The sequence below is a fragment of the Streptomyces sp. NPDC044002 genome (genome assembly GCF_056434525.1).
The window spans coordinates 5052-107419 of the sequence record NZ_JBWKEZ010000018.1; the positions used below are offsets into that span (position 1 = coordinate 5052).

At 72.0% G+C, this 102368-nt stretch carries 115 protein-coding genes and 1 pseudogene; 54 read left to right on the forward strand and 62 right to left on the reverse strand.

Translation table 11 applies throughout. The annotated features are described in order from the left end of the window. Positions 1-142 precede the first annotated feature (142 nt). From AC07A6_RS15925 to AC07A6_RS15935, 3 genes are all read right to left on the reverse strand, one after another. Positions 143-1549, reverse strand: a complete 1407-nt coding sequence (locus AC07A6_RS15925) for a hypothetical protein (protein ID WP_478777455.1) — start codon at positions 1547-1549, stop codon at positions 143-145. A gap of 438 nt (positions 1550-1987) precedes the next feature. After that, positions 1988-2626, reverse strand: a complete 639-nt coding sequence (locus AC07A6_RS15930) for a hypothetical protein (RefSeq protein WP_478777456.1) — start codon at positions 2624-2626, stop codon at positions 1988-1990. A gap of 96 nt (positions 2627-2722) precedes the next feature. Then, positions 2723-4030 carry a DNA polymerase III subunit beta family protein gene (locus AC07A6_RS15935; protein WP_478777457.1) on the reverse strand — a complete coding sequence of 436 codons (1308 nt, stop codon included), beginning with the start codon at positions 4028-4030 and terminating at the stop codon, positions 2723-2725. A 231-nt stretch (positions 4031-4261) separates the two neighbouring features. Here AC07A6_RS15935 and AC07A6_RS15940 point away from each other — a divergent pair, with 231 nt between their 5' ends. Next, positions 4262-4705: a hypothetical protein gene (locus tag AC07A6_RS15940; protein ID WP_478777458.1), complete on the forward strand. Its 444-nt coding sequence runs from the start codon at positions 4262-4264 to the stop codon at positions 4703-4705. Between the two features lie 378 nt (positions 4706-5083). Here the strand turns inward: AC07A6_RS15940 and AC07A6_RS15945 are convergent, their stop codons facing one another. Then, positions 5084-5287 carry a hypothetical protein gene (locus tag AC07A6_RS15945; protein WP_470594467.1) on the reverse strand — a complete coding sequence of 68 codons (204 nt, stop codon included), beginning with the start codon at positions 5285-5287 and terminating at the stop codon, positions 5084-5086. Between the two features lie 319 nt (positions 5288-5606). Here AC07A6_RS15945 and AC07A6_RS15950 point away from each other — a divergent pair, with 319 nt between their 5' ends. After that, entirely contained in the window at positions 5607-6458 is an 852-nt protein-coding gene (locus AC07A6_RS15950; RefSeq protein WP_478777459.1) for a hypothetical protein, read from the forward strand. A gap of 102 nt (positions 6459-6560) precedes the next feature. After that, the gene (locus AC07A6_RS15955; protein ID WP_478777460.1) at positions 6561-7118 is read left to right on the forward strand and encodes a hypothetical protein; all 558 of its coding nucleotides are present in this window, start codon (positions 6561-6563) and stop codon (positions 7116-7118) included. Between the two features lie 72 nt (positions 7119-7190). Here AC07A6_RS15955 and AC07A6_RS15960 read toward each other — a convergent pair whose 3' ends face one another. Continuing rightward, a complete protein-coding gene (locus tag AC07A6_RS15960) occupies positions 7191-7652 on the reverse strand; it encodes a hypothetical protein (RefSeq protein WP_478777461.1) in 462 nt (153 codons plus the stop codon). 179 nt (positions 7653-7831) lie between these two features. Next, the gene (gene lexA / locus AC07A6_RS15965; RefSeq protein ID WP_478777462.1) at positions 7832-8521 is read right to left on the reverse strand and encodes a transcriptional repressor LexA; all 690 of its coding nucleotides are present in this window, start codon (positions 8519-8521) and stop codon (positions 7832-7834) included. A 186-nt stretch (positions 8522-8707) separates the two neighbouring features. On the opposite strand from lexA, the gene AC07A6_RS15970 reads away from it, so the two are divergent. Next, positions 8708-8926, forward strand: a complete 219-nt coding sequence (locus AC07A6_RS15970; protein WP_478777463.1) for a hypothetical protein — start codon at positions 8708-8710, stop codon at positions 8924-8926. A gap of 136 nt (positions 8927-9062) precedes the next feature. After that, positions 9063-10088, forward strand: coding sequence for a non-homologous end joining protein Ku (ku, locus tag AC07A6_RS15975; protein WP_478777464.1), 1026 nt, complete (start codon positions 9063-9065; stop codon positions 10086-10088). Between the two features lie 38 nt (positions 10089-10126). Here ku and AC07A6_RS15980 read toward each other — a convergent pair whose 3' ends face one another. The 4 genes from AC07A6_RS15980 to AC07A6_RS15995 all read right to left on the reverse strand — a co-directional run bounded on the left by AC07A6_RS15980 (position 10127) and on the right by AC07A6_RS15995 (position 12383). Beyond that, positions 10127-10276, reverse strand: coding sequence for a hypothetical protein (locus AC07A6_RS15980; RefSeq protein WP_478777465.1), 150 nt, complete (start codon positions 10274-10276; stop codon positions 10127-10129). 159 nt (positions 10277-10435) lie between these two features. Continuing rightward, a complete protein-coding gene (locus AC07A6_RS15985) occupies positions 10436-10612 on the reverse strand; it encodes a hypothetical protein (protein ID WP_478777466.1) in 177 nt (58 codons plus the stop codon). Positions 10613-10882: 270 nt separating this feature from the next. After that, positions 10883-11140, reverse strand: a complete 258-nt coding sequence (locus tag AC07A6_RS15990) for a hypothetical protein (RefSeq protein WP_469528308.1) — start codon at positions 11138-11140, stop codon at positions 10883-10885. Positions 11141-11222: 82 nt separating this feature from the next. Next, positions 11223-12383: a hypothetical protein gene (locus AC07A6_RS15995; RefSeq protein ID WP_478777467.1), complete on the reverse strand. Its 1161-nt coding sequence runs from the start codon at positions 12381-12383 to the stop codon at positions 11223-11225. A 288-nt stretch (positions 12384-12671) separates the two neighbouring features. Between AC07A6_RS15995 and AC07A6_RS16000 the strand changes: the two genes are divergently transcribed. Together AC07A6_RS16000 and AC07A6_RS16005 are read left to right on the forward strand one after the other, a co-directional pair. Continuing rightward, positions 12672-13031, forward strand: a complete 360-nt coding sequence (locus tag AC07A6_RS16000; RefSeq protein WP_478777468.1) for a hypothetical protein — start codon at positions 12672-12674, stop codon at positions 13029-13031. 45 nt (positions 13032-13076) lie between these two features. Beyond that, the gene (locus AC07A6_RS16005) at positions 13077-14069 is read left to right on the forward strand and encodes a phosphotransferase family protein (protein ID WP_478777469.1); all 993 of its coding nucleotides are present in this window, start codon (positions 13077-13079) and stop codon (positions 14067-14069) included. 42 nt (positions 14070-14111) lie between these two features. On the opposite strand, the gene AC07A6_RS16010 is transcribed toward AC07A6_RS16005, so the two are convergent. The 12 genes and pseudogenes from AC07A6_RS16010 to AC07A6_RS16065 all read right to left on the reverse strand — a co-directional run bounded on the left by AC07A6_RS16010 (position 14112) and on the right by AC07A6_RS16065 (position 23375). After that, positions 14112-14759, reverse strand: coding sequence for an L-threonylcarbamoyladenylate synthase (locus tag AC07A6_RS16010; protein ID WP_478777470.1), 648 nt, complete (start codon positions 14757-14759; stop codon positions 14112-14114). A 17-nt stretch (positions 14760-14776) separates the two neighbouring features. Then, positions 14777-15517 (reverse strand): phytanoyl-CoA dioxygenase family protein, encoded by a 741-nt coding sequence (locus tag AC07A6_RS16015; RefSeq protein WP_478777471.1) that lies wholly within the window; start codon positions 15515-15517, stop codon positions 14777-14779. Continuing rightward, positions 15508-16296 carry a creatininase family protein gene (locus tag AC07A6_RS16020; RefSeq protein ID WP_478777472.1) on the reverse strand — a complete coding sequence of 263 codons (789 nt, stop codon included), beginning with the start codon at positions 16294-16296 and terminating at the stop codon, positions 15508-15510. Before AC07A6_RS16020 ends, AC07A6_RS16015 begins: the two co-directional genes overlap by 10 nt. Beyond that, a complete protein-coding gene (locus AC07A6_RS16025) occupies positions 16293-17081 on the reverse strand; it encodes a class I SAM-dependent methyltransferase (RefSeq protein ID WP_478777473.1) in 789 nt (262 codons plus the stop codon). Before AC07A6_RS16025 ends, AC07A6_RS16020 begins: the two co-directional genes overlap by 4 nt. Next, positions 17078-17749, reverse strand: coding sequence for an HAD family hydrolase (locus AC07A6_RS16030; protein ID WP_478777474.1), 672 nt, complete (start codon positions 17747-17749; stop codon positions 17078-17080). Before AC07A6_RS16030 ends, AC07A6_RS16025 begins: the two co-directional genes overlap by 4 nt. Beyond that, positions 17746-18189 carry a hypothetical protein gene (locus tag AC07A6_RS16035; protein WP_478777475.1) on the reverse strand — a complete coding sequence of 148 codons (444 nt, stop codon included), beginning with the start codon at positions 18187-18189 and terminating at the stop codon, positions 17746-17748. The genes AC07A6_RS16030 and AC07A6_RS16035 overlap by 4 nt, the downstream gene beginning before the upstream one ends. After that, positions 18183-19199: an enolase C-terminal domain-like protein gene (locus AC07A6_RS16040; RefSeq protein WP_478777476.1), complete on the reverse strand. Its 1017-nt coding sequence runs from the start codon at positions 19197-19199 to the stop codon at positions 18183-18185. The genes AC07A6_RS16035 and AC07A6_RS16040 overlap by 7 nt, the downstream gene beginning before the upstream one ends. Then, complete coding sequence (locus tag AC07A6_RS16045; protein ID WP_478777477.1) at positions 19184-21013, reverse strand: phosphoketolase family protein; 1830 nt, start codon at positions 21011-21013, stop codon at positions 19184-19186. Before AC07A6_RS16045 ends, AC07A6_RS16040 begins: the two co-directional genes overlap by 16 nt. A 140-nt stretch (positions 21014-21153) precedes the next feature. Beyond that, positions 21154-21255 (reverse strand): annotated as a pseudogene (locus tag AC07A6_RS16050) (hypothetical protein); the annotation flags it as partial. Then, the gene (locus tag AC07A6_RS16055) at positions 21252-22346 is read right to left on the reverse strand and encodes a hypothetical protein (protein WP_478777478.1); all 1095 of its coding nucleotides are present in this window, start codon (positions 22344-22346) and stop codon (positions 21252-21254) included. The pseudogene AC07A6_RS16050 and the gene AC07A6_RS16055, both read right to left, overlap by 4 nt. A 256-nt stretch (positions 22347-22602) precedes the next feature. Beyond that, positions 22603-22854, reverse strand: a complete 252-nt coding sequence (locus AC07A6_RS16060) for a hypothetical protein (RefSeq protein ID WP_478777479.1) — start codon at positions 22852-22854, stop codon at positions 22603-22605. An 83-nt stretch (positions 22855-22937) separates the two neighbouring features. Then, positions 22938-23375: an ATP-binding protein gene (locus tag AC07A6_RS16065; RefSeq protein WP_478777480.1), complete on the reverse strand. Its 438-nt coding sequence runs from the start codon at positions 23373-23375 to the stop codon at positions 22938-22940. A 480-nt stretch (positions 23376-23855) separates the two neighbouring features. Between AC07A6_RS16065 and AC07A6_RS16070 the strand changes: the two genes are divergently transcribed. Together AC07A6_RS16070 and AC07A6_RS16075 are read left to right on the forward strand one after the other, a co-directional pair. Further along, the gene (locus AC07A6_RS16070) at positions 23856-24704 is read left to right on the forward strand and encodes a helix-turn-helix domain-containing protein (RefSeq protein ID WP_478777481.1); all 849 of its coding nucleotides are present in this window, start codon (positions 23856-23858) and stop codon (positions 24702-24704) included. After that, entirely contained in the window at positions 24701-24934 is a 234-nt protein-coding gene (locus AC07A6_RS16075; protein ID WP_478777482.1) for a DUF397 domain-containing protein, read from the forward strand. The genes AC07A6_RS16070 and AC07A6_RS16075 overlap by 4 nt, the downstream gene beginning before the upstream one ends. 93 nt (positions 24935-25027) lie before the next feature. On the opposite strand, the gene AC07A6_RS16080 is transcribed toward AC07A6_RS16075, so the two are convergent. The 12 genes from AC07A6_RS16080 to AC07A6_RS16135 all read right to left on the reverse strand — a co-directional run bounded on the left by AC07A6_RS16080 (position 25028) and on the right by AC07A6_RS16135 (position 36692). Next, entirely contained in the window at positions 25028-28534 is a 3507-nt protein-coding gene (locus tag AC07A6_RS16080; protein ID WP_478777483.1) for a LysM peptidoglycan-binding domain-containing protein, read from the reverse strand. A gap of 8 nt (positions 28535-28542) precedes the next feature. Next, positions 28543-29001 carry a pilus assembly protein TadG-related protein gene (locus AC07A6_RS16085; RefSeq protein WP_478777484.1) on the reverse strand — a complete coding sequence of 153 codons (459 nt, stop codon included), beginning with the start codon at positions 28999-29001 and terminating at the stop codon, positions 28543-28545. Next, complete coding sequence (locus tag AC07A6_RS16090) at positions 28998-29441, reverse strand: TadE/TadG family type IV pilus assembly protein (protein WP_007268897.1); 444 nt, start codon at positions 29439-29441, stop codon at positions 28998-29000. Before AC07A6_RS16090 ends, AC07A6_RS16085 begins: the two co-directional genes overlap by 4 nt. Next, positions 29438-29860 carry a TadE family protein gene (locus AC07A6_RS16095; RefSeq protein ID WP_478777485.1) on the reverse strand — a complete coding sequence of 141 codons (423 nt, stop codon included), beginning with the start codon at positions 29858-29860 and terminating at the stop codon, positions 29438-29440. The genes AC07A6_RS16090 and AC07A6_RS16095 overlap by 4 nt, the downstream gene beginning before the upstream one ends. Before the next feature lie 28 nt (positions 29861-29888). Further along, positions 29889-30080: a hypothetical protein gene (locus AC07A6_RS16100; protein ID WP_478777486.1), complete on the reverse strand. Its 192-nt coding sequence runs from the start codon at positions 30078-30080 to the stop codon at positions 29889-29891. Between the two features lie 17 nt (positions 30081-30097). Continuing rightward, positions 30098-30988, reverse strand: coding sequence for a type II secretion system F family protein (locus AC07A6_RS16105; RefSeq protein WP_478777487.1), 891 nt, complete (start codon positions 30986-30988; stop codon positions 30098-30100). Beyond that, positions 30985-31902: a type II secretion system F family protein gene (locus AC07A6_RS16110; RefSeq protein ID WP_478777488.1), complete on the reverse strand. Its 918-nt coding sequence runs from the start codon at positions 31900-31902 to the stop codon at positions 30985-30987. The genes AC07A6_RS16105 and AC07A6_RS16110 overlap by 4 nt, the downstream gene beginning before the upstream one ends. Before the next feature lie 136 nt (positions 31903-32038). Beyond that, the gene (locus tag AC07A6_RS16115; RefSeq protein ID WP_478777489.1) at positions 32039-33610 is read right to left on the reverse strand and encodes a CpaF family protein; all 1572 of its coding nucleotides are present in this window, start codon (positions 33608-33610) and stop codon (positions 32039-32041) included. Continuing rightward, a complete protein-coding gene (locus AC07A6_RS16120) occupies positions 33603-34544 on the reverse strand; it encodes a hypothetical protein (protein ID WP_478777490.1) in 942 nt (313 codons plus the stop codon). The genes AC07A6_RS16115 and AC07A6_RS16120 overlap by 8 nt, the downstream gene beginning before the upstream one ends. Beyond that, positions 34541-35233 (reverse strand): SAF domain-containing protein, encoded by a 693-nt coding sequence (locus AC07A6_RS16125; RefSeq protein ID WP_478777491.1) that lies wholly within the window; start codon positions 35231-35233, stop codon positions 34541-34543. Before AC07A6_RS16125 ends, AC07A6_RS16120 begins: the two co-directional genes overlap by 4 nt. Positions 35234-35274: 41 nt before the next feature. Continuing rightward, on the reverse strand, positions 35275-36111 hold the full coding sequence (locus AC07A6_RS16130) for an ATP/GTP-binding protein (RefSeq protein ID WP_478777492.1): 837 nt from the start codon (positions 36109-36111) through the stop codon (positions 35275-35277). 35 nt (positions 36112-36146) lie between these two features. Next, positions 36147-36692, reverse strand: coding sequence for a hypothetical protein (locus AC07A6_RS16135; protein ID WP_478777493.1), 546 nt, complete (start codon positions 36690-36692; stop codon positions 36147-36149). A 1572-nt stretch (positions 36693-38264) separates the two neighbouring features. Here AC07A6_RS16135 and AC07A6_RS16140 point away from each other — a divergent pair. After that, a complete protein-coding gene (locus AC07A6_RS16140; protein WP_478777494.1) occupies positions 38265-38819 on the forward strand; it encodes a MarR family transcriptional regulator in 555 nt (184 codons plus the stop codon). Then, positions 38816-39238, forward strand: coding sequence for a MarR family transcriptional regulator (locus AC07A6_RS16145; protein WP_478777495.1), 423 nt, complete (start codon positions 38816-38818; stop codon positions 39236-39238). The genes AC07A6_RS16140 and AC07A6_RS16145 overlap by 4 nt, the downstream gene beginning before the upstream one ends. A gap of 82 nt (positions 39239-39320) precedes the next feature. Here AC07A6_RS16145 and AC07A6_RS16150 read toward each other — a convergent pair whose 3' ends face one another. The 12 genes from AC07A6_RS16150 to AC07A6_RS16205 all read right to left on the reverse strand — a co-directional run bounded on the left by AC07A6_RS16150 (position 39321) and on the right by AC07A6_RS16205 (position 54648). Next, positions 39321-40262, reverse strand: coding sequence for a replication-relaxation family protein (locus AC07A6_RS16150; protein ID WP_478777496.1), 942 nt, complete (start codon positions 40260-40262; stop codon positions 39321-39323). A gap of 13 nt (positions 40263-40275) precedes the next feature. Next, positions 40276-42450, reverse strand: coding sequence for a type IV secretory system conjugative DNA transfer family protein (locus AC07A6_RS16155; protein ID WP_478777497.1), 2175 nt, complete (start codon positions 42448-42450; stop codon positions 40276-40278). After that, positions 42447-42908 (reverse strand): hypothetical protein, encoded by a 462-nt coding sequence (locus AC07A6_RS16160; RefSeq protein ID WP_478777498.1) that lies wholly within the window; start codon positions 42906-42908, stop codon positions 42447-42449. Before AC07A6_RS16160 ends, AC07A6_RS16155 begins: the two co-directional genes overlap by 4 nt. A gap of 222 nt (positions 42909-43130) precedes the next feature. Further along, entirely contained in the window at positions 43131-44291 is a 1161-nt protein-coding gene (locus tag AC07A6_RS16165; protein WP_478777499.1) for a C40 family peptidase, read from the reverse strand. Then, positions 44288-46672: a hypothetical protein gene (locus AC07A6_RS16170; protein WP_478777500.1), complete on the reverse strand. Its 2385-nt coding sequence runs from the start codon at positions 46670-46672 to the stop codon at positions 44288-44290. Before AC07A6_RS16170 ends, AC07A6_RS16165 begins: the two co-directional genes overlap by 4 nt. After that, entirely contained in the window at positions 46669-49212 is a 2544-nt protein-coding gene (locus AC07A6_RS16175; protein WP_478777501.1) for an ATP-binding protein, read from the reverse strand. Before AC07A6_RS16175 ends, AC07A6_RS16170 begins: the two co-directional genes overlap by 4 nt. A 14-nt stretch (positions 49213-49226) precedes the next feature. Then, entirely contained in the window at positions 49227-49853 is a 627-nt protein-coding gene (locus AC07A6_RS16180) for a hypothetical protein (RefSeq protein ID WP_478777502.1), read from the reverse strand. After that, a complete protein-coding gene (locus AC07A6_RS16185) occupies positions 49850-50134 on the reverse strand; it encodes a hypothetical protein (protein WP_478777503.1) in 285 nt (94 codons plus the stop codon). The genes AC07A6_RS16180 and AC07A6_RS16185 overlap by 4 nt, the downstream gene beginning before the upstream one ends. Before the next feature lie 16 nt (positions 50135-50150). Beyond that, on the reverse strand, positions 50151-51263 hold the full coding sequence (locus AC07A6_RS16190) for a conjugal transfer protein (RefSeq protein WP_478777504.1): 1113 nt from the start codon (positions 51261-51263) through the stop codon (positions 50151-50153). Beyond that, on the reverse strand, positions 51260-51529 hold the full coding sequence (locus tag AC07A6_RS16195; protein ID WP_478777505.1) for a hypothetical protein: 270 nt from the start codon (positions 51527-51529) through the stop codon (positions 51260-51262). Before AC07A6_RS16195 ends, AC07A6_RS16190 begins: the two co-directional genes overlap by 4 nt. A 50-nt stretch (positions 51530-51579) precedes the next feature. Next, positions 51580-52473: a hypothetical protein gene (locus AC07A6_RS16200; protein WP_478777506.1), complete on the reverse strand. Its 894-nt coding sequence runs from the start codon at positions 52471-52473 to the stop codon at positions 51580-51582. Positions 52474-52998: 525 nt separating this feature from the next. Further along, on the reverse strand, positions 52999-54648 hold the full coding sequence (locus AC07A6_RS16205) for a DUF2637 domain-containing protein (protein ID WP_478777507.1): 1650 nt from the start codon (positions 54646-54648) through the stop codon (positions 52999-53001). A gap of 487 nt (positions 54649-55135) precedes the next feature. Here AC07A6_RS16205 and AC07A6_RS16210 point away from each other — a divergent pair, with 487 nt between their 5' ends. Both AC07A6_RS16210 and AC07A6_RS16215 read left to right on the forward strand, forming a co-directional pair. After that, the gene (locus AC07A6_RS16210) at positions 55136-56071 is read left to right on the forward strand and encodes a ParA family protein (protein ID WP_478777508.1); all 936 of its coding nucleotides are present in this window, start codon (positions 55136-55138) and stop codon (positions 56069-56071) included. After that, positions 56068-57102 carry a hypothetical protein gene (locus AC07A6_RS16215; RefSeq protein WP_478777509.1) on the forward strand — a complete coding sequence of 345 codons (1035 nt, stop codon included), beginning with the start codon at positions 56068-56070 and terminating at the stop codon, positions 57100-57102. The genes AC07A6_RS16210 and AC07A6_RS16215 overlap by 4 nt, the downstream gene beginning before the upstream one ends. Positions 57103-57184: 82 nt before the next feature. Here the strand turns inward: AC07A6_RS16215 and AC07A6_RS16220 are convergent, their stop codons facing one another. From AC07A6_RS16220 to AC07A6_RS16275, 12 genes are all read right to left on the reverse strand, one after another. Next, positions 57185-57913: a restriction endonuclease gene (locus tag AC07A6_RS16220; RefSeq protein WP_478777510.1), complete on the reverse strand. Its 729-nt coding sequence runs from the start codon at positions 57911-57913 to the stop codon at positions 57185-57187. A gap of 501 nt (positions 57914-58414) precedes the next feature. Further along, positions 58415-60832 (reverse strand): helicase associated domain-containing protein, encoded by a 2418-nt coding sequence (locus tag AC07A6_RS16225; RefSeq protein ID WP_478777511.1) that lies wholly within the window; start codon positions 60830-60832, stop codon positions 58415-58417. Next, entirely contained in the window at positions 60829-61071 is a 243-nt protein-coding gene (locus AC07A6_RS16230; RefSeq protein ID WP_478777512.1) for a hypothetical protein, read from the reverse strand. The genes AC07A6_RS16225 and AC07A6_RS16230 overlap by 4 nt, the downstream gene beginning before the upstream one ends. Next, positions 61068-61412 (reverse strand): hypothetical protein, encoded by a 345-nt coding sequence (locus AC07A6_RS16235; protein ID WP_478777513.1) that lies wholly within the window; start codon positions 61410-61412, stop codon positions 61068-61070. The genes AC07A6_RS16230 and AC07A6_RS16235 overlap by 4 nt, the downstream gene beginning before the upstream one ends. A 39-nt stretch (positions 61413-61451) precedes the next feature. Further along, positions 61452-62000: a hypothetical protein gene (locus tag AC07A6_RS16240; protein ID WP_478777514.1), complete on the reverse strand. Its 549-nt coding sequence runs from the start codon at positions 61998-62000 to the stop codon at positions 61452-61454. Positions 62001-62173: 173 nt separating this feature from the next. Further along, a complete protein-coding gene (locus AC07A6_RS16245; protein ID WP_478777515.1) occupies positions 62174-62551 on the reverse strand; it encodes a DUF192 domain-containing protein in 378 nt (125 codons plus the stop codon). A 14-nt stretch (positions 62552-62565) separates the two neighbouring features. Further along, positions 62566-63366 carry a hypothetical protein gene (locus AC07A6_RS16250; protein WP_478777516.1) on the reverse strand — a complete coding sequence of 267 codons (801 nt, stop codon included), beginning with the start codon at positions 63364-63366 and terminating at the stop codon, positions 62566-62568. Next, positions 63363-63614: a hypothetical protein gene (locus tag AC07A6_RS16255; protein WP_478777517.1), complete on the reverse strand. Its 252-nt coding sequence runs from the start codon at positions 63612-63614 to the stop codon at positions 63363-63365. The genes AC07A6_RS16250 and AC07A6_RS16255 overlap by 4 nt, the downstream gene beginning before the upstream one ends. Beyond that, the gene (locus tag AC07A6_RS16260; protein ID WP_478777518.1) at positions 63611-65821 is read right to left on the reverse strand and encodes a Mucin-19; all 2211 of its coding nucleotides are present in this window, start codon (positions 65819-65821) and stop codon (positions 63611-63613) included. Before AC07A6_RS16260 ends, AC07A6_RS16255 begins: the two co-directional genes overlap by 4 nt. A gap of 10 nt (positions 65822-65831) precedes the next feature. Then, positions 65832-67280: a replicative DNA helicase gene (gene dnaB / locus AC07A6_RS16265; RefSeq protein WP_478777519.1), complete on the reverse strand. Its 1449-nt coding sequence runs from the start codon at positions 67278-67280 to the stop codon at positions 65832-65834. An 83-nt stretch (positions 67281-67363) separates the two neighbouring features. After that, a complete protein-coding gene (locus AC07A6_RS16270; protein ID WP_478777520.1) occupies positions 67364-68428 on the reverse strand; it encodes a hypothetical protein in 1065 nt (354 codons plus the stop codon). A gap of 564 nt (positions 68429-68992) precedes the next feature. Then, positions 68993-70330 carry a GNAT family N-acetyltransferase gene (locus AC07A6_RS16275; protein WP_478777521.1) on the reverse strand — a complete coding sequence of 446 codons (1338 nt, stop codon included), beginning with the start codon at positions 70328-70330 and terminating at the stop codon, positions 68993-68995. A gap of 242 nt (positions 70331-70572) precedes the next feature. On the opposite strand from AC07A6_RS16275, the gene AC07A6_RS16280 reads away from it, so the two are divergent. The 33 genes from AC07A6_RS16280 to AC07A6_RS16440 all read left to right on the forward strand — a co-directional run bounded on the left by AC07A6_RS16280 (position 70573) and on the right by AC07A6_RS16440 (position 92631). Next, positions 70573-70992: a hypothetical protein gene (locus AC07A6_RS16280; protein ID WP_478777522.1), complete on the forward strand. Its 420-nt coding sequence runs from the start codon at positions 70573-70575 to the stop codon at positions 70990-70992. Next, positions 70989-71387 carry a hypothetical protein gene (locus tag AC07A6_RS16285; protein ID WP_469909931.1) on the forward strand — a complete coding sequence of 133 codons (399 nt, stop codon included), beginning with the start codon at positions 70989-70991 and terminating at the stop codon, positions 71385-71387. The genes AC07A6_RS16280 and AC07A6_RS16285 overlap by 4 nt, the downstream gene beginning before the upstream one ends. Continuing rightward, the gene (locus AC07A6_RS16290) at positions 71384-72970 is read left to right on the forward strand and encodes a hypothetical protein (RefSeq protein WP_478777523.1); all 1587 of its coding nucleotides are present in this window, start codon (positions 71384-71386) and stop codon (positions 72968-72970) included. The genes AC07A6_RS16285 and AC07A6_RS16290 overlap by 4 nt, the downstream gene beginning before the upstream one ends. Next, entirely contained in the window at positions 72970-73347 is a 378-nt protein-coding gene (locus tag AC07A6_RS16295; RefSeq protein WP_478777524.1) for an RRQRL motif-containing zinc-binding protein, read from the forward strand. The genes AC07A6_RS16290 and AC07A6_RS16295 overlap by 1 nt, the downstream gene beginning before the upstream one ends. Positions 73348-73457: 110 nt before the next feature. Beyond that, positions 73458-76085: a DNA translocase FtsK gene (locus tag AC07A6_RS16300; RefSeq protein ID WP_478777572.1), complete on the forward strand. Its 2628-nt coding sequence runs from the start codon at positions 73458-73460 to the stop codon at positions 76083-76085. 192 nt (positions 76086-76277) lie between these two features. Next, positions 76278-77183, forward strand: a complete 906-nt coding sequence (locus AC07A6_RS16305) for a hypothetical protein (RefSeq protein ID WP_478777525.1) — start codon at positions 76278-76280, stop codon at positions 77181-77183. 155 nt (positions 77184-77338) lie between these two features. Continuing rightward, positions 77339-78016 carry a hypothetical protein gene (locus AC07A6_RS16310; RefSeq protein ID WP_478777526.1) on the forward strand — a complete coding sequence of 226 codons (678 nt, stop codon included), beginning with the start codon at positions 77339-77341 and terminating at the stop codon, positions 78014-78016. 104 nt (positions 78017-78120) lie between these two features. Further along, complete coding sequence (locus AC07A6_RS16315) at positions 78121-78720, forward strand: hypothetical protein (protein WP_478777527.1); 600 nt, start codon at positions 78121-78123, stop codon at positions 78718-78720. A gap of 121 nt (positions 78721-78841) precedes the next feature. Then, entirely contained in the window at positions 78842-79090 is a 249-nt protein-coding gene (locus AC07A6_RS16320; protein ID WP_478777528.1) for a hypothetical protein, read from the forward strand. A gap of 101 nt (positions 79091-79191) precedes the next feature. Further along, the gene (locus tag AC07A6_RS16325) at positions 79192-79848 is read left to right on the forward strand and encodes a DUF6197 family protein (RefSeq protein WP_478777529.1); all 657 of its coding nucleotides are present in this window, start codon (positions 79192-79194) and stop codon (positions 79846-79848) included. A 106-nt stretch (positions 79849-79954) separates the two neighbouring features. Beyond that, complete coding sequence (locus AC07A6_RS16330; protein WP_478777530.1) at positions 79955-80485, forward strand: hypothetical protein; 531 nt, start codon at positions 79955-79957, stop codon at positions 80483-80485. Between the two features lie 19 nt (positions 80486-80504). Next, complete coding sequence (locus tag AC07A6_RS16335) at positions 80505-81119, forward strand: DUF6919 domain-containing protein (protein WP_478777531.1); 615 nt, start codon at positions 80505-80507, stop codon at positions 81117-81119. An 86-nt stretch (positions 81120-81205) separates the two neighbouring features. Further along, positions 81206-81670, forward strand: coding sequence for a hypothetical protein (locus AC07A6_RS16340; RefSeq protein WP_478777532.1), 465 nt, complete (start codon positions 81206-81208; stop codon positions 81668-81670). Between the two features lie 2 nt (positions 81671-81672). After that, positions 81673-81939, forward strand: coding sequence for a hypothetical protein (locus tag AC07A6_RS16345; protein ID WP_478777533.1), 267 nt, complete (start codon positions 81673-81675; stop codon positions 81937-81939). An 87-nt stretch (positions 81940-82026) separates the two neighbouring features. Further along, complete coding sequence (locus tag AC07A6_RS16350) at positions 82027-82302, forward strand: hypothetical protein (RefSeq protein WP_478777534.1); 276 nt, start codon at positions 82027-82029, stop codon at positions 82300-82302. After that, a complete protein-coding gene (locus AC07A6_RS16355) occupies positions 82299-82781 on the forward strand; it encodes a hypothetical protein (protein WP_478777535.1) in 483 nt (160 codons plus the stop codon). The genes AC07A6_RS16350 and AC07A6_RS16355 overlap by 4 nt, the downstream gene beginning before the upstream one ends. Continuing rightward, positions 82778-83053, forward strand: a complete 276-nt coding sequence (locus tag AC07A6_RS16360) for a WhiB family transcriptional regulator (RefSeq protein WP_478777536.1) — start codon at positions 82778-82780, stop codon at positions 83051-83053. The genes AC07A6_RS16355 and AC07A6_RS16360 overlap by 4 nt, the downstream gene beginning before the upstream one ends. 136 nt (positions 83054-83189) lie before the next feature. Next, positions 83190-84314: a DNA polymerase III subunit beta gene (gene dnaN, locus AC07A6_RS16365; protein WP_478777537.1), complete on the forward strand. Its 1125-nt coding sequence runs from the start codon at positions 83190-83192 to the stop codon at positions 84312-84314. 102 nt (positions 84315-84416) lie between these two features. Beyond that, a complete protein-coding gene (locus AC07A6_RS16370; protein WP_478777538.1) occupies positions 84417-84611 on the forward strand; it encodes a hypothetical protein in 195 nt (64 codons plus the stop codon). Then, entirely contained in the window at positions 84608-85159 is a 552-nt protein-coding gene (locus AC07A6_RS16375) for a hypothetical protein (RefSeq protein WP_478777539.1), read from the forward strand. The genes AC07A6_RS16370 and AC07A6_RS16375 overlap by 4 nt, the downstream gene beginning before the upstream one ends. Further along, complete coding sequence (locus tag AC07A6_RS16380) at positions 85150-85950, forward strand: hypothetical protein (protein WP_478777540.1); 801 nt, start codon at positions 85150-85152, stop codon at positions 85948-85950. The genes AC07A6_RS16375 and AC07A6_RS16380 overlap by 10 nt, the downstream gene beginning before the upstream one ends. Positions 85951-86073: 123 nt before the next feature. Then, entirely contained in the window at positions 86074-86514 is a 441-nt protein-coding gene (locus AC07A6_RS16385; RefSeq protein ID WP_478777541.1) for a hypothetical protein, read from the forward strand. Between the two features lie 85 nt (positions 86515-86599). Further along, positions 86600-87340, forward strand: coding sequence for a hypothetical protein (locus tag AC07A6_RS16390; RefSeq protein WP_478777542.1), 741 nt, complete (start codon positions 86600-86602; stop codon positions 87338-87340). 187 nt (positions 87341-87527) lie between these two features. Further along, positions 87528-88004, forward strand: coding sequence for a Pycsar system effector family protein (locus AC07A6_RS16395; protein ID WP_478777543.1), 477 nt, complete (start codon positions 87528-87530; stop codon positions 88002-88004). A gap of 18 nt (positions 88005-88022) precedes the next feature. After that, positions 88023-88202, forward strand: a complete 180-nt coding sequence (locus AC07A6_RS16400; RefSeq protein ID WP_478777544.1) for a hypothetical protein — start codon at positions 88023-88025, stop codon at positions 88200-88202. A 125-nt stretch (positions 88203-88327) separates the two neighbouring features. Next, complete coding sequence (locus tag AC07A6_RS16405) at positions 88328-88558, forward strand: hypothetical protein (protein WP_478777545.1); 231 nt, start codon at positions 88328-88330, stop codon at positions 88556-88558. Positions 88559-88660: 102 nt separating this feature from the next. Then, on the forward strand, positions 88661-89275 hold the full coding sequence (locus tag AC07A6_RS16410; protein WP_478777546.1) for a hypothetical protein: 615 nt from the start codon (positions 88661-88663) through the stop codon (positions 89273-89275). Beyond that, positions 89272-89589 carry a hypothetical protein gene (locus AC07A6_RS16415; RefSeq protein WP_478777547.1) on the forward strand — a complete coding sequence of 106 codons (318 nt, stop codon included), beginning with the start codon at positions 89272-89274 and terminating at the stop codon, positions 89587-89589. The genes AC07A6_RS16410 and AC07A6_RS16415 overlap by 4 nt, the downstream gene beginning before the upstream one ends. 262 nt (positions 89590-89851) lie before the next feature. After that, positions 89852-90424, forward strand: a complete 573-nt coding sequence (locus tag AC07A6_RS16420) for a hypothetical protein (RefSeq protein WP_478777548.1) — start codon at positions 89852-89854, stop codon at positions 90422-90424. Then, positions 90421-90774 (forward strand): hypothetical protein, encoded by a 354-nt coding sequence (locus AC07A6_RS16425; RefSeq protein WP_478777549.1) that lies wholly within the window; start codon positions 90421-90423, stop codon positions 90772-90774. Before AC07A6_RS16420 ends, AC07A6_RS16425 begins: the two co-directional genes overlap by 4 nt. 58 nt (positions 90775-90832) lie before the next feature. Beyond that, positions 90833-91210, forward strand: a complete 378-nt coding sequence (locus tag AC07A6_RS16430; protein WP_478777550.1) for an HIT family protein — start codon at positions 90833-90835, stop codon at positions 91208-91210. Then, positions 91207-91695, forward strand: coding sequence for a nucleoside 2-deoxyribosyltransferase domain-containing protein (locus AC07A6_RS16435; RefSeq protein ID WP_478777551.1), 489 nt, complete (start codon positions 91207-91209; stop codon positions 91693-91695). Before AC07A6_RS16430 ends, AC07A6_RS16435 begins: the two co-directional genes overlap by 4 nt. A 39-nt stretch (positions 91696-91734) precedes the next feature. Further along, positions 91735-92631, forward strand: coding sequence for an NUDIX domain-containing protein (locus AC07A6_RS16440; protein ID WP_478777552.1), 897 nt, complete (start codon positions 91735-91737; stop codon positions 92629-92631). 127 nt (positions 92632-92758) lie between these two features. On the opposite strand, the gene AC07A6_RS16445 is transcribed toward AC07A6_RS16440, so the two are convergent. Together AC07A6_RS16445 and AC07A6_RS16450 are read right to left on the reverse strand one after the other, a co-directional pair. Beyond that, positions 92759-93010 (reverse strand): hypothetical protein, encoded by a 252-nt coding sequence (locus AC07A6_RS16445; RefSeq protein WP_386427253.1) that lies wholly within the window; start codon positions 93008-93010, stop codon positions 92759-92761. Continuing rightward, positions 93010-93231: a hypothetical protein gene (locus tag AC07A6_RS16450; RefSeq protein ID WP_158721263.1), complete on the reverse strand. Its 222-nt coding sequence runs from the start codon at positions 93229-93231 to the stop codon at positions 93010-93012. Before AC07A6_RS16450 ends, AC07A6_RS16445 begins: the two co-directional genes overlap by 1 nt. A gap of 342 nt (positions 93232-93573) precedes the next feature. Here AC07A6_RS16450 and AC07A6_RS16455 point away from each other — a divergent pair, with 342 nt between their 5' ends. From AC07A6_RS16455 to AC07A6_RS16470, 4 genes are all read left to right on the forward strand, one after another. Then, positions 93574-93981 (forward strand): hypothetical protein, encoded by a 408-nt coding sequence (locus AC07A6_RS16455; protein WP_478777553.1) that lies wholly within the window; start codon positions 93574-93576, stop codon positions 93979-93981. A gap of 55 nt (positions 93982-94036) precedes the next feature. After that, positions 94037-95116 carry a DUF6292 family protein gene (locus AC07A6_RS16460; RefSeq protein ID WP_478777554.1) on the forward strand — a complete coding sequence of 360 codons (1080 nt, stop codon included), beginning with the start codon at positions 94037-94039 and terminating at the stop codon, positions 95114-95116. A gap of 154 nt (positions 95117-95270) precedes the next feature. Beyond that, entirely contained in the window at positions 95271-95567 is a 297-nt protein-coding gene (locus tag AC07A6_RS16465) for a hypothetical protein (protein WP_478777555.1), read from the forward strand. A gap of 145 nt (positions 95568-95712) precedes the next feature. Continuing rightward, the gene (locus AC07A6_RS16470) at positions 95713-97002 is read left to right on the forward strand and encodes a hypothetical protein (protein ID WP_478777556.1); all 1290 of its coding nucleotides are present in this window, start codon (positions 95713-95715) and stop codon (positions 97000-97002) included. Positions 97003-97056: 54 nt separating this feature from the next. Here AC07A6_RS16470 and AC07A6_RS16475 read toward each other — a convergent pair whose 3' ends face one another. After that, positions 97057-98076, reverse strand: a complete 1020-nt coding sequence (locus AC07A6_RS16475; protein ID WP_478777557.1) for a DNA polymerase Y family protein — start codon at positions 98074-98076, stop codon at positions 97057-97059. A 208-nt stretch (positions 98077-98284) separates the two neighbouring features. Between AC07A6_RS16475 and AC07A6_RS16480 the strand changes: the two genes are divergently transcribed. Next, positions 98285-98650, forward strand: a complete 366-nt coding sequence (locus AC07A6_RS16480) for a DUF6233 domain-containing protein (protein WP_478777558.1) — start codon at positions 98285-98287, stop codon at positions 98648-98650. Between the two features lie 678 nt (positions 98651-99328). Beyond that, positions 99329-100645, forward strand: a complete 1317-nt coding sequence (locus tag AC07A6_RS16485; RefSeq protein WP_478777559.1) for a hypothetical protein — start codon at positions 99329-99331, stop codon at positions 100643-100645. Between the two features lie 495 nt (positions 100646-101140). Here the strand turns inward: AC07A6_RS16485 and AC07A6_RS16490 are convergent, their stop codons facing one another. Then, on the reverse strand, positions 101141-101341 hold the full coding sequence (locus tag AC07A6_RS16490) for a hypothetical protein (RefSeq protein WP_360711005.1): 201 nt from the start codon (positions 101339-101341) through the stop codon (positions 101141-101143). Between the two features lie 297 nt (positions 101342-101638). Between AC07A6_RS16490 and AC07A6_RS16495 the strand changes: the two genes are divergently transcribed. Both AC07A6_RS16495 and AC07A6_RS16500 read left to right on the forward strand, forming a co-directional pair. After that, positions 101639-102037: a WYL domain-containing protein gene (locus tag AC07A6_RS16495; protein WP_478777560.1), complete on the forward strand. Its 399-nt coding sequence runs from the start codon at positions 101639-101641 to the stop codon at positions 102035-102037. Between the two features lie 98 nt (positions 102038-102135). Further along, positions 102136-102282: a hypothetical protein gene (locus AC07A6_RS16500; RefSeq protein ID WP_470594729.1), complete on the forward strand. Its 147-nt coding sequence runs from the start codon at positions 102136-102138 to the stop codon at positions 102280-102282. Positions 102283-102368: the final 86 nt, after the last annotated feature.

The window sequence follows — 102368 nt, forward strand, 5'->3', positions numbered from 1 at the left end:
AGGTAGGGTGGGGGAGGGAGGAGTAGCACCCTCCCTCCTGGGGGAGGGGGGGGGGGGGGGGGGGGCGGGGGGGGGCGGGGGGGGCCCCCCCCCCCCCCCCCCCCGCTGCCTGATCAGCTCATCATGGGCACCCGCTCTCGGTTCACTCGGATACGGCACCTGCCGCGACAGCCGTTCGGCGCCGGGCCAGATCCGCGCACCGGATTCCGCCGCCCGGGTGCCACTCCAGCACCGGCTCGGCGGACGTACCGTGCTCCTGGCACCAGTTGACCGGGACGACGCCGCCGCAGTCGTGGCGCTGGCAGGCGCAGGCCTCCCCCGGTCCCGCGTACGCCAGCCCGTGGCGAACCACTCCGCCCGCCTGCCGGTCCGAGGCGGCGCCCCGGAGGGCGGCCGGCCACGCCAGGGTCACCTTCAGCCCGCCCGATCCGGTCCGGAACCGGTCGATCACCCGCACCTCGCCGGGTACCGCCAGTGGATCCGCACCCGGCGCGGTCAGCCTGCGCAGCGATCCTCCGAGCGTTCCGGCCGTCAGCGCGGCCAGCGCGTCGGCGTCGGCGTCAGTGGTCCAGCCCGACAGCTGATCCTCCTCCTCGGCGTTGTCCGCCAGGAGCAGCCGCGGGCCGTCGAGGCGGAGCCTGATCGGGCCTTCGGCGCCGTCCAGGAGCAGCATGGCCGGCGGGACCTGGGAAGGGATCTCGATCTTGTCGTGGTCGAGGAGCCAGGTGGCCACCGCGCGGCGGTCGAACTGCGGGTGCACGTCCGTCCCGCTCACCGGGTCCGGGAAGTCGGCGTGCCTCCGGCGCCAGTTCACCACCGCCGCGCGACCCACCCGGGCGATCCGCGCCACCTCCGCCAGCAGCACCACGTCCCGCCCCGGGGTGACCGGCGCCAGGCCCGCGAGCGGCGAGCGGCGGCCCGCGGCCACGGTGCGCAGCGCCTCCCAGTCGACTCCGGGCCGCAGGACGGGGAGCAGGGCGAGATCGACCCCCGAGTACAGGGGGACCGTGGTCCAGCCGCCGTGGGACTTGTAGTCGATCGTCACGGAGGTCACCGGGGAGATCCATCCGAGTCGGACGACCTGGTCGTAATCGACGCGGCGCACCCCAAGCCGGACCGCGGCCTGGTCCGGGCCCAGGGGGACGTGGCGGTCGAGCAGCGCAGGCAGGTCGCGGCGTCGGGCGAGGGCGGCCAGCTGGTCCGGGTGGACGTCGGGGCACGCCGCGTCCCCTCCGAGCCAGATCAGCAGGCCGGCCTTCACCAGGTGGCCGACCGCTGCGGCCGTGACCCGGGGCCGGCACCGCGGCAGCGGGTCGCCCAGGGCCTCGGTCAGCCGGTCCGCCGCCTGCCCTGCGCCCATCGGCCCGCGCAGGGCGGCGCGGACGCCTTCCGCGTCCGCTGCGTCGACCGTTGCCCGCGACCACTGCCCCGGCCCCGCGTCCGCCGGCGGGACCAGTCCGGACCCTGCCGCCCACCGCCAGGCGGCGATCGGGACTCCGAGCCTCCCGGCTGCCGCCTGCTCGTCGTAGAACTCGCGCTGCTTGCCCATCACGAACTCCTCTCCGGGCTCCGTCTGGAGCCACGCCCGAAAGATTGCGAAAGATCCCATTTGCTGTCAATGGCCCATGTTTGACTGGCAGTTGTGGGTGCACCGCCAGATACCCGCCCGTGTACGCGAGGGATGAATTCACTCCTGTGGGTGAAGCCGGAGCCGGTCGGACAGGCCGGAGAGCGCCGGCTCGGTGCGGCATGTTCCGGGCCGACGCCGCCCTTGGCGGCGGTCTCGCCCGCAGGCCTGGGTCCCGGGTCCTGGGCGGCCCGTACGGCGGACGATGGAAGTGCGCCGGCTATCGCGGACGGGGCGCCGTCCCGGCCGCCTGCGGGCCGCCGGTCCGTGCTGGACGCGCCCCGGTCCGGGGGCCCGTCCCGCGGTGGACCGCGACGAGTCCTTCCACGGGCAGGGGCCTGGGCCGCGTCGGGTGGAGCGTCAGGGCTGGGGCGTCGCCCCTCCGGTCTCGGGCCAGATGTCCCAGGGCCAGAGCCCGCCGATCGCGTAGCGACCCTGGGCGTCCGGAGTGACGCTCTCGGCGCCGGGCTCGTCCCGGTAGGCCGCGTCCCAGGTGAACGTGAGCGTGCCGTCGTACTCGAACGCAGCGGTGAGACCGCAGTTGTCCCGGTGCAGGTCTTCGACGATGCGCTGCGCGGTCTCGCCGGTGAACAGGTAGGCGCCGTACGGGGATCGCGACGCCGTGGTGGGTTGTCCGGGGTAGGGCCCGTACTGCGTTCCGTCGACCGTCAGGAGTTCAAGGGGCGCGGCGGGGGCGGGCGCTTGGGGGGTTGGGCTCGGTCCGGCGTCACCCGTGTCTTCGGCGGGCAGACCGGCCGGAGCGGGCACGACCGTCACGCTGTGGGCCGGGACCGCGTAGCGGGTGCGGCCGGTTCCTCCGGTCTCGCGCGGACGGGAGGTTCGAAGGACGTCGACGGTGATCCGTCCGGTGGGGTGGAAGCTGTGGACGACGCCTTCCACCATCTCGGTCGAGTGGGCGCTGCGGCCCCACTTCCGGGGGAAGAGGACGTGGGCGTGGTGCGTGATCGGGGTTCCTCGCCAGTCGAGCATCAAGGCCATGGGGGTACCTCCTGTGGGTGTGTTCGGGTCGGCGGGGTGCCACTCCCCGCCGGGGGCGGGGGTGGGGCTGCGCGCCCCACCCCCGCGGTTGTTCGATCAGGAGAGGCGGACGGGCATCAACAGGTGCCTGTAGCCCTGGCCAGCCATTTCGGGGCCCTCGGTGAAGAGTGCGGGCTTGCCGACCTGTCCGTCCTTCATCTCGCCCAGGTGCAGGGTGAGGGTGTCGCCGGTGAACGTGCCGAGCACGTCCAGCAGGAAGCTCGGCTTGAAGGCGCCGCGGCCACCGCGCAGACCTTCGCCGGTGCCGTGGGTGGTGGCCGTCGGGATGGGCATGCCCTTGGTACGGGCATCCCCTTCGGCCGTGTCCAGCAGAGGGGCGAGCGTGAGGTTGCCGTCGGTGTCCCAGGCCAAGATGACGGGGACGTCCTTGAGACCCTTGGCGGCCAGGACTCCCTGGGCCTTCTTGACGGCGCGGACGGTCGTGGCGCGGTCGAGCCGGACCGACGTCTCGCACGCCTTGGGGAACAACTTCCCGTACTTGGGGAGACTGCCGTCCAGTGAGCGCATCGTGATGGTGATGGCGCCCAGCGACAGCGTGGCGCGGGCGGTGGGCAGGATGACCATGGGCTCCCCTTCGGCGCGATCGGCGGTGAGGAGTCCGATGCCCACGGGGCCTTCGTGCGTCTTCAGCCGCTTGGCCAGGGCGGAGAGGGTGGCGGCCGGGATGAGCACGGTCAGCGGCTTCTCCGGCGGCTGCACGGTGGCGGCGACGGGGACCTCCGCGACGGCGAAGCGGTAGCGGTCCGTGGCGGCCATGGTGAGCGTCTCCTTGTCCAGCGTGACCTGGATGCAGGTGAGCACGGGCAGCGTGTCGTCGGTCCCCGCCGTGGGCAGTACGCGGTTGAGCTGGGCGAGGAAGGCACGCGCGTCCATGGTGGCCATGGCAGGCACGGCCTCCAGCGGCTGGGTGTACGAGTGGATGTCGTGCGTGGTGATGGGCACCGTCAGGTGCTCGGTGGCCAGCAGGTCTCCGGCGAGCGAGACGCGGGTCTGGGCGGCCACCGCCTTCGTCTCCCCGGCGACCATGGCCGCGAGCGTCTTCTTCAGCTCCGGGAAGTCGAGGAGCGAGGAGCCCTTCCCGGCGGGTGTGGCGGCCGGGACCGTGACCGACACCGCGGTGTCGAAGTCGTAGGAGCTGAAGACGACGCGGTTGCCGCCGGTCTCGACCAGCACTCCGCGCTGCGCGGGCGGCTGCGCCTTCGGGGCAATTCCGAATTCAGCGAAATTCAGAGCGTCGATGATCTCCGCGTGGATTCCCGCGAAGTTAGCGGTCGGCTTTACGGGCTCCTTTTCCTCCTTCTTTGCTGCCGTGGTGGTAGCGACCTGCGTTTCGGACGTGGTCATGGCTCTCCCTGGAGAGTGAGATGCGGATTCGGCTTGTTGACCGGCTGCCACCGCCGACCAACAAGACAACTATACCATGCATCGCTCACAATCAGGGCTGGTCAGACCCTTCAACCGGCTCAATCTGCAGCGGAATCGGGGGAGGCGAGCAGCCGCCGGTCCGTTCCCGGACGCGGGGAGCCGGCGGCCCCCGTGGCCGCGCCCACGGCGCCGGTGCGTCGTTGGACAGGTATGACCACCAGCACGGAGCAGATCGCCGGCGAAACGGCCGCCCTGGACCTGATGCGCGGATACCTCGCCGCGGACCCGGAAGCCATCGCGGCCGCTGCGGCGGCGGGCACCGCGTGCCCGACCACCGCCGCCTACATGCGCCAGCAGACCTCGGGGTTGCTGACCGAGGCCGTCCTCGCCGACCCCGGCTTCTCCCCGTACCGCCGCGCGGTGATGGGGCCCGCGGGCATCGAATGGCTGGAGAGCGTGCCCATGGAGTCGGCCGTCGCCGAGGCGGTCCTAGCACTGGCAGGCGACGGCGCAGCACCGCGCCTCCCTCTGGACGACGCGCGGCTGTCCACCGTCTTCGCTCTCTCCGCCGTCGCCCGCTGCGTGGCCGTGTACGGCCGGGAAGGGACCATGCAGCACCTGGACCGCATCCGGTCCGTGGTCGCCGGACCCTGAGTTGGCGTCCTGGTCCGACGGACCGCTGCTGTACGGCCGGCCGCCTTCCTGTCGTGTCGGGACGGGGATTGGCGCGCCTGCCGGGACGATGCAGGTATGAGACTTGCCCGCTGTGCTGACAGCTGCGCCCCGGGAGACGGACGCACCGCGTCCAGGACGATCTGCGTCCAGTGCTTCAACAATCTCTGCGAGCGTTGCCGGACAAACCCGGTGGAGAAGTACGGCGACTTCTGCGACACGTGCCCTCCTTGGCCGGACGAGGACCGCGACACGTTGAAGTGCGGCCACTTCGAACACGGCGACTGCGACTTCGAGTGCACCATCCCCTAGACCGTGCGAGGGCCGCGCCTCCGAGAGAGCGGACCAGTTCGGGCGGGGCTAGACCCGCTTGTCCAGGTCCTCTGCGGTGAGCGCGCCGGCCACGGTGAGCTGGAAGTGTGCCTCGCCCTTGTCGGTGTCCACGTAGAGTTCGAAGCCGTCCAGCTCGTCCTGGAGCGCGTGCAGCAGCTCGGCAACCGGGACCGGGGCACCCTCCTGTCGTTCGAGTTCCACAACGAGCGTGTACGCGGTCTTCCTGGGCATGGGAAAGTCTCCTCACAGAGTGGGCGGCGGGGGATATCCATGAGCCTGCCGGGCGCTAATGCGCTGGTCAAACGCCTGCGTGCAACGTCGAGAAGCTAACTCCGCGCTTTCTGTCAGGCTTTCCCTCACGATCGTCTCCGCTTGCCAGCCGCGCAGCGCGGCTGTCGCCCTCCGGTGCACCGTTCTCCCGCCGACGGCCCGGATCTCGCTTCGGATCACGGTTGTGCAAAAGGTCGCCGGGGCGTGCCGGGGTGACCAGTCCGACCGTGCTGGTCAGGTCAGCACGCCGTCGACCGGTCGAAGGGGTACATGTACCGGTGTGACTCGACTCCAGTGGCCGCGGATCGTGGCCCGTGCTGCCGACATCGTCACCGGCTACGACGAGGTCGGCGGCTGCACCCTCCGACAGGCGTACTACCGGCTCGTGGTCGAGGGGTTGATCCCGCACACCGCGCCGACGTACCGCCGCCTGTCCGCCCGCCTCGCCCAGGCCCGACGCGAGGAGCGGTTCCCCGACCTCATCGACCCGCTCCGCGTGGTCCACGTTCCACCGGCCTGGCCCGACGCTGGCACATTCCTGCGAGAGGCCCCCGACTGGTTCGCCCTGGACCGGACCGCCGGCCAGGCGACCGCCGTATACGTGGCCTGCGAAAAGGACACCTTGCGAGCGCAGCTCACGGGCTGGCTCGCGCGCCCGGGCGTCCCCGTGCTCGTCGTCCGCGGATTCGGCAGCCAGAGCTACGCCCACGTGGTGCGCGAGCGTACGGCCCGCGACGAAAGGCCGGCCGTGCTGCTCTACGTCGGCGACTTCGACGCGTCGGGCGCCGACATCGAACGGGACTGGGTGGCCCGCACCGCCTGCTGGAGCCACGCCGAGCGCGTGCTGCTCACCCTCGACCAGGTCCGCGAGTACGACCTGCCGGCGGCCGCGGGGAAGGCCGGCGACCCGCGCTGGGCCGGATTCGCCGACCGCTACGGGCTCGACGTCGGCCACCCGGTCCAGTGGGAGGTCGAGGCGCTGGACCCCGCCGAGCTCCAGCGCCTGGTCCTCGCCGCGGTCGCCCCTCACGTCGATCAGGCCGTGCTCAACGCCTGCATCGCGGAAGAGGAGCGGCAGCGAGAGGGGCTAAGGGCGTTCACCGCGGGCTGGCCCCGCCGACCCGGTGGCTGACGGCCCGGCGAGACAGAACGGCCCCAACTCGGCCTCCGCGGCTCCGATACGGGAACCGACCGGGCGCAGTGGATCTTGCCCGCTTGCTGAAGGATGGTGTTCATGAGGAACACCAAAGCCTTCAAGGAAGCGGTCGCGGAGACGCTGGCCCAGCTGGCCCACCGCGGGGTGACGGTCCGCCCGGGTACGGTCGCCGACACCATCGAGCAGAACATCCGCGCCGTAGCCACCCAGCTCGGGATCCAGGAGCGTTCCGCCTGGCAGTACTTCGACCCGGCCGGCCTCGCGGCCAGCATCGCCCAGCAGCGACAGGGCGCCGAGGACGGCAGCGCGTCCGGCCAGGTGGGACGTGCGCCGATGCCGCCGGTCGACAACCCGGAGCTCGCGCTGATCCTCGGAGGCGTGCCCGATGCCCTGGAGGAGAGCGGCGGCGACCTTTACAGCGTCATCGTCAACGTGGCCGTCAACGCCTGGATGGCCGGCCACATCCACGGCGAGGACGGCTGCACCGGCTGCCAGAACAAGCGGCCCACCGGCACCGACTGGCAGGCCCGGATGGACACCATCACCGCCATGCAGCCCGACATCACGAAGTGGTTCGACCGGGAGGTCTGGACAGCCGCCCTCAACGACACCGGCTACGGCGTCACCCGAAGCTGACCCCGCCTTGCCCATCCATCGGCCGCGGAGCAGGCGCCGCTTCGCGGGCCCGGCGGTCGCGCCGTTCCGAGATCAGCCGCGCGCCCGGTTCGGGCGATGCGGACGGTGGGGGCGGCGACGGCCAGGTGAGGGGTCGGGAGCAGCTTCTGGTGAGGAGAACCCGCCCGGCACCGCGGTGCGCGGCGCCGGCTGCTCCACGGAGGGAGCGGCCGGGGCGGGGACGGCTGGCTTCGCCGTAGCCAGGATGGTGATGTGCGGGATGTTGCGGGCGCAGGTCTGGCAGACCTCGGCCAGGGTCCAGACCTGGCCGACGGCCGGGTTGTGGACGAGGACCAGCAGACTGCTGCCGGAGCAGTGGACGCGGGCTTCGTGGAGGGCACAGTGGGCGCTGCCGCAGCTGCAGGCCGCGTTGGGGCGGGCGCCGGCGAGACGGCCGTGGGCCTTGATGTGCTCGGCGGCGAAGCGGCGCATGCTCGCGGCGTCCTTCGAGCGGGGCGGCATCCGGCACGCGGCGGTGCTGCACGTGACGGACACAGTGTGATCGGGGTGGCCGGTGAGGCGGACTGTCCAGGTCCGTCCCGGCACGCGTGCTCCGGGCATCAGGGTCAAGTCGGGGTCCCGTCGTTGGGCTGGTACGCGTCGGCGTTGTGCCGGGCTCGTGCAGGGGACGCCGTGCCGAGGGGGACGTCCCATGGGCGGCGGGGCGCTCTGGTTCAGAGCGCGCGCAGGACGGCGACTACCTTGCCGAGGATAACGGCCTCGTCTCCGGGGATCGGCTCGTACGCCGCGTTGTGCGGCAGGAGCCAGACATGACTGTTCTCCAAACGTAGCCGTTTGACCGTGGCCTCGCCGTCCAGCATGGCCGCGACGATGTCGCCGTGGTCAGCGGTGTCCTGGCGGCGGACGGTGACGATGTCGCCGTCGCAGATGGCGGCCTCGATCATGCTGTCGCCGACCACCGTCAGCGCGAACAGCTGGCCCTCGCCGACCAGGTGCCGCGGCATCGGCAGCACGTCTTCGACGAGCTCCTCGGCGAGGGTCGGCGTGCCGGCCGCGATGCGGCCGACGAGCGGGACCTGGACGGCTTCCGGCGTCATGCCAGCCGGGGAGTCGGGGAGGTCGGCGTGCTGGTCACTGCGAACGCGGTAGGCGCGCGGACGGTGCGAGTCCCGGTAGAGGAAGCCCTTCCGCTCCAGGGCCATCAGCTGGTGTGCGACGGAGGAGGTGCTGCGCAGGCGGACGCCCTCGCCGATCTCCCTCATCGAGGGCGGGTAGCCCTTGCGAGCGACGGTCTGCTCGATAAAGGCGACGATGGCCGCCTGCCGGGCGGTGAGTCCGTCCGGGCCCGGGCGGGTGACACCGGGCGGGCGCCCGGGGCGGGCTTCGGATTCGATGACGTGCATGTGGTGCTCCCCCCTGAAGGGATCTTGCGTGCAGGGACAGTAACCCGCATACCGCCCGCGACGGAACATCTTTTCGATAACAGGGCGTGCCGGTGTCGCAGCGGGTGGTGAGGGAGCTGGGCGACGGCGGCCGCCCAGGTTCTCGCGCAGCTTGCAGCAGGGGCGCGGACCGCTCATGATCCGCATGTGCCGTTCCACGTCAGGCTGCGCTTCGGGCCGCCCTCCTCCCCCGCCGTCACCGGCACCTGGGACAGCGAAGCGACCGCCGAGCGGAAGTTCCGGGGGTTCATCGGCCGCTACGGCAGCCAAGCCGAGGTGCGCATCGAGCTGGTCGAGGACGGGCCCCAGGGCGAGCACACCGTGCGCTCCTGGACACGGGAGCGCGGCGAGGTGGAAGGGGCCTGACAACCCCGGTGAGGGCTTCCCCGTCCCGCCGGAGGGGGGTCGGCGTCTCGGGGCCAGGGCCGGCGTTGCCGGTGGGGGTGAGGGGGCGCAGGGTGGATAGACGCCCTGGTGTACCTCGTGAAGGGTGGTGCGGGCGATGGCCAGACCGGTGTGGACGGGGGTCTTGGCGTTCGGGCTCGTCAGCCTGCCGGTGGGTCTCTACACGGCGACCGACAGCCACACGATCCGCTTCCACCAGCTGCAGCGCGGGACCGCGGACCGGATCCGCAACCGTCGCGTGAACGAGCGCACCGGCGACGAGGTGGACCTCGCGGACATCGTGAAGGGCTACGACACCGGAGCCGAGTACGTGATCGTCGAGCCGCAGGAGCTCGATGAGATCGCTCCCGGCCGGTCGCGGTCGATCGATGTCGCCGGCTTCGTCGACCTGGACACCGTCGACCCGGTCTTCTTCGACAAGACGTACTTCCTCGGGCCCCGGGGATCCCAGTACGGGAAGGTGTACGCCCTCCTGGAGCGTGCCCTGGCCGAGTCGAACAAGGCCGGCATCGCCACCTTCGTGATGCGCGGGCGGGAGTACCTGGTCGCCCTGAAGGCGGAGGAGGCGGAGGGCCTCCTGACGCTCCACACGCTGCACTGGGCCGACGAGCTGCGCGATCCGCACGCCGAGGTGCCCGACCTGCCGGGGAAGGTCGAGGCCACGGCGGCGGAGGTGAAGATGGCCATGCAGCTGATCGACGCCCTGGCCATGGAGTGGGAGCCGGAGGCCTTCCACGACTCCTTCCGCGAGAAGGTCGAGGCCCTGGTGCAGGCGAAGGCCTCCGGCGAGACGGTGGAGAAGGCCGAGCCGGCGGCGGAGCCGACCGGTGCCGTCGACCTCATGGAGGCCCTGCGTGCCAGCGTCGAGCGGGCCAGAAGCCCCAAGGACACCGGCGAGAAGGCCGCCTCACCCGGCTCCCGGGCGGCGGGCGGGAAGAAGGCGCCGGCCGCGAAGAAGCGGGCGCGCTCCACACCGGCCAAGGGCCGGGAGCTGATGGCGCTGACGAAGGCGGAGCTGTACGAGAAGGCGGCCGCGGCCGGTATCCCGGGCCGCTCGTCGATGAACCACGACCAGCTCGCCGACGCCCTCGCCCGCACCGGCCGCGACCGGCGCAAGGCCTGACCGCCGCGTGGTGGGAGGTCTGACAGGCGCAGCCGTGCTCAGGCCACCGTGACGCGCAGGACGTACGGCTCGCCCGTACTGATCGCCTGTGCCTGTTCCGGCACCCGCTGGTAGGGGGCTCCGTACGTGCTCGCGCTGTCGGCCAGCAGGCGGTCAAGGTGCTTCCGCTCGATGCTGATCTCGCCCATGGCCCGCTCCTTCGGTGCCCCGTTCGGTCCGGACCCTCGCCATCGACGCTACGAGGCAGGACTGACACCGCACACCCCACGCTGTACCGACACCAGCAGCCCTCCGTCAGCAGAACGGCGCGCCTCCCCGAAAGGCAGACGTCAGTACGCAGAAAGGCACTACGGCCTGACTCCCTTCATGGACCGCTGCCACGGCTTGGAGCTGCCCGCCAGGTCGGCTGGGCGGATCTTGCCCGGGTTGCTACTGGCTTCCCACCGCTCGCGCAGTCCGACCGGGACGAGGATTGGCGACATCTCATCCTCCGACCCGTACTTGGGGTAGTCGTACGTCCTCATGCGGCCCTGATGGAGCGCGCTTCCGTACGAGTGGATGGTCTCCCGGGGAAGCCCCAGCGGTCCCCGCACCGGCAGCCCCTTACGTTCCGCCCACCGCCGGATGGCGTCCTCCTCGACCTCGGTCACAAGGGGGGATCGCTTCGGCTCCGGCGGGGTCGTCATGGTGTCGAGTCTAGGGAGGACTCCGCACCAGCTGCAGTGAGTTGGGCAGACATTAGTCATCAAAGCGGGGAACGCTCGGCTGAGTTCAGGGCGCGGGCACGGTCGTGGTCAGGCCACCGTGACACGCAGGACGTACGGCTCGCCCGTACTGATCGCCTGCGCCTGTTCCCGGAGGTCCGTGTCCGTGAAGCCGAGCAGCGCATCGTCGGCGGCCCGGCGCAGCAACGGGAGGATCTCGGCGGCGGGCCGGCCTCGGTGCGCTGCGGCGAGCTCGGCGAAGGCCCGCTGGTAGGGGGCTCCGTACGTGCTCGCGCTGTCGGCCAGCAGGTGGTCAAGGTGCTGTCGCTCGATGCTGATCTCGCCCATGGCCCGCTCCTTCGGTCCTCCGGGGTCCCGTCCGGTCCGGGGCCTCGTCTTCGACGCTACGAGGCCGGTCTGACATCGCCCCCTACCCGGCAAGGGGCGCGTCCCGGCCGATGAGGTCCTGGAGCTGCTCTCGGACGGGTGGCGGCAGCAGCCCCTCGGTGGCGAGGAGGTGCCACTGGCAGCCTGGAATGCGTTGGTCGAGCCGGTGGAACTCCCCGAACTGGTAGAGCAGCACCAGGGCGTCGAGGGCGTGCTGGACGGGGGGCCGGTCGCGCTCCTTCAGGGTGCTGAGCACGGCCAGGCCGGCCATCGCGTAGCGGCCGTTCATCCACTCCAGGGCCGCCTCGCCCAGCTGCCCGGCGGCGAGTTCCTCCTCGACCCGGCCGCACAGGTCCAGGGCCCACTGCCGTACGCCCTCGGCCGTCTTCCACGCTCGCGCCAGGTCCTGGAGCGGAGCGGTGGCGGCCAGGTCGCGCAGATGGTCGCGGGCATCGCGCACCGGGCCGAGAGCCAGATGGTTGTCCTCGGTGAGGACCGCGTCGGCGAACTCGGGAACGTCGTTGCGGGTGGTCTCGACCAGGGACGCGATCGGGTTGGCCGTCGCGGTGGGGTTCATCGCGCGCAGCAGGTCGCCAATGTCGTCCAGAGACATCGTCCCGTTGATGGCCGCGGCGGCGGCGGCCAGTGCGGCGTCCTTGGGTGTGGCGGTCGGCATGCCGGGGTTCTTGTCGAGGGCCGTGAGCTCGGGCGGAGGCCAGGTGTGTCCGGCGGCGCGGGCGAGGCGGGCGATTCCTTCGTCGATCCGCCGGGCCCGGGCGGGGACCAGGGTCACGGTCAGGCCGGCGTCGGCGATGTGGTCGGCGAGGTCGTCGAGCCGTTGGTCCGGGTCGGTGTCCGGGTCGTCGTCGCCGGGGACGGTGAGGGTGTCCACCGCGGCGGTGAAGGCGGCCCGTACCGTCTGCTCCGGCACGGGCAGCTCTTCGTCGAACAGGAGCAGTGCCACGTCGGCCGGGCGCTTGCCTCGGCCGGCGTGACGGGCAAGGCCGAGGACGAGGTCGAAGCTCTCGGGCGCCGGGGTGGAAGTGCTGCCCTTGCCCCGTCCCAGGCCTCCGCCGGGGACATTGCCGGGCAGCAGGCGGCGGCTCCTCCAGCCCTCCAGCATCTTCGCGGTCACGGTGAAGCCGTGGCGGTGCGCGTGGTCGATCAGCAGCTGATCGGCCGCGCTCGGGGTGTCAGTGGACATGCCAGGGAAGGTACCGACGCCTCTCAGGGCTATGACCGAGCTTTCACCTCATCCGGTGACTCCCCGCGGAATTGAAGCCAAAGGGCTACCCCATGACGTAGCGGTGGCGCCCCGTTAGAGCCCCCCTACCTCCGCCGGGTCACCTCGGAGCTCGTCCGCTCAAATGGCGTGGAGCTGAAGGGGGTTGCGTGGCTAACCCCCCGAACCCGCACTGTGCCGCCCAGGACGCGACGTCAGTGCGCGGCTCTTCATGCTCCGCCCGTCATCACACAGAGACAGGACACCACCATGCTCACCGACGTGCTCACCGGCTGGACCGCAGAGACCCTGGGCGGCCTCACGCTGCTGGCGGGAGCCACAGCCTGGGGCTGGATCCGCCGACGCCGGAACCAGGCCAGCCCCGCCGCGGCCCCGGCCATCACGGCCAGCGAGGCCGTGCGGCCGGTTCGCACCTACACCCTGCTCGGAGCCCGGGCCGCCGACGGCCAGCCCGTCCACCTGCCCAGCAGCCGCCCCGCCGGCATCCGGGTCACCTGGACCGGCCCCGCAGGCAAGACGGAGCAGTTCGAGTTGACCGACGCCATGCTGCCGGACGGCACCTACGCGGCGGAGCGCGTATCGGCGTACCCGGAGCCCGGCACCCTGTGACTGGAGTTCATTAAGACGAGTCCTCACCGGCCGGAAGGAAGTCCCGTGGAATTCCACGTCATCGAGCGGTCCGCCAACGCCTTTCAGCAGGGTCTGACCGAGCGCCAGATCCTGGCGGTCATCCGACGCGCCTTCGGCCCGAGCGCCGAAGTACGTTCCGCGAGGGAGCTGGGCGGCGGGATGTACAACACCACCTACCGCATCGACCTCACCGAATGCGGGGAGCCGGTCGTCCTGCGGGTGGCCCCCGAAGCGGGCCGCCAGTTCCACTCCGAGCGGGAGTTGATGCGCGCGGAGTACGCGTCGGTGCCGTGGCTCGCTCCGATCGCCGATCTAATGCCGCGGGTCCTGGCGGTCGACTTCACCCAGGCCGTCATCAGCCGGGACTGGATGATCCAGTCCTTCCTGCCCGGCACCCCGGCGCCGGAACTCCTCAGGTCCTACCCGAAGGAGACGCACGGGGCGTTCTTCCGGCAGATGGGGGAGATCACGGCGGCCGTCCACGCGGTCTCCGGGCCCTGGTTCGGTCCGGTCACCGGTCCCGGGCACGCTCGTTGGAGCGAGGCCGTCGTCACGACCTTGCACCTGATCGCCGAGGACGTGGAGAGCTGCGGCCTGGACGCGGCCGACCTCCGCAAGGCCGCCGACGCCGCCCAGGCCGGCGCGGAGGTCCTGGACGAGGTTGCGGTGCCGCGGCTGCTGACCGGGGACCTTTGGACGGTGAACACCATGCTCGCGGCCGCCCCGGTCCCCACGATCTGCGGTGTCCTGGACATGGACCGCACCTGGTGGGGGGATCCGGAGGCGGACTGGACGATGCGGATGGCCCGGGCCAAGCAGGACTCCCGCCTGGCGTTCTTCGACTCCTACCGCCGCACGGCCGAGACCGAGGCCGGCGCGTGGCGGCGGCACGTGTACGAGGTGCGCCACCTCGGGGCGCTGCGTCTGGAGCGGCACCGGCTCGGCAACGAAGCTGGCGTCCGGGATTCCTATCCGCTGGTGGCTGCGGAGTTGTCGGCGCTCACGTCCGGTCGGTGACGGGTGCCCCCCTGCCTGGGAGGCGCCCGTCGGGTAGTGCGGTCACGGAGTTGGTAGGGCCCTGCCGAGGGCGGAGGCGACGGCCCGCGGGTGCACGAGGCCGGCGCGGACGAGGTGGGTCTGGTCGTCGGCGCAGTCGACGATGGTGAGGTGGTTGGCCGCCGGGCAGACGCCGCCGTCCATGACGACGGCGTCGAGGTCGGCGTCGGTGAGGAACTCTTCGACCTCGGCGAGGGTGATGGCTGGACCTCGGTCGTCAGGCCCGGCGTCGCCGGAGACGTTGACGGTGGTGGCCGCGAGCAGTCCGGGGACCGCTCGGGCGAGGGCGCCCAGGGGGCCGGGGGCGTGGGTGGTCAGGGCGGGTGAGCCGACGACGGTGTAGCGGGCGGCGTCGGCCGGTTCGCGCCAGGACAGGAACAAGGCGAGGTCGCCGGGCCAGAACGCGGCGGCCAGGCGCTCGGCGTCGGGGGTGAAGTGCAGCAGGTCGCGGGCCCGGTCCTGGTCGGGGACGACGAGGGCGAGGGGCTTGTTCTTGGGCCGCTGCTTGCCTTCGAGTATGGCCTTGTAGGCGTCGGGGTTGGCGGCGTCGGCGCAGATCATGTACCAGCGGGCGGTGGGGACGACGACGAGGCGTCCGGCCTCGATGGCGGCTGCGGCGGTGTCGATGTCGGTTGTCGGGATGATCTGCACGGTGGTGTCCTTCCCGGTCAGGGGGTCAGGGTGGGGTAGTCGAGCCAGGGGTCGCGCAGTGCGTCGAGGCGCCGGCTGGCGTGCTGGGTGTGGGAGACGCGGAAGTAGGCCATGAGCCGGGGCGTGGTGGTGTGGTTGGTGCCGACGGCGTGCGGGACCAGGTGGTGCATGAAGAGGACGTCGCCGACGTCGGCGAGGAGCGGTTCGCCGTCGGTGGTGTCGATGTCCGGGGGGACTTGGTCGGTGATGCCGCGGGCCCATGCGGTGGCGAACCAGTCGGACATGGTCAGGTGTCCGCCGGGGACGTAGTGGAGCGCGCCGGCGTCGGGGCGGGTGATCGGGGAGAGGACGACGCCGACCAGGAGGGAGAAGGTGCGCAGTTCGGCGGGGTCGAGGTGGGGGCAGCCGACGCCGTCCACGTGCATCGTCTTCTCCGGCTGGACGGCGGCCGGCGGGGCGGTGGGGATGCGGATCTGGACCTGGGTGGTGGTGACCGGGGCCGGGTCGGTCAGGAGGCCTCGGGCGATGTCGGCGGCTCCGGTGGCGGTGTAGAGGTCGAGGAGGGCCGGGTGCCGGCCGTGTTCGGGAGCGAAGGTGCGCTGGGTGTACTCGGTCAGCCGGTCGGGGTCGTAGTCCTTGGCGTACCAGGTGGTGATGAGATCGCGGGCAGGGCCGGTGTGGACGGTTGTGGCAAGGCCGGGGCGGACGAACATGCCGTCGCGCCGGAACCGGGCGCGCTCGTCGTCGGTCACGAGCATCGACTCTTCCTTCCGGTGAGGGCTTCCAGAGCGGGTACAGCGGCGGCCACGGCCTCGTCCAGGAGGCGGGCGCCGAGGGCCGGGGTTGCGGTGCGTGGGTCGTTGCCGATGACCCCGGCGGCGGCGATGCGCGGGTCCCCGGAGGTCCAGGGCCAGGTCACGCCCCGGTCGGTGACCTGGCGGCGGATCTCGTCGGCGTCCTGCGGCGGGTGGTCGGCGAGCTGGTCGAGGTGGACCGTGTCGGGTGCGAGGTGGAGCATGAGTGCGGTCTCGTGGAGGCCGGCGTGTATTTCGGGCCGGTCGCCGGCGGGGAGGTGGGCCAGGGCCAGGGGGTGCAGGACGCACACGCTGATGTCGTGGGCGTGGCCCAGTTCGTAGACGAGGGCGGACAGGACGCCGCGGTTTCCGCCGTGCCCGTTGACCAGGACCAGGTGGCGGGCGCCCGCTGCCCGCATGTGTTGGGCGGTGAGGGTATGCAGGAGGGAGATGAACTCGGTGATGGTCAACGACAGGGTGCCGGGAGCCCAGGCGTGCTCGGGGGCTATGCCGTACGGGACGGCCGGGAGCTGCCACAGGTCGAAGGCCTCGCCGTGCGCGGCGACCAGCTGCCGGGTGAACTCCTCGGCGATGACGGTGTCGGTGGCGAGCGGTAAGTGGGGGCCGTGCTGCTCGGTGGAGCCCACGGGCAGGCACAGCACAGAGGCGGTCTGCACGTGGGCGGGGAGGGCGGCGGCGGTCAGCCGGTCGAGCCGGCGGTGACCGCCGCCGGGGCCGGTCATGCGGCGCGCCGTCCGACGCGGACGAGGAACTCGTTGCTCTCGTGGAAGGTGTCGTCCTCGGAGAACCCGCGCAGCGTCTTCTGCACGGCGGTCTCGAACTCCTCCAGCCGGTCGCCGAAGAGGGCGGGGGCGGCGAAGCTGGTGGAGTAGAGGTAGCCGAGGATGCCCGCGGTGTTCCAGGTGCGGGCGACCGGGACGGTGAACTCCTCGACCCGGTTGAACGGCGACTCCTCCATGATCTCGCTGTAGGGGCGGTTGTGGTGCTGGAAGGTCCCGCCACCGGCACGGCGTTCCTCGCCGAGGAAGTCCTTGATGACCTGCTTGACGGCGGCCTTCCAGTCGCTCTCGGCGGCCCAGAAGCTGCGGTCGGCGAACACGGCCACCGCGCCGCCCTCGGCGACCTGGGAGTCCAGCAGGGCCAGGACGCCGGCCTGGTCGAGCCAGTGGAAGGCTCGGCAGATCGTGACCAGGTCTGCCTTCCAGTCGGCCGGCGGGCGGAAGTCTTCGGCGGTGGAGGTGACCAGGGACAGCGTGGTGCCCTGCGGGACCTTGGGACGGAGCGCCGCTTCGGCGGTGGCGATCATGTCGGGGTCGTTGTCGCAGGCGATGACGTCGGTGAAGTACGGCATGAGGGCTTCGGCGACGAGCCCGGTGCCGGTGCCGACGTCCAGCAGGCGGCGCGGCCGGCGGTCGGGCGCATAGGTGGCGAGGCGGGTGGCGAGGTCGTCGGGGATGCCGGGGCGGTACTGGCGGTAGTAGCTGGAGGTTCCGGTGAACAGGCTCATGACGTGGTCCCTTCGGGGTTGTTGAGGGTGCGGATGAGGGTGGCCGCGTCGGCGAGGGTGGCGGCCACGTGGACATGCTGCCGCCCGAAGGTGGGCGGTGTGTCGGGAATGGGCCGGTCTTTGGAGATCCACACCGGGACGGCGCCGGCGTCGAGGGCGCCCAGGACGTCACAGGTCCAGTCGTCGCCGATGTGAATCATGCCGGCCGGTGCCACGCCGTGGTGTTCGGCGACGGTGAGGAAGGCGCGGGGGTCGGGCTTGGCGTAGCCGAGGGTGCAGGACGGGAACAGGCCGGTGACCCAGGGCGCGAGGCGTTGACGAAGGCCCTCGGTGTCGGCGTCCACACAGGTGACGTTGGACAGGGTGACCACCGGCGCGATCCTGGCCAGGTCGCGCAGGGCGTCGAGGGCGTACGGGTACAGGGTGAGCGGCGCGGCGGGCAGGTCGCGGGGGAAGTCGGCCGGCTCGATGCCGAGGGCGTCGGCGAGTTCGGCGGCCAGGGCGTCGGTGATGGCGGGCTGGGTGTGCAGGCGGCCGCGCATGACGGCGCGCGCCTGGTCGGCGGGCAGGGGGGAGGCGGCGGTGAGCTGCATGGTCAGGCCGGGGCCGTCGGCTTCGCCAATGGTGCCGCCGACGTCCACGCTGATGAGCTTGACGGGCTGGGTCACTCGGGGTCTCCTTCGAGGGTGGGCAGGCCGGTGACGATCGCGGTCAGGCGGTCGGTGCGGATGGCGGGGGTGGTGGCTTCGCCGAGGAAGGTCAGGGCGTAGCGCAGTTCGGCGTCGTCCAGGGCGTCGAGGTCGCGCCCGGCCGTGGAGGCGGCGGTGCGCAGGTCGTCGGGGATCTCGCGGGGCCGCTGGCCGTGGCGCAGTTGGAGCGTGGCCGACCACTGCTCGGGCAGGTCGTGGGGGAGCGGCTGGGTGGGCTGGAGGGTGGTGCTGTGGTCGAGGGTGGTGATCCGCACCGGGATGTCGTGGCCGTCCAGGGTGAGGGTGCCGGTCAGGAAGGTGTCGTGTCCTTCCAGACGGTCCTCAAGCACCAGGAGCGGGCCGGTGGTGGCCGGGGCGGTGCGGCCGCGTACGGGCAGGGTGCGGGGCGGGTTCAGCATGGTGCGCTCCTCGGGGTGGCGCCCAGGCCGGCGACGGTGGGCAGGGTGAGGTGTCCGCGGTCGGGTTCGACGGGGTGGGCGTAGAGGTTCTGGCGGCCGGGTTCCCACTGGAGGCGGTACTCAGCGGCCAGGACCCTGTCCGGGCGGGCGGCGGCAAGGTGCAGGCCGGGCATCAGGGAGCGGCCGTGCGGGAAGACGGGGGTGGTGGTGCGGGCCAGAATCCGGCGAGCGACGGTGAGCCCGCCGCAGCCGACGACGTCGAGGGTGAGCGCGGCCGGCCGGATCCAGGCGAGGAGAGCAGGCGCGTCGTCGGTCAGGGTGAGGCGCTCCCCCACCGCGAGCGGCAGGGTGCGCAGCGGCTCATAGGCGCGGGGGGCGTCGGTGGGAACCGGATCCTCCAGCCAGACCAGCGCCGCCGGGTCGGCGGCCGCGGCGAACTCGGCCGCGAGGGCCGGCGGCCAGGTGCCGACGGCGTCGACCGCGACGGGCTCGGCTGTCGCGGCGGCGTGCAGAAGGTCGGCAAGCGCTCCCCCGCTGATGCCCGGGCGGTCGCGCAGGCCCCACTTCGTGAAGGCCCAGCCCTGCGCGCTGACCTCGGCAATCAGGTTCGCAGTGCCGGGGTGGGCAAGGTCGCGGGTCAGCCAGGACGAGTACGCCGTGATCCGGTGCCGCAGCGGCTCGTCAGTCAGCAGCGCGGCGGTCGGGCAGCCTTCGGCCCGGGCATGGAGGTCCCAGGCCGCGCAGTCCAGGGCGCCGACCGCCCATGATCCCGCCCGGGAGCGAGGCGCAGATCGGGCCAGGCGGTCCTGGAGGCCTTCGTGGTTGGTCGCGTCGGCGCCGACGAGGACGGGCGCCAGGCTGCGGACCGCGCGGGCGACGGGCTCGGCGAGGGGCCCGTACCAGCCGGCCGCCCGGCCGGAGCGGACTGCGACGAAGACGGTGTCGTCGCCCGGCCCGGCGTGGTCGGCGAGATCGGCGAAGTCGAAGGAGTCGATCACCAGGTGTCGCATCGGGACCTCGCCTTCAGGACGCGCCCGGCGGCAGCGAGGAGGCCTTCGGCGGTCATGCCGGCCTCGGCCGCGGTGTCTTGCTGGGATCGGGGGCCGTCGGTCTCCTGCCAGCCGATCACCTCGATCGGCCGGGCGTGCCGGCCCTTCAGGAGGGACCAGATCGCGGCCGGGTGTCCGAGGGTGACGACCACCAGCGGCGCGTCCTGGCCGAGCATGTCGTCCAGTTCGTCGGCGCGCAGTCCGGCGGGCCACACGGCGGGGTCGCCGAGCACGGTCAGGTCGAGGACGGACACCACCCGCACCGCGACGCCCAGCTCTGCCCGGATGCGGGGCAGCGCTTCGGCGGTGACTGCGGCGGGAAGGTCTCCGCACACCACCACGGTCAAGGCCGGCGGCTGGGCGTCGGACAGGTGCGGCCAGAGGGCCGCCCCGCGATGCAGCTCCTCTCGGAGCGTGTCGGCGGGTACCGGCGGCTGCGGGTGCTTGCCCGCGACGATCACGTTGAGCTGGCCCGTGCTGGTGAAGGCGTCGTCCAGGACGGCGGCCAGGCGGGCCGGGTCGGCCGGCGTCAGCACGCGTACGGCCGGGTCCTCCAGCGCGAGGAGCGTCGTGGTCAGCGAGGGGTCGCCGTGGGTGTAGGTGTTGTGCCAGCCGTAGGAGGTCAGGAGCAGGTTGAAGCTCGGCCGCGGGCAGGCGCCGGGCATGCGCTGCTGCTTGAGCAGGGAGACGATCCCGGTGGCCAGGAGCGGGGCGAAGGCTTCGTAGGAGATGAGGACCCCGCGGCCGCCGGCCGCGTTGAAGCCGGCGAGCTGCTCGCCCAGGACCTCCTCGGCAAGGACCTCGGTGGTCCACGGTTGTCCGGCCAGTTCGGAGAGGCGGTTGGAGGCGAGCTCGTCCGGGCTGAAGACCCGGAAGTCCCCGGCGCGGGCATGGGCGCGGATCACGGTGGCGACCGCGTCGGCGAACGAGAGGGGCTGCTGCTGGCGAGTGGTGGCGCGCGGCGCCGGAGTAGGGCGGGGTGCTTTCAGGCAGGGCCACGAGGCTGCGGCAAGGGCAGCCGCGAGGCTCGGGCCCGGATGGCCGTCGTCGGTGAACAGCTCCTCGGGCCGGTACGAGGCCAGCCACGCCTCTAGCGCGTACGTCTGGTTGGAGTCGGTGGCGGCCCGGGTGAGCGGGGTCTTGTGGGCGCGGGCGGTGCCGAGGACCTGCTGCCCGCTGACGGCGGCGGGCCCGCTCCAGCCTTTGACGCACCGCATGAACAGAACCGTGCGGCGTCCGGCCAGGGTGTCAGCGACGCCCTGGGTCAGCTCGGCGTGGAAGGCCTCGTGGCCGTCGTCCGGAACGGTGACGGTGCGGGCGTGCCAGCCGAGTCCGGCCGCGTACGCGGTCAGGGCCCGCCCGTCGAGGGCGGCGAGGAGGCTGGGGGCGCCCATGCGGAAGCCGTTGAGGTGGACGACCGGCAGGACCGGGGTGCCGGGCAGGGCGTGGGCGGCGAGCCAGGCCGCGGCGGTGGTCGGGGTCTCGCACTCGCCGTCGCCGAGGACCGGCACGATCACCCGGCCGGGGCCCGATGCCAGGGCGGCGCCCTGGGCGAAGGGGAGGCAGCCGCCGAGACGGCCGCCGAGGAAGTCCCCGGCGGGCAGGGCCGGGGTGACCTCGGAGCCGAGGCCGGCCACCTCGGGGAAGGACCGGCACAGGCCCACCAGCCCCTGCTCGTCGCGGGTGAACTGGGGCCGGGCAGCCGCAAGGTGGCCGCTGAGCCAGCCCGCGGCGCTCTGCACCACTCCGGCGTGGCCGGCGCCCAGCAGCGGCACCAGCGCGGTGCCGTCGACGTCTCCGGTGCCGGACAGCAGGGGGGGGGGGGGGGGGGGGGGGAGCGCCCCCCCCCCCCCCCCGCCCCGGGCACGGTGCCCCAGTGGCCTGCCGGCCGCGCTTTCACATCCCCCGGACCGAGCGGCCGACGCAGCAGCACGTTGTCCTGGAGGTGGATCTGCGCGGCGGCCACGTAGGCCTGGGCCCGCCACAGGAGATCCGCCCTGCGGGCGTGGCTGGTCATGCCGTGACCAGGCGTTCGGGGCCGAAGGTGAAGTGCCACAGGGGCCGGTAGCACTCCCAGGCCTTGGGGCGCAGCCCGGTCGGCCCGAGGATGTCCTCCAGGACGGTGCGGGCCTTCAGGTAGAAGGCGAGGTCGGTGGCGCCGGGAGCCCGGAGTCCCGCCATGATCCGGTTGTGGGCCTGGTAGACCTGAAGGTTCGGGAACTCGGTCACGTGCGGGGCGAGGTCGCGGACACCGTCCTCCATGGCGGCCAGGTCGTCGAGGCCGACGATGTACGTGAACGAGGTGTCGTGTCCGGCGCGGACGGCCCGGCGCAGCACGCTCGGCATCTCCTTCCTGGTGAGCTCGGCTTTGGAGGCCTTCAGCAGCAGGTCGCGGCGGGTGAAGCACTCGGCGGTCATCCGCAGGACGAACGGGCCGGCCGTACGGGCCAGGGTGTCGAAGGCGGCCTGGGTGCGCAGTACGGAGGTGAGGAACCCGATGCGGGCGGTGATGCCGGCTTCGGTCAGCACTACGCGAAGATCGCTGAGGTGGTCGACGGCAGCCTGTTCGCGTTCGAAGCAGCCGGTCGAGACCGTGACCTCCTCCAGCCCGGCCAGGGTGCCGGCCGGGTGCTGGTGGGCCATCGCATCGAGGAGCTCGCGGACCGCGCGCTGCTCGGACAGGCGGGGGTCGGCGGCGGCTTCCAGGGTGTTGGGGCAGAACGCGCAGCCGACGCAGCGGCTGCGGGCGTTGGGGTTGAGGGTCGCGGCCCGGCCGTCGTTGCGGAAGTAGCCGCCCACGGCCTCGTCCGCGTCGATCCGCGTGACGGTGGCGATGGGGATTCCGGCCAGGAGGAGGGTGTCCTCGTCGAGGTCGAACGGCGAGGTGCTGGCGTTGAGCGGGACGATCACCTGCCACGGCACCGCGGGTGCCGACGCGAGGCGGATCAGGACCCGGGCGCGGTGGCGGTTCTGGGGCGATCTGATGCCGTGCAGGTTGATCGCCATCAGGAGCGCGTCCTCGACGGGCACGCCGTGCCGGGCGGCGAGGGCCGCTATGCCGTCTAAGTCGGTGGTGATGTGGGATTCACGCGGTGTGGTGGCAGGCACAGGGGCCCTCCATCCGGTCAAGGGGACGGACGCGGTGAACTTCCGTACGGTGCAGGCTCGGTTGCCTGCGGGCAAGGGGCCGGAGCGAGGTTGGCCGACCGTTGCGTGGTAGTACCCGTCCCCGGCTGCTCGACCTGTCCAGGGTTGTTCAGCCGGGGACGGTGCCCCGGTCCGGCGTTGTTGTCGTTCGGGGTGCCGGGCCGGGGTTCTGGCCGGTGACGACGCGGGCCGTGAGGCGCCGCGCTGCCACCGGAGTTCAGAGGGTGGGGCGGGTGCGGGATCCGCAGCGGCAGGCCCGCGCTTCTGCGGTGCGGGCAGCCGGTCCGGTGGGGAGGGCGTGCGCCGTGTCGTTGGCCGGCCTGCGGGTCGGCTGTGCTTCGGCGGGTGCCTGGTCCGGAACGGTGATCGAGGGGCCGGGGGTGGCGCCGTCGGCCTGGTGGGCGCAGGAGAGGGCTAGAACGGCCAGGCCGAGCACGTTGCCTGTCGTCAGCAGCAGCCCTGCGACCACGTTCCCGTCCGGTCGGGCATGCCGGCGCTTCCGGGGCGGTCTCAGGTCGGTGGGGCCGTGTAACTCGCCCCAGTCACCGGTGCTCATGGCGCCGTCTTGCCGGTGGTGAGTTCAGCCCAGACCTGCTTGCCGGTCCGGAACCGCTTGCTGCCCCACCGGGTGGCGAACTGGTCGACGAGCTGGAGTCCGCGGCCGGACTCGGTCTCGTCTTCGGGGGTGTCGGTCGCGGCGGCGGGGAGGGTACGGCTGGTGTCGGTGACCACGATCCGCACGTGGTCAGGATGCCGGGTGACGGAGACGCCGATCCGGCGGGACGCGGTGTGCTGGACCGCGTTCGCGACGAGCTCGGAAACGATCAGCCGTGCATCGTCGACCAGGGCATCCAGGCCCCAGGTACGCAGGCAGAGGGTGACGTCGCGTCGGGCGCGTGCCGGGGCGGTGTCGCGGGGCGAGTAGCCGTCGCTGTAGCGCTGGGGACCGGTGGGGGCTGCTTTCACATCTTCCGCCAGGGCGCCGGTCACCGGGCGGCCCTGTCGGCATGGGGGCCCTGTATGGCGCGGGCGGTGAAGGCCGGAAGGCGGGTGCGGGGTGTGCGAGTGGTGCTCTGGCTCATGGGTGGCCTCGGCGAGTTGGGAGCGGGTGTGGGGTGCGTGGCCTCGTGTCCCCGACGGGGGCGGGGACACGAGGCCAGCGGGCCGGGCCATGCTCGAACCCGGCCGTTCTGGGGCCGCGACCTACCACCTCAGCGTGATCATCTGCTGACACTTGGTCACGGCGTCACGTTGGAAGAATGCACCCGATGAGGCGATGCCTGCAACCATTGCAACCAAACTCCCAATGATTGGAGGGATGTTCGATCGACTTCCGATCCCCGGGACGGGCAGACTGACCCGGCAAGAGGAAGCCGCACCCCCGGAAGGGGAAGATCCGCCCCCTGCATCGACCTGCCAGCCCGCAGAGAGGTCCAACTTCCCGTGCCCACACCGCCGCTTGTGCAGACCGTGCGCAGACGCCGTCTCGGCAGCGCGCTGCGAACCTTCAGGAAGAACGCCGGCTTCAACACCTCCGAGAGCGCCGCCCAGGCCGTCGGCTGGGATGCCAGCAAGATCAACCGGATCGAGAACGCCAAGGCCCATCTGCCGATCAAGGACGTCAAGCCGCTCCTGAAGGCCTACGGGGTCACCGACGAGACCGTGGTCACCGCGATGGAGGAGCTGGCCCGGGACGCCAACAAGGTCGGCTGGTGGAGCAACTACGGCGACCTGCCCGAGACCAACTACAAGGACTACATCGGCCTGGAGGAGGACGCGGAGGACACCCGGATCTACCGCCCCGAGGTGCTTCCGGGCCTGCTGCAGATCCCGCAGTACGCCCGCGAGATCATCACCGCCACCGCCATCACCCGGACCGCGGCCGAGGTCTCCGTGCTCGTGGAGATGCGCAAGAAGCGCCAGGCCATCCTCACCGACACCAGCAGGCCGGGCGGACCTCTCAAGCTGTGGGCCGTCATCCACGAATCGACCCTGCACTACCGGTCAGCGACCCACCCCTCGCTGATGCGCGAGCAGCTGCGGCACCTGCTCGACATGGCCGACCTGCCCACCATCACCCTCCAGGTGATGCCGATACTCGCCACCCCTCACCCCGGGATGGCGGGCCCGTTCCACATCGTCAGGTTCCCCCACCCCTGGCCCACCGTGATCAGTCTGGAGACCCTGCGCGGTGGGTCCTTCGCCGAGGGCACCGATGACGTGAAGGTCTACGAGGCCGCCTTCGAGCGGATCGTGGCCGCAGCACTCCCCGTCGACGACTCACGGGAGAAGATCAAATCCACCATGGAGAAGTCATGACCGACACGACCAGGCTGTACGCCACCGACCTTCCCGAAGCGCAATGGCACAAGTCGTCGTTCAGCGACGCCGGCGAGCAGTGCGTCGAGATCGCCGACGTCCGGCCCACCCGCGGCTTCATCGCCGTCCGCGACTCGAAGAGGCCGGCGGGACCGGCCATCGCCTTCACCCAGACCGCCTTCACCGCGTTCCTGCCGCACGCGATCCGCGGTCAAGCCCCAACCGCCTGACCAGCCGCTGAACGGCCAAGGCCCGGATTCCCCCAGCCCGCAGCGGGGGGAATCCGGGCCTTGCCTGTATGGCGATACCCAGTCGGCGGGCCGTCAGCGCCGGATGACCGGCTTCGGCAGCAGGGTGCTCAGCAGCTGCGCGGTCTCGGCCTCCATGTCCACTCCCCCGCCGAGGCCTTCGTTGATGCGGGCCAGCCGCGCGGCGGCTTCGCGGAGGGAGTCCACGTCGCCGGCCGCGTGGTAGGCGAGGAAGACCTGCCGGTGCAACATCTCGTTCTCCTCGGCGGCGAGGAGACCCTGGTGCGCGGCCCAGAGTGCGCCGGCGCAGTCACCGGCCTCCCGGCGGCGGGTGGACAGCTCGTAGGCGACGTCGGCGATGGCCGAGACCATCTCCTGGACGGCCGGCTCCGCCCAGGCGTAGCGCTGGGGGTCGATCGCGGCGAAGGGACGGCCGCGGACGAGGGCCAGGGCCCGGCGCAGGGCAAGCTCGCCGTCCTCGTCGTGGCGGGCCAGGCCGGTGCGAGCGAAGTTCTGGAACATCTTCCAGTCGCAGGCGACAGCCTGGGCAAGCCGGTAGCGGCTGTCGCCGGTGTCCTGGACCCGCGGGAAGTACGCCTCGCCGTCGGCGTCCTTGCCGAGCCAGGAGCGGGTACGGGAGATGACCGCGTTGCGCATCTGCTTGTTGACCAGGCGGCCCGGCCAAAGGGCGTCGTCGATCGCGTGGTGGTCGGCGCCGGGGTTGAGCGCGAGGTAGGAAACGAGCTCGACGGCCGCACTCTGCCGGTTGGAGTCGATCCGGCCGGCCGCGCCGTCGATGACCACCCGCCCGAGCAGGAGCACCGTCGGCGCGCTGCCCTCGGGGCCATCGGCATCGTCAGCGGCGCAGGTCGGGGCAGGCACCGGTACGGGAGCCGCAGCCGGGACCGGCAGGGGGGCCGGGACCGGGTTGTCCACCTCGGGACGGGTCTCGGTCGAGTCGCTTCCTTGCTTCGTCAGCAGGAGTACGGGCTCAGGCGCCGGTTCCGGTGCCGGGGTAGGGGTGGGAACCGCGGGCGGGTCGAAGAGGTCGGCGAGGGTCGGGCCGGTGGTGCCGTGATCAGTCTGGTCGTCTGGGGCCTCAGCCGGGAGAATTGCGGGCTCCTCGTCCGTCTCGTCAGCGTCGGCGTCGGCGTGGTGCTCGGTTTCCAGTTCCTCGCGCTCGATGTCCGCGTACTCGTCCGGCATCCCGTCCTCGTCGGCACCTGCCTCCGGCTGGGGTGCTTCGTCCTCGGCGGTCTCGTCCGTCAGGTCTTCTTCTTCGGCCTCTTCCTGGTCCTGGTCCTGGTCCTGGTCCTCCTGCGCGTCCGGGTGCTCGTCGGTGTCGAGGAGGCCGTCGAGCCACTCGTCGCGGGCGGGCACGTCAGTGTCGGCGGCGGAGAGGGTGAGCAGTTCGATCGCGTCGGCGAAGTGGGGGTCGGTCAGGCCCTGGAGCTTGATGGGCAGACCGGAGCCGGGCAGGACGATGGTCTCGTCCGGTCCCGCGCAGGTCAGTGTCCAGCCCTCCTCCGGGTCCAGGTCCGCGTTCTCGCTGGCCGTGACAACCGCGCCGGCGACCCGCGGCTGGGCCGTGATCAGGTCGAACAGCGCCTCGGCCTGGTCTCCGTCGGGAAGTTCGGCGGCGAGGATGATGTGGGGTGTCCAGGACCCACCGGCGTCTTCCTGGAGGCGGGCTGCGCGGAGGGTGGGTGCGCCGAGCGCGGCCAGGGCGCGGCGCTGGTCGGCGGTGTGGCTGGCCAGTTCGGCGACCGCGTCGGCGAGATCGTCGGTGCGGGCGACGCGTTCGGGTGCTGCCTCGTCGAGGCCGGCGGCCGTGTCGGCCAGGGCGGTGATCTCCAGGTGGCCGGGCAGCGGGGTGCTGGCGAGCTCGACGGCAATGGCTTGCATGACGTGGCGGGCGTGGTCGGCGTCGCCGTCCAGGTGCAGCACGCCGACGTGCTCCAGGTCGACGAGAACGAGGCGGCCGGCTCCGTCCCAGCCCAGGGAGACCAGGGCCGGGTAGGGGGCGTCGGCGCCCTGGAGGGCGTCGCGGTCGGCGAGGTCGGGGCTGGAGGCCGGGCACGTCCACAGGTCGGTGCGGCCTGCGGTGCCGGAGAAGGGCTTCATCGGCGCGGTGTCCTGGTCGAGGTGGAGTTCGACCTTCTGATCGTGCAGGACGACGGCGGTGACCACCGGCAGTTCACGCTCGGCGGCGGCGAGGTTGAGGGCGAGGGTGCGCAGGGCGGCGTCGAGGAGGTCGAAGCCGGTGGGGTGCTGGGCGGAGCGCAGGCCCTGCTCGGTGGCGGCGGCGCTGCCGGTGGGCATCGGGATGCGGCGGCCGGGCCGACGGCGGCGCTGCTGGAGGATGCGGCGGGTGGCGAGCGTGCCGATGAGCGCGGCCGCCAGGACGCCGGCGCCCATCCAGACGGCAGCAGGCGCCAGAGCCTCGTCATCGTGTGCCTGCTGCGCGCTGTCCGCCTTCTGGCCGTCCAGCGCGGGAGCGGGCGCGGGAGCCGCCGTGGTGGGCGAGGTGGCGGGGGTTGAGGCGGCGGGAGCCGGGGTGGCGGGCTTCGCGGGCGCGGGGGCCGCGGGTGTGGGGGTGTCCTTCGCGGTGTCCGGCTTCGGGGGCGTCTTGGTGTCCGTGGCAGGCCGGCTGTCAGGGGCGGGCGCCGGGGTGGCTGTGGCGGGGAGGGTGAGTTCCTGGCCGGGGACGATCAGGTCGGGATTGTCGAAGGTGCCTCCGCCGGGCAGGGGCTTGCCCTTGTTGGCTTCGAAAATCTTCGGCCAGTCCTCGGGGTTCCCGTGCTGCCCGGCGATGCCCCACAGGTTCTCGTCGGTCTTGACGACGTGCGTCTCCTCGGCAGCGGCAGGCTTCGCGTCCGTGGAAGCGGCCGGTGCGGGCTGCTGCGCGGGCGCTGCCTCGGCGGGAGCGGACGGCGCCGGGGCAGCCGGCTTGGCGATGTTGGCGTCGGCCGGCAGCCGGATCACGGCGCCCTTGGGCAGGAACTGATCGCCGGCCGCGAGCTGCGGGATGCTCGGGTTGAGGGCGGCGATGTCCTTCCAGCGCGGTCCGCTGCCCAGGTACTGCTCCGCCAGGTCCCAGGGCAGTTCGGAGTCCCCGGTCACGGTGTGGGTGGGCCAGGCCTCCTGCTGCGCCGCGGCCGTTTCGGCGGTCGCCGCGCTGCTGGTGCCTGCGGCCTGTACAGCTGTCGCCGCGACGGCCGGGCCGGTGGTTGCGGCCGAGGCTGCGGTGGGGGCGATCAGGACGAGGCCGCCGATGAGAAGTCCGGCGAAGGACTGCAGCCCTCCGAGGCCCTTGATCCGCTTCGCCTTCCGGCCGCGGAACAGGGCGACGACCTCGACGAGGGCGGAGAGGGTGAACAGCGCCCAGCCGATCCAGCCGATGGTCGTGAGCACCGTGAAGAACAGCGAGCCGTCGTCCTGCTGGGTCAGCAGGTCCCAGCCGCCGGTGAGGTCGGTGGGCTGGTGGCCGACGGCCAGCAGGATCAGGGGGATGCCGGCGATGAGTGCGGCCAGGACGGCGAGGCCGAGGAGGGCGCGGAGCAGGCGTACGGGGGTGCTCATGGGCTGGTTCAGCCTCCGGCTTGGGTGTGCAGTCGGGCGTGTGCCGTGCCGGACACGCTGATCGTCGACCTACCCACGAACTGGGCGAAGTAGGTGTTGTAGGTGTCGTGGACGGTGACTTCGAGACGCTGGCCGCCGTCGGTGACGGTCACGGAGCCCGAGACGTTCTGGGCGGCGAGGTAGTCCTGGGCGGCTGCGACGGCGGCGTCCGGGTCCACCGTGATCTCGGTGCCCTGGACGGCCGCGGGGACGTTGAGCTGCTGGCCGGCCGCGCGAGCGGCCTCCTGCGCCAGGCCGGTGGCGCGGTTGGTGGCGTTGAGGGCACCGCCGCCGTCGACCAGCAGCCCCATGATCATGATGATGCCGATGGCGGACAGCGCGTAGAAGGGCGAGAGCGACCCTCGGTCGCCGGCGTGGCGCATCCGGTCCCGCAGAGCGGCGAGGCGGCGGGTGAGGGCGGTGATCACTGGCGGCCCCTATAAGAGTCAATCGGACTGGTCCACGAGGCCCGGAGGGTGCGGGATCCCGGGAGCCCGGGCAGTCCGATCTCGCCGAGCGCAGCCGTACAGGCCACGGTGACACGGACGGTGGCCTCCTGGCCGAGGTCGAGGCCGTACCCGGAGGTGTCGACCGAGACGCTGGAGGAGGCGCAGTGGATGCCCTCGCCGTTGAGGCTGCGGGTCGCGGCCGCCGCCCCGGAGGCCTGGGCGGCTCCGGCTTCCCGTTCCAGGGAGGCGGCGCGGGCGGCCGCGCGGGCGGCGCCTTCTACGGCGCCGGACGCGTCGGTGATCCGGCCGAAGGCGATCATGAGGAGCATGAGGGCGATGATGGCCGGGGCGAGGATGACGGTCTCGACGCTGTAGCTGCCCCGGTCCTCGCGCCAGTTGATGCGCCGGGCCCGCTTCACTGCGCCTCCACCCAGCGCTCGACCGGAGCCTCAGCGCTCTGGACGACGTCCAATTCGAAGCCGGGGACCAGGGTGGCGACAGTGCCGCGCACGGTGATGCGGATCTGCTCGGGGCCGCTGCCGTCGGCGGAGACGCTCGCCCCGCGGACGCTGCCGTACTTGGCGAGGAGTTCCTGGGCCTGGGCGACGCCGTCGCCGGGGCTGGCGCCGAGCTGGCGGCCGGCCTCCACCCCCTGGGTGGCAGCGGAGCGGGCGACGGATCGGGCGTGGTAGTACATGCCGGTCTGGATCGCAGCGAAGACCAGGAACAGCACGATGACGGCGAGCACGGCCAGCTCCACGCTGCCCGAGCCCCGGTCGCCTTCGTCCCGCAGGCGCGCGCGTAGGCGCTGCCACCGGTTGCCGTCCTGGTCTTTCACGCCGCTTCCTTCCTCCTGTTGGGCTGGTTCAGCTGCCGCTGATGAGCGGGATCTTGGCGTCGGTGAACGTCTTGATCGCGGCGACGACCGCGATGGCGATGGCGATGACGACGCCGGCGATGACGGCGAGCTCGGCCGAGGTCTGGCCGGCGTCGCGCGGGGCGTTCTTCAGCCGCTCGACACGGGCGGCGAGGAAGGTGGTCAGGAAGCGGATGTGCATGGTTTCTCCCTTGGGGTTCAGCCGTTGAACATGGAGACAACGGGTGGCAGGACGACGAAGACGAGCATCAGCAGGACCGCGAAAGTCACCGGCAGCACCATGCTGGTGCTCGCTTCGTTGGCTTGAGCTTTGGCGTCGGAGAGGATCGCGACGCGCAGCTGACGGGCTTGGGCCTGGAGGGTGGTGTAGACGGCGGCGCCGTCGCCTGCGAGGGCGAGGGTGTCGGCCGGGCGGGTCAGTTCGGGGATGTCGAGTTCCTCGCCGAGCTGCTTGAGGGCGTCCCAGACGGTGACGCCGGCGAGGTCTGCCTCGTAGAAGGCCTGGCGCATCCGCTCGAAGATCCAGCCGTCGCCCACGTCCGCCGTATCGGTCAGGGCCTGAGCCGCACCACTGTTGGCGATGCGGGCCAGGGCGACGCGGTCAAGGTAGGAGGCGGCGGCGTGCCGTACGACGAGGCGGGCGGCCGCAGCCTCCTTCTTGACCTCCTGGCCGGGCCACAGCCAGAACAGGGCGCCAAGGCCGAGACCGGCGGCGGCCGGCATCACGAACGGCAGGCCGACTCCCAGCATCGACAGCAGTGCCCCGGCCAGCTGCGGCAGGACCAGCCCGTACACGGCGAAGAGGAACCGCTTGCCAAGGTGCTCGGCCGGGCTGATCCGGAGCAGGTTGAGGTCGCGGACGGGCAGAGTGATCCGCTCGCCGAACCCCGCCAGGAGGCGGGATCCGACCTTCTCGGGCAGGGACCCGGTGCTGGTGGCGGTGAGGCGGGGCTGGCGGGCGATGTGGTCGGCGTCGAGCCGGTCCATGACCGAGACGACGTCGGGCCGGGCCGGGAACAGGGCGCGGATGGCCACGCCGGTGAGGGCGCCTGCGGCCGCGGCGGGCAGGACGGCTTCCATGGGGATCATCGGGCGGCTCCCGTCAGGGCCGGCTCGGCCTGGTCCAGGGGATTGAGGAGGCGCGGGTCCGGCTTGGTCGCCGCGGCCCGGCGCAGCCAGGACAGCGTCCAGGCGAAGAGGCCGCCGAGGATCGCGAGGGCGAGCTGCCCGGCCGGGGACTGGTACCAGGCGCTCCAGGCCTCGTTGAGCATGCAGCCGACGAAGACGATGCAGATCACGATCGAGACGATCCGGCTGGATTTGCGGATCTTGGCGCGGTCGGACTCGATGTCGCGGGCGTCGGCGGCCTGCTGGTGGATCGTCACCGCGAGGGCCTCCAACGCCGTAGACAGGCCAGGGCCCATGTTCGCCGCGTGCGACTGGAAGAGCAGGGCGACGTGGTCCACGACGCCGTCGCCGAGCTCGTCCGCGAACAGCGCGAACGCGGTCTTGGAGTCCATGCCGGAACGCAGCCGCTCATCCAGCGCGCGCACGTTCGCGGCGATGGGGGCAGGGGCGTTGCGGGCGCTGGCGCGGATGGTCTGCACGAGGCTGATGCCGGCCGTGTGGATGCCGGCCAGGCCGTTGAGCCACTGCCCGATCGCCTCCAGCCGCTCGATGCGCTGCTCGGCCGCCGTCCCCGGGTTGAGGAGGAAGGGGAAGCCCAGGACCGCGGCGCCGGCGAGGACGCCGTGGACGGGCCACCCGGTGTACGCCCACACGGCGAGAACCGTGATGCCGGCGGTGATGACCAGGGCGCGCCAGCGGCGCTGCCAGGCCTCGGGCAGGCCGGCCTTCGCCGCGCGGAGCCGGCTGGCCCGGCGGGAGGCGGGCTTCGCCGCATCCACGACACGGCCGCGCCACTCGCGTACGGCCAGGATCCCGGCGAGGACCGTGACGAGGGCGCACAACGCGGCGACGAGGGCGAGCTGAGCGGAGTTCACTGGGCCTCCCGGACGTCTACCGAATCACGTACAGCACGAGGGCGATCGAGGCGCCGATCACTGCGGTCGCCAGCAGGCAGACCGCGACGAGGTTGTCCGAAATCCTGGAAATCACTGCTCTCCCACCTGTGTGCGTTCATCGGCTCACCGTCTGCAGCGCCGGGCCCCAGGCACCCTCGGCGTTCTGGGCCAGCCAGCGACGGTCGAAGGTGCCGGTGCGCTCCAGGACGTCTATGAAGCTGGGCATGTTGCGGTACACCGCGCGCGGTTCGTCGCCGTGGGGCGCGAAGAGTTCGCTGGTGGTGGGGCGGCCGCCCTCGCCGACGACGTCGTGGACCTCGTAGATGTGGGAGACGAAGCGGTGCTTGCGGCCGCCGATGGCGGTCTCGTCGAGGTAGGTGAGGTAGACGACCACGTCGATCGCGCTGGCGATCAAGTGGTTGGCGGCCTCGGTCTGCATGCCGGCCTCGGTGCACAGCTGCACCAGACGGGAGATGATCGCGTGCGGACGGCGCACGTGCAGGGTGCACATGGAGCCGGAGCCGCCCGCGGACATGGCCTGGAGCATGGGCAGGACCTCGGTGGAGCGGACCTCACCGACGATGACCCGGTGCACGTTGTAGCGCAGAGCGGTGGGGAACATGTCCCCGATGGTCACCTCGCCGGAGTTGGCGCCGGCGCGGACCTCGCCGTTGGACTGGCGGGCCTCGAACGCGAACGTCAACGGCCCCGGCTTGCCCTCGGGCCCGGGCTCGTCGAGGTAGAGCTCACGGTCGGACTCCAGGGTCGCGATCCGCTCCCCCGGCGGGATCTCCCGGCCCAGGGCACGCAGCAGCGAGGTCTTGCCCGCGCCCATGTCGCCGACGACCAGGATGTTCAGCTTCGCCTGGACACAGGACTGCAGGAAGGCCCGCAAGAGCGGGTTGATCGAGCCCCAGCGGACGAGTTCCTCGATGCCGTGCTGGCGGATGCGATGCTTTCGGATGACCACCGACGGGCGGGTGGTGAGCAGGCTCGCGGTGACGCGCGAACCGTCCGGCATCCGGAAGCCCACGTTGGGCGTGGCCTGGGTCAGGGCGCGCTCGCCATGCCCTGACAGGCCGGCCATACGGTTGACCCAGGTGATCAGCTCCGCGTGCGAGTCAGCGACCCGCTCGATGGTGCGCCGGGGGCGGTCGTAGTACTCGATGTGCGCGCGGACCCCGTCGACCATGACGTCCTCAACGCCCTCCTCGTCCAGGAGGCCCTGAAGGCGCCCCCCGCGGAACATCGCGTCGAAGACGGCCGCCCCGATGGCGTGCTCTTCGGCGGCGGTCAGGTCGGGGTTGCCGTGGGCGTACTTCGTGGACCACTTGGCGACGGCCTTCGTCACCATGGAGCGGGCCTGAGCCCGGCGGTCGTCCTCCTCCAGCAGGCGGCTGGGGTCGTGCGCGGACAGCTCGGCGGACACCTCCGCCTGGAGCGCCTCGATCACCTCCCAGCCGACCGGCAACTGGCCGGGAAGCCCAGCCAGCTTCGGTACGGCGCCCGGGCCGGCGGCTGCCGCCCGGGTGGGGGCCGGCAGCGCGGGCGCCGATGCGGGTACAGCGGCGGGCGCGGCGGCGGGCTGGGGGATGCGGGTCGCGCCGATGCGGCCGGTCAGCAGTCCGGCGATGTCGGCGGGACCGCGCGCGGTCCCGCCGTCGGGGCGCTGCTGGATATCAGACACGGGGGTCCACCTTTCCCTGGCCCAGGCGCTGGAGCACCCCGGCGACCTGCCGAGCAGGTGCCTCCACGGCAGGTGCCGGCGCAGCTGCAGCTGCCGGTGTCGGCAACGCGGCCGGTGCCGGCGCCGGTGCGGTGGGCGCGTACCTCTGGTGCAGGGCCCGGCGTGAGGCTGCCGCCTGGAGGTGGCCGAGCGCGGTGCGGGCCGAGCTCAGGAGCGCGGACTTCTTCAGCCCGCGCGGCACCCGGCCGGTGCCGGCCAGGTACGCGGCGGTGTCGGGCTCCCAGGGCAGCGCCGCCATCACGGGCAGGCGCAGCGCTTCGGAGACCTCGTGGGCGCGGCGGGGGCCGTCCTCGATGAGGAGGACCCCGAGGGCGTCCGGGCCGGTACCGCGGTCGGTGAGCTCGTTGCGCAGCGGTTCGGTCATGTGGCGGGCCAGGGCGAGTGACTGGTCGGTGGCGCGTACGACGAGCAGGACCAGGTCGGCGCCGTGGAGAAGCGGTGCGGGGGTGAGGGTGTGGTGGAGGCGGCCGGACTCCAGAGCCAGGCGGCCGGCGTCGATGACAACGTCGTAGCCGCCTTCGTCGGAAAGCACGCGCATGACCTGGGCCAGGGCGGGCCAGCTCCGTGCTAGCGCAGGGGCCTGGGCGGGGTCGGTCAGGCCCGGCAGGACCTGGCGGTTGCCGGACTCGTCGAGGCTGACCAGGTGACTGGCGAAGGCCTGCGCGAGGGCGTCCTCACCGGCGCGTTCGGCGACAGCGAGGTGGTAGAGGCCGGTACCGGCGCTGATCTGGGCCTGGAAGAGGCCGGCCCTTATGGTGCCGCCGGCCGGGTCGCACTCGGCCAGCAACGACGGGCGGGTGGAAGACAGGGTCATCGCGAGGGCGCTGGTGGTGACCCCGCACGACTTCGCGCTGACCAGCGCGGTGACGGTCACGATCCGGTCCGCACGTCGCGGACCAGGGCGATCCGGCCGGAGGAAGCACGGGTGGCCAACAGCGGCCCGTCCGTGGCGGAGACCGCGAGGTTCACGACGACGGCGCCGGAGGCGTCGGGCCTGCTGACGGAGACCACGACGGCCTTCACGGAGGTGGGCGGGGCTTCGGCGCCGTCCTTGCCGGTGGGCTGCTCGCCCTGGCCGGGGACCGTGACAGCGAGGACCTTGTCCCCCGGGACGAGGGAGCCTGCGGGGGCCTGGCCGCGCTTGACCTGGACACCGACCTGCTGCTTGTCGTCGCCCAGGCCGGTGCCGGGCTGCAGCTGCCCGGCGACGAGCAGGCTGCCCTTGCGCAGGTCGACCGCGGGGCGCTTGCCGACGACGCTGGCGCGGTCGGTGGCGGGCATCGGGGTGAGGGCCGAGTCGGCGGAGACCTCCGCGACGATGATGTCCGCGTCGGTGAGCGGCTGTCCGGCGGGGACGTCGTTGGCGATGGCCAGGACCTTCGTGCGGTCGCCGACGGCGGACACGGCGGCGGCCGCGCCGAGGGCGGCCGCGACGGCCAGGACGGTGCTGAGGGCGGCCGCGGCGTACCGGCGCTGCTTCTTCACGGGGGCCGCGGTGGTGATGGGGAGTTCGGTGCGCGGGCCGGCCGGGCGCGGGACCGGCGGGGCGGCGGGGGATTCCATTCGGAGTACTGCCTCTCGGGGAAGTGCAAGCCGTGCGCGTTCTAGTTGAGGACCTGGACCTCGGCGACGTTGATGTCCACGGCGCTCGTGCGGATCTCGGTCAGCTGGCCGCCCTGGGCGCCGCCGGTGACCTGCCAGTCGATGGACCAGGTGGACGTCGCGGTGACGTGGTACGTGCCGGACCCGGTGGTGGAGGACGGCTTGTCGTAGCGGTGGCCGCAGTCCGGAGACGACTGCTTGCCGTACTCCGGCTTGTAGGGCGTGCCGGCCGTGGTGCAGGTGACGGTCTTCCCGTCGCCCATGTTCCACACGATCTTCGACACCCTGGCCGTCGCCGTCACCGATACCGGTCCGACGGACGCCGAGGCCACGTTCGGGCCGTACGTCTCCGGACCGGTCTCCGTCCACATGTAGACGGGCATCCCGACCACACCCTTGCCGCCCGGCTTCGGCGTGATACCGATCGCCGGCGGACGCAGCCGCATCTTGTCCACGGCCTGCCGCGCAACGACCGCGGGGTCAATCACCGGGCCTCCGCCGCCAGGCGGGGCGTCAGTGAAGATGTTCTTGACGTCGTGCATGCCGGTCTCGTTGTCGAGGCAGTCCTCGATGTACATGGAGACGCCGGGCTTCCGGCCGCCAGGCCCCCACAGCGCGTTGTCGTCCTCGGGCTGGGGGTCGGCCAGGGTGTAGGTGCAGGTGTAGCGGCTGTCGCCTCCGCCGGTGTCACCGCCGCCTCCTCCTCCATCGCCGCCTCCAGTTCCTCCGCCAGTGCTCCCGCCGGGACCACCAGGGACCACGACGATCGGACAGACGAAGCCGGTCTCGCACTTCCCCTTCTCGTCTGCTTCGGCCGTGGCGGGGAGAACCAGGGACACTGCGAGGGGGAAGGCAAGAGCAACGTGCCGGCGGGTCAGCACGGCTGGTCCGCGTGGAGTTCGTACTTGAGGACCATCCAGGAGCCGTTCCAGCGCTCCATCATGCTCGTGATGACGTACTTGGGAACGGGGCTGGATGCAACGGGCGCCGGCTGGCCAGTCTTCTTGTCTGTGATCTTCCACTTGGAGACGTCCAGGCAGGCCGAAACGGAGACGCTGGGGCTCTTCTTCTCCAGATCAGCCCCGGTCACGATGGGGTTCAAGAGGACCGGCTCCCCGGTCATGACCCGGCCGTTGGTCTTGAGATTGGCGGTCTCCTCAATGGCCTTGTTGAGGGCGTCGGCAGTGGCGTACTTCTTGAGGTCGGTGCCCTCGATCTCGGTCTTCGCGTAGGCCTTGGGCAGTTCCGTCCAGTAGGCCTTGTACGCGGTCAGTGCCTCGGCCTTCGCGGCCTCGGTCGGGTCGAGCGTCGGCGACTTGCTCGGAGCGGCCGTGGCCGTCGGGGACGCCGTCTTGTCCTTCTCGTTGTCCGAGCCGCTCGATGAGGTACACGCCGCGGTGAGGGCGACGCAGACAGTCAAAAGAAATGCAGGAACTGCCCGGCTGCTGTTCCAGCCAAGCTGAGCGAGTCGTGCCATCGGTACCGCTGCCTCCCCGTAGAAAGCCATCGCGCCCGGTGCAGACCTTTGCGGCCTGTTTTCGCGCGGCGTGAACCACAACCGTCACAAGCGACCGGACTGTTCCCATACGTTACGCAGAGGCGGCCAACATCGAAAGTCATTAGCGCAGTTCACGGCCACGCGGGCGGTGCAAACCGGGCGTTTCCCCACCCTCGCGGGACCCTGTCGGAATTCAGTCCGATGTGTGAGACAGCCAGAACTGGAACGCCGGAACCCACACTTGCCCGGCAGCCGAGAATGTCGATTCATCTGCACTTCAGCTTTGGTACGCCCGTTGGCTCAATGCATATTCGGAATGGCTGAAAACCAGCGCAACCAGTTGGGGTTAGGGCACTCCGTGGACTCACTCCCCCCTGGTCCGCCCCGGCAGTTGAAGCCCTCCCCGTCGGCTACGTGGGACTCGCAGTCGGCAGGCCTCCCTCGTAGGAAGCTGCCTCAGCCGGCCCTCCGCGCAGCGGTGGGCTCTCACTTCGCCTCCCAGCGCGCAGAGCTGGGACCTCGCTTCCCTCTGCCCCGCCCATTCCTCCTCCCGAGCGGGGGGTTCCTCGTTGGGCGGCACTCACGGTGGGCCCTGCGGCCGTTCGGGGGCGCGGCACGCTTTTCGCCGCGCCCCCGGGCGGTCGTAGGGCATGGTGCGGAGGGTCGTCCAACGAGGAACCCCCCGCGGAGCCCCTACCACCCACCGACCTGCTGTTCGATCCCCTCCTCCGCAGGGTGGCCCGGCGGAGCCTCCTTTAGACCGCCCTTGGGCGGTGCAGGCCGAGACGGCGGTGAGTCCGACTTCTGGATCAAGTCCCGTCGATCGGCCGGACTTTCTGGGAGCTAGAGGTCTTTGTTCTCCATGCACGGAGCTGGTTCCGAGATGGTTGAACGGTGGTCAGGCCGGTTGCTTGACACGCCGGTTGTGGGTGGTGAACCCCGTGACGGATGAGGTTGTGGTAAACGCGCGCGCGTTTGAAGACAGAAGGGGAAGATGCCTCTGACCTGGGAAAACGCGCTGCTAACCGGCGGAAAAGTGCCTCTCCACGGGCGAAAAAGTGCCGCTTAGGGATGGATGCCCCGGAGGAGAGCCCGACACGCACCCTGAGGGAGGAAGGACCGGGACAGTCTCCCGGCGGCTGACCTGCGTACTCGCCGGGGTGAAGGCTGTTCTCCGGAGCTAAGAGGCGGAAAAGCGCCGCTTAACGTGTTGCGACGAGCCCCGGAGGCCTGGCCTGGCACTGGGTGCGTTGGAGTGGTTGTGGTGGGAGTCGAGCGGTCTCGGCAGCTCGGGGAAGAGGGCGTTCCTCGGAGCTAAGCGGCAAGAAACCGCCGCTTAGCTCCGAGGAACGGAAGAGGCGGGGACACACCTCCAGGTGTGCACGCGCGTAAGAGGGCGTTCTTCGGAGCCCGTCCTGTAGGTTTGCCGCTTGACAGGCTGTTGGTCGGAGCTAACCGGCGGAAAAGTGCCTCTTAGGGGGCGATGGGAGCGACATGCCACCGACACGCAGGCGCCGTCTGGCCCTGGTTGACCAGGACACCGGCGAGGTGGTGGAGCCGAAGGAGCGGATCCCCCACCAGCTCGATGGAAGCGGCTACACCCTGCAGTCCAAGGGCGACGAGGTTCCCCTCTACTCACTGGACCTGAAGGCTTCGGAGTGGGCAGCCCTGGACTGGCTCCGCGAGCACGACGCAGCGCACACCTTCGTGAAGGTCACGCCGGATGAGCTGGCGGCGGACATCCACACCAACGCGACGACGGCCCGGAAGGCCCTGTCGAGGCTGGTGGCGATGAAGCTGGTGCTCAAGCCGAGTCCGCGCGCGTCCGCCTACCAGCTGACTCCTAGGCGATACTGGGAGGGTGCGGGAAGCACGCAGGCCACGACCATCAAGCGCCTCGACCCGCCACGCATCACCCCGGACGAGAAGGCCACCACCCGGGCCCGAGCCGCCAAGGTGAAGGCCGATGCGGTGAAGACGGTTGATTCACAAGCTGAGCCGATGACACCCAGGCCACGACGAGCTGCTGGAGAGGCGGCGAACCGATGACCATGCTGGCATTCGACCCCGAGCGGGACCTGGCGGCGCCGCCGCTCTATTCACTGAACCTGTCCGCCGGCCAGCGAAGTGTCCTGGCCTGGATAGAAGAGCACGGCGGCCTGTTCAGTGCGATCGAGGTACCCGTGGAGACCGTAGCCACGGACTGCGGGAGCTCCGAGTCCACCGTGTACGACGGGCTCAGCCGACTGCTGCTCCTCGGGCTGCTCCTGAGGGACGAGGTCACGGGGTACTACCGGATCAACGCGAGGTACTTCTTCGCGATGAACCCTGACGTTCGACGGCTCCTGGTCGCAGCGCTCTCGGACCCGCCCGTCACACCAGATGCCCGAGCCCAGGCACCGCGCAAGGTGAGCAACGAGGATGCCCGCCGGCGCCGCGTCATCAAGCCGGTGCCGACCGCACCGTAGACGACCCCGCACACGAGAGGGGCGGAAGGTCCACCTTCCGCCCCTCTCGCGTGTCTGGGCGACCGCGACGAGGCAACTGCGGTCAAGCTGCTGCTGCGACGGCGCCCCGAATCCAGGCGTCCACCGGTTCGGCCGGGCCCAGGACCGGCGTGAATACGGGCTCGAAAGGGCCGCGGGCACGCAGCTGGTCGAGGGTGGTGACACCGGCACGCAGCGGGGTGGAGGCGAGTGCGGGGTCGCTGGCGGCGAGGCTGCGGAGGTCGGCGATCCGCCGAGCGAGACGTTCCTCGGAGGCACCGGTCAGCACGAGCAGGAGTCGGGGGAAGGCCGGGTATCGGTAGCGCCAGGCCGGCATCGCGGCCTGCCGCCGGGGGCCGCGAGCACCCTTGGCGGTCTGGGGCTGAGGCGCGTACTCGTGGTAGGCGGCGTAGGCGTGCAGTTTCTGGGCGAGTCGGGCGATGGTCATCTGGGTGCGGTCGACCTCGACGAAGTACGTAAGCAGGGTGCGCTGTTTGGCCTCGGTGTGGACGTAGCTGAGGACGGCGTCCGGGACGAGACAGAGCTCCTCCCCCGGGCGGGATTCGTCGCGGTAGTAGTGGGCGATCTCGGGTGACCAGTCGAGGGGGCCGCACTCGTGGCCGAGGCGGCGTGCGTGCTCGACGAAGGCGGCTCCGGCTTCGACGACGGCGAGGGTGTGTTCCTGGAGCGGGCCGAGCGCGGCCTCCGGGCTCATCCGGTAGGCGCGGGGCTGGAGCAGGCCGACCGCTTCGACGGCCTGGGCGCCCTTCTCGGTCAGCCACCACAGCAGTTCGGTCTGGCCGGTGCTGCGGCGGCCGACGGCTTCGGCGAAGCCGGCCTGGCGGAGGGTGTGGAGCTGGCGGCGCAGGAACTCGGAGCGGGTGTGGTGCGGGGTGACCAAGCGGTGGAGCTGGCGGGTGGAGACCAGGCGGTGCTGGTAGAGGACTTGGGCGGCCTGCTGGGCGACCTGGCCAAGCCCGGTGGGGGCGGAGTGCGGGTAGGGCATGAGGGCTTCCCTTCTAGTCGATGACGCTGGTGGGGTCGCCGGCGGTCGGGCCGTTGGGGCGCTGGCCGGTGTGGTGGGCGAGGACGACGGAGTCGAGTTCTTCCAGGTCGGCGAGGATGTCGCCGAGCGGGCGGCGGTTGAGGTTGCTGTCGATGGCCTGGTCGAGGGCGGGGATGCCGGCCGGGTTGTCGTAGTGGGCGAAGACCTCGTCCACGGGCAGGCCGCGGACCCGGAAGGGGGTGGTCCGGGTGCCGTTGAGGTTCACGGACATCACGTAGTGGTACTTCGGGAGTTCGGTGATGGTCTCCGGGGAGATATGTCCGTTCCACCTCTTGGCGACGAAGGCGGCCTCGTCGTAGTCCGCGGCGCAGGTCGACAGCCAGCTCTGGTTTTGCAGCAGGGCCTGGCGGGTGATGGCCGAGAGGCGGAGTGCCATCTGGGTCATGCCGATGAAGCGCACCTCGTACTTCCTGAGCTGCTCGGCGATGGCGGCGAGGAATCCCTTGCTGCTGCTGTCGAGCGCGGTGAGCTCGTCGCCCCAGGCCCAGAAGGTCTTGCGCTGCTCGCGCGGGGTGTCCTGCCGGGAGAGGCCGGCGCGGTGCAGGTCGTGGATGAGGAGGCAGCTGACGAGGGCGTCGCTCTCGCTGCCGGACGGGCAGACGAAGACGACCTTGCCGGTGTCCATGGCGTGGCGGACGTCGTACGCGGAGCGGGGGCTGCCGAAGAACGCCTGGAGGGACTGAGAGGTGTCAAGGCGGTCGATGGCGTAGGTGACGGTGGGCACCGCGTCCGGGCCGAGCTTGGGGAACGTCGTCTCCCAGTAGGCACGGACGCGGGCCGGGAGCTTGGGCAGGAGCCTCTCGCGCCAGTCCTCGTCGGTGAGCCAGGTGCGCAGCTGGAACAGCGTGCACTGCGCCTGCGGCTTTCCGGCTTGGACGGCCTGGAGGTTGAGCAGGGCCAGGGCCTGGGAGGCCCGGGCCAGGATCGTGCGGGCGCGGGGGGCGTTGTCGCCCCAGTCCTGGGCTGCGGCGATGCCCTCGGTGACGGAGCGGACGATGTCCTGGACGTCGGAGAGGGTGCGCCCCTCCATCGACAGGGGGTTCCAGGAGACGACGGACTGGTCCGGGTCGGCCTTGGCGAGGTTGATCTCCCAGAGCCGATCGAGGATCTCCGGGTGCGCCAGGTACGGCTTCGCCCTCATCCAGCCCTCGCCGTGCGGGTCGAGGAACCAGCAGCCGTAGCCGGAGTGCGCCATCGCGATGCACTGGACCAGGGCTTCCTCGGTCTTGCCGTGGCCGGCCTTGCCGAGCTGGAGGCCGAACAGGAGGTCCTGCACGCGGGCGGCAGCGATCCGCTCGCGGCCGTCGGGGTAGACCACGGCGCCGAGCGGGATCAGGTCGCGCTGCCCGGTGTAGACGGGGAGCTCGGCCGGGGCCGGTGGGACCAGGCCGCCGGAGCGGACCACGCTGGAGGCGGTGCACTTCACCGTCGGCGGCTTGAGCCACCCCGCGAGCTCGGGCACCGTCAGCCACTGCCGGCGGCGCGGGGCGAACTCGCCGGAGGCGAAGCGGCGCTCGAACCGGCCAATCGACCAGCGCCGGGGCCGGTGGGCCTTGAGGTAGTTCTCGCCCGAAGTCATCGACAGCGCAGCGATCAGCTGGTGCATCCGGGCCAGGGCCAACTGCGGGTGCGCGGCCTCGGTGCGCAGCAGGATCTGCACGGCGAACACGGCGCCCGCGCTCGGTTCGAGCTTGCCGACGCCGTCGCGCAGGTCGGTCTGTCGCGGGATCCGCTCGGAGCGGCTGGAGGCTCCGGCGCCACCGGACCAGGCCGCAGTGGCCGATCCCCAGAATCCGCCTCCGCCGAGGCCGCCGGTGAGGCGCTCGCCGTACGCGGACGGGCCCCGGCGGGCGGCCCGGGCCATCAGGCGGCGCCGACGCCGGGCCAGGCGCTGCTCGGAGACCGGGACCAGGTCGAAGACGACCTCGGCCTTTTCTCCGTCTTCGGTGCGGACGGAGGCCATGGCGGCGGCCAACTGCTGGAGGGGGTCGGGGCTCAGGCCGAGGGAGGCCAGGGCCTTGTAGTCGGGCAGGCCGAGAGCGAGCTCGGCGCGCTGCACGTACCGGCGCGCGCTCGCCTGGGCGGTGGTCGTCTTCGGGGGCTTGGCCAGGGAGATGACGGCGCTCACGGTGTTCCTCCCGGGCCGGTGAAGCGGACGGGGTGGATGTCGGCCTGGCCGCCCTGGGTGCGGACCTCGACCTCGGCGAAGCCGGGCATGTTCAGGACCGCGGCCGCGGCGGCCGGCCCTTCGATGTAGCAGTGCATCTTCCCCTCCGCGGCGGTGTAGCGCAGGCGCACCGCGGAGCCGCGGGCCGGGACACCGTCGGCGGCGTAGTGCACGCGCCCGAGCTGGCGTGCCCAGCGTCCGACTTCACCTTCACCGGGGTCGAACGTCGCGGTCGGGATCACTTCGACCTGGACACGGTCGGCGAGCGCCTCCCGTACGAGCGCCGCGCGGCGGATCGTCCACCACACCCAGATGGCCGCCCCGAGCACGCCGAGCGCGATGAGGTACGGCGCGGCCATGCCCAGGACGTCCTGGAGCTGGGTGAGGAGTTCTTCGACCGGCAGGTCCGGGAGGTTCATGTCGGCCGGCCCGGGGTTGGCCGGGGCGGGGTGGTGTGGTGCACGGTTCCTCCAGGGTGGTGGGAAGAAGCCCTTCACCTGGACCAAGTAAGAATTCGAGGCCGATCCAGACACCACGCCCGAATGCTTTGCAATCCCTTGACGATTGAGGGGTGCTGGTGCCAGTACTGACCGAGTCGGCCGGTGCCCGCCCGGAAGTCCGGGCCGGGCACCGCCGTTTCATCAGACGATGCGCACGACCAGCAGGATCGGGCCCAGGTTGCCCTGCGGGGCGACCTCCACGACGCGACCGGGCTTCGGCGCGTGCACCACGTACCCATAGCCGATCGCCATGGCGACGTGCTCGGGGCGGGAGGCGGAGCCGACGGCGAAGAGCAGGTCGCCCGGCTGGATCGCGGCCACGGGGACCGGGTGGCCGTCGTTGATCTGCGTGTAGGTGGTGCGCGTGATCTCCTTGCCGGCGACGCCGTACGCGCGCTGGGTCAGGGAGGAGCAGTCGCACCGCTCGGAGGCGTTGGGGCCGTGGGGGTTGGTGCAGCTGCCGCCCCACTGGTACATGGTGCCGAGCTGGCCGAGCGCCCAGCGGATCGCGGTCTGCACCTGCGGGGGCGCGGTGGCCGGGATCTGGTAGCCCTCGGGCAGGGAGCCGGGCGGGATGTTCCCGAAGTCGACGTTTCCGGTGCCCTGTCCGGCGCACCGTCCTGGGCCGAAGCCGCCACCGAGACCGGGCCCTCCCGGCATCGGGCCGGCGGGTGCGGCGCCGAGGGTGGGGGCGATGGCCTGCTGAAGAGCCGTCGCGAGCGGCTCGTGCTTGGCGTAGGCGTCGGGGAACCCGGAGCGCTGGACTTTCTGCGCCGCCACCGTGACGGGCATCTGCTCCCAGTCCTTTATCTTCACCAGCCCGTCGTAGAACTTCCCGGAGGAGTAGACGGGGTCCATGATCTGCTCCCGTGTGCCCCAGCCCTGGGAGGGCCGCTGCTGGAACAAGCCGAGGGAGTCGCGGTCGCCGTGGTCGAGGTTGATCAGGGTGGACTCCTGGAGGGCGGTGGCGAGGGCGACGACTTGGCCGCGGGCCGGCACCCGCTTCTGGATGCCGGTCGCGACGATGACCTTCGCGTTGGGGATCTGCTTCTTGGGCTCGGACAGGCCGGGCACGTTCACGTCGCCGCTACCGGCGAGCATCTCCTTGACCTTGCGGGCTATCTCGGCTGTGTCCGGGTCGAGGCCGGGCTGGCCGCCGGCGGGGCAGCTGGCCGCGGCGGCGGCCTCGGCCTCGCTCTGGCCGAGGCCGGCCACGTGCGCTCCGACGGCGGCGAGGAGGACGAGCGCCAGGCCGAGCAGGCCCGCGAGGCCGGCCAGCCACCCCTTGAACTTCCTCTTCATGTCCGGCGCTGCCGGCGGCGGCGCATGTTCAGCTCCCGCTCCTCGTTACGGCTCAGGGTCGCGTCGCTGGGACGCCGCGGGGTCGCGGTCGGAACGCGGCGCGGGCCGGGCTGGCGGGGGGTGCCGCGGTCCAGGCGCTGGCGGAGCTGTTGCTGGCGCGGGGAGTTCGACGGCTGGGTCGGGACCTGGTGGCGGGGCTGGTGGCGCCTGGTGGCCTGCGCGTTGGGCTGGTTCGGTGTGGTGGTCGCCTGGCTGCTGCAGGTGGCCAGGTTGGTTGCCGGGCCTCCTGGAAGCTGGTTGGGGATGGTGACCGCCTGGCTGCTGCTGGCCAGATTGTGTGCGGGGCCTCCCGGGAGCTGGTTCGCCGGCGTACCGGGCGGGTTGGGCGGCTGCGCGGGCGGGTTCTGCGGAGGGACAGGCGGTGTCTGGCCCGGGTTGCCGGCGTTGCTCGGCTGGGGCTGGGGCTGGGGCTGGGGCTGGCCCGCAGGCCGGGCCGGACGGCGGCCGCCGCCGTTGCCGCCGGACTGAATGCGGTTCATCAGCGCGACGGTGCTGACGCTGCTGCTGGTGGCGTAGCCGAGGGCGGCGATCGGGTTGCCCGAGGCCACGGCGACACCGACCATCGCGGTGCGGACCACGCCGCGGGTGACCTTGCGGGCGATGCTCTGGTTCTTCGCCACCGGGGTGGAAGACGGGGCGAGTGCGCTGCCGTTGGTCCCGCCGATGCGGCCGGACGACATCTTGTCGCGCCACTTCGCTGCTGCCTGCTTGGACTTGACCGTGAGCGCCTTGCGCTTCTTGATCGCGCCGATGCACACGATGTCCACGGCCAGGAAGCGCAGGGTGAGTTCGTTGCCCCAGTCCTGCTGCACGGGGTCGAGGACGGCCTGGATGATCAGGATGAGGACGGCGAGGCCGATGATGGAGGCGAGGAGCTGCCCGAGGGAGTGCAGGACGGAGGCCGCCCAGTCCCACAGGTAGCCGCGGCCGGCGCCGGGCAGCAGGCCGGCCACGAGTGCCGGTTCGGCCCGTACGGCGTCCCAGGCGATGCGGCACTGGGCGACGAGGAAGCTGCCCGTGAGACCGGCGATCAGCACGGTGACGATCAGCGCGGCGACGAGGAGGAAGATCGCGCCGCCGACCTTGTCCATCGAGGCCCGCTTCGCGGCCTGGACGTCGCCCTTGACGCAGTCCTTCTCGAACTGCTCCATCGGCGGGTTGCCGAAGTGGTCCAGGGCCCACTGCTTGGCCAGGGGCAGAGTCCAGTCGGTGATCTGCGCGCCGGTGGGGTCGATCCAGGCCCGGTAGCTGTTGAACTTCTTCAGCGTCTCCATCTGCTTGTTCACGGCCCGCTCGTAGGCGAGCTGCGTGATCTTGGTGTCGGAGTACTTCTTCGCGCACTCGCCTTCGAAGACCCGGCCGTACTGCAGGAGCATGGCCGGCTTGACGATGAAGGCGTCGGTGAGCGCGTTGGTCAGCGGGCGGGAGAGTGCCCGGCTGCTGGCGGAGTCCTCGTCGTCGGGGGCCTTCTCCTTCGGGCCGGGGTTGGCGTCGAGGATGATGTCGGCGACTTCGAGGGCCAGGCCGCGGGCGGCGGCGATGGCGCCGTCCTGCTCGCCGAGGAGGAGCTGCGGGGGTGAGGAGAGCAGGGTGGCGGTGAGCGCGGCGATCAGGAGGGACAGGGCTGCGTCGCCCCATCCTTTCGCCCGGTCGCCGAAGAAGATGCGGACGACCGCGATCAGCGCGCACACCGACAGGAACAGGGACGGCAGGCCCAGCTGCAGGATGACCTGGGTGTGCAGGGAGTTGGCGACGGACAGGACCGGCGCCAGGAGGAGCTTGGCGAGGCCGAAGCCCAGGGCCCAGACGATGAGCCAGGAGCAGAACGCGATGACCCACTTGGTGATCATGAAGGCGAGTTCGGTGATCAGGTTCTCGATGCCCAGGTCCCAGTCCGTCAGCCCCCCTGTGTCGCTCTTGACCGTGTAGGCGGAGATGGGGAGGTTCCGCTCGTCGGTCACGTTGAACACGGCCAGGACGCCGCCCTCGTTGGGCAGGAGCTTGCGCAGGCGCTCCTCCTCCGCCTTGAGGTACGCCTCCTGCAAGTTGTCGGAGAGCCTCTTGTTGAGGTCGGCGATGATCTTCTCGATCTCGGCGAGCTCCTCGGGGGTGGGCGTACGGGCCCCGGGCGGGTTCGGCGTGAGGGGGTTGCTCGTCGGGGGGCTGGTGGGCGTCGGGGTCGGGCTCGGCTCGGCGAGGGCCGGCAGCGAGGTGAGCATCGTGAAGGCGGTCGCGGCGAGCGCCGCCACGAGCAGGGCGAAGCGCAGGCGGGCGGCGCCGAGCAGGCGCAGCCGCGTGAACGGAGCGCGCGGGGTCCTCATGCCGCCGCCTGCTCGCTCGTCGGGGTGGTGTGGATGACCCGCTCGATCGCCCGGTCGCGCGGGATGAGGACCCGCATGAGGCCGATGCGGCCGGCGAGGTCGCGGTAGAGGCACTCCCCCGCGCGGGCCCGGCGCTGGTCCTCCGGCAGGCCGAGAGGCGAGAGACCACCGGTGACCAGGTCCAGCAGCTCGGTGTCGGTGGCGTCCACGCCCAGGAACTCCAGGGAACGGGCGGCCAGGGTGCGGCTGGTCTGCCGGAAGACGAACCGGTGCGGAATGAGGCCGCGGACGATGACCCCCTTCTCGCTGTCGGACGGGCCGATGTCGTTGGCGTCGTGGCTGCCGACGTACGCGGCCGCGTTCCTCTTTCGGCCGTCACGCAGCAGCTCCAGGAGCAGCTCCAGCCCCTCGTCCGAGCTCGTCAGCCACCAGCACTCGTCGAAGACGGTGACCGCGAACTCATCCCGGCTGCGCATCGCGGTCTCCCGGGAGACCGCCGCGATCAGGTACATCAGGGCCCGGCCCAGCACCTTCTCGAACTCCAGCCGCTGGATGCGGTGCTCGGAGGCGAGCTCGGACTTCTTGGGCAGCTGCAGCGCGCTGACGAGGAAGACGACGCTGTCGGCGCGCTGGGTGTCGACGACCGGCAGCGTCTCGTCGAACACGACGCGCGCGAGGTCCTTGCGCGCGACGGAGGCGAGCTTGCGGGCCAGGCCCTGCGCGGCCGGATCGCCGGCGCCACGCGCGGTGAGCTCCTCCATCAGGGCGCGCATCGAGGGCTCGGGCCGGGACAGGACCGCCTGGACCGCCTCCGACAGGGCCACGCCTTCGAGGTCCATCGGCCGTACACCGAGGAGCAGGGTCAGGAAGGACTCGGTGAAGCGGGCCGCGACCTGCGGGCTGTTCTTCACGTACAGGCGCAGCGGGTCCAGGGAGACCTCGGCGGTGTGGTCGATGCGGATCAGCTGGGTGGTGCCGGGGCAGGCCTTCGCGAACCGGGCCCATTCCTGGTCGGTGGTGCGGTCGACGATCACGGCGCGGCCGCGGCTACCGGGCCGGCCGAGCTGGTGGCCGCGGGCGAGGACGTTGTAGACAGCGGCCTTCATGCCGACCGACTTGCCGGCGCCGAGCTCGCCGAGCCAGGCCATGGAGGCGGAGGCGTTCTCGCGGGGGCCGCGGGCGGGGTCGATGAGGACGGGGCGGGCGCCGCCGGAGGCGACCTGGAGGCCGTAGAGGCCGCCGCGTTCGTCGCCGAGCTGGGATCCGCACCAGGGCATGGCCATCGCGAAGTCCCGCGCGAGGAGGATCTGCGCGTAGCCAGCCATGACCCGCGGAGTGCGGCAGCCGGGCAGCATGGCCTGCCACAGGCTGGCCTGCTCGCCGGCGGGGCGGGAGAAGGTGTAGTCGGTGGACCCGAAGTCGCTGGCGAGGGCGGCGGCGCGGTCCATGGCGTCGTCGGGGCTGTTGCCCCACACGGCGAGGGTGACCATGGCGCGGATCTCGACCTCGCGCCGGTTCGCGGTGAGCCGCTCGTGGTACTCCTCGTTGTCCTGCTGGTTGCGGGCCACGGCCGCAGGCGGCCCGGCCGGGTCGCCCTCGTACTCGGCGGCCTGGGCCTTCAAATGCCGGGCGCGCTTGCGGACCTTGGGCTCGGCCTTCGAGCCGGGGACGATGACCAGGCGGGCGGTCCAGTCGACGGGGTAGGCCAAGTCGTCGAGCTGCTGGAGGTAGGCCGCACCGGGGAGAGCGAAGGCCTCGGGCATCTCGGAGAGGGCCAGGAGGGCCTGGTAGGAGTCGCCCCACTCGGAGGAGACCTGGAGGAAGCGCCGGGTGAAGGGGTTGACCGGCAGCGCGGACCCGGTGTTGAAGTCGGCTCCGCCCTCGCCGACGAGGATCTCCCCCAGGGCCGCGACGTTGCGGCCACGGCCGCGGACCGGGGTCTCGGTGCCGTCCGGGAGGAACGGTTCGGCGAGCCCGCGGCGCGCGCTGTGACCGTAGATCCACAGGATCTCCGCCTCGGACGCCGGACGCATCGAGACCCCGGTCGGCCACTGGGCCTGGATCCGCTGGGCCTGCTCCAGGCGCCGGCGCACCTCGGCATCGGTGACGACGGCGGGCATCAGCCCGAGCTGCAGGGAGACCTCCGCCCGAGCCGCCCGGAACGCGGAGAGCACCCCGTCCTTCTTCGACAGCGGGGGCAGCGGCAGCGCGAGCCAGTCGGTGCGCCCGGTCAGCTCCATGTCCTCCAGCTGGTCCAGGACCGCATGCCCCAGGCTCTCGTAGCGCGGGGCCCGGGCCAGGTCGATGTCGTCGACCATGGCGCGGACCACGGCGGTCGGGTCGATCTGCGGGCACAGGCTCATGAGCATCGGCTCGCCGGTCATCGCCTTGAACAGGCCCTCCAGGGCCTTGAGGCGGCGGCGCTTCACGACGGCGGGGGCGTGGGAGTAGTTGGTCGCGGCGACGCGCCAGACGGCCCAGACGGTGCCATGGGTGGTGAAGATCAAGTTGCTCTGGACGTGCCGGATCGGCAGGCGCATCGTCAGTTCTCCAATCAGGTGCGGTTCGTGGGGGCCCGGCGGGCGAGAAGGGCCTGCACCCCCGAGGCCACAGGCGCGGCGGACGCGGCGGGCGCAGCCGGGGTTGGTGGCTCGGCGGCGGGTGCCGTCGGCCGGGCCCGGGCCGGTGTGGGGCGTGGCTGGGGTGCGGGGGCCCCATCGCCCTGCGGGGCGCCGGCGGGCGGTTCGTCCGCGGGGAGGTGGATGCGGGTATCGCCGCGGGTGGGCCGGGCTGGCCGGTAGGTGCGGCCGCGGAGCTGGCCGCGCCGGGGCGCGGCCAGCATCAGGGCGATGCTCAGCAGGGCGGCCGCCGGGTTGCGGCCGTCGATGTGGAGGTGGCGCAGCACGAACGCCACCACCGTGGGCAGGACCAGGAGGACGGCGACGTCGAGCCACCCGTGGCCGCCCCAGACGGGGCGGGTCAGGATCAGGGCTGCCACGGTCGCGACGATCCCGGCGAGCTGGGTCATCGTGTACGGGCCGCCGGGCAGCCGGATCCCCCGGCCGCCGTTGACGTCGCGGATCACCCCGTGGACCAGCGGTGCGCGCCGGGCCTTGGTGTAGCAGCGGCCGATGAGCTCGAAGTCCAGCTCCCCGCCACCCGTGGCGGAGGCCTCGGTCACTGGTCACTCCGGGCGGCGTTCGGGCCGGACTGGTACTGGACGATGTCCTCGGTCGTCTTGTTCTTGAGGGCGCCCATGTTCGCGGACAGGCCCCAGACGATCGCCGCGAAGATGACAGCCATGATCGTCGGGCCGGGCGCCTTCGTCTTCCAGCCGACGACCACGACGAAGATCCCGCAGAGCGCGGGGATGGCGACGTCGAAGATCAGGGTCTTGATGGAGTTGCCGATGCCGGTGCCGGTCTGGATCCAGCCCGCGGCCAGCGTGACGGTGTCGTGCATGACGATGCTCCTTCTTCTATGGGGTGGGGGTGGGGACCGGACCGGGGGCGCCGGAGGCGGCCGGGGCCGGAGTCGGGGTGGCCAGGGCCGGGGCGCCGTCGAGGCTGGCGATCTCCCAGCGGCCAGCGCGGGCCTTGAGGGTGAGGGCGTAGGTGAGCGGGAGCCGCATCCCGTCCTGGCTGGTCGCCCGGAGGGTGACGAGCAGCCGCAGGGTGGTGCCGTCGGTGGGGACGGCGACGACCGGTTCGCCGCCGGTCTCGCCCTCGACCGCGAGCTGGTCGACGGCGACGCCCGAGTAGGGGGCCGGGGACGGTGCGGTCAGGCGGGTGCCGGGGGCGAGGTAGCGGTCGAGCTCGGCGCCGCCCTTGGTGAGGTAGGCGGACAGGAAGGACGTGACGGCCTGGGTACGCGGGTCGGTGGGCAGGGCCGGGCGCATCGCGCCGTAGACCAGCTCCGGGGTCTTGGCCCGCTCGGGGGCGGCCACTTCGGCCGGCAGCGCGAGCGCGGCGTACGCGGTCGCTCCCCCGGCGCCGGGCGCGGTGGCCACGGGCACCTGGAAGTAGCGCACCGCATCGGCCGCGGCGGCCGGGCTCGGTGAGGCGTCCGGCTGCGTGGACGGGGTGGCCGTCGGCTGTGCGCCGGTGACGCGGGCCGCGACCGTGACCGACCAGACCGACGTGTCGCTCTGGCGGAGCCTGACTACGGTCAGCTGCTCGCCGTGGTGCTGGCCGGAGACGCCGTCGAGCTGCATGCTGGCGGCCGGCGGGTAGTAGGCGGCGAGCTTGGGCTCGTCGCCGCGCCCGGCGGACAGGTAGGCGGCGACGAACAGGGTCGCGAACCCGGATGCGCCCTGCCCGCCGCTCGCGGCCGGTGCCGACGGCGCCGTCTTCGGCGCCGGGGCCGCGGACGTCGCGGGGACCGAGAGGTAGGCGAGCGCGCCCAGGAGCGGGCCGAGCGCGATCAGGCCCCAAACGAGCCAGCGCATCAGGGCAGCCGAGTTGGCCTGAGCTCCGGTCGACCAGCCGGCGACCCAGCCGACGTCCGGCTCGGTCTCGGTCTCCTGGACAGCCGGCAGCTGCGAGTCGGCCGGTGCGGCCGGCTTCCGGCGGCCGGTGAGAACGGGGCTCATGCCGTGCCTCCGGCCGAGCGCAGGGTGTGGCCGGCCAGCTCCGCGATCCGCCGGCGGAGTTCCGCTTCGGGCCGACGGCTCAGCGCGGCGAGCGAGGCGAGGACCCGTTCGGCGTCCTCGTCCAGGAAGGCACGCAGCTGCTCGTGGGTGCCGGTGTCGAAGGGGCGGGCGACGAGCGCGGCGCCGAGGTGGATGAGCAGACGCTGGGCGCGGGTGACGCGCTCCTCGTCCGCGTCCAACGGCGTCGCGGCGGCGGATGTGGTCAAGACGCATCTCCAAAGGGGGGAGCGGACGGTGGCCGGGGCGGTGGTCCGGGTCATGCCGCGGCCTCGGGCTGGAGGGATGCTGTGAGGCGGGCCAGGGCCCGCGAGCGCCGGCGCTGCCATGCGCCGGCCGTGGTCCCGGCGCGGGCGGCGGCCTCGGCGTCCGGGATGCCGCCGCTGATGTGGTGCCAGGCGAGCGCCTGCGCGTCCGCGGTCGACAGGGAGCCGTCGGCCACCGCGTCCAGGAGGAGCTCCAGGAGCTCCAGCCGGGCCGGGGCGCTCGCGGCGTCGTCGGCCGGGCCCGCGTGGAGGCCGGCTTCGGCGGCGGCCGCGCGGACGCTGCGGGCGCGGGCGATCTCGTACGGTCCCGGAGCCCGGTCGGCGATCTGCTCCGCCGGCCCCAGGTCCTCCCCCGCCGGCTCCTGATCGGCGGCGAGCTCGGCCAGGACCCGGCGCAAGGTGTCGAGGGTGAGGTTGGCGGCCGGCCGGCCGGGGCGGAGGTGGATGCGGCCGGCGCGGGCGACTTCGTAGAGGGCGGTCACGGTCACGTGACCGACGGCGTCACGGGTGCGGCCACCGGTCATCCGGACCTGTCCGCGGGTGATGCGGAAGACGGCGGGGAGCATCGCCTGGACGACGACGCGGCCGGCGAGGACGGCCGATCGGTCACGGCCGGCGGCGCGCTCCAGGAGGGCGCGCAGGACGGCATCGGTCAGCGAATCGGTCACGCCGTCCGCCGCCGGGCGGAGCGCGGCGAGGAGCTGCTCGGGCGTCCAGGCGCCGGCCCAGGAATCGGTCACGGCCGCGAGCTCGTCGGTCAGCCGGCCATCGGTCACCCAGTCGGTCACCGCCTGGCGCAGGGCCGGGTCCGCGCACAGCGCGGCCCAGTCGGCGTCCAGCCGGTCGAAGTACCCGCCGCCGGCGGCGGGGTGCGAAGCGTCGTGCACGGCACGTCTCCTTTCGGATCTCGTGCCGTACACACTCCTCAGACCGGCTTGCCCGAAGGCTTGCCCGCAGCCCTAAAAGCGCAGATGGGAGGCTTGCCCTCTAGCTGGGCAAGCCTCCCGTGACCGATTGGGCAAGCCTGGTGGGGGGTTGGGCAAGCCTCCTCGTGACCGGTCCATGCAACTGTGGGCAAGCCTGCCTGGGGGGTGGGCAAGCCTCGCGATTCCCGGGTGAAGGCTTGCCCAGGGGACGGGTGGGAGGGAGCTGCGGAGGGGTGACCGATGGCCGCGGATCGGTCATGACCGGTGACCGATGGGGCCTCGATCGGTCACCGGTCACCGGGCCCGGAATCGGTCACGGGCGGGCCCGGTCATCGGTCACAGGCCCGGTCGTGGGCGGGTTCGTCCATCGGTCACGGCACCAGCCGGGCGATCGGTCACGCACCGGATCGGTCACGGCGGGGACGGCTGCGCGGGGTGGCCGGGAGCGGGGCCGGTGACCGGTCACCGGGCCCGAAGCGGAATCGGTCAGCTGCTGCCGACGGAGCGGAGGTGCGCCCGGCCCTGCTGCCGGCGCTGCTCCTCCAGGTGCTCCTTCGCTTCGAGCACGCGGCGCTGGCCCGTCTTCGGCGAGACCTCCAGTCGCCGGGCAACCTCAGCCCCCGACAGCTTCTTCCCGGCCTCCTCAGCCTCCACCAGCCAGGAGGCCACGAGCTCGACTTCGCGCTGGATCGGGTCCGCCTCGGACGGCACCTCATCGTCCTGCTGGCGCGGCACCCGGGCGGTCGCCTCACCCGACGCGGCCACCTCGGCCACCCAGTCCCGGCCCTCCGCCTCGGCCGGCGCCGAGAGGACGGGCTGCTCGAAGGAACGGCCCGCGGGTACGGCCGGGCCCGCGTCGGTCACCGACGCAGTCGGCGCGGGGACCGCTCCGACGGGCAGCTGCACCGGCTCGGCCGACGGCTGCGACAGGCCGCCCTGGACACTGCTCGGCTCCCCGAAGAAGGGGTGCGGCTCCCCCGCACCGGGCTGCTCCTCGTACGCCGGAGCCGCAGCCGCCGGCGCCTCGGTCACCGGCTCCGGGGCCACCGGAGCGGGAGCCGGGAGTACGGCCGCCTCGGCATCTGCCGCCTGGAGCTCAGCGAGCACCGGCTCCAGCAGGGCATCGGGCAGAAGGCCGCCGGTGTCCTGGTCGGTCAGGCCGTAGTCCCGCGCGAGGAACGCCGCGAACTGCTCCGCGGACGGGACCACGCCGTACTGCCCGATGAACTCCCGCCCGGCCTTCGGCAGGTCGACGAGGGCAGGTTCGGGGACTTCATCCCAGGCTTCGGGAACCGGGTCTGCGGCGCGGGTCGGAGATTCCGCTTCCGGGACGAGGACCTCCTCGAAGGGCGGCTGGTCGGCCGGAGGCAGCTCGGGCACACCTGCCGCTGCCGTCAGCTCCTGCTCCGCCGCCGGCGCGAGTTCAGGCTCGGGCTCGGGGCGCGAGAGCAGGACCGGGCTCAGGCCGGCTGCGGTCAGGCCGGCGGAAGCAGTCTGGGCGAGCGGGACACCGATGCGGGCCAGCCGCAGCGGCATCAGCGCCTCCACCGGGGCCTTGCGCCGCCAGGCCCGCCCGTAGCGGGCCTGGAGCCGCGCCTGGTAGATCAGCCGGTCCTGCTCCATGCCGACCGCCTGCTCGTACGAACGCAGCTCCCACAGCTTCATTCGGCGCCACAGCTTGAACGTGGGCACCGGCGACAGCAGCCACCGGGTGATGCGGACGCCCTCCATGTGCCGGTCGGCGGTGATGTCCGCGATCCGGCCGACCGCGTGGCGGGCCGCCTCCACCGTGACGACGAACAGCACGGGGATGACGGCGTGCATGCCGACCCCGAGCGGGTCGGGCCAGGCGGCCGCGCCGTTGAACGCGATCGTCGCGGCGGTGAGCAGCCACGCGGTCTGGCGCAGGAGGGGGAAGGGGATGCGGATCCAGGTCAGCAGGAGGTCGAGCGCCAGGAGGACGCAGATGCCGGCGTCGATGCCGATGGGGAACACCAGGGAGAAGTCGCCGAAGCCCTTCTTCAGGGCGAGCTCGCGCACGGCGGCGTACGAGCCGGCGAAGCCGATGCCCGCGATGAGGACGGCGCCGGCCACGACGACCGCGATCAGGATGCGGTGCGTCCTGGTCAGTTCCATCGGCTTTGCCGTCTTCCCCGCGGTCACTGGTGCCGCCCCTCCCACATCAGTACTTCATCCCCTGAGCAGCATTCACACTCTCACGGGGCGCCGACGGTTGGCCCGGTTCCGGCGCCAGACCAGCGAGATCGTCTGCGAAAAGTGATCACCATCGGTCCGCAGGGGGAGGTGGTGGTGGCCCCGAGGGCGCGGGCGGGGACCCGACTGGCCGGACGGAGGGGAACGGCGTGACCCCGGCGCGAGGCGGATGGCCCCACACTGCCCGACACGCTCGGTGTGGCGGAGATCACCAGAGGGGCCGCCGAGCCTGGCTGATGATCAACGGGTGTCCTCCCCTGCGACGTTGACGTCAGCGGTCAACGGCGTGGACTCCCCAATTGGGGAGCTCCCCCGGCAACAGCGGGTCAGCACCCACCCCATGTGTCAGGATGCGTGCTGCCGCGCCGCCCCGGGACGCGGTCCCCGTAGGCACAGGAGGGCGCGCCAGATGCTCAATGACGATGTGGACCTCGTCGAACCTCCCCGGAACTCGGAGGTCATCGGGACGGGCAAAGGCGGCGTCGGTAAGAGCACCGTCGCCTCGCACCTCGCTGCGCACGCCGCGGCGCAGGGCGAGCGGACACTCCTCGTCTGCGTCACGAGTCAAGACGACGACGACCTCGGAGTGAAGAAGCACAAGCGCGGTCGGCAGCCTGACGGCCCGAGCGTCTTGGACGGCATGGGCCTGTACCGGGCGATCCACGAACGCTCCCCTCTCCGACCGGTCCAGGACGTCCGCCCCAACCTGGACGTCGTCCCCGGCGGCGAAGCCGTCGGCGAACTCATCCCGCTGCTGATGGCGCGGCTCATGGGGCCCGAGGGCGTAGGCGTCGTTCTCTCCCTGGCTCGCGCGATCCAGCCGATCGCGCCCTTCTACGACCGCATCATCTTCGACTCCGCGCCGGAGAACGACTCGCTGGAGCAGCTCGCCCTGGCATCGGGCCGGCACCTGTTCGTCCCGACGCGCTCCGACGACTCGTCCATCAACGGCATGAAGCGCATCGCCAAGAACTTCAAGAGCGTGCGCCGCCAGCTCAACCCCTGGCTCACCGTGGCCGGCGCCTTCCTCTACGCCTCCAACCCCAGTGCCACGCAACTCCACGAAGAGGTCAAGGGCGACATCCGGGAGACGCTCGGCGAGGGAACGCCGATCCTGTCCACCGTCGTCGGATACCGGGAGAAGCCCGCGCGCAACGCCCGTAAGAAGGGCCTGCTGTTCTCCGAGTACGCCGAGCTGCTCCCGACGAGCGCCAAGAGCTACGACGTCGCAGCCGGCCGCGCGACGGTCGCCGACGTGGTGCCGGACGCCATCGTCGGACTGACCGCGGACATGCAGGCCCTGACCACGGAAATCTTCGACTACAGCAGGAAGGCATCAGGATGACCGGCGGACTCTTCGACGACGAGCCCACCCACTCGCCCATCGGCAAGGGCCTCATGGGGACCGGTGTCGGCCTGGCGATAGAGGACGTCCAGGTCGTCGTGAAGCCGCTTCCCGGCACGACGCTCGACACCATCCCGGCCCCGTACGCGGCAGCCGGGCAGGGTGCGCTGTCTCCGCAGGAGCAGGCGGACCTGGAGGCCTGCAAGGCAGGCATGAACAACCTCCACAACGCGTTCTGGATCGCGGGGAAGTCGCTGGAGACGATGAAGTCGGGCAACCTGCAGCGCCAGGAGCACCCGAACTTCGCCGAGTTCGTCTGGGAGAACTGGGAGGTCTCCGAGTCCCAGATGCACCGGCTCACCGAGGCATGGCGCATCGGCGAGTCCCTGGCGAAGCTCGGGTACAAGCCCCGCGAGTCCCAGGTGCGGGAGCTGACCGGCATCGCGAAGGAGTCCGGCGACCAGAAGGCCGTCGTCGTCTACGACAGCGTCGCCCGGAACGTGAAGCGCGTGACGGCAGCGGTACTGGCGGGCGTCGTCGAGCAGCTGCCGCCGCTCAACACCTCGTCCATAAGCGAGATCATGTCCATGGTCACCGCGATCCTGACCGCGCCGGAACAGAGGACGAGCCCCGAGGCCTTGTCTCCCGCGCCCGCGCCTCAGGCCGGCCTTGGAGGCGCCGCGCCGACGGCAGCCCCCGCGGAGGCTGGACAGGAAGAGGGCGCAGGTGTTGCTGTTCCGGTGGCCTCCCCCGCGGTTTCCCCTGCGGGCTCCCCCGCAGGCTCCGGTGAGACCTCGGCCCCCGCGGAGCCCGCTCCGCAGCCAGAGGTCGCGCCCAACCCGATGGAGGACGCGGACATCATGAAGCTGGTCTCCGTGGCCAACCTTCTGGAGAAGGCGGCCCGAACGGTCAGCGCTCCGGCAGTACGGCGGGCGACCGGCAAGTTCCCGGAGCTGACCGATTCGCTGCTCACCAAGATCCGTGCCAACGGCGAGGCCGTAGGCCGCGCACTCGGCTCTCCGCCGCAGTAGCCAGCAGGGCCGAACCGCTTCGGCCAGGGCCAGACGCGAAGGGGCTCCCCAATTGGGGAGCCCCTTCGCGTCTGGCCTGCGATCACATGCGGCGTCGCGGAGCTGGCAGGTGTGGGAGCAGTTCCCACAGAGGTGCTGAGCCGGCAGCCCATTCGTTCAGGAGACCGCGGTCCACCAGGTGCAGCCGCTGGCTCTGGGCGAACTTGACCGCAGGCGCGGTGATCCGGCCGTTGGTGACGAGGACGACGACATCACCCCCGTGGACAGGGCGGCCGGTTCCGTTGAGGACATGGAGGTCCGGCGTGCCGACTGCGGCCCCTGCTGCGCCATCGCGGCGGTGCTTGCACTGAATGACCCAGCGCCGGCCTGCCGGGTCGGTGCCCTTGACGTCGGCCCCGTTGTCGCCGGCGCCACCCACGCGGATGGCATCACGGGCTCCATCGCGGCGCATCAGGTCCCGCACGGCTTCCTCGAACTCGGTGTGATGCAGGCCGTCCAGGAATCGGATGTCCCAGCCTTCCGGCCGACGGCGCCGTCCGGCCCAGGCCGAGAAGCCGCGCCGTACGGCTTTGACGAGGAGGAGGATCAGCACCCCGGCAACGAGGGCCGAGGCGGCGACCACGGCGATCCCGAAGCCATGGAGCTCCAGCCACTGCCGAGCCTGCGGAACGAAGACGGACACGAGCGCGGCCGCCGCCAGAAGGCCGGCCGCGTCCTTGCCCTGGCCTCCCTTCCCTCGGCGCGCGGTTCGACGCCCTCGTCCTGGTCGTCGTGGAGCAGCGGTGCGCGTCGGGTAGCGACGTCCGGTCATGGCCGGCCTTCCTGGAGCGGGGCACGGCGCCCGGCCCCCGGGAGCGCCGGCGGGCGAGCGGCCGCCTCCCACCGGACGGCGGGAGTCTTCGACCAGCCTCCTCAGCGCGGCTTGCCCAAAGGCTTGCCCTCATCCCGAGGAGACGCAGGGGGAGGCTTGCCCAACAAGGAGCACGGCGAAGGGTTCAGCCGGACAGATCCGCGCGCAGGTGCTCCTGCGGCGCCAGGACACCCATTTGCCGTAATCGACGGCCCCTCCAAGGGGCGGAAACGCCACGAGGGGCCGCCTACGGGCCTCCCAGGCGATCAAAGGTCGATCCATACCAGGCATGCCGAGTTCGTCGACCCTAGGGCCCATTCTGAGCGTCGCTTTTCAGCGCTGATTGCCGAATATGCCGGATTGAGTCCCCCAGCGAGGTGATCTTGCTTGTGGGCTCCCCAATTGGGGAGCCCACAAGCAAGATCGGCGGACTCCCCAATTGGGGAGTTGCGGCGTGGTCGGCTACGCCCAGCGCATGTCGAGGGCCGACAGCTCCTCGACCCGCTGCACCGAAAGTTTCCCGGACTTGACGCGCTGCTGGCTGATCCAGGCGCCGAGCCGCACCTCTTCGCCGTCGACCTGTTCGGTGTGACTGCGCGGTACGTCGAGGTTGCCGACTCGGGCCCGGTACTGCGCAGCAGCCCGCAGGTTGTGCGCCCACATCTCCTCCCGGGTCCGCTTGGCGGGCGCGGGCGCCGGCGTGATGCCGAGCTCGGCGAGCAGCTCCTGCTGCTCCCCCGTCAGCTTCCCGAATCCCTGGCGCTGCGCGGCGGCCCACCGGCCGAGGTCCTCGCCGTCCTCGATGAGGAGTTCGGGACCGGCCGGGAGCGCACCGCCGGCGTTCACGTGCCGCTGGGTGAGACGGAAGGCCCGCTGCCAGTCGATGCTCCACTCCGGGCACCAGCCGGGGTCGATCTCGGCGAGGGCGGCGCGGCGTTCCGGGGACAGCGGGGTCTTCGCCCTGCGGGCGGCCGCGCGCTGGTTCTTCAGCCAGCGGCCGACCGGGTAGCCGTCGAGGGCTGCGTCCACGGGGGCGGCCAGGCCGACGCCGGATTGGGCGGCCCAGGCGGTGGCCGCGGCCAGGCCCTCGTCGAAGCGTGCGTCGAAGAGGCTCCAGAGGATGCCGAGCTTCTCCAGCTGCACGATCCGGTCGCCGTCGAGGTTGCCGGCCTTGTAGTGGCGGCGGCAGTCGGCGATCCAGACGCCGAGCGGGAAGCCGGCGGGGGACCAGGTGTCGGGGGTCCGGAAGCCGTACGGGACGCGGAGGTCGTCGTGTTCGGCGCGGTAGCGCTGGGCGGCCTGGAGGCCGCGGCGCCACTGCACTCGCTCGGGGTTGAGGACCCGCAGCTGGACGAAGCTGGCCAGCTGGTGCGCGTCGCGCGGCTTCGAGAACCGCAGGAGCTCGCGGGCCGGGGCGCTCACCGTGGCCTGGTCGTCGTCCGGGGCATCGTCACGGTCGGCGGGTTCCGGGTCGCGGCTGTCGGTGCGTGCGGAGGTCAGGTTGCCCGGGGTGGTGAGCTGCTCGATGCGGGTGTCGTGGGCGCGCAGTGCGGCGAGGAGTTTGGCCAGGCCCGCGTACGCGGGGGAGGTGAGCAGCGACTCCGTGGTCTCGCCGGTGGCGAGGAAGGCCGGCACGAGGAGGGTGGCCATCTTGCCCTGGCCGGGGTGCATCCGCAGGGCGCGGCCGACGGCCTGGACCAGGTCCGGCATCGAGCCGCGGACGTCGCAGAAGATCACGCCCTCGCACTCCCGGGTGTCGACGCCCTCGCCGAGGACTTTCACGCTGGCGATGAGGGAGAGCCACGCGTCCTGTCCGCTGTCGGTCAGGCCGGCCGCGAACTGGATGAGGACGTTGCGCCGGTGGGCCGGCTTGTGCTCGCCGTGCAGCCACTGGGCCCAGACGCCGGTGTCCTCGGAGGGCTCGTGCTCGCCGTCCTGGCGGCGGAGCTCGCGGGCCTTGTCGGGCAGGCCGACGGCGAAGGCCTCGGCCTCGGACACCCGCTGGTGGAAGGAGAGCACCCTGCGAAGGCCCTCCTCCTCGGCGGCCTTGAGGGTCGCCGCCTGGAGGGCGCCGAGGCGCAGGCCGCGGACGGTCTCGGAGTCCTGGCCGGCTGCCAGCATCGCAGCGTTGAGCTGGTGGTCCTGCACGTCCACGACCACCACCTGGTACGGCGCGACGATTCCGGCCTCGATCGCGGCGTCCAGCGGCAGGCGGTAGGCGACGCGGCCGAACGGGCCTTCGGGGTCGTCGGTCATGGAGGCGACGAGCTCCTCGCCGTCCTCGTCGTCGCCTGCGGTCCAGATGCGGGGGGTGGCGGTCATGTAGAGGCGGGCGGCGGCCGGGATGCGCGTGTTGTCGTGGACGACGGCCCAGGGCTTGCCGGCCCGGCCGCTGGTGCGGTGCGCCTCGTCCACGACGATCAGGCCCCAGGGGTCCAGGCCGGTTTCGTGGGCGGCCTCCAGGATTCCGTTGCCGAGGGAGGCGTACGTCGCGAAGACGGTGACGCTCTCGTGCGCGGTCGTGATGAGCCGCACCAGGGTGTGCGGGTCGGTGGTGTGCGGGAAGCCGGTCTCGTGGTCGAGGGAGGACACCCCGAGGAAGATGCCGGTGCGGCCGCCGTCCCGCCAGGCGCGGGCCGTCTGGTCCAGGAGGTCCAGGGAGGGGACCAGGACCAGGACGCGGGCGCCGCCGATCTGTTCGGCGGCGCGGACGGCGACGAGGGTCTTGCCGCTGCCCGTGGCCATGATGACCTGGGTCCGCAGGCCGGCGGCGGGGAGCTCGGCGGGGGAGGGCGGGGTGAGTTCCTCGACGGCGCGGGCCAGGGCCTCGCTCTGGTGGGGGCGCAGCGGGGGAGGGGTGTGGGTGTCGGTGTGGGTCATGTGCTCGCCTTGCTCTCGGGGCTGTGGGGCCGGGCGGCGGTCGGGGTGGAGGAGTGTGCGTGGTCGGGGCAGAGGTCGCGGCCGTCGCGCAGCCGGCGCCATCCACGTGCGCGCAGCCAGGCGCGCAGTGCCCGGTGGTGGGGCATCGGGAGCGGAGCGAACCACTCCCGATCGCATGCGTCGCCGTCGCTCTCGCCGGTGAAGTCGCACCTGATGGTCGGGACGATTCCGGCGGTCACGGCCGCGCGTTCCCGGCCCAGATCGCGTACTCCTGCCGGACGTAGCCGCGGGGGTCGGCTTCCCAGGCGGGGTGGTCGGTGGCGAGGGGTCCGGCGGTCGTGTGGTTCGCGGCGTCGAAGGCGAGGAGCTTGGCGAAGGTCCCCTGGACCGAGGTCTGCACCTTGCCGTCGGCGGGGTCCGCGCCCAGGGTCTGCCGGTCGGTGAGGGCTGCGCGGCGCAGCAGCCAGTCGCGGTCGCTGATCCGGCCGGCGCGGCGCAGGCGAAGGAGTTCTTCGGTCTCCTCCTGGACGTTCGGGGCGTTGCGGTAGGTGGTGTCGGCGGAAGACGGGAGGTCGGTCATCGTCGGCTCCGTTCGTCGGGGTTCGCGGGGGAGTTGAGGTCAGGTCCGGGAGCTGCGGGAGAGCCGGACGACGTCGCAGCTGCAGGCGCCTCCGTGGGCCATCGCGTGCAGCTCCGGGAGGGTCCAGCCGTGGACCTTCTCCGGGGCCCCGCCGGTGCGGAAGGTGGTGGGCGTGCCCGGCGAGCGCTGGCCCGAGGCGGTGGTGGCTGCGTCGAAGACCCACCCGCTGATGTCGATCACGGCGCCGCGGGAGCTGGTGCGGGTGGTCACCGTGCCCACCTGCACGAGGCGCATCCTGCCGCGCTGGCGGGCCAGGCGGTGGTCCAGGTCGTTCTGCTGGGTCTGCCGCATGTTCTCGCGGCGGTCGGCGGCGAACTTGCGGTCGGCTGCCTTCTGTTGCTCGGCCTGGCGCTCGCGGACCGGGCCGTGGCAGGTCTCGTAGGTGTGGCCGGCCACCTCGTGCCCGGATGCGATGCGGCACCAGGAGCACGTCTCGCGCGGCCGGGTGGCCAGGGTGCCGTAGAAGTACCGTCGACCGCCCAGCGCGAGCGCGGCGCCGATCAGGATCAGCACGTACCAGGGGAGCATTGCGGTCTCCTTCGGGTGAAGCGGGCGTGACGCTGGCGAGGGCTGTCGGCGGTACGAGTACGCCACCGCAGTCAGTATGCATTCCCTTAGAATGCATTTCAAGAGAATGCATTCTTGAGGGTGAAACCGGCCCTGGAGCAGCTGCTCCAGGGCCGGAAGGTCTTCACACCTGACTAGGAGTTGTCCGGATCGGCCGGCTGCGGCCCCTGCCACAGCTCCACCACGTTCCCGACGCGCAGTCCCCAGCCGGCCATCGCGCCGGCCTCGGCCTCCAGGACGTGGTGGGAGCGGAAGCGGGGAAGGCCGAGACGGTTTGGAGCCATGGTGGTCATCGCGACGACGCGGAACCGGCGGTCGAGGTAGGCCACGTCGATGGGGAACCGCATGCGGAAGGTGTGCACGCTGCCCGCCGGAGTGAGCAGCAGCGCCCCCTTGATCCCGTCCCGCCCGAGGAGCCCCCGGGTGCGGGCCCGGTAGGAGGCGGCCACCTCCAGCTCGACCTCGACCTGCCCGCTGCGCAGCCGCCCGTTCCCGTCCTGCCACTTCACCATGCGGGCCACCCTAGCTAGGGCTTCCAGGCGCGGATCTCCAGCCCGATGATCGGCGTACCGGCCTCGATCCGGTCGTTGTCGACGAGCCACTTCTGCACGGCGGCCGCGACGTCCCCGCCGGCGGCGTCGACCAGGGCCTTGAACTCGGCGCCGTCGAAGCCCTCCTCGCCCGAGCCCGGGCCGCCGCGGTTGTCGGCGTAGGCCCGCTCCTCGGTGCCGTCGCGACGCTGGACGACGCCGCGGCGGACACCGGGGGAGTCGGCCCGGCGGCCGGCGTCGTGCTTGAAGGCGCCCTTGCGGGCCCGGACGGTGAAGGCGATCTTCCCGCCGTTGGCGGCCGCGTCGTCGACCACGGGCCGCAGCCGACCGGCGCCGGCGGCGATGTGCTGCTTGCCCGCCTTGGCCAGGGACGAGGACCAGGCCCTGACCGGCTTCCCGTCGGCGCCGATGACCGTCTTGCCCTTCGCGTCCTTGACCATCCGCTCCGCCCGCACCCGCGCCTTCCCGCGTACGCGGGCCTTGTAGCCCTCGCGGTTCAGCCGCGGCTGGACGTGCCCGGCGGCCAAGGCCTTCAGGCTCGCGAGGTCTCGCGGGCCGCCGGCCTGCACCTCCTGGACCACGGCCCGCAGCGCCTCCACCATCGACGCGCCCTTGTTCTTGGTGAAGAACTGGCTGACCAGGGACGGGTTACGGCCGAGGATCTCGCCGACCTGCTTCCGGCTGAACCCCGCCCGCTCCAGCTCCGAGGTGAGCCGGGCGGCCTCGTTGCGCTGCGCGCCCCGCCCGCCCGCCGGCCTCCTCCTACGCGGTGTCACGCCGCCACCTCCTCGTCCTCGTCGTCACACTCGTGGCTGGCGTCCACCGGGCTGTCGTCCTCGAACTGGCCGTCGCCCTCATCACCACAGCCGTGACAGCGCCACTCCGCGCTCCACACGACCGAGCCCTCACGGCCGCAGTCGTGCCCGGAGTCGACGGTGCCCTCGTCCTCCCACACTGCCTCGCCCGAGGCGCCACAGGCCGGATGCTCCCACTGCCCGCCCCAGACCACGTCGGCGCTGCTCACAGCCCCTCCGATTCGTACGCCTGGCGTCCCAGGCCCTGCAGGTAGTAGAACTCCTCGTCGGTGCGCGGGGTGGTCTGCTCCCAGGGCATACGCCCCTTGAGCAGGTAGTCGCCCGGCTCGCCGCCGTACTCCCAGTCGACCGGCGCCGAGGTGTAGATGGCGTCGGTCCGGAAGGCCAGAATGCTCCCGGCCGGAAGGTGCAGCGCACCGGCCTTCACCGGCTTCCCGGTCTGCGGGTCCTTCGCACTGGTGCTCACCGACAGCAGCGCCGCCCGGGCCGCCGACCACACCCCGGCCGCCCACTCCGGGTGTGCGTACTGGTCCCGGGCGAAGCCCTGGTTGCGCTCCCAGGTGACGTGGGTGTCCGTGATGCCGGTCAGCCGCGCGCCGTCCGGCAGATCGGGCACCTCGCCGCCGACGCCCAGCTCCAGGGAGCCGGTCGTGATCCGGGGCCGCTGCGCGAACGTGCCGATGCCGTACAGCAGGATGCTGCGCACCGCGCGGGAGGCCAGTCGGCAGGCCTGCTTCTGCTGCTCGTCGCCGTGCAGTTCGGCGGTGGCCCGCAGGGACTGCCAGGCCTCGCGCAGCTTGGTGCTCCACCCCTTGAGCGGATCCCCGGACTCCCACAGCAGCCCGTCGAGGATCTCGATCCGCCACGGCGCGATCGGGTTGCGCAGCGCCAGGTTGACCTCGGCACCGCCCGCCCAGGTGACGAAGGTCTGGCCGCCCTCGTACGGGTAGTGCCAGGACCGCTCCCCCGGCGCCGGGGCCGGCAGCAGCCCTACGTGGTTCCAGCCCTTGGGGATGGTCACCCGCACCTGCCAGTGCGACGGCGCGAACAGCGCGCTGTTCTGCTCCTTCTCCGTCATCGCCGCGAAGGCCGCCGCCGTGATCCGGCGCGGAACGCCGACACCGGACGCCCAGGTGTGCTTGGCGTACGCGAAGGTCCGGTCGACCTCGAACCAGCCGGGCACCCGCTCCGGAACCCGAGGCGGCGCGATCAGCTCGGTCCGGCCCTGCCCGGCGGTGGCGTGGAGCAGCCCGCGGATCTCCTCGGACATGACCGGGAATCCGTCCGCCCACCGCGCGCCGGCCTTCGTCGGGATGGTCCGCGACCACAGGTCCCGGCCGGTCTGCGACGGCGAGCCCATAAGGACGACGTCCTCGAAGTGCGGCCGCAGCGCCTTCCACAACTCGACGAACGCGGCGCGCACCGTCGCCGGGTCGGAGCCCTCCGGGTCGAACCACTCGCCCACCGAGCGGATTTCGGTGTGCTGGTCGCCGCGCTGCCAGCGGCCGACCGGGTTGCGGGGGTGGACCAGGTGGCCGGCCTGCCGGTCCCTGCCGCGTGAGGACTCCACCGTCCAGCCCTCCGGCAGCGGGGCGTTCAGCCAGGCGGCGACGGCGTCCTTGAGGAACTCGTGCCGCTCGCTGCCCTGGTGCCAGGGGTCGCCCGCGGTGATGTAGATCCGCTCGATGGTGGCCGGGGCCACCGCGTAGACGGCGGTCAGGATCTCGGACACGGAGGACTGGCCGAGGTCGAGGCGCGTCGTGCCGCCCTGCCACACCAGGACTCCGGTCGCGGTGTCGAGGAACGCCATCCCCCTGGTGGCCTGCTTGAAGTTCGGCCGCTTCGACGCCAGGCCGGGCTCGGCGCGGAACCAGGCATCGCCCTCGGCACCGGCCGGAATCGACGGCAGGACGCGTTCGGCCTCCCCGGGTCCGGCAGCTGCGGGGGCCGGAGTGTTCTCGGCCTGCCGGGGCCCGCCGAGCACCTCCAGGTCGAAGGCGCCGTCGGCGGTCGCCGCGCGCAGCCGCGCAAGGGCACCCGCCCGATCGGCGGCCCCGCTGTCCGGGGCCGGGGCCGGGGACGTTTCCTTGATCGGCTCTGCGGGCGCCTGAGCCGTCGACTGATCTTCCGTGACGGTTTCCGTCGCGGGAGGCTCCGCAGGCGCCTCAGGGGCGCTCTGAGGGGCCAGAGAGGGCACCAGGGCCACGATGTCGATCACGCTGAGGCCGGCGGCTGTCGCGATCCGGTCCGAGGTGGCCTTCGCGTACCCGCCGAGCTTCCGGATCTGCTCGGCCCGGCGGTCGTGCAGCTTGCCGACCTTGGCCTGGAGCTGGACCAGCTCGCGCTCCAGCGGCTTGAGTTCGTCGCGTACGGCCCGCAGCTCACTAAGGCCGCCCGAATACTCCTTATTATCCATTTTGTCCCCCTTAGATGTTTGCGGCCATGTCGACGAAACGCGACATGTAGAGCTGCTGTGCCACCGTGATCGTCGCGGTCGGCCCGTTGCGGTGCTTGCCCACGATGATGTCGACCTCGCCCGCCCGCGGGCTGTCCTTCTCGTAGGCGTCGTCCCGGTACAACAGGATCACCATGTCCGCGTCCTGCTCGATCGAGCCGGACTCCCGCAGGTCCGAGACCTGCGGCTTCTTGTCGGCCCGCATCTCCGGCCCGCGGTTGAGCTGCGACAGCAGGATGATCGGGAGACCGAGCTCCTTCGCCAGCAGCTTGAGGCTCCGCGAGATGTGGCTGACCTCCTGCTCCCGGTTGTCGTGCCGCTTGCCGCCGCTCTCGATCAGCTGCGCGTAGTCGATGATGATCTCGGCGAGATCGGGGATGCGGGTCTTGAGCCGGCGGCACTTCGCCTGGATCTCGGCCAGGGACCGCGCGCTCTCGTTGATGTACATCGGGGCCTCGCTGTACCGCTGCGCGGCGACCGCGAGTCGACCCCATCCCGCCTCATCGAGCAGGCCCGAGCGGATGTGGTGGAGGGCGACGTCGCCCTCAGCCGACAGGCACCGCATGTTGAGCTCGTCGATGCTCATCTCCAGCGTGATGAAGGCCGCGGGACGGCCGGCGCCGGGGATGGGCTGGCGGTTCTTCCCACGCGGCATCGTGCAGGCGCGCGCGAAATCCATGGCGAGGGTGGATTTGCCCATGCCGGGCCGGGCGGCGACCACGATGATCTGGCCTGGCTGGAAGCCGTTCGTCAGCGAGTCGAGGTCGGTGAATCCGGTCGTGACGCCGCTGAGTTCCCCTCCCTTCTCGGCAGCCTGGATCATGTCGAGCGTGCCTTCGAGGGTGTCGCCCGGGGTGAAGAAGTCGTCCTTGCGGTCGCGGCCTTCGGTCACCGCGGCGATCTCCGCAGCGGCGGCCGCGGTGATCTCGTCGAGCTCGCCGACGCCCTCATACCCCATCTGGACGATCTTGGTGCCTGCGGATACGAGCCTGCGCAGGACGGCCCTCTCCCGAACGATCTCGGCGTAGTACTCGGCGTTCGCGGCGGTGGGGACCGACTGGACCAGGGTGTGGAGGTAGGAAGCCCCGCCGACCTTCGCGAGCTCGCCCGACTTCAGCAGGGCGTCGCCGAGGGTGAGGGGGTCAACCGGGTCGCCCTTGCCCATGACGTCAAGAATCGCGCGGTAGATCGCCTGGTGAGCGGGGCGGTAAAAGTCGTCGGCGGCCAGCAGGTTGGACACGTCGTTGATCGCGTCCTTCGAAAGGATCATGCTGCCGAGGACCGACTGCTCCGCGTCGAGGTCCTGAGGCGGAAGCCTCTCGAAGGCCTGGCGGTCGGGCTGGGTGCGGGCCGAGCGGAAGGTGGGTTCGATAAGGGGCTCTGCCTCCGCCGACGGCGCGGGGAGTGGGAGACTGGTCATGGATCTCTTCCTGTCAGGTAGTGGTCTGGAGCGGCGGCCGGTTCTTCGCGGGAGCGGCCGCCGCCGTCATGTTCGCGGCTGGGTCAGACAGCCGGCCGTCGCAGGCCGGAGAGGATCGTGGCGACCTTGTCCGGCATCGGGACCGGCGCGAAGTCGGGGTCCTCGACAACGGCGGGGCGCTGCCTCGGGACGTCCTTGCGGGACAGCCGACGGGGGAGGTCCTCGATGCGGCTCTTCAGCACCCGCATCGGACGCTTGACGCCCTCAGGGTTCGAGGTGAGCTCCGTGACGAGGGCGTCGTCCAGCTCCCAGCCCTGATCCGCGACAACCGCAGCGAGCAGCGGAGCGAGGCTGCGCACCGTCACCCGTCCTGCGGTCCAGGGGCGGGGAAGCTCCTGCAGGAACTGCGACGCTGCCTCGATCTGCTCAGCGGACGGGGTGGGGTTCGTCGTGCTCTCCCCCTCCTCCTCCCGCGCCGCAGGCGCCACACCATCCGCACCTGTCCCGAGGGGGTAGGGGGAGGAGGTATTTACCTCCTCCGGGGGGTGTGGGGGGGAGCCCGTTCCACTTCCGGTGTTCGCGGACGTGGGCTGACCTGCGGAAACGAACGATCCTCCACGTCCGCGAACACCACTTCCGCGAACACCGGAAGCACCCTTCTTTCCGCGAACACCGGAAGTGGGCTGACCTGCGGAAACAGTTGTTTCCGCGAACACCGGAAGTTTGGTCCCGGGCTCTTCGGAGGGGCCCTCGGGGGAGTAGTCCGGGTTGTCTTCGAAGTGCTCGTACACCTCGTACGACGTCAGGCCCCGGTAGCCCTTCCCCTTCGGGTTGGGGATGGTCGTGCGGCGGATGAAGCGCGCCTCGATGAGGCGGGTGAAGGACTCGTAGACGGCGTCGCGGCCCACGAGCTCGTTGCCGCTCTTGGCCGACCGCACGCCGGCCTCGCGCACCGAGGCCACGATGCCGGGCACCGTGACCTGAGCGCCGCTGTTGATCGCGAAGAGCACGTGAAGGTAGACGACGTAGTCGAGCTGGTGCGTCAGCCGGCCGCTGAAGGCCACGGCCCGCTGGACGGTGACCGCGCGCGCCGGAGCCTGGCCCCGGACGATGGTGGCCGCGAGGTCGAACTCGGGGCGCTCACTCATGCCGTCACCGACTTGCGACGGCGGCCGATGGTGGGCAGCACGGTACGGAGGCCGACCTCCACCCACGTGGTGGCGGTCGGAGGGTAGATCGGGTTCACTGCACTCCTCCTGACGGAAGTTGTGCCGTGAACTCTCCACACGGAGGCTTGCCCAAAGGCTTGCCCGCGCCCCGAAAGGCGCAGGTCCTGGGCTTGCCCATTTCGGCGAGGCCCGGGCAAGCCTGGCCCGCGCGGCTGCGGGCCCGGGGGTGGTACGGCCGCGCTGGCGGCGTTGTGCTGGTTTGACACGCAAGGTTCCCTTGTTCAGGGAGCCATGGATCAGCTGATCAACTGTGACGCGGACCACCTGGGCAAGGGTGTGCTGGGCTTGCCCAGGGATCGTTGTCTATTCTGTTGGGTAGGTGACCAGCGGGCCCCTGGCGGTCCAGGCACCCAGCGCGGTCACCGCGCTGAACCACGACTCCGGATGCTTGCCGGCAGGGGAGTCGCTTGACGGCCGTCCTGTCTCACCAGGGCGGCCGTCCTCGTTTCTAGGCGGAGCCGATGTTCATGGCGGGCATTCTCCTCACTCTGCTGCGGTACTGACGGGTGACGCGCTTGCCGCCGGGCTCTGGAGCTCGGGGCCGATGCCGCGGACCTGGCCGGCGGCCCGCTGGAAGAGGGCACCGCTGCTGCGGCCGTCCGCCTCGACGGTGCGGACGTGCTCGAAGCCGCGGCCGAGGTAGTACTCCTGGAGCGCGTTGTTGTCGCGCCAGGCGTCCAGGCGCAGCCACTCCAGGCCCGCGGCCTTGGCCTGCTCGCTGGCCCAGTCGAGCATCGCGCTTCCGAGCTCGCCGCCGCTCACATCGCGCCGGACGACCATGCGGTGCACGTACAGGGCGGGTTGGGCCGCCTCCTCCTCCGACCAGAAGTCGGAGTCGGCGAACCGGTCCAGGGTGACGGTGGCGACGGCGACGTCACCGTCCTCGACGAGGTAGCACTCGCCCGCGGCGATGTTGGCCGCGATGCGCTCTTCACGCGGGGCGTACTGCCACTGGTCGATGCCCCGGCTGTTCAGCCATTCGGCGGCCTGACCCCACAGCTCGGTCACGGTGCCGAGCTCGTCCTCGGTGGCGGGCCGGATGGTGAGCGGCCCGCCCAGGCGGGGCTTGGACCGCTCCCAGGTGATGACGTGGCGGTCGCCAGGAAGGCAGTTGACCACCACCCGGACCGGCTTGTCGGCGGCCGTGAAGCCGGTGACCACGTGGATGGCTACCGGGGTGCCCGGGCCGAGGTGGAGTCGGTCGATCTCCTCCGGCGACGGCATCCGGACGTGAACCTCGTCCAGGGCCCGGACCTGCTCATGGCCGAGCTCGCCGAGCACGACGTTGGCGCCGCGCGCGATGTCCTTCGGGTCCATGATCTCGGTGCCCTGCACGAGGTCGAGCGGGAAGTAGGAATCGTTGGTGTTGTAGGGCTCGCCGTCGACGAACCGGACCCGGCGGCGGACGGCCGTGAGCTGGCCCTCCTGAAGGTGGAGCCGCTCGCGGATCTCCTTGCTGGGCTGGACGATGGCGACTTCGATCTTCTGGCTGGCGCTGCGGCCTTCGTCGCTCAGCTGGGCCATGAAGGCATCCATGGCCGGGCTGAGCGGCCGGCGCCGGAACTCGGCCTGCGGGCGGTAGGCCATCGGGCGACGGGCGCGGACGAAGTGCCCGCGAGGCCGGTCGGCGATGACCAGACCCTCGTTGATCAGCTCACGAAGCCCCTTGACCGCGGTGGTCCGGGTGGTGTCCCAGCGCTCCGCGATCATGGTTTCAGTGGGCAGACGCGCACCTGGCGCGAGCGTGCCGTCGCTGATCTCCCCCCGGATCTGATCTGCGATCCGTTGGTAGAGAGGGCGAGGCTTGCGGCTGATCGACATGGAAGATTAATACCTCGATTCGCATTGAGTAGTCAATGTAGTCGATTCGGCGATCCGTGCTTGACCGGACGCGCGGAGTGATGCAACATCGTTCACGTCGAGCCATTGAGTACTCAATGTAGTTCGAGTGATCCTTCCGTGCCAAGGCATGGAAAAAGCGGCTCCCCCGGGCCTCTGCCAAGAAACCCCGAGGGAGCCGCCGCACAGGCCGTCTTGAATCCATCCGAAGTGGAGACCGACCCGTGAACACCATCCTCGCAGCCTCCAGCCGCACGACCCACCCGCAGGGTCTGGAACAGGTCGAGATCCTGCGCCACCTGCAGCTGCTGACCGGCGTGAGGCCGGTCGACTGGCTGGCCCCGCTGGACGAGTCGGCCGAACAGCAGGCGGAGCGCCTGGAGTTCCAGGCCGACGTGATCCTCGGCATGGCCGAGCACGACCCGCAGACCGCCGCCCGCGTCGCCGAGCTGCTCCGCCGCCTGGCCGGCGAGCCCTCCGCGAAGCAGACCGACCGCGTCTTCGGCCCGGTACCCGCGGACTCCCGCCCGGCCCGCCCCGCCTCCCTCCCCTTCCCGGTCACCGTCGCGCTCGTGGCGGGCTTCCGGAACGGCAAGTCGGTGCCGGCGGTCGTCTTCACCGCGCGGGAGGTGCAGGTCGCATGAGCACCAGCACCCCGCGCGGCCTGCCCCTGAAGGTCCAGGCCCTGGTGACGACCTGGTCGATCACCGCCTTCATCCTCTTCGGCGCCGGCTGGCTCCTGGGCCTGCAGGCGACCTGGTGGCAGCGCGCACTGCTCGCGCTCCCGGTCGCCGGCCTCGCCTACCTCGACAGCCGCGGCCACACGCCCATCGTCGAGATCCGCGCCCGCCTCACCCGGCTCCTCGCCGAACTCGGCGCGATCCAGCTCCCCCTGGCCGTGGCCGGCGGCGCCTGGCTCCTCGGCCTCACCCCCGGCGTCGCCGAGCGCATCGGCGTCTGCCTGGTCATCGCCCTCGTCGCGGCCCTGTACCGCTACGCCCCGCACGCGGCCACCCCGACCGCCGGAGGTACCCCGTGAGCCTCACCGACTTCCGTACCGCCCGCCGCGAGGACAACGCGGCCGAGGCCGAGCAGAACCGCCTGAACGAGGAACTGCACGCGAACCTGAACCTGCGGGCGCAGCAGCAGGCCTTCGAGCAGGAGCGGGCTCGCGCCGCCGATGACCAGGAGGCCAGGGACCGCGAGGCCAAGCGCATCCGCGAGGCCAAGGAGGCCGACGCCGCCGCGAAGCTGGCGAAGGAGAAGGCCGACCAGGCGGCGAAGGCGGCGGCGGACAAGGAGAAGCGGCGGGAGAAGGCCCGGCGCCGCAAGGAGGCCCGCGAGCGGTTCGCCGCCCGGCTCAACGCCGCCCCGGCGTGGCTGGCCGAACACCTCGACCTGGCCGCCGCGCTGGCTGTCATGGCGTGCAGCATCGTGCCGGCCCTCATCTCCCAGGCAGCCTCGCTGACCGGCACGGGCATCCTGATCGAGATGGGCTGGGCGGGCTACCTCCTGGTCACCCTGCTCCCGGTGATGCTGGAGTGCTCCGCCTGGGCCGCCACGGCCGGCGAGGCCAAGGCCATGCAGCAGGGCCGCTCGCCGTGGCCGTACCGGATCGCGATCTACACCTTCGCGGGCCTGGCGGCCTGGATCAACTGGCTGCACGGCCAGCAGGTCGGCGGGGACAAGTACGGGACCATCCTGGGTGCCGTCCTGGCCGCGTCCTCGATCATCCCGATCGCTGTCTGGCAGCTGGTCCAGCTCGGCCGGCACCAGGAGGCCCGGGCGCGGCTGAAGGCCGAGCGCACCCGGCGCAAGGAGGTGAAGGCCACCCGCAAGGAGCGCCAGGACCTGCTGCCGAATGTGTGGGCGACGGCGAAGACGCTGCGCGCCATCGCCGGGCACGAACGCCTCACGGAGGACGAGGCCTGGCACGCCGCGTACGGCGTCCACGAAGGCACCGGCCTCGACCTGCCCGAGGAGCTGCTGCGCCACCTGTCGGCGGAGATGCTCGGGCTCCGGGTGGACGCGGAAGGCCGTCTCGCGGAGGTCTTGGAGGAGCTCGCGGACGCACGCCGCATGCGTCTCACCGCTTCCGCGAAGGTGTCCGCAGTGGCGGCCGAGAGCGTCTCTGGCGAGACCGTGAAGCCGGTCGCGGAAGACCCTGCAACCCTCCCTACGCGGGTCTTTACCGCAACCCGCGAGGGGCTCGTAGAGGGCCCGGCGAACGCTTTCCGGTGGAATGGATCTTCGCAGGTCAACACGTCCGTCCCCCCGTCCACGCGGACACCCGCGCGGAAGCGCGCGGCCGCTGCTGAAGGCTCCAAGCGGCAGGCGGTGAGGGCCACCGTACGGAAGCTCTCGCCGGGCGCCCGTCGGGCCGCCGCGGAAACCGCGAAGAACTACGACGCGAGCGAGAACGCCGCGATCGAGGAGTGGATCCGCAGCGAGATCCGCGACGGCCGGATCCCCAACGCGAAGGGGGTCACCGCAGAGACCAAGCGGCGCCGTGCGGAAGTCCACGGCGGCAAGGTCATCGAGCCGAGCAAGTCCTGGGTCTACCAGCGCCTCGCCGACGCCAAGGCGGCCCGCAGCAACCCGGCCGGCCCGGGGAGCCGGTGATGCCGCGCTCCAGTCCCCGCTACGACGACCCGAAGGGCGAGGAGTTCGGCATACCGACCTGGCCCTGGAAGCTCGGCCCCGACCCCGAGGTCATGGCCACCTACCGACAGCTGCGGGCCCGCGGGCTGCGCCCGGGCGGCCAGCCCGTGGCCGGCCAGCTCGGGTGGACCCGCCAGGGCAACCCGATGTTCGCCGCCCTCTACCTGGTCGAGCTGGCCAAGCCGAAGCGGCCGATGACGGAGGCGCGATGGGCCGCGATCCGCAAGGCGGTGGCGGCCCGCCGGGTCTGCCCCGAGTGCGACACCGAGAAGGACTACGAGATCCCCAAGCGCTACGGGGTCTGCAACGACTGCCCCGGCGGCGCGAACGCCGCCTGACCCGAACACCTTCCCCCACAGCGCAGGGCGGGGACCGCCGGTCTCAACCGACCAAAGCGATGCCCGGCTTCCCCGCCCCGCGCTCACCCCCGACAGGAGGCGTGACCAGCATGACCGAGATCGACACCAACCCGAAAGTCGACGACCCCGAGCTGTGGGCCAAGGTCGGCCAGGCCATGGACCGCAAGGTGCTCTGGGAGGCCGCCGAGCTGGTCGTCGAGACGCAGTTCGGCTCCCGCTCCATGCTCCAGCGCAAGCTGCGCATCGGCTGGGAACTGACGGGCCGGATGATGGACGCCCTGGAGGCCCTCGGCGTCGTCGGCCCCGACCAGGGCTCCCAGGCCCGCGACGTGAAGATCAAGCTCGTCGAGGACCTGGAGCCGGTCTTCGAGACCCTCTACGGCGACGGCGGCGCCGCCTTCACGGCCCTGCTCGACACGAACCGCGAGACGCCGACGGCCATCCCGGCACAGCCGGCGGACCTCCCGGACGACGAACACGACGAGGACGAGTACGAGCACGGGGACGCGGACGACGAGCCGGCGCCGGAGCGCAGCCGCCCGATCGAGGGCACCGTCTACACCCCCAAGGAGTGGGAGCTGCGCGAGGACCCGGAGGGCGACCGCCCCTGGATCAACCCGCAGCTGCGCACCAAGCAGGGCCGCAAGGCCCGCTACGCCTACCTGCGCCGGCAGGCCCGCCGCCGGGCGCGGAAGGCCGCCGCCCGCCAGCTCACCGTGCACGGCATCGTCCCCCGGGCCCTGCGCGGGGAGCGGCGGGTGCGCAACTGGGTCATCGGCATGGAGGGGCACAAGGCCGCGGCCGACGAGCGCCTGGCCCTCGCCGCGGTCAAGACCGCCGACCAGAGCGCCCGCCGCGCGCAGATCGCGCTCCTCAAGCGCGGGGAGAAGCAGGCCGCGGCGGTCAAGCTCCAGATGGAGGCCGGCAAGCAGCTGGCTGTCGCGCAGAGCGCCCGGAAGACCGCGAAGCGGGCCGTCGCGTTCCGCGCCGGATACACCTACGGCCCGGTGATCGTGGCCGACGCGGTGGCCTACGGCTTCGCCGACGTCTGGGGCCTCCTCGGGGCCCTGGTGCTCAACCTCGCCGGCGTCTCCCTGCTGGGCCGCGACGTCGAGGTGAGCGAGGCGGAGCTGGAGCGGCTGGAGCGGATCGAGGCCGGCCACCCCCAGGAGTTCTCCATCGGCATGACGCCGGCCATGTTCGAGACCATGGCCCGCGAGGCGCTCACCGGCAAGCTCGGCTGCGAACTGACCAGCCTGCGGGTCGAGCCCCACACCTGGGGATTCGAAATCCACGTCGTCCTCAACGGAATGACCCCCGAGAAGATCGCCGACGGCCTGAATCTCCTTGAGGCCTGCCTTCCCGGAGTGCGCACGTCCTCGCTGCAGCTGCGGCAGTCCAAGGTGAGCCGCAACCGATGCCTGATCGTCGTGCCCGGCCCCAACCCGTGGAAGGACGTGCCAGAGCTCCCCTACCGGGAGCCGAAGTCGCTGAAGACGGCCGACATCGCCGCGCAGATGGTCGCGGCATCCATGTCCGCGGACCCGCTCGGCCTGCCGATGTGCCGCACCAACGTCAACCTGGTCGGCAAGAGCCGTTCCGGGAAGAGCACCTGGCTGCGGGCGATCCTGGACGTCCTGACCGCGACCGAGGACCAGATCGTGATCGGCATCGACCTCGGGTCCGCTGGCTCCGGCTTCGGCGGCCTGCGCGAGGGCATGCACCTGGTCGTCACCGACCCGCACCTGGCCGCCGAGGTCCTGGACTACCTCCTGGCCGTCGGTCAGGGCCGCCCCGCCCTCTTCGACGAACTGGGCATGGGCCAGAACTGGCGGACCGACCGGACCCGGCCGGGCTACAAGCTGATCGTCGAGGAGTTCCCGGCCTTCGTGAAGGCTTCCCGCAAGCCGATCTTCGACGGGGACGGGAAGAAGATCGGCGAGCTGGACCTGGACGGCAAGCTCCAGGAGATGTCGGTCACCTGCGCCAAGAGCGACGTGACCCTCGTGGTCGCCGGACAGGGACTGACCCGCGCGCTGATCGGCAAGAACACCTGGCTGACCGAGCTCCCCGTCCAGGTCATGTGCGCCTGCGACAAGGACGACGTCGGCCTGCTCCTGCCCGCAGGAGCGATGGCCGAGGGCTGGCGCCCGACCCGGCTCCTGCCGGCCATGGGCGACACCGTCAACGACGCGTCGGTGGCGTACGTCCTGGCGGGCGCCGAGCACAGCGAGCCGATCACCTACCGCGCCTGCATCACCGCCGACGACGAGTACCTGCGCCGCGGCCGCGAGCGCAGCCGCGACCTGGTGATGCCGGACGCCGAGTCCGAGGAGTTCGCCGACGTCACCCTGGCCGAGCTGATGGCCAAGGCCGAGGCCAAGGCACGCCGTCGCCGCCGCACCGGCCCGCCGGAGCTGATCAAGACGATCCGCGCGATCTTCAACGACGCCGGCGACCCGGCCGGCCTGACGCAGGAACAGCTCGCCGAGAAGCTCGCCGCGGTCGACCCGGACCGCTGGGCCCTGGAGAACTTCGACGGCGACGAGGAGGAGCAGGCGGCCGCCCGTACGGAGGCGGTCCGCGCGGCGGTCACCGCCGTCCTCGCGCCGGACAACCTGACCTGGCCCCTGGAGAAGTGGACCAAGTCCGGCCCCCGGGGCTGGCGCCTGCGGGACCTGAAGGCGATCACCTCCGAGGCCCCGAAGGCCCCCTGACGGGGCTGGAACCGGGATGGAACCCCAGGTCAGGGGAGCGGAACCGGGCCGGAACCGGCCCGGAACCGCTCCCCGGCCGGGGAACCCGTTCCACCGGCCAGGCCGGGTTCCAGCCCGGTTCCACCCCTCTGACCTGCACGTTCGTATCGGTTCCAGCCCAATTCACGCCCGAAACATCCCGAGGAGTCCGTAATGATCGACCCGCTCCGGGCCCACGATCCGGACGCCGGCTACTACCGCATCACCGCCGAGCGCCGCTTCAACTACCTCCAGGCCGACCCCGAACACACCATCCGCGTCGTCTGGCAGGCCCTGCCCGTCACCTGCCCGATGTGCGGCGCCGACACCGGCCTCACCCTCGTCCTGGAGCGCGCCGCGCAGCCCGTGGTCGAGGTGCTGTGCCCGGCCCGCCACGAGTGGGCGGAGCACCTCATCGACCCGGGCCACTTCACCGCCTGGGTCGACATGCGCTGGACCACCCCGAACTGGGACATGTTCTGGATCCTGGAAGCCGGTTTCGGCGAGGAGCCGCTCCCGCCCATCGACCTGGTCGAGGAGGTCCCCAAGGCCGCGCGGATCGTCACCAAGGCCCTTGTCCGTGAGGCGAAGAAGCGCGTGCGCCGGCAGGTCCGCCGCCGGGTCCGCAAGGCGAAGAAGAAGGCGCTCAACATCGCCTACTCCCCGGTCGCGGCCCTGATCCGCACCGCCTGGGCGGTGCAGGCCGGCATCCCGCAGGATGCGCCCGACCCGGCCCGGCAGAAGGGCGAGCCGGTCCCGGGGCCGAAGATCCCGTCCTTCGCCAAGTACCGCGCCGCGTACGGCATGCCCGCGCCGGCCAAGGGGCCGGCGTGCCTGGTCTGCGAGGACAAGGGGCGGATCGTCGCGCCGGGCCTGGACATCACGTGCACCGAGTGCGAGGGCCCGGCCGCGGCCGCCCTGGCCGCCGCCGAGCGCAAGGCGGCCCGGGCCCGCTCCGGCGGAGGCACCCCCGCACGCCCGAAGGGTCGGCCCGGCCGCGAGGAGGCGGCCGCGGGAGCCGGGCGGCCGGCAGTGGGCAACTCCGAGCCCGACAGCGGCTCGACCAGCGCCGACGCGTAGGCGGGGGATCCGCGCCAAACCGCAGAACGCATTCTCTTGAAATGCATTCTGAGAGAATGCATACTGGAGTCATCGCAGGGCCCCAGGGCCCGCGAGGAATCCCCTCCATGCCCGTACCCGGCCGGGAACACCCGGCCCGACACGACGGAGAGACCATGACCACCATCAGCGCCGGAGACCTCGACAGGCTCGTCACGGAGGCCCGTGCCTACCAGCACCCGCACCTCACCGGCGTCTCGGCCGACCGCTTCAACCGGCTGGCCTTCACCTTCCGGGCCTTCACCGGCGCCGAGGAGGAGCCGCAGCGGCCGCTCTACGCCTGGAAGGACGAGAGCCTCACGCCCGAGTCCCGGGCGCTCATCGACGCCCAGTACGACGAGGCGATCCACCTCTGGCGCCAGGCCGCGTACAACGCCGCCCTCAAGAACGCCACCCGCGACGCCGAAGGCCACTGGGACGCCTACACCCGGGCCCTCGCCGTCATGGAGGACATCTTCACCTCCCTGGACAGCAAGCCCGACACGCACTGGCGGGCCACCGTCTCCCAGCTGGTCACCGCCCAGAAGACGGCGCTCGACACCGCGATCACCTGGGACCGCACCGGCCAGGCCATCTCCACCGTGAACGACAACTTCCGCTACAGCGCCTACTCCCGCGCCGAGATGTACGAGGCCGCCGGGATCGACGCCCGCCAGTGGGTCATCGGCGACTCCTACGACTACGAGGCCTTCCGCGGCGGACCGGTCACCCGCGAGGTCCAGAAGCGCATCGAAGCGCAGCGCGGGCACCTGCGGACCGTCGCGGCCCTCTCCGGCGACCGCAACCCGGCCTGACCGCCCCACACCTTCCTGTCCCGGGGCGGCCGCCAGGTCGCCAACTCAGCCGCCCGCCCCGGGACCTCCCAACCGCCCCGCACCACCGCCTGAAGGAGCCCTTCGTGACCCACACCCTGGTCCACCCCGCCGAGACCGCCCGCCCCAAGTCCCTGGAGGACCGCCCGATCCGGGCCGCTCGCGCCCGGCGCGCCGGCGTCAAGGTCCTCTCCGCCGTCACCCGCTTCGACGGCATCGTGATCGCCTCCGGCGTCGTCGTCCTCGGGCTCCACGCGATCGTCAACAACAACGGCCCGTTCGCGAACCTGACCGCCGCCGGCGCCACCGTCACCGCCCTCGCCCTGATCGGCGCCCTCTACGTCGTCGACGCGGCCGCCAACGAGATCATCGACTGGATCAACCCCGACCGCTGGGACGGCGACATCGCCTACCCGCTCGCAGAGGACCTCGGCCAGATCCGCGACGACATCGACTCCGGCGCCGACCCGGAGGAGATCCGGCACAGCCTGCGCAGCAGCGGACTGCTGGAGACGGCCGGCGCCATCACGCGCAGGCTCGGCGTGGCCTTCGCCGCACAGGGCGAGGAGGACCAGGCGCAGCGGCTGTACGCGGTCACCGACCACCTGCGCAAGGCCGACGAGGGCCTCGGGCGCGGCCAGGCCGGTGAGGAGCCGGCCGACGACGCCCGCGAGGATCTTCAGTAGAGACGCCCCGGGGACGGCGGCCAGGTCGCCAAACTCAGCCCGCCGTCCCCGGGTCTCCCAACCCGCTCCAACCGGAGCAGGGGGCCGGAACCATCGTCCCTCACGACCGCGAGGAGCCCAAATGACCCCCCGTCCCGACCTGCCGCCCGGCACCCTCGAAGACCTCCAGGCCGCCGTGAAGATCGCCAAATCCGCCAGAGACGAGGCTGTGATCGAGGCCGAGAAGGCCGTGTTCGAGGCCGAGAAGGAGTTCTGGAGGCGGATGGGCGAGCTCAGCAAGAACTACTACGGCGCCAAGCAGGACGTCGCCGACACGCTGGGCGTGACCCGCGACAACGTCTACAAGAACATCAAGAAGTACACCACCTGACCCATCCTCTCCGGGGCCGGCCGCCAGGTCGCCAACCACTCAGCCGGCCGCCCCCGGAGCTCCCAACCCCACCGTCCCGCAGCAGGCAGGAAGGCTTCGCCATGCCCGCATCCGCAGCATCCGCCACCTTCGGCACCCAGGCTCCCGACGCGAGCACGCGCCTCCTGGCCGACGAGGTCGAAGCCTGGCTCAAGAGGATCACCCCGGCCGAGTCCGCCACGCCCGAGCCGTCGGCGCCCAAGGCCGGGTTCGACATCGCGGCCCTGGTGGCCGCCGGCCTCGCCGAGGTCGAGCGCAGCGAACGGGCCACCGCCGCCGCCCAGGCCGCCGCCCGCCCCTCCCTGCTCGACCGGATCACCCGCCGCCACCAGCGGCCGGCCACCCGTGCCAGCGTCCACATCCGGCGCGCCGCGGCCGCGCTGGCCACCGGCGGCTGGTGCCGCGGGGAACTGCGCGACGCCACCGGCCGCCACTGCATCCTCGGCGCCCTCATGGCCGCCCCGGCCGACGCCGACACCGCCGGACGCTCCCACATCTACATCCGCTCCGCGATGGCCGAACCGGCCGCCTACGCCCAGCCGACGCCCGACTACCGCGCCCGCCTGGAGACGCAGTGGCGCAGCGAGGGCCGTGACCCGCGGGCCCTGAGCCGTCAGTTCGACATCGCCGTGCACAACAACATCGCCGTCCCGACCGTCGGCGCCGTCCTCGACCTCCTCCAGCGGGCCGCCGACCTCGCCGAGCACGCGGGGGACTGACAGGCGAGGAACCCACTAGACGAAGTGATGGATAGTGGGTATAGTTTTCTTGTCGGTTCGGTTCGTTCTCCGCCCGACCCCCGAACTCTCCCCTGAAGGGACCGTCATGCTGCGCATCTCGACCCAGCACTTCCTCTTCGGAGGCGGCCGCCTCAGCAGGTACGCCAGGGCCATCGCCCCCGACGCCGAGCAGCTCGTCCGCGACAAGTTCGGATCCCTGCCGACCGTCCACCTGGTCCTCAACGGCGACACCAGCCGGATGGACCACCTGGTGAACACTGCGGAGGCCCAGCTCCTGACCGGCATCAACCCCACGCAGGTCAACGCCGTCAGCCGCCCCGACCGCCACTCCCGCAGCGCCTTCGGCCAGACGTCCATCGACCGCGGCGGTGTGCTGATCGTCCTCCAGATTCCCAACATGCGCCACGAGCGCGACGTCCGCGAAACCCTCGTGCACGAGCTCGTCCACGCCCACCAGCTCGGCGACCGCTCCGCCCGCGAGCTCCACCTCAAGTACCTCAAGCACGTCTGGGGCCGGCAGCCCATGAAGCCCAACACCCTCACCGGCTACGAGGTGCTGATCGAGGCCCGCGAGGTCGAGGCCTACGGCGCCGAGGACCTGGCCGCCCAGCTCTGAACCCGACAGGAGAACCGCCATGCCGATCCGACTTCCCTGGACCAACCGTGCGGACCGCCGCCGCTGGCGCGCCGCCACCACCTTCTCCGACCTCGCCGAGCTGACCGCCCGCTGGCTCGAAGGCGACATCCGCACCCACCCCGGGGTCAAGCCGAACTACGGCCCCGACGACGAGGCACAGCCCCTCATCCCGCAGATGGCCGCCGCGAACCGGGCCGGATTCCTCACCGACGCCTTCCAGCTCGGACACGACGCCGCCGACTACAGCGGCAACCTGTGGGAGCAGCGCCCCGCGGTCACCGGCTTCGTCGCAGACCCCGAGCTCCTTACCCGCCTCGCCGAATCCGCCGAGAAGGCCGGCCTCCTCCTGCTCGTCCAGTTCCCGGGCGACTACCAGCAGCGCGGCCTGGTCGTCACCCGCGTCAACGGCATGGACTACACCCGCTACGGCCGGACCTGGGCCCCCTTCGAACTCCGCGGCGCCTGGCCCAGCAGCCTCATCAGCCAGGCCGCCTTCGAGACCGTCGCCAGCGCCGCCCAGCTCACCATCGCGGCCCGCACGTTCGAGCCGAGCACCACCCTCTGGGCCGTACTGGACGAGGCCCTGCACCTGCCGAGTACGGCCAGCCGCTGACGGCCCCCCGCGGCGCCCGGCCCCACCTTCCGAGGACCAGGCTCCGCCGAGGACCGGACAGCCCGGCCCGCCACAAGGGAGAACTGATGACCTCCACCACCGTCCCCGACCCCGCCACCGTCCTCGCCGACATCCGGCGCCGCGTCGCCGCCGGCACCCTGCCGCTCACCGTCCAGATGCTCCAGCTCCTCGGCGCCACCATGGTGATCGAAGCGCGCCTGGCCGCTGCCGAGGCCGTCTTCCCCGGCATCACCCACATCACCGACGACAAGCCGGCCACCCTCGCCGTCTACCGCGTCTCGCGCCGCAACATCCCGTACGCCACCTTCGCCACCCGGGAAGCGGCCCGAGCCCAGGGCGAGGCCTGGTTGAAGCGCTGCCCGCTCCCGGAGGGAACCACCACCGGGTGGGTGCCGGACAACAGCGACGACGAGTTCGTCGACGAGGACCTCGCGCTGTTCGGTCCCGGCCCGGACGACACGTCCGTCACCAGCATCCGGATCACGGTGCTGCCCGTCCTCGTCGACTACGACCCGGACGCGGAGGGCTGACGATGGACCAGGTCATGTGGGAGGTCGACGTCCCGATAGAGCACGTCGGCACCAGTGAGCGGGGCGTGCACGTCTTCACGGGCCTGGCCGAGAGCGGCTGCGAGGCCGAAAGGGCCGCGAAGCGCGCCTGGGAGACGGCCCTCCTCCACACCCTGGCCGGCCGGGACGTCCCCGCCGCCGCCCACCGCACCGACTGGTCCGCCCGCGGACTGCGCCCCGGCTGGGACCTGCACTGGGACCAGGCCACGCACAAGGGCATCGACCGATAGCTCCGCCCCGGGACGGCCGTCAAGGCCTGAGAAACCGCCGGCCGCCCCGGGCCCCTCACCCGCCAAGACGAGAGAGAGACCACCATCATGCACGCCACCCGCCGCAAGCAGCACCACACCTCCCGCCGGCTGAGCACCGCCGGCCGGTTCCTGAAGACCCTGGCCAAGGCCAACCCCCTGCTCGCCGACCGCGCGTTCGTGTGCAACCGGTGCGCCGTCGCCTGGCAGGGCGACGAGGCCGACTGCTGGAGCTGCGGCCTCCCCGCCACCTTCGGCTCCCACCACCACGGCTCCGCCCTCCACCACCTCCTCGCCCCCACCAAGATCGCCTGCACCCTCGTCCCGACGGGAGCGGCGTCGTGACCGGCCTCCTCTCCCTGACCTGGCGGATCGGCACCCAGGCCTTCAGCGACCACATGACCGCCCGCGTCAACGAACTCGTCGAGGCCGGCACCGAGTACGCCGAGGCCTGCGCCAAGGTCACCGACGCCGCCGACGCCAGCGAGGCCTGGGCCATCGCCGCCACCCGCCAGACCTGGGTTCGCCGGCACGACGTAGACCCCGACGAGATGCCGGTGCGCAGCCTGTACGTCCTGGAGCGCGCCGCCACCCACGTCGTCGTCGCGTACATCGACCTCGACCAGGCCGCCGACGACGCCGACGGCGGAGAACACTCCAACCTCCCGCCGGAGAAGGCGGACCAGAACGACCACTCCCAGGGCGTCGAGTACCCCTTCGAGCTCCTGGAGATGTCCTTCGAGCTCGCGGACTGGGAGCCCTTCGAGCACCTGCTGCCCACCGCCGCCGTCCCGGCCGCCGGCACCACGGGGGTGGGGGAGTGACCACCACCGACCTCGCCCCCTGGCCGCAGCTGACCGGCGACGAGCCGTGCAAGGCGCCCGGGGCCGACCCCGAGGACTGGACCGGGACGCCGAAGCAGCGCAGGAACGGCCAGGAGGCCTGCCTCAGCAAGTGCCCCGAGGCCGTACGGGCGCAGTGCCTGGCCTGGGCCCTGGACCACCCGACCTGGGCCGGATCCGCGGTCTGGGCCGGCACCACCTACAGCGACCGCCGCCGCCTGCGCGCCGAGCGCCGCGACGCCGCCGCGGCCTGACAGCCACCGCCCCGCACACCCGCCCGTCCGGCACGGCCTCTCCCGTACCGGACGGGCGGCACCCGGACCTCACCCGCACTCCGGGCGCACCCGGCCCCGGCCGGAGCGCCGCCCGCACGCTCGGAAGGGAGCAACGATGAAGCTCCGTATGGACCTCGCCCCGCTCGCGGCCGCCGTCACCGACGCCGCCCGGGCCCTGCCCGCCCGGCCCCCCGTCCCCGTCCTCGCCGCGATCCGGCTGGAGGCCGCCGCCGGCGCCCTGGCCATCGCCGCCTTCGACTACGAGACCAGCGCCCAGGCCATCGTGGAAGCCGAGGTCACCACCCCCGGCACCGTCCTGGTCTCCGGCCGCCTCCTCGCCGACATCACCCGCACGGTCAAGGGCACCCACCCGGTCGACCTCGAACTCGACGGCACCCGCCTGGTGCTCACCTCCGGCCGCACCCGCTACACCCTGCACACCCTGCCGCTGGAGGAGTACCCCACCCTTCCCCGGCCCGCGGCCGCCAGCGGCACCGTGGCCGGGCCCGAGCTCGCCGAGGCCATCCACCAGGTCGCCACCGCCGCCGGCCGCGACGACGCCCTCCCGATCCTGACCGGCATCCAGGCCGAGATCACCGACGAGACGATCACCTTCGCCGCCACCGACCGCTACCGCTTCGCGCTGCGACCCATCGCCTGGACCCCCGCCGCGGCCAACGGCACCACCACCCAGACCACCCTCCCCGCCAAGTCCCTCGCCGAAGCCGCCAAGATTCTCGCCACCGACGACCAGGTCCACCTCACCCTCCCCGCCTCCCACGGCGTCCTCGGCCTGGCCGGCCGCACGCGCACCCTCACCCTGCGCGCCATGGACGGCCAGCTCCCCGACCACAAGAAACTGTGGCCCACCGACTTCACCGCCACCGCCGACCTCGACACCGGCGACCTCGCCGACGCCGTCAAGCGCATGGCCCTCGTCGCCGAACGCGGCCACCCCGTCAAGCTGCACCTCACCGACGGCGCCCTGGCCCTGAGCGCCGGCACCGCCGACGACGCGTCCGCCCGCGACCAGGTCACCGCCACCACCAACCTGCTCACCGGCGCCCCCGTCACCATCGCCTTCAACCCCGGCTACCTCCTGGACGGCATCACCGCGCTGAAGACGGACCGGATCCGCCTCCAGATCGTCAACCCGGTCAAGCCGGCGCTCCTGGTCCCCACCGACCCGGGCCCCGCCGCGCTGCGCTACCTGATCATGCCGATCCGCCAGTCCGGCTGACCCGCCCCGGGGCGGCCGCCATCCCGGCCGGCCGCCCCGGCCCGCGGCGCCGACCGCCGCCCGGCCAGAAACCCAGCCCATCAACCACGCAAGGAGAGAACGATGTTCACCGCCGGTACCGAGGTAAAGATCATTGAGTGCGCGGACAACCCCCGGGCCAAGGGCAAGACGGGGAGGATCGTCGACGAGGTCGCGCCCGGCCCGCTCACTGGAGGGCGGTGGACCGTGAACCGGATCAGCTTCCTCATCGGCCCCGTCCTGTGCCACACGCACGAGCTGCAGGCGACGGGCCGATGACGTTCGTGGAGGCCGCCCAGCAGTGGATCCACTGGCTACGGCAGGCCCTCCTCCTCGGCGCAAGCGTCGTCGCCGCTGTCTGCCTGGCTTGTGCAGCGCCCCGCCTCCTTGCCGCCGGCATCAACGTGCCCCGTCTCCGGCCCAGCCGAACGGCTTCGGAATCCCGCCCCGCCGTCGCGCGCGTGCAGGTGATCCAGCGAGACCACGCCCGGATCAAGGACGAGTACGGCCACCTCCGCATCGACCCCTTCCGAGGCGAGGAGCTCGCCGTCCTCGACGACCTGACGGTTCCCGAAGCCGTCGCCCTCGTCGAGGCGCTCGCCGCCGCCGCCGACGCTGCCGAGCACACCGACCTCGTGACGTACGAGAAGGCTGTGCTGCACCTGGCCAACGCCTGGCGCCAGGCTCAGGCACGAGCCGCGACGACCGAACCCCAGCCGCTTCCGGACCGATCCCCTGAACTCCGGGCGCGCACCACCCAGTCCGTCCTCCCGTCCGCCCGGCGCCGACCGCGCCCGCCCTTCCCGAAGGAGCAGAAATGCCGATGAACCCCGAGCACCGCAACCGCGACCTCCAGGCCGCCGGCCTCATCGCCGCCGCACCCTCCACGTCCGAGCAGCTGCTCAACCCGTCCGACACCTCCACCGACCGGCCCAAGGTCGTCACCCTCTGCGGCTCCACCCGCTTCTGGCGCGAGCTGGCCGACGCGAACTTCCGCGAGACGGTCGCCGGTCACGCAGTCCTGGCCCCCGGCTGCGACATGAAGAAGGCCCATCCGATGTGGGAGGAGCCCGCGGCCGCCGAGGAGCTCAAGGCCGCGCTCGACGCGCTGCACCGCTGGAAGATCCGGGCCTGCGACGAGGTCCTGGTCGTCAATGTCGGTGGCTACGTCGGCGACTCCACCCGCGCCGAGATCACCTACGCCCACCTGCTCGGGCGGCCCGTCCGCTACACCGACCCGGTCGGCCACGCCGTCATCCTCGACCGGCCCGGCCTGGACCCGGTGCGGATCGGCCCGTACGAACACGAGAGCCGCGCCGAGGAGATCGCCGCCGGCCTGCGCGGCCAGCTGCACCACACCTCGCACGTGAAGGGCACCGTCATCACGACCGGAGAGTTCCGCCCCGACCTGGACCACCTCGACCCGCAGGTCCCCAGGGATCCGTACGCGCTGGCCGACGCCATGGACAACGACCCCGACGGCGACGGCACCGGCCGCAACTTCCCCGACCTCTTCGCCCGCCTGTGCGCCCAGGAGCCGCCGGAGTACGCGAGCAAGGTGTGGGGGAATGCCTGCGCCGCCTACGACCACCTGCACGCCGACCCCGGCGACGAGTAGCCGGCGCGCTCCCTGCCTCGGGGCAGGCACCACCCGAGACCCAAACACCACGGACCCCAGCCCTCCGGCGCGCTCGCCCGTCCCGACTCGGGAGAGCGCGCCTCGCACCCGAAGGAGCAGCAGTTGACCACCTTGCCGACCGGAAACCTTGCGACCTCCGCCCTGGCCTCCATCACCCTGGGCCTCGACCAGCTGCGCCAGCTCGCGCTCGGAGACACCGCCGACGCCAACGACATGGTCCAGGCCCTGCGTGCCATCCACCGGCGGGACGAGAACGGCCCGAGCCTGCTCGGAAACCTCGCCGGCCTGCTCCGCGACATCGCGTACCGCTTCGACGAACAGGGCCTGGAGGACGAGGCCGAGGAGCTGCACGAGGCTGCCGGCTTTGCGCAGGACCATGTGGGACCGCGGATCGGCTTCGCGCTGAAGACCATCGCGGGGACGGACGGCGCGCCCACCGGTGGAGCCCCCACGGCCGAGAACGACGAGACCATCCACTGCCCGCCGGCCCAGATCGCCTCCGACCGTGCCGGCATCCGCGACGCGGCGCTCGGCGAGCGCTGAACCTCTCGCCCGCAGCCCACCGCTGCGTCACCGACACCAAGGGCCGGCCGGACACCAGCCGGCCCCGCGACTCCAGGAGAAGGACATGGCTCAGCACACCGTCAGCGAGACCAACCCCACCTACGTGACCGGCGCCGACCGGTACCGAATCCCCTTCACCGGATTCCTCACGCCCGACAACCCGATGTTCGCGGTGATGGAGGAGGCGCTCCTGAAGCCCGAACACCGCCGCCCCGAGGGCTACGGGCTCGCCTTCCTGGAGTCCGAGGAGCACACCCTCACCTACATCAGCTCGCCCGAGCAGATCCAGGAGTACCGCGCCGCCAACACCGACGGCACCGCCGTACTCGACCCCGACCAGGGCGTGATGTACGGGTTCTGGCCGCATGGCGAGGGCTGGGACGACTACCTCCCCAGCAGCACCTGGAACCCCGGAGGCGAAGGCATCGTCACCGAGTTCGACCACCCCCACGGCGGCAAGGTCGTCGTCTACGAGTACCTCCAGGACGCCGAGTCCGGCGACCCGAAGCCGATGATCGGCCTCCACTGCGAGCGCTGCCACCCCCGGCCGGGCCTGGGCCTGGACCACGACAAGCAGCGCCCCAACACGGGGCCGCACGACCGGCGCTGGCTGGCGCGCACCGCCCGCGTACACATCCGCCGGCCCGCCGAGGAGTGCCGCCCCGCCGACCCCCGCATGGCCGAGGCCGTCCAGCAGGTCTTCAACGAGAAGTACGGCGTGAACAACCCGACGGTCACCTGGGAGTCCCGCTGCGCCACCGACGGCCCGTGTGCGCAGATCCGCCACCTGCGCGCCCGCGGATAGGCGCCGGCGCGGCATTGACGGGCCCGGAGACGGAACCCGCCTCCGGGCTCCGCGGCGGCCTCGGGAGGCGCCGAACACGCCCCGAATGCCAACTTAAAGTTGGCCAATTCGGAGTTGACGTGCCAACTCAAACTTGGCATCATTCTGGTGTGGGCAAGAGCCCGCACCGACGAGGAGGAGACGAGTCGTGGAGCAGACCCAGCAGTTACCGCAGGCCGCCCCGACCCAGGCGCGCCTGGCTCAGGCCCGCACCGAGGTGATCGCCGAGATGGGCCGGACCGACGCCAAGGCGTCGGCGCTCCTGACCGTCCTCAGCCTTCCCCTCGCCGTTCTGATCGCCGCCGTCCCCGGTCACCACCTCCCCGTCGCCGCCACCGTCGCCGTCGGAATCGGCGGTGCCGCCCTGGCCGTCGCGATGCTCCTGGTCCTGCTGATCGTCCGCCCCCGCCTCGGCGGACAGGTCGGGGGCTCCTACCTCCACTGGGCGCACTGCACGGCCGAGGAAGCCGCCGCCGACATCGCCGACGACCGCGACGCCGAGCGCATCGTGGTCCTCTCCAAGATCGCCGAGAAGAAGTTCCGTGCCCTGCGGGTCGCCATCGACATCACCTCCGGCGCCGTCGCCCTGCTGGTCCTCGCCGGGATCATCGCCCTCGCGGCGTGACCGACCGAAGGGAACACCGTGCTCGCCAACCTGATCCGCCAGACGCTGACCCGCCTGACCACCCCGATGTCGACCGTGACGTACAAGTGCCGCAAGTGCGGGATCGAGTACGAGATCACCAACTACCCCGACCGCATCGGCCCCATCCTCGACGTCGCGCTCGCGCACCCCTGCAAGCCCCCGGTCAAGACGCTCTGACCCCCGGGACGGGCGGCACCACCGGCTACCAACCAAGCGCCGCCCGCCCCGGGCCAGCCCAGTCCGCTCTCAACCGGAGCAGGGGGCAGCTACATCGTCCCTCAACCGTCACGGAGCTGATCACCATGACCCCCACCAGACCCGACACCCCCGACGAGACGGCCGCCAAGGCCCGCATCGACCAGGCTGGCGAGACCCGAGACCAGGCCATCGAGACTGCCCACCGCACCTACTGGGCTGCGATCAAAGCCGAGATCGAGGCGGGGAACCTGAACCAGGCCGCCGTCATCCGCCACCTCGACTTCTCCCGCGAGCACGTCCGCCAGCAGCTCAAGCGCTACGCCGCCGACCAGTAGGCCGGCACCGCAGGTCCCAGGGGCAGCCGCAGCATCGGCCAAGAGGTACGGCCGCCCCCGGGGTTCCTCCCCGTCCAGAGCAGAACCGAGGAGACCCACATCATGAACCACCGCACCGCCAACCGCTCCATCGAGAGCCTCGCGCTGTTCGGCAGCCTCCTGGCCGCCTTCGGCGAGATCCACCCCTTCTGTGATCACTGGGCCCAGGGCTCGACCACCGCAAAGTGCAAGCGCCTGTACGGCACACACCACGTCTACCGCGACGGCGTGACGGTCGGGGACGAAGAGAACGACCGCACCGGCCAGCCGACGACGACGGCCAGCGCCCGCGGCCGGCGGGCCGTCGCGCTGCACGTCGCCACCTACACCGCGATCCAGACCGGCGCGGCCCTCGCCCTCACCCGCGCCTTCGGCTACCGCGTCCCCGCCCCCGCGCTCCTGGCCGGCGCGGCCATCAACGGCGCGACACACGCGGCCATCGACCGCGGCGCGCTGTTCCTGTGGCTCGCCGACAAGACCCGCCAGAGCGGCTACATCGAGCACTGCCAGGCGCTGCGCCTGGACAAGAACGGCAAGCCGTACGCCGAGATCAACGGACCGGGCACCGCGTGGATCGAGCTGGACGCCGCCCTGCACCGGATCATCGGCGTCGGGGCCGCAGCCGTCACCACCTGGCTCGCCACCCGCGCGCACGCCGCGAGGGGGTCCCGCCGGTGAGCGCCGACAACGCCACGGCCGTCGCCGCCATTCGCCTCGGCCTGGAGGCGCTCCGCGCGAACGCCCTGGATGACACCGCCGGCGAGGCGGACCAGGCCGCCGTCCTCCAGGCCCTCTACGACGACCTCGACCGCGAGGGCAGCATCCTCGGCATGCTCGGCGAGCTGCTCACCGACATCGGCGCCCGGCTCGGTGACCAGGACAACGACGAGGCCGCCGACCAGGTCGAAACCGCCGCCGGCTACATCCAGGACTCCGCCGGCCTGCGGCTGGAGCGGGCTCGGGCGGCCCTGGCCGACCCGGAGGCGACGTGAGCGTCACAGGCCACGAAGGCGGCCCGGTGGCGTAGTTCGACGACTGCTTCGGCCTCCCTCACCTGGCCGGACTGGGCCGGGTCCCGGTAGCTCCACCCCTCTGACGCCCCCGAGTTGCTTGCCGCAGGTCGGGGGCGTTGCTGTACCCGCACACCGGTATGCCAACTTTTAGTTGGCCAAGTATTAGTTGACATGCCAACTCTGAGTTGGCATTCTTGAGGTGTCGGGCCGCCCCGGCCCGTACATCAGGAAGGAAGAACGCATGGACCAGTGGGCCCTCCTCTTCATCGCCTTGCTGATCGGCGCTCTGGCCGGAGCCACGCTCGCCCGGCGGAACCGGCCCGAGCCGTCCGGCACCGTCTACCGCCCGGCCGCCCCGCAGCCCGCCAAGACCCCGACCGTCCAGTGCATCGGGGTCAGCCTCGACGAGATGAAGACCTTCGAGCGCGTGCTGTTACACGCCGACGAGTGCAACCGCCGCGCCCGCCCGTACTCCGGCAACGGCACCTACACCACCGAGCTGATCGGCCGTCTGTACGAGAGCGCCGGCGTCGCCTCCATCACCCAGCCCGACCCCGCCCGCGTCCGGATCCCCATCCAGAAGAACGACTTCAACTGGCTGAGCTACGCGATCCGCGACATCGACACCCACCAGGGAAGTGCCGAGACCGCCCGCGAAGGGCGCCTGCTGCTCAACCGCTTCCACGCCCTGCTCGGACAGGCCCGCGCCGTCGTCTTCCTGGGCGGCACCCCGGCCTTCCACCCCGACGCTCCGTCCGCAGCGCCCGGCACCGCGCAGCTCAGCACCGCCCACCACACCGAGGAGTCGAAGTGACCGAAGTGACCAAGGCCCCGAAGCACCTCGCCACGATCACCGGCATCGAGACCCCGGCCCGAACCAGCCTGACCAGCGACGGGGGAGACCTCGCCGACCTCGCCCCGGCCGCAGCAGCCGCGCTCCGGCTGCTCGCCGACGCCATCACCCGCGGCAGCGCCCGCCAGGACGACATCGTCCAGGCCCTCCAGGACGCCAAGGTCCACGAGGCCTTCGCCGACGTCCTGGCGGCCGCCTCCAACGCCGTGATGGAGGAGACCGACGACCCGTACGACATCGACTACAGCCTCCCCGCCGACAACCTCAGCGGCGCGGCCAGCCAGGTCCGCGACATCTTCCGCTGGATCTGACCCGCCACCCCGCACGAGCCCCGGTCACCCCAACACCACCTACCAGGAGAGGCCCGCCGTGAAGACCTGCGTCTTCTGCTCCATCGCCGCCGGCCAGGCCCCGGCCGTCATCGTCCGGGAATGGCCCGACGCCCTCGCCATCCGCCCCCGCACCGGCGGAGTGGCCGATGGCCACGTCATGGTCCTGCCGCGCGTCCACGTCGCCGACGCCGGCACCGACCCGGAGGTCACCGCCGCGGTGTACCGCCGGGCCGCCGAGCTGATGGCCGAGATCCCCGCCGCCAACCTCATCACCTCGAAGGGCACCGCGGCGACCCAGTCCGTCTTCCATCTCCACGTCCACGTCGTCCCCCGCCAGGACGGCGACGACCTGCCCCTGCCCTGGACCCCGCAGCACGCCGCCCGCGCCGCCGCGCAGAACGGAGCCTCCTCGTGACCGGCATCAACCTCGTCATGGCCCGCGAGCCCATCCCCGCCGGCCCGTCCGTCTTCCTCGCCGGCCCCACCCCGGACAAGAGCGCACCCGTCCCGTCCTGGCGGCCCGACGCCGTCGAAGCCCTGGCCGCCCAGTGGACCGGCGCCCAGCCGCTGACCGTCCTGAGCCCCGAGTCCCGGCACGGCCAGCGCGCCGACCGCTACGAGACCCAAGTCGACTGGGAGACCGACGCCCGAGCCGCGGCGAGCGCGATCCTCTTCTGGATCCCCCGCGACCTCAAGACCATGCCGGCCATGACCACCAACGTGGAGTTCGGTCTCGACGTGTCGACGGGCCGGGCGGTGCTGGGCTGCCCGCCCGACTGCCCCAACCCCGAGAGGAACAGGTACCTGATCTACGTGGCCCGCCGCCACGGCGTGCCGGTGTGCACCACCTTGACCGCCACGGCCGCCGCCGCCCTCGCTCTCGTCCCCGGCAACCACTGACCCCACCGCACCGGCCGGTCACCACGGAAGGAACCCCTGATGGAACGCGTCTACCTCAACAACCGCAGCGGCGAGCGCCGCATCCACGTCGAGATCGACGAAGCGGAGATCGCCGAACTGCTCGCCGAACTCGGTGAGCCGACGGCCCCCGCCCTGCGCCAGCTGGCCGAGATCCTGGACGCCGCACACCGGCGCTTCGGCCACGGCGAACAGGAGCGCACCACCACCGAGACCGTCCCCGCCGGACTCCGCAGCTGGGACGTGCCCTGGCCGGACTACACGCCCACGGACATCACGCCGGACGAGCTGCTGCCCGAGGCCCTGGCCCAGCACGTGCCCGGATGGGCCGAAGGAGCCCCCACGCCGGCCGACGTGACCGACTGGGACGTCCGACAGGCCGCCGCGCTGGTGCACTTCGAACGGGACACGCGAGGCTGGCCCCTGCACCCGGCGGGCCGCACCGGCCGGACCGGCAGGAATCTCGGCCGGTGGGGCGAGAACGCGGCTGCGGACCCCATCGTGGTCGCGGGCAGCGGCACCGAACGCCGGGTCCTCCTGATCACGCGGGACGACATCAAGGTCGAGGCCATCCCCGGCGGCATGGTCGATCCGGGCGAAACCGCCCCGGCGGCGCTGGTCCGTGAGCTGCGCGAGGAGACCGGCGTCGACCTGGCCGGCCACCAGCCGGTCATCCTCGGCCGGAACCTGGTCGACGACTGGCGGGCCTCCGACCACGCCTGGGTCGCCTCCACCAGCGCGATCTACGAGCTGCCCACCACGGTGACCGCCATCGCCGCCGATGACGCCGAAGACGCCAACTGGTGGCCCTTCGGCTCCCTCGACCAGCTCGAAGCGGAGATCGCGGCCGCCGGACGCACCCTCTACGCCGCGCACCGGCCGCTTCTGCAGCGCGCCCTCGACTACCTCAACCGGTAACCCGCGGCCGAGCGCAAAGCCCAGAAGCACGAGAGACCGTCGGCCCGGCCCCGGCCCGACGAGCAGAGCCCCGGACGCGAGGTCCGGGGCTCTGCTGCGACCAGGCACTTCGGGCCAGGCGGGGGAGTCAGTCGGTCTCGACGTAGGCGACCAGGACGAGCGTGCCCAGGGCGGTCGGCACGTACAGGATCCGCACGCCGGCCTCTCGGTGCTCACGGATCGCACCGTGCTTCGACAGCACGCCGATCTCCGGATCCTTCGAGACGGCCACCAGCACCGGGTCGAGACGGAGCCGCTCGGCCTCCGTCATCTTCTCGATCTGCTCCTGCGCCACGTCGTAGAAGACGATCCGCGCGCGCCTGGGCGCGTGTCGGCCCATCAGGCGACGTGCGAGGTAGGAGCGGAGTCGTCGAGCGGGGGTTGCCCGAGCTTGTCGCGCAGCTCCTCCCAGGAGGTGACGGCGTCCAGGTCGACACCCTCGCCGGCCAGGCGCTCCAGGACGTAGGCGATCCGCGGGTCGCCGTCAGCCATCTCCCGCGCGTCGGCCCGCAGGGCCTCCTGCTCGGCCGGGTCGAAGACGATCCGCATCGCGGCCTCCAAGTCGTAGATGCTGCAACGAGGCTAGCGCAGGCGCGCCCCACCGGAACCCGGAAGGAGAAGAGGCGCGGAGACCCTCCGCTGCGCGGGGCGCCCGGCGGCCGGGCAGAGACGAAAGCGGCCGGCGCCCACTTCCGCCGAGGCGGGTGGCAAGGGCGCCGGCCAACCGAAAACACACACTCCGGGAAACCCGAGAGGCGTATCTCGTCTCCGAGTGTATCCGTACGAGGCGGCGTTGCGGATCCATCCGACTTGCCAACAGTGATGTAAGCTAGGTAATGTTGTCTTGTTCGCGGGTGGTGGCAGCCCGCGGCACCGAACACACCCCGACACCCTGGAGGCCCCATGTCCTTCTCCCTCGCCCACCCCGCCGGCGCCGTGACGCAGGCCGCGGCCGCCGCACCCGCATGGCCGGCCACCGCCGCGGCCGCCGAAGCCGAACTCGCCCGCCTCGCCGAGCTCCTGGCCGAGGCCGGCGTTGCCGCCGTCCCCGCCGCAGGTGTCCTCGCGGCTCCCGGCCTCGCCGCCGGCCCGGGCGACACCGCCGGCATCCGGGTGCGCACCACCAGCAACGCCCCCCACGCTCTGTACGTCATCACCGCCGGCCGCATCACCCCGCACGCCGGCGCCGACAGCGCCTTCGCCCACCTCCGTCCGCTCATCGAGGCGGCCGCCCGCCCCTGCGACGGGTGCAACGCGGAGGCCTCCACGCCGTGCAACCCGTTCTGCCTGTCCGACCCCTCGACCGACTGACACCCCCGCCGGCGGGGCGCCGTGCGCGCCCCGCCCCGTGATGAAGGAGAAGAACGTGATCCGCGCCGGACGCCTGCAGCACGTCCAGACCATGTCCGACCTGGCTGACGCCCTCGGCAAGTCGCTGGGCACCGTCCGAAACCAGAAGCCGTACCTCGCCGAGGGCCACCCGGCTCCGATCAGCTCGGCCAAGGCCCGCAACCAGCTCTGGGACAGCGAGCAGACCGGGGCCTACTACGCCGGCAAGCCCGTCCCCGAGCTCCCCACGATCGACGACGACGAGGACCTCCTGGACCGCAACGAGGCCGCCGAGGTCCTCGGCGTCGACCCCGTCGCCTGGAACACCTACAAGAAGAAGGACCCGGACCTGGCCGCCAGCGTGGTCATGGTCCCCGAAGGCCCCAAGGGCACCGAGCACTGGCCCCGCCGGGTGGTCAGGGCGTACAAGGACAGCCGGCCCGGCCGCGGCGCCGGCGGTGGCCGCCGCCACGGAAGCGGCGACATGATCCCCCGCGACGAGATCCTGCCGCGGATCGCCGAGCTCCTGGACGCCGACCCCGCCGTCACTGTCGAGGCCGTCTCCGACACCCTTGGCATCGCCATGTTCCCCACCGCGCAGTCCGGCCTGGCCACCCTGCGCGGCCGCCGCATCGCCGACCTCATCGAGAAGCAGCCCGGCCTCGACCCGAAGAACGCCGCGCTCCAGCTGGGCTACCCCCCCATCACCCACCGCGCCGCTGTCGCGTTCGCCGAGCGGGAGCTCCGCGCTCGCGGTGCCCAGCCCTACCTGCAGCACACCGCCGACGTCCTGGCCGCGGCCGGCATCGCCCAGCAGGCCCAGGTCGAGATGCGCCAGCTCGACGGAGGAGCCGTGGCCGCCGCGGTCCTGCTCGACACCGACCAGCCGGCCGCCGCCGCGGTGTGGGACTCCCGCTACGGATGGCGCACCTCGACCAGCCGCCGGCACCCCATCGGCAAGGACACCGACACCGCCCCCGAGGGGGAGGGGATCCGCTACCTGGGCAGCGGGCTGCGGCCCGAGCCCGAAGAGCTCCTCGCCGCCCTGCGCGACGGGCGCAAGGGCACCAAGCGCCCCAAGGCGGGTATGGACGAGCAGACCAGCAGCGAGGGCTGAGGTCGAGACATGGCAGACGAAGAAGAGCCCGAGCCCGTGTACTGGTTCTGCAACTCGTGCGGTGACGAGGTCGACGAAACCGACGAGTGCTGCCCTGACGGCGAAGTTGAACCCGCGTACGACAACTGACCCTTTGACGAAGGAGAGCACCGACATGGACAAGCTGTCGCACTTCACCGCGGGACGCCCGTCCACGGGCAAGAACCCGCTCCCGGACGACGCCGGCGCCGAGGAATGGATGGCGCAGCTGCGCCGCACGGTGCGGGAGGTCGAAACGCGCGAGCAGGCCCCCGAGCCCGTCGCCCGCGCCCGCTACGTGCTCTACGCCGACCCGCAGCTGCTGCGCCGCCGGCACGCCGACACCCCGGGCCTTCTCCAGCTCCTGGACATCGTCGAGAGCCGCGGGCCCGCGGTCGACGTCGTGCTGCGCCAGCAGCTCGGCACCGGCTGACGACCCGCAAAATGCTGGGGAGGCCGAGCCCGGGCAACCCCCGCAGCGAACACCACCCGGGCCCTGAACAGTCCTCCGCACGCGGGAGGGCGTGGCACCGGGGCGGATAACCTCACGACGACGGACGACCTGGAGGGGATGGCAGATGAGCCGGAGCTGGGAACGAGCAATCGCCGAGCTGCGCGCACAGGGTCTCGCGGCCCGGGCTTCAGCCGATCGGGTCGACGAGACCGGGTCCGACCTACAGCAGCGGACCACCGCGGTGGCGGTTCACTACGCGGCCGAGGCCGACTACGTGCGCAGCGCCCTCGCCCTGCTGCGCGCGCACCTTGCCGGCGGGCGGCCCCCGCGGCGCCTGCTCGTCGCCCGGGTATGGCCCCGGTCCGTCCGCGATCTGTGGAAGGACCGGGTCCTGGAGCGGACCGGCGGCCTGTGGCGGACGGTCCCGGGGACCTCGGCGATCGACCAGATGCGCAGCGCCACGGCCACGCCGTTGCTGGACACGGTGATCGAGCGGGCCGAGGCGCTCCAGGCCAGCCTCACCGGCCACCGCCGGCACCCGCGGATGTACGAGAAGTACTTCCCCGAGCGCGACGGCGGGGTGCGCCTGGACGGGCGTGGACGGCCGGCCCCCACCGTGCCGGGCTTCCCCGACCCGGGGCATCCGGTGAACCTGCACTTCGCCGGTGGAACCGGGCTGCGCATCCAGCCGGCCCGCGCCGAGGAGGCCGACCGGCTGAAGGACGACGAGTTCGCCGTCCACGACCGCGCCCTCGCCTTCGGCGACGCGGTCGTGGACCTGCTCGTCGAGGCCCGCCTCGACGGCACCCGCCCGCAGGCGGGACGACTGCGCGGCGCCGGCCAGTGGGTCGGCCGTGAAGAAGAGCTGGTACCGACCCGTGCGCAGTGGCCGGCCAAGCTGAGCGTCCTCCAGGCGCTGACCCCGGCCGGGCTGGGCATGCTGATGCTGGCCTGCGCGGCGCTTCCGCTGACCTTCGGCAAGCAGGCCGACCTCCTGTCCGACTACTACGCCTCACTGGCCGCGGTATCCGGGGCCGTGCTGCTCGCGGGGGGCGCGATCATCTACCGGGCCGGGCCCCGGCTCATCCAGGCCCCCGGCCTCAAGGCCGCAGCCCCCGGCATCGCCGCCGGACTCCTCGCACTCGCGGTCTGGCAGGGGCAAGGCCCCGTCGCTGATCACTTCTTCGCCGGCCCCTACGAGCGCTACGAACGCGAGCTCGCCGACGGATGCCTGGCCGCCACCCCCTACCGCCGCGACGCCGTACAGACCCGCGTCGAGAGCGGCGTCCTCCTCGTCACCCCCACCAGCCAAGGAACAACCCTGCGCCTGGGGCCCGCCCAAGACGGCGGCACCCACCCCCTCCGCCCGGTGGACGCCGCGACGCGCAAGGTCCTCGACGGCTTCCACTGCTGACCGAGCGCTCGCGGCGGGTCCCGGCCGGACCTCCGGCCGCACGCACCGAACGCGTCAGCCGGCCTGCCGGTAGCTGGCCGCCGGCCCCACCGTGCCGGAACCGAACCGGGCGTTGAGCAAGTCGATGGCCTTCTCCGCCCGCAGCCTGCGCTCGCGGCCCTGGTCGAAGGACAGCTGCTCGGCCACCGCGGCCGCGTCGACCAGCTGCTCACAGCGCAGCGCGATGCCGCGCACCCTCGCCCGCTGGAAGCCCAGCGCCCGGAACATCTCGTAGGCGGTGTCGCGGAGGTCCTCGGTGTGCGCGCTCGGCCCGCCGGGGAGCTGTCGGCTGCGGTGGACCTGGGAGCGGTCGGCCAGGGTGACGGTCATCGTGATCGTCCTCGCCGCCTGCCGCCGGGTCCGCAGCCGGTCCCCGAGCTCGACCGCCAGCGCCAGCAGCGCGGCATGCACGACCTCGGGGGAGAGGGTGTCGAGGGCGAACCGCCGCTGCGCGGCCGTGCTGTGCGGCAGCTCCGTCGGCACCACCACCCGGCGGTCGATGCCGCGGGCCACCTCGCGCAGCTGCCGACCAGCCCGCCCGCCAAGGACCCGCTGCACCGTCGCCTCCGGCAGCTGCGCCAGCAGACCGATCGTGTGCACCCCGAACCGGACCAGGCGCTGCTCCTGGGCGCGCCCGATGCCGTAGAGCTCGCCGACCGGCCGGTGGTGCAGGTACGCGGCTACCTGCTCCGGCGTTGAGCCGACGGCGACCAGGCCGCTGCGCGCGGCATCGCGGGAGGCCATCGCGGCCACCGACCACGTCGGCCCGACCCCGATCACCACCGGTAGCCCGTACAGCGCCATCGCCCGCATCTTGATCATCAGCCCGAGTTCCGCCGGGTCCCGGTCGAAGAACCGGATACTCCCCGACACGTCCGCGACCAGGACCGACGGCGGGACCGCCTGGACCACCGGGGTCACGTCCGCCACCAGGCCGAGGAACAGCCGGTACACCACCGGGTCCACGTCCACGGGGCAGCGCAGATGCAGGATCGGGGAGCCGGCGCCCACCGGATCCCTCTGCTCGTCGTCCATGGCGACACCTCCCGAAGCCACCGTATCGAAAACTTATTCGAACAGGCGCGCCGGAAAGCGGAACGGGAGATTCGAACAGAGATACGATAATGATGTGATCTACAGACTCGCCCCTCGAACGTGCCGCCCCGGCCACGGCCGCCCGGAGCTGCCGACCAGGGAGACCGTCCACGCAGTAGACCGCCGGCCCCGCAGGAAGGCGTAGACGATGGCCGCCGGACGCGACATCGACTGGCTGCTCCCGCCCGACGTCGAGCGACTGCGGACACTGGAGCGCTGGTGCCTGGTGCTCCTGGAGCTGATCCGCGGCCGCATCGCCGAGATCGAACGCTGCGACCGCATCACCGAAGCCGCCCGGAACGGGCCCGCCGTCACCCCGCTCAACGAATGGAAGCTGGAGCACCCCATCGGCAGAGGGGGGCGCATGCTCGTCCACACCGCCGACTGCCGCCTCGCCTCGGGCCGCACGCGGCCCACCACTCGCGAGCAGGCACTCGACGCCCTCCGACAGCCACAGGTCGACACCTGCTCGATCTGCCCCGCCGCCCAAGAGCTCGGCATCACCGACCCCTGAAGCCGCTGCGCGCGGCCGCCCCAGGCCCGCCGAGGCCAGAGACGACCAGGAGTCAGTTACCCACCGGCTCCCTGGTCCGACGACCGGCCGCTGCCCGGCCCGGATGACGGCCGGGCGTTCCCGTTCCCGCCGAGCGGACGTCCGCGCTCTGAGCCGACCGGCTTGCCCAGCTCGTCGAACCCGGCTTGCCCGCCACGCCCACAGGCTTGCCCGAGCTTGTTCACCCAGGGCTTGCCCAAGGGGTGGCCAGGCTTGCCCAGGGCAGCAAAACACCAGCTCAAATGGCTTGCCCACCCCCAACGCGATGGCGGGCAAGCCGGGCGCCGGCGCCCGCACCGGCCAGCTCGGACCGGACCCCGGCGAGAGAGCAGAGTCCGGCAACCGAACAGGAGCCCCCGCCAAGCAGACCGCCCGTCGGTAGACTTGCCCGGTGCTCTTCGCGCAAGCGGAGGTGGGCCGCTGACGATCAGCCAGGACGGTCTGTGCGCACGCTGCTCCCCGCCGACGCGGGGGTGTGTCGAAGGACGGCACGGCTTCCCGATGGAAGCTCGTCCCCGCGGTCGCGGGGCTTACGGTCCAGTCCCTCCTGTCGCCCTGCCCGCGCGGGGCCTCCCCTTCTGACCCACGGCGTAGCGCCGTTCTCCCCGCGCTGGCGGGGCGATCGAGAGGTGATCTTCCTTGTCCCGCATCACGGTTCCCGCGGTTCCCGACGATGCTGACGTCCACCGGTCCTGGCGCCAGCTGCTCACCGACCTGGACGCCACGGCCGAGGGCCACGGCGCCCTGGCCGGCCCCGAGGTGGGCCACGGGGCCGTGGTCGAGGTGCCCACCGGCACGCTGCTGCTCGTCGTCGACGAACGCCGTACCGGCTGGGCCGAGACCCGCTTCGGCCGCCCCTACCCGGTCATGGACGCCGCCGTCGCCCTCCACCTGGTCCACCCCGACGGCACCCTCCAGCCGCTGTGGCAGCGCCGGTTCGCCCAGGCCAAGTCGATGTTCGGCGCCGCCGCCCGGAAGATGCTCGGCAAGCACCTGACCGCACACCCGCAGCCCGCGGACCCCGAAGTCGAAGAGGTCGCCCCCGGGCCCGGCCGGCCGAACATCAAGGCGGAGCCGTGCGTATGGTGCGCGTCGGCCGTGGCCGCCCGGGCCGGCCAGCTCATCGGACGGGGCCCGGACGCTGTGGTCGAGCACCGGCGCGGAAGCTGTCCCGCCCCGGGCCCGGTCACTGCCGGCACGCCCTGTGCGCTGTGCCGGGCGGCCACGGCCCCGGGGACGGCCCACCACGTGCAGATCCGGCAGGCCCCCGGTCCCGGCCGTTGGGAAGTGCAGCACCGAGGGGCCTGCGACCAGCAGCCCACCCTGGAGCAGTACGAGCAGCGCCAGGCCGCCCTGGCCGGCCAGCGAGCCGCCGAGCAGGAGCGGGAGGCCAAGAGGAAGGCCGCCGCGGCGCAGCGCAAGGCCCGGGCCGACGAGCGGAGGGCCGCGAAGGCGGCCGAGGCCAGGGCAGCCGCCGCCGCTACCGCGCAGGCCGTGGAGGAGCACGGCGTCGCCTCGGCCGTGGTCGTGCAGACCCCGTACGACAAAGGCGTGCGCGGCTCCGGGCCGGCGGCTACCCGCATGCGGATCGTGGAACGCGCCCTGACGCTCGGCGACGGGCAGTCGGTCACCGCCTGGGACATCGAGGTGCGCGGCCCTCAGGCCGACGAATTCGCGGACGTCCCCGAACGGTTCTACCTCCTGGAGGACGCCCGCGCCGAGTACCAGCAGCACACCTGGACCGCGGACCTCCCGGCCTACCCCGGCACCAGGACCTCCACGCCGCTCCCGGCAACCTGTCCCACGCCCGATGTCGACCACTGCGGGAACTGCGGGACGACCGTCGCGGTCGGGGGCTGGATGGTCGCCTCGCTCGGCCGTTCCTGCCCCGACTGCTACGACGTGATGTCCGGCGAGCCCGGCCGCCACGACCTCCGATACCACCGCCACCGGTAGGCGGCAGCCGGCCCGTCCGGTGTGCCGCGGAGGTGGGCAAGCCCATGCCGGCGTGCCCCCGCGACAGTTGCACCGGAAGGGGGCTGGAGGGTTGCTTGCAGAGGTGCACTAGGAGTTGCACCGGAGGTGTGACCGGGAGTGGGACCCCCACTTTTTCGATCTTGAGCATCGTGCCTGGTCAGGCCCCGTGGGCAAGCCCCCTCGCCACGACGACACCTCTTTCTCCGCGATAGCCGGAGGAAGAGGCCTGCTTCTTCTCAGGGCCGGGCCGGCCTTCACCACCACGGTCCAGCCCAGCCCAGCTCAGCTCAGCACGGACCGGCCCCCACAGCCCGGTCCTCGCCTCAGCCCCGCTCCCTGCTCCCCGCTCCGGATCCGGCGCCGCCCGCTGTGCGGCCCCGGCCCGGACGCCGCATGCGGACCCGCTCGAACGCTGCGCCCGGACATGCCGAAGCGGCCCCGCCGGAAGGCGGGGCCGCTTGGTGTGGAGCTGATTCAGTGCATCTCCCAGTCGACGCAGCGGCGCTGGGGGAGCGGCGGCTCGACGCCGAGGCGCAGCGCCAGCCGGACCGCCGCGCGGTCCCGCTTGTGTGCCGCCTGCTGGTGAGGCTTCCTGCTCCCGTCCTTCAGGTGGGAGATCCAGGGCCGCTCCTGGAGCTGCTGGTGCGCGGGGCGGTCGTGGAAAGTACGGGCCATCTCGGGGCTCCTCGCTGTGGATTTGTAGCGGTGCGTGTTTCGCGGTCGCTGACCGGCTGCCACGGCCGATCAACTGAGACAACAATAACCCCTACACATCACTTCCGTCAAGCGGGGGTGTGGTGACGTCACCGCGCGCCGCGATTCGCGCGGCCGGACGGGTGAACGTGAAGTCGAAGCAAGAAAAAGGCCGTTCCGGCTTCCCGGAAGTGATGAGTGTGGGTTATAGTTGTCTTGTTGGTCGGGAGTGGCACCCGGCCAACACCCCCCGAACTCACACGCTCCAGGGAGAAACCCGTGTCGAACTCCATGAAGATCACCGCCGGTCAGACCACCACCCGCACCCTGACCGACCTGATCCGCGCCATGGACGGCCAGCGCGCCACGACCATCACCTACGTCGACAGCAAGGGCGAAGAGTCGGTGCGCACCATCGAGATCCACAACGTCCTCACCACCAGCAAGGGCGGCATCATCGTCAAGGCGATGTGCCGCACCCGGGGCGAGATGCGCACCTTCACCCTGGAGCAGATCAAGGCGTACACCGTCCACCGCATCCGCTTCGTCCTCACGGTCCCGGAGGAGAGCGCGGCAGACGTTCTCCCCCTCGCGCACCTCGCCTTCACCCCACAGGAGCTGGTCGACCTGGAGCTGGAGCGCGACTACCCGGAGCCCAAGCTGAAGCTCGCCGCATAGGCGAGCGGGCCCGCCCCGCCGGGCGGGCCCCCCGCCGCCGCGCCCCGCCGCCGGGGGCCGCACCCGCCCCCGGCCCCCGCTCGCAGAAAGAACCGGAGATGACCCAGCGCAACGCACAGCCCGAGCCGACCGACTGCCCCGGATGGGGTGAGCCGTGCGGCAACGAGACCGCCGAAGGCTTCGATCTCTGCCCCGACTGCTTCACCGGGCGCCTGAACGCGCAGTCCCCCCGGATCCCCCGCTAGCCCCGGGGCGGGGGGGGGGGGGGGGGGGGGGGGGGGGGAGCGGGCCGGGGATACCCCCCCCTCCCCGCCTCTCCGCCCCTTCCCCC

Excerpts from the sequence above, each read along its gene's own strand:
- AC07A6_RS15925 (WP_478777455.1), bottom strand. The coding sequence starts at position 1,549 with ATGGGCAAGCAGCGCGAGTTCTACGACGAGCAGGCGGCAGCCGGGAGG.
- AC07A6_RS15930 (WP_478777456.1), bottom strand. The coding sequence starts at position 2,626 with ATGGCCTTGATGCTCGACTGGCGAGGAACCCCGATCACGCACCACGCC.
- AC07A6_RS15935 (WP_478777457.1), bottom strand. The coding sequence starts at position 4,030 with ATGACCACGTCCGAAACGCAGGTCGCTACCACCACGGCAGCAAAGAAG.
- AC07A6_RS15940 (WP_478777458.1), top strand. The coding sequence starts at position 4,262 with ATGACCACCAGCACGGAGCAGATCGCCGGCGAAACGGCCGCCCTGGAC.
- AC07A6_RS15945 (WP_470594467.1), bottom strand. The coding sequence starts at position 5,287 with ATGCCCAGGAAGACCGCGTACACGCTCGTTGTGGAACTCGAACGACAG.
- AC07A6_RS15955 (WP_478777460.1), top strand. The coding sequence starts at position 6,561 with ATGAGGAACACCAAAGCCTTCAAGGAAGCGGTCGCGGAGACGCTGGCC.
- lexA (WP_478777462.1), bottom strand. The coding sequence starts at position 8,521 with ATGCACGTCATCGAATCCGAAGCCCGCCCCGGGCGCCCGCCCGGTGTC.
- ku (WP_478777464.1), top strand. The coding sequence starts at position 9,063 with ATGGCCAGACCGGTGTGGACGGGGGTCTTGGCGTTCGGGCTCGTCAGC.
- AC07A6_RS15980 (WP_478777465.1), bottom strand. The coding sequence starts at position 10,276 with ATGGGCGAGATCAGCATCGAGCGGAAGCACCTTGACCGCCTGCTGGCC.
- AC07A6_RS15985 (WP_478777466.1), bottom strand. The coding sequence starts at position 10,612 with ATGAGGACGTACGACTACCCCAAGTACGGGTCGGAGGATGAGATGTCG.
- AC07A6_RS15990 (WP_469528308.1), bottom strand. The coding sequence starts at position 11,140 with ATGGGCGAGATCAGCATCGAGCGACAGCACCTTGACCACCTGCTGGCC.
- AC07A6_RS15995 (WP_478777467.1), bottom strand. The coding sequence starts at position 12,383 with ATGTCCACTGACACCCCGAGCGCGGCCGATCAGCTGCTGATCGACCAC.
- AC07A6_RS16000 (WP_478777468.1), top strand. The coding sequence starts at position 12,672 with ATGCTCACCGACGTGCTCACCGGCTGGACCGCAGAGACCCTGGGCGGC.
- AC07A6_RS16015 (WP_478777471.1), bottom strand. The coding sequence starts at position 15,517 with ATGCTCGTGACCGACGACGAGCGCGCCCGGTTCCGGCGCGACGGCATG.
- AC07A6_RS16020 (WP_478777472.1), bottom strand. The coding sequence starts at position 16,296 with ATGACCGGCCCCGGCGGCGGTCACCGCCGGCTCGACCGGCTGACCGCC.
- AC07A6_RS16025 (WP_478777473.1), bottom strand. The coding sequence starts at position 17,081 with ATGAGCCTGTTCACCGGAACCTCCAGCTACTACCGCCAGTACCGCCCC.
- AC07A6_RS16035 (WP_478777475.1), bottom strand. The coding sequence starts at position 18,189 with ATGCTGAACCCGCCCCGCACCCTGCCCGTACGCGGCCGCACCGCCCCG.
- AC07A6_RS16040 (WP_478777476.1), bottom strand. The coding sequence starts at position 19,199 with ATGCGACACCTGGTGATCGACTCCTTCGACTTCGCCGATCTCGCCGAC.
- AC07A6_RS16075 (WP_478777482.1), top strand. The coding sequence starts at position 24,701 with ATGACCGACACGACCAGGCTGTACGCCACCGACCTTCCCGAAGCGCAA.
- AC07A6_RS16080 (WP_478777483.1), bottom strand. The coding sequence starts at position 28,534 with ATGAGCACCCCCGTACGCCTGCTCCGCGCCCTCCTCGGCCTCGCCGTC.
- AC07A6_RS16100 (WP_478777486.1), bottom strand. The coding sequence starts at position 30,080 with ATGCACATCCGCTTCCTGACCACCTTCCTCGCCGCCCGTGTCGAGCGG.
- AC07A6_RS16105 (WP_478777487.1), bottom strand. The coding sequence starts at position 30,988 with ATGATCCCCATGGAAGCCGTCCTGCCCGCCGCGGCCGCAGGCGCCCTC.
- AC07A6_RS16125 (WP_478777491.1), bottom strand. The coding sequence starts at position 35,233 with ATGGAATCCCCCGCCGCCCCGCCGGTCCCGCGCCCGGCCGGCCCGCGC.
- AC07A6_RS16140 (WP_478777494.1), top strand. The coding sequence starts at position 38,265 with ATGCCACCGACACGCAGGCGCCGTCTGGCCCTGGTTGACCAGGACACC.
- AC07A6_RS16145 (WP_478777495.1), top strand. The coding sequence starts at position 38,816 with ATGACCATGCTGGCATTCGACCCCGAGCGGGACCTGGCGGCGCCGCCG.
- AC07A6_RS16150 (WP_478777496.1), bottom strand. The coding sequence starts at position 40,262 with ATGCCCTACCCGCACTCCGCCCCCACCGGGCTTGGCCAGGTCGCCCAG.
- AC07A6_RS16160 (WP_478777498.1), bottom strand. The coding sequence starts at position 42,908 with ATGAACCTCCCGGACCTGCCGGTCGAAGAACTCCTCACCCAGCTCCAG.
- AC07A6_RS16165 (WP_478777499.1), bottom strand. The coding sequence starts at position 44,291 with ATGAAGAGGAAGTTCAAGGGGTGGCTGGCCGGCCTCGCGGGCCTGCTC.
- AC07A6_RS16170 (WP_478777500.1), bottom strand. The coding sequence starts at position 46,672 with ATGAGGACCCCGCGCGCTCCGTTCACGCGGCTGCGCCTGCTCGGCGCC.
- AC07A6_RS16175 (WP_478777501.1), bottom strand. The coding sequence starts at position 49,212 with ATGCGCCTGCCGATCCGGCACGTCCAGAGCAACTTGATCTTCACCACC.
- AC07A6_RS16185 (WP_478777503.1), bottom strand. The coding sequence starts at position 50,134 with ATGCACGACACCGTCACGCTGGCCGCGGGCTGGATCCAGACCGGCACC.
- AC07A6_RS16190 (WP_478777504.1), bottom strand. The coding sequence starts at position 51,263 with ATGAGCCCCGTTCTCACCGGCCGCCGGAAGCCGGCCGCACCGGCCGAC.
- AC07A6_RS16205 (WP_478777507.1), bottom strand. The coding sequence starts at position 54,648 with ATGGAACTGACCAGGACGCACCGCATCCTGATCGCGGTCGTCGTGGCC.
- AC07A6_RS16210 (WP_478777508.1), top strand. The coding sequence starts at position 55,136 with ATGCTCAATGACGATGTGGACCTCGTCGAACCTCCCCGGAACTCGGAG.
- AC07A6_RS16215 (WP_478777509.1), top strand. The coding sequence starts at position 56,068 with ATGACCGGCGGACTCTTCGACGACGAGCCCACCCACTCGCCCATCGGC.
- AC07A6_RS16220 (WP_478777510.1), bottom strand. The coding sequence starts at position 57,913 with ATGACCGGACGTCGCTACCCGACGCGCACCGCTGCTCCACGACGACCA.
- AC07A6_RS16225 (WP_478777511.1), bottom strand. The coding sequence starts at position 60,832 with ATGACCCACACCGACACCCACACCCCTCCCCCGCTGCGCCCCCACCAG.
- AC07A6_RS16235 (WP_478777513.1), bottom strand. The coding sequence starts at position 61,412 with ATGACCGACCTCCCGTCTTCCGCCGACACCACCTACCGCAACGCCCCG.
- AC07A6_RS16240 (WP_478777514.1), bottom strand. The coding sequence starts at position 62,000 with ATGCTCCCCTGGTACGTGCTGATCCTGATCGGCGCCGCGCTCGCGCTG.
- AC07A6_RS16245 (WP_478777515.1), bottom strand. The coding sequence starts at position 62,551 with ATGGTGAAGTGGCAGGACGGGAACGGGCGGCTGCGCAGCGGGCAGGTC.
- AC07A6_RS16260 (WP_478777518.1), bottom strand. The coding sequence starts at position 65,821 with ATGGATAATAAGGAGTATTCGGGCGGCCTTAGTGAGCTGCGGGCCGTA.
- dnaB (WP_478777519.1), bottom strand. The coding sequence starts at position 67,280 with ATGACCAGTCTCCCACTCCCCGCGCCGTCGGCGGAGGCAGAGCCCCTT.
- AC07A6_RS16270 (WP_478777520.1), bottom strand. The coding sequence starts at position 68,428 with ATGAGTGAGCGCCCCGAGTTCGACCTCGCGGCCACCATCGTCCGGGGC.
- AC07A6_RS16275 (WP_478777521.1), bottom strand. The coding sequence starts at position 70,330 with ATGTCGATCAGCCGCAAGCCTCGCCCTCTCTACCAACGGATCGCAGAT.
- AC07A6_RS16285 (WP_469909931.1), top strand. The coding sequence starts at position 70,989 with ATGAGCACCAGCACCCCGCGCGGCCTGCCCCTGAAGGTCCAGGCCCTG.
- AC07A6_RS16295 (WP_478777524.1), top strand. The coding sequence starts at position 72,970 with ATGCCGCGCTCCAGTCCCCGCTACGACGACCCGAAGGGCGAGGAGTTC.
- AC07A6_RS16300 (WP_478777572.1), top strand. The coding sequence starts at position 73,458 with ATGACCGAGATCGACACCAACCCGAAAGTCGACGACCCCGAGCTGTGG.
- AC07A6_RS16305 (WP_478777525.1), top strand. The coding sequence starts at position 76,278 with ATGATCGACCCGCTCCGGGCCCACGATCCGGACGCCGGCTACTACCGC.
- AC07A6_RS16310 (WP_478777526.1), top strand. The coding sequence starts at position 77,339 with ATGACCACCATCAGCGCCGGAGACCTCGACAGGCTCGTCACGGAGGCC.
- AC07A6_RS16320 (WP_478777528.1), top strand. The coding sequence starts at position 78,842 with ATGACCCCCCGTCCCGACCTGCCGCCCGGCACCCTCGAAGACCTCCAG.
- AC07A6_RS16325 (WP_478777529.1), top strand. The coding sequence starts at position 79,192 with ATGCCCGCATCCGCAGCATCCGCCACCTTCGGCACCCAGGCTCCCGAC.
- AC07A6_RS16330 (WP_478777530.1), top strand. The coding sequence starts at position 79,955 with ATGCTGCGCATCTCGACCCAGCACTTCCTCTTCGGAGGCGGCCGCCTC.
- AC07A6_RS16335 (WP_478777531.1), top strand. The coding sequence starts at position 80,505 with ATGCCGATCCGACTTCCCTGGACCAACCGTGCGGACCGCCGCCGCTGG.
- AC07A6_RS16340 (WP_478777532.1), top strand. The coding sequence starts at position 81,206 with ATGACCTCCACCACCGTCCCCGACCCCGCCACCGTCCTCGCCGACATC.
- AC07A6_RS16345 (WP_478777533.1), top strand. The coding sequence starts at position 81,673 with ATGGACCAGGTCATGTGGGAGGTCGACGTCCCGATAGAGCACGTCGGC.
- AC07A6_RS16350 (WP_478777534.1), top strand. The coding sequence starts at position 82,027 with ATGCACGCCACCCGCCGCAAGCAGCACCACACCTCCCGCCGGCTGAGC.
- dnaN (WP_478777537.1), top strand. The coding sequence starts at position 83,190 with ATGAAGCTCCGTATGGACCTCGCCCCGCTCGCGGCCGCCGTCACCGAC.
- AC07A6_RS16370 (WP_478777538.1), top strand. The coding sequence starts at position 84,417 with ATGTTCACCGCCGGTACCGAGGTAAAGATCATTGAGTGCGCGGACAAC.
- AC07A6_RS16375 (WP_478777539.1), top strand. The coding sequence starts at position 84,608 with ATGACGTTCGTGGAGGCCGCCCAGCAGTGGATCCACTGGCTACGGCAG.
- AC07A6_RS16380 (WP_478777540.1), top strand. The coding sequence starts at position 85,150 with ATGCCGATGAACCCCGAGCACCGCAACCGCGACCTCCAGGCCGCCGGC.
- AC07A6_RS16390 (WP_478777542.1), top strand. The coding sequence starts at position 86,600 with ATGGCTCAGCACACCGTCAGCGAGACCAACCCCACCTACGTGACCGGC.
- AC07A6_RS16405 (WP_478777545.1), top strand. The coding sequence starts at position 88,328 with ATGACCCCCACCAGACCCGACACCCCCGACGAGACGGCCGCCAAGGCC.
- AC07A6_RS16410 (WP_478777546.1), top strand. The coding sequence starts at position 88,661 with ATGAACCACCGCACCGCCAACCGCTCCATCGAGAGCCTCGCGCTGTTC.
- AC07A6_RS16420 (WP_478777548.1), top strand. The coding sequence starts at position 89,852 with ATGGACCAGTGGGCCCTCCTCTTCATCGCCTTGCTGATCGGCGCTCTG.
- AC07A6_RS16440 (WP_478777552.1), top strand. The coding sequence starts at position 91,735 with ATGGAACGCGTCTACCTCAACAACCGCAGCGGCGAGCGCCGCATCCAC.
- AC07A6_RS16445 (WP_386427253.1), bottom strand. The coding sequence starts at position 93,010 with ATGGGCCGACACGCGCCCAGGCGCGCGCGGATCGTCTTCTACGACGTG.
- AC07A6_RS16455 (WP_478777553.1), top strand. The coding sequence starts at position 93,574 with ATGTCCTTCTCCCTCGCCCACCCCGCCGGCGCCGTGACGCAGGCCGCG.
- AC07A6_RS16465 (WP_478777555.1), top strand. The coding sequence starts at position 95,271 with ATGGACAAGCTGTCGCACTTCACCGCGGGACGCCCGTCCACGGGCAAG.
- AC07A6_RS16470 (WP_478777556.1), top strand. The coding sequence starts at position 95,713 with ATGAGCCGGAGCTGGGAACGAGCAATCGCCGAGCTGCGCGCACAGGGT.
- AC07A6_RS16475 (WP_478777557.1), bottom strand. The coding sequence starts at position 98,076 with ATGGACGACGAGCAGAGGGATCCGGTGGGCGCCGGCTCCCCGATCCTG.
- AC07A6_RS16480 (WP_478777558.1), top strand. The coding sequence starts at position 98,285 with ATGGCCGCCGGACGCGACATCGACTGGCTGCTCCCGCCCGACGTCGAG.
- AC07A6_RS16490 (WP_360711005.1), bottom strand. The coding sequence starts at position 101,341 with ATGGCCCGTACTTTCCACGACCGCCCCGCGCACCAGCAGCTCCAGGAG.
- AC07A6_RS16500 (WP_470594729.1), top strand. The coding sequence starts at position 102,136 with ATGACCCAGCGCAACGCACAGCCCGAGCCGACCGACTGCCCCGGATGG.